Annotated in this window: 94 protein-coding genes and 2 pseudogenes (1 of these 96 only partly in view); 51 read left to right on the plus strand and 45 right to left on the minus strand. The window is 42.1% G+C overall.

What is annotated here, in order from left to right:
* From G3569_RS06915 to G3569_RS06925, 3 genes are all read left to right on the plus strand, one after another.
* Positions 1-220 carry the 3' end of a M23 family metallopeptidase gene (locus G3569_RS06915; protein WP_165267450.1) on the plus strand. Its footprint begins 755 nt before the window's first position, so the window shows 220 of its 975 coding nt (coding positions 756-975); the start codon falls outside the window, past its left edge; it ends in the stop codon at positions 218-220.
* A gap of 133 nt (positions 221-353) precedes the next feature.
* Complete coding sequence (locus G3569_RS06920) at positions 354-1751, plus strand: M28 family metallopeptidase (protein WP_165267452.1); 1398 nt, start codon at positions 354-356, stop codon at positions 1749-1751.
* A gap of 27 nt (positions 1752-1778) precedes the next feature.
* Positions 1779-2039: a cupin domain-containing protein gene (locus G3569_RS06925; RefSeq protein ID WP_205720064.1), complete on the plus strand. Its 261-nt coding sequence runs from the start codon at positions 1779-1781 to the stop codon at positions 2037-2039.
* A 486-nt stretch (positions 2040-2525) separates the two neighbouring features.
* On the opposite strand, the gene G3569_RS06930 is transcribed toward G3569_RS06925, so the two are convergent.
* Complete coding sequence (locus G3569_RS06930; protein ID WP_165267454.1) at positions 2526-3212, minus strand: TrmH family RNA methyltransferase; 687 nt, start codon at positions 3210-3212, stop codon at positions 2526-2528.
* A gap of 91 nt (positions 3213-3303) precedes the next feature.
* On the opposite strand from G3569_RS06930, the gene G3569_RS06935 reads away from it, so the two are divergent.
* The gene (locus G3569_RS06935) at positions 3304-3747 is read left to right on the plus strand and encodes a CBS domain-containing protein (protein WP_165267456.1); all 444 of its coding nucleotides are present in this window, start codon (positions 3304-3306) and stop codon (positions 3745-3747) included.
* A gap of 10 nt (positions 3748-3757) precedes the next feature.
* On the opposite strand, the gene G3569_RS06940 is transcribed toward G3569_RS06935, so the two are convergent.
* The 3 genes from G3569_RS06940 to G3569_RS06950 form a co-directional block, all read right to left on the minus strand.
* The gene (locus tag G3569_RS06940) at positions 3758-4435 is read right to left on the minus strand and encodes a response regulator transcription factor (protein WP_165267458.1); all 678 of its coding nucleotides are present in this window, start codon (positions 4433-4435) and stop codon (positions 3758-3760) included.
* A gap of 97 nt (positions 4436-4532) precedes the next feature.
* Entirely contained in the window at positions 4533-5234 is a 702-nt protein-coding gene (locus tag G3569_RS06945; protein WP_165267460.1) for an alpha/beta hydrolase, read from the minus strand.
* A 180-nt stretch (positions 5235-5414) separates the two neighbouring features.
* Complete coding sequence (locus G3569_RS06950) at positions 5415-5567, minus strand: hypothetical protein (protein WP_165267462.1); 153 nt, start codon at positions 5565-5567, stop codon at positions 5415-5417.
* Between the two features lie 382 nt (positions 5568-5949).
* Here G3569_RS06950 and bioB point away from each other — a divergent pair, with 382 nt between their 5' ends.
* Positions 5950-6954 carry a biotin synthase BioB gene (gene bioB / locus G3569_RS06955; RefSeq protein ID WP_165267464.1) on the plus strand — a complete coding sequence of 335 codons (1005 nt, stop codon included), beginning with the start codon at positions 5950-5952 and terminating at the stop codon, positions 6952-6954.
* A 68-nt stretch (positions 6955-7022) separates the two neighbouring features.
* On the opposite strand, the gene G3569_RS06960 is transcribed toward bioB, so the two are convergent.
* A complete protein-coding gene (locus G3569_RS06960) occupies positions 7023-7922 on the minus strand; it encodes an SMP-30/gluconolactonase/LRE family protein (RefSeq protein ID WP_205720065.1) in 900 nt (299 codons plus the stop codon).
* 204 nt (positions 7923-8126) lie between these two features.
* On the opposite strand from G3569_RS06960, the gene G3569_RS06965 reads away from it, so the two are divergent.
* Positions 8127-8498 (plus strand): hypothetical protein, encoded by a 372-nt coding sequence (locus G3569_RS06965; protein ID WP_165267466.1) that lies wholly within the window; start codon positions 8127-8129, stop codon positions 8496-8498.
* Positions 8499-8500: 2 nt separating this feature from the next.
* On the opposite strand, the gene G3569_RS06970 is transcribed toward G3569_RS06965, so the two are convergent.
* Positions 8501-9595, minus strand: a complete 1095-nt coding sequence (locus G3569_RS06970) for a DUF6920 family protein (RefSeq protein WP_165267468.1) — start codon at positions 9593-9595, stop codon at positions 8501-8503.
* Positions 9596-9630: 35 nt separating this feature from the next.
* On the minus strand, positions 9631-10746 hold the full coding sequence (locus tag G3569_RS06975; protein WP_165267470.1) for a serine hydrolase domain-containing protein: 1116 nt from the start codon (positions 10744-10746) through the stop codon (positions 9631-9633).
* A gap of 244 nt (positions 10747-10990) precedes the next feature.
* Between G3569_RS06975 and G3569_RS06980 the strand changes: the two genes are divergently transcribed.
* Complete coding sequence (locus G3569_RS06980) at positions 10991-11458, plus strand: TspO/MBR family protein (RefSeq protein ID WP_165267473.1); 468 nt, start codon at positions 10991-10993, stop codon at positions 11456-11458.
* Between the two features lie 31 nt (positions 11459-11489).
* Positions 11490-12656 (plus strand): lycopene cyclase family protein, encoded by a 1167-nt coding sequence (locus G3569_RS06985; protein ID WP_165267475.1) that lies wholly within the window; start codon positions 11490-11492, stop codon positions 12654-12656.
* On the opposite strand, the gene G3569_RS06990 is transcribed toward G3569_RS06985, so the two are convergent.
* The 16 genes from G3569_RS06990 to G3569_RS07065 form a co-directional block, all read right to left on the minus strand.
* On the minus strand, positions 12657-13733 hold the full coding sequence (locus G3569_RS06990; RefSeq protein ID WP_165267477.1) for an AI-2E family transporter: 1077 nt from the start codon (positions 13731-13733) through the stop codon (positions 12657-12659).
* A gap of 40 nt (positions 13734-13773) precedes the next feature.
* Positions 13774-14484, minus strand: a complete 711-nt coding sequence (locus tag G3569_RS06995; RefSeq protein WP_205720066.1) for a PIG-L family deacetylase — start codon at positions 14482-14484, stop codon at positions 13774-13776.
* Between the two features lie 116 nt (positions 14485-14600).
* Entirely contained in the window at positions 14601-15335 is a 735-nt protein-coding gene (locus tag G3569_RS07000; protein ID WP_165267479.1) for an ABC transporter ATP-binding protein, read from the minus strand.
* Positions 15336-15342: 7 nt separating this feature from the next.
* Positions 15343-16716, minus strand: coding sequence for an efflux RND transporter periplasmic adaptor subunit (locus G3569_RS07005; protein ID WP_165267481.1), 1374 nt, complete (start codon positions 16714-16716; stop codon positions 15343-15345).
* A 13-nt stretch (positions 16717-16729) separates the two neighbouring features.
* Entirely contained in the window at positions 16730-18103 is a 1374-nt protein-coding gene (locus tag G3569_RS07010) for a TolC family protein (RefSeq protein WP_240894629.1), read from the minus strand.
* 111 nt (positions 18104-18214) lie between these two features.
* The gene (locus tag G3569_RS07015; RefSeq protein ID WP_165267483.1) at positions 18215-18598 is read right to left on the minus strand and encodes a hypothetical protein; all 384 of its coding nucleotides are present in this window, start codon (positions 18596-18598) and stop codon (positions 18215-18217) included.
* 4 nt (positions 18599-18602) lie between these two features.
* A complete protein-coding gene (locus G3569_RS07020) occupies positions 18603-19043 on the minus strand; it encodes a hypothetical protein (protein ID WP_165267485.1) in 441 nt (146 codons plus the stop codon).
* A 1-nt stretch (position 19044) separates the two neighbouring features.
* Entirely contained in the window at positions 19045-19257 is a 213-nt protein-coding gene (locus tag G3569_RS07025; RefSeq protein ID WP_165267487.1) for a hypothetical protein, read from the minus strand.
* 147 nt (positions 19258-19404) lie between these two features.
* Positions 19405-20064, minus strand: coding sequence for a signal peptidase I (gene lepB, locus G3569_RS07030; protein WP_240894630.1), 660 nt, complete (start codon positions 20062-20064; stop codon positions 19405-19407).
* Between the two features lie 26 nt (positions 20065-20090).
* The gene (locus G3569_RS07035) at positions 20091-20648 is read right to left on the minus strand and encodes a hypothetical protein (protein ID WP_165267491.1); all 558 of its coding nucleotides are present in this window, start codon (positions 20646-20648) and stop codon (positions 20091-20093) included.
* A gap of 6 nt (positions 20649-20654) precedes the next feature.
* Positions 20655-21632 (minus strand): hypothetical protein, encoded by a 978-nt coding sequence (locus tag G3569_RS07040; RefSeq protein ID WP_165267493.1) that lies wholly within the window; start codon positions 21630-21632, stop codon positions 20655-20657.
* A gap of 61 nt (positions 21633-21693) precedes the next feature.
* The gene (locus tag G3569_RS07045; protein WP_165267495.1) at positions 21694-21933 is read right to left on the minus strand and encodes a hypothetical protein; all 240 of its coding nucleotides are present in this window, start codon (positions 21931-21933) and stop codon (positions 21694-21696) included.
* 234 nt (positions 21934-22167) lie between these two features.
* A complete protein-coding gene (locus tag G3569_RS07050) occupies positions 22168-22419 on the minus strand; it encodes a response regulator transcription factor (protein WP_165267497.1) in 252 nt (83 codons plus the stop codon).
* Between the two features lie 130 nt (positions 22420-22549).
* Positions 22550-23791, minus strand: a complete 1242-nt coding sequence (locus G3569_RS07055) for a glycosyltransferase (RefSeq protein WP_165267499.1) — start codon at positions 23789-23791, stop codon at positions 22550-22552.
* Between the two features lie 109 nt (positions 23792-23900).
* On the minus strand, positions 23901-25124 hold the full coding sequence (locus tag G3569_RS07060; RefSeq protein ID WP_165267501.1) for an ABC transporter permease: 1224 nt from the start codon (positions 25122-25124) through the stop codon (positions 23901-23903).
* A gap of 1 nt (position 25125) precedes the next feature.
* Entirely contained in the window at positions 25126-26367 is a 1242-nt protein-coding gene (locus G3569_RS07065; RefSeq protein ID WP_165267503.1) for an ABC transporter permease, read from the minus strand.
* A gap of 144 nt (positions 26368-26511) precedes the next feature.
* Between G3569_RS07065 and bshB1 the strand changes: the two genes are divergently transcribed.
* A complete protein-coding gene (gene bshB1, locus G3569_RS07070; RefSeq protein WP_165267505.1) occupies positions 26512-27255 on the plus strand; it encodes a bacillithiol biosynthesis deacetylase BshB1 in 744 nt (247 codons plus the stop codon).
* A gap of 19 nt (positions 27256-27274) precedes the next feature.
* Here bshB1 and G3569_RS07075 read toward each other — a convergent pair whose 3' ends face one another.
* Positions 27275-28105, minus strand: coding sequence for an inositol monophosphatase family protein (locus tag G3569_RS07075; protein WP_165267507.1), 831 nt, complete (start codon positions 28103-28105; stop codon positions 27275-27277).
* 37 nt (positions 28106-28142) lie between these two features.
* A complete protein-coding gene (gene dnaG, locus G3569_RS07080) occupies positions 28143-30173 on the minus strand; it encodes a DNA primase (protein WP_165267627.1) in 2031 nt (676 codons plus the stop codon).
* A 221-nt stretch (positions 30174-30394) separates the two neighbouring features.
* On the opposite strand from dnaG, the gene sucD reads away from it, so the two are divergent.
* Complete coding sequence (gene sucD / locus G3569_RS07085; RefSeq protein ID WP_165267509.1) at positions 30395-31270, plus strand: succinate--CoA ligase subunit alpha; 876 nt, start codon at positions 30395-30397, stop codon at positions 31268-31270.
* 76 nt (positions 31271-31346) lie between these two features.
* Complete coding sequence (locus tag G3569_RS07090; protein ID WP_165267511.1) at positions 31347-31529, plus strand: hypothetical protein; 183 nt, start codon at positions 31347-31349, stop codon at positions 31527-31529.
* 26 nt (positions 31530-31555) lie between these two features.
* Here G3569_RS07090 and G3569_RS07095 read toward each other — a convergent pair whose 3' ends face one another.
* Together G3569_RS07095 and G3569_RS07100 are read right to left on the minus strand one after the other, a co-directional pair.
* Positions 31556-33034: a dihydrolipoyl dehydrogenase family protein gene (locus G3569_RS07095; RefSeq protein ID WP_165267513.1), complete on the minus strand. Its 1479-nt coding sequence runs from the start codon at positions 33032-33034 to the stop codon at positions 31556-31558.
* The gene (locus G3569_RS07100; protein WP_165267515.1) at positions 33027-33380 is read right to left on the minus strand and encodes an ABC transporter permease; all 354 of its coding nucleotides are present in this window, start codon (positions 33378-33380) and stop codon (positions 33027-33029) included. The genes G3569_RS07095 and G3569_RS07100 overlap by 8 nt, the downstream gene beginning before the upstream one ends.
* Positions 33381-33543: 163 nt before the next feature.
* On the opposite strand from G3569_RS07100, the gene G3569_RS07105 reads away from it, so the two are divergent.
* The 6 genes from G3569_RS07105 to G3569_RS07130 all read left to right on the plus strand — a co-directional run bounded on the left by G3569_RS07105 (position 33544) and on the right by G3569_RS07130 (position 40196).
* Positions 33544-33867, plus strand: coding sequence for a hypothetical protein (locus G3569_RS07105; RefSeq protein ID WP_165267517.1), 324 nt, complete (start codon positions 33544-33546; stop codon positions 33865-33867).
* Between the two features lie 541 nt (positions 33868-34408).
* Positions 34409-36823 (plus strand): TonB-dependent receptor, encoded by a 2415-nt coding sequence (locus G3569_RS07110; RefSeq protein WP_165267519.1) that lies wholly within the window; start codon positions 34409-34411, stop codon positions 36821-36823.
* A 297-nt stretch (positions 36824-37120) separates the two neighbouring features.
* Positions 37121-37315: a hypothetical protein gene (locus G3569_RS07115; RefSeq protein ID WP_165267521.1), complete on the plus strand. Its 195-nt coding sequence runs from the start codon at positions 37121-37123 to the stop codon at positions 37313-37315.
* A gap of 71 nt (positions 37316-37386) precedes the next feature.
* Positions 37387-38574 (plus strand): DUF4221 family protein, encoded by a 1188-nt coding sequence (locus G3569_RS07120; RefSeq protein ID WP_165267523.1) that lies wholly within the window; start codon positions 37387-37389, stop codon positions 38572-38574.
* Positions 38575-38626: 52 nt separating this feature from the next.
* Positions 38627-39034 (plus strand): hypothetical protein, encoded by a 408-nt coding sequence (locus tag G3569_RS07125; protein WP_205720067.1) that lies wholly within the window; start codon positions 38627-38629, stop codon positions 39032-39034.
* 43 nt (positions 39035-39077) lie between these two features.
* Positions 39078-40196, plus strand: a complete 1119-nt coding sequence (locus G3569_RS07130) for a DUF4934 domain-containing protein (RefSeq protein ID WP_165267527.1) — start codon at positions 39078-39080, stop codon at positions 40194-40196.
* A 44-nt stretch (positions 40197-40240) separates the two neighbouring features.
* Here G3569_RS07130 and G3569_RS07135 read toward each other — a convergent pair whose 3' ends face one another.
* Together G3569_RS07135 and G3569_RS07140 are read right to left on the minus strand one after the other, a co-directional pair.
* Positions 40241-40606 carry an AraC family transcriptional regulator gene (locus G3569_RS07135; RefSeq protein WP_165267529.1) on the minus strand — a complete coding sequence of 122 codons (366 nt, stop codon included), beginning with the start codon at positions 40604-40606 and terminating at the stop codon, positions 40241-40243.
* A gap of 573 nt (positions 40607-41179) precedes the next feature.
* Positions 41180-42472: a DKNYY domain-containing protein gene (locus G3569_RS07140; protein WP_165267531.1), complete on the minus strand. Its 1293-nt coding sequence runs from the start codon at positions 42470-42472 to the stop codon at positions 41180-41182.
* A gap of 676 nt (positions 42473-43148) precedes the next feature.
* Between G3569_RS07140 and G3569_RS07145 the strand changes: the two genes are divergently transcribed.
* The 6 genes and pseudogenes from G3569_RS07145 to G3569_RS07170 form a co-directional block, all read left to right on the plus strand.
* Positions 43149-43619 carry a methylated-DNA--[protein]-cysteine S-methyltransferase gene (locus G3569_RS07145; RefSeq protein ID WP_165267533.1) on the plus strand — a complete coding sequence of 157 codons (471 nt, stop codon included), beginning with the start codon at positions 43149-43151 and terminating at the stop codon, positions 43617-43619.
* Between the two features lie 85 nt (positions 43620-43704).
* Positions 43705-45297 (plus strand): amidohydrolase family protein, encoded by a 1593-nt coding sequence (locus tag G3569_RS07150; RefSeq protein ID WP_165267629.1) that lies wholly within the window; start codon positions 43705-43707, stop codon positions 45295-45297.
* Between the two features lie 111 nt (positions 45298-45408).
* Positions 45409-45987 (plus strand): PepSY-associated TM helix domain-containing protein, encoded by a 579-nt coding sequence (locus tag G3569_RS07155; protein ID WP_165267535.1) that lies wholly within the window; start codon positions 45409-45411, stop codon positions 45985-45987.
* A 97-nt stretch (positions 45988-46084) separates the two neighbouring features.
* Entirely contained in the window at positions 46085-46453 is a 369-nt protein-coding gene (locus G3569_RS07160) for a (2Fe-2S) ferredoxin domain-containing protein (protein WP_165267537.1), read from the plus strand.
* A gap of 579 nt (positions 46454-47032) precedes the next feature.
* On the plus strand, positions 47033-47179 hold the full coding sequence (locus tag G3569_RS07165; protein ID WP_165267539.1) for a transposase: 147 nt from the start codon (positions 47033-47035) through the stop codon (positions 47177-47179).
* Between the two features lie 119 nt (positions 47180-47298).
* A pseudogene (locus tag G3569_RS07170) lies at positions 47299-48216 on the plus strand (IS3 family transposase); the annotation flags it as partial.
* Positions 48217-48700: 484 nt separating this feature from the next.
* Here G3569_RS07170 and G3569_RS07175 read toward each other — a convergent pair.
* Positions 48701-51334 carry a M14 family metallopeptidase gene (locus G3569_RS07175; protein WP_165267541.1) on the minus strand — a complete coding sequence of 878 codons (2634 nt, stop codon included), beginning with the start codon at positions 51332-51334 and terminating at the stop codon, positions 48701-48703.
* 153 nt (positions 51335-51487) lie between these two features.
* Between G3569_RS07175 and G3569_RS07180 the strand changes: the two genes are divergently transcribed.
* The 3 genes from G3569_RS07180 to G3569_RS07190 are packed head-to-tail and all read left to right on the plus strand — an operon-like array spanning position 51488 to position 55266.
* Positions 51488-53089: a DUF748 domain-containing protein gene (locus G3569_RS07180; protein ID WP_165267543.1), complete on the plus strand. Its 1602-nt coding sequence runs from the start codon at positions 51488-51490 to the stop codon at positions 53087-53089.
* A gap of 11 nt (positions 53090-53100) precedes the next feature.
* On the plus strand, positions 53101-54069 hold the full coding sequence (locus tag G3569_RS07185) for a pyridoxal-phosphate dependent enzyme (protein ID WP_165267545.1): 969 nt from the start codon (positions 53101-53103) through the stop codon (positions 54067-54069).
* A gap of 48 nt (positions 54070-54117) precedes the next feature.
* A complete protein-coding gene (locus G3569_RS07190) occupies positions 54118-55266 on the plus strand; it encodes an FAD-dependent oxidoreductase (protein ID WP_165267547.1) in 1149 nt (382 codons plus the stop codon).
* A gap of 40 nt (positions 55267-55306) precedes the next feature.
* Here G3569_RS07190 and G3569_RS07195 read toward each other — a convergent pair whose 3' ends face one another.
* Together G3569_RS07195 and G3569_RS07200 are read right to left on the minus strand one after the other, a co-directional pair.
* Positions 55307-55645 carry a ribbon-helix-helix domain-containing protein gene (locus tag G3569_RS07195; RefSeq protein WP_165267549.1) on the minus strand — a complete coding sequence of 113 codons (339 nt, stop codon included), beginning with the start codon at positions 55643-55645 and terminating at the stop codon, positions 55307-55309.
* A gap of 27 nt (positions 55646-55672) precedes the next feature.
* A complete protein-coding gene (locus G3569_RS07200; protein ID WP_165267551.1) occupies positions 55673-56494 on the minus strand; it encodes a ZIP family metal transporter in 822 nt (273 codons plus the stop codon).
* Positions 56495-56811: 317 nt separating this feature from the next.
* On the opposite strand from G3569_RS07200, the gene G3569_RS07205 reads away from it, so the two are divergent.
* A complete protein-coding gene (locus G3569_RS07205; RefSeq protein WP_165267553.1) occupies positions 56812-58686 on the plus strand; it encodes a CocE/NonD family hydrolase in 1875 nt (624 codons plus the stop codon).
* A gap of 151 nt (positions 58687-58837) precedes the next feature.
* On the plus strand, positions 58838-58996 hold the full coding sequence (locus tag G3569_RS07210) for a hypothetical protein (RefSeq protein WP_165267555.1): 159 nt from the start codon (positions 58838-58840) through the stop codon (positions 58994-58996).
* Between the two features lie 487 nt (positions 58997-59483).
* On the opposite strand, the gene G3569_RS07215 is transcribed toward G3569_RS07210, so the two are convergent.
* The gene (locus G3569_RS07215) at positions 59484-61448 is read right to left on the minus strand and encodes an aconitate hydratase (protein WP_165267557.1); all 1965 of its coding nucleotides are present in this window, start codon (positions 61446-61448) and stop codon (positions 59484-59486) included.
* Positions 61449-61685: 237 nt separating this feature from the next.
* Between G3569_RS07215 and G3569_RS07220 the strand changes: the two are divergent.
* The 3 genes and pseudogenes from G3569_RS07220 to G3569_RS07230 form a co-directional block, all read left to right on the plus strand.
* Positions 61686-61982, plus strand: a pseudogene (locus tag G3569_RS07220) (HU family DNA-binding protein); the annotation flags it as partial.
* Complete coding sequence (locus tag G3569_RS07225; protein ID WP_165267561.1) at positions 61975-63528, plus strand: HU family DNA-binding protein; 1554 nt, start codon at positions 61975-61977, stop codon at positions 63526-63528. The pseudogene G3569_RS07220 and the gene G3569_RS07225, both read left to right, overlap by 8 nt.
* Positions 63529-63608: 80 nt before the next feature.
* Positions 63609-63929, plus strand: a complete 321-nt coding sequence (locus tag G3569_RS07230; RefSeq protein WP_165267563.1) for a Dabb family protein — start codon at positions 63609-63611, stop codon at positions 63927-63929.
* Positions 63930-63985: 56 nt separating this feature from the next.
* Here G3569_RS07230 and G3569_RS07235 read toward each other — a convergent pair whose 3' ends face one another.
* Positions 63986-64795, minus strand: a complete 810-nt coding sequence (locus G3569_RS07235; RefSeq protein WP_165267565.1) for a gamma-glutamyl-gamma-aminobutyrate hydrolase family protein — start codon at positions 64793-64795, stop codon at positions 63986-63988.
* Positions 64788-65786 carry an amidoligase family protein gene (locus G3569_RS07240; protein WP_165267567.1) on the minus strand — a complete coding sequence of 333 codons (999 nt, stop codon included), beginning with the start codon at positions 65784-65786 and terminating at the stop codon, positions 64788-64790. The genes G3569_RS07235 and G3569_RS07240 overlap by 8 nt, the downstream gene beginning before the upstream one ends.
* Positions 65787-65950: 164 nt before the next feature.
* On the opposite strand from G3569_RS07240, the gene G3569_RS07245 reads away from it, so the two are divergent.
* The 3 genes from G3569_RS07245 to G3569_RS07255 all read left to right on the plus strand — a co-directional run bounded on the left by G3569_RS07245 (position 65951) and on the right by G3569_RS07255 (position 69293).
* Positions 65951-67249 (plus strand): amidohydrolase family protein, encoded by a 1299-nt coding sequence (locus G3569_RS07245; RefSeq protein WP_165267569.1) that lies wholly within the window; start codon positions 65951-65953, stop codon positions 67247-67249.
* Positions 67250-67308: 59 nt separating this feature from the next.
* Complete coding sequence (locus tag G3569_RS07250) at positions 67309-68505, plus strand: amidohydrolase family protein (protein ID WP_165267571.1); 1197 nt, start codon at positions 67309-67311, stop codon at positions 68503-68505.
* A 191-nt stretch (positions 68506-68696) separates the two neighbouring features.
* Positions 68697-69293: a MarC family protein gene (locus G3569_RS07255; RefSeq protein WP_165267573.1), complete on the plus strand. Its 597-nt coding sequence runs from the start codon at positions 68697-68699 to the stop codon at positions 69291-69293.
* A 3-nt stretch (positions 69294-69296) separates the two neighbouring features.
* Here G3569_RS07255 and add read toward each other — a convergent pair whose 3' ends face one another.
* Positions 69297-70283 (minus strand): adenosine deaminase, encoded by a 987-nt coding sequence (gene add, locus G3569_RS07260; protein WP_165267575.1) that lies wholly within the window; start codon positions 70281-70283, stop codon positions 69297-69299.
* A 173-nt stretch (positions 70284-70456) separates the two neighbouring features.
* On the opposite strand from add, the gene G3569_RS07265 reads away from it, so the two are divergent.
* Positions 70457-72352, plus strand: coding sequence for an ABC-F family ATP-binding cassette domain-containing protein (locus tag G3569_RS07265; RefSeq protein WP_165267577.1), 1896 nt, complete (start codon positions 70457-70459; stop codon positions 72350-72352).
* 22 nt (positions 72353-72374) lie between these two features.
* Positions 72375-72644, plus strand: coding sequence for a Smr/MutS family protein (locus G3569_RS07270; RefSeq protein WP_165267579.1), 270 nt, complete (start codon positions 72375-72377; stop codon positions 72642-72644).
* A 113-nt stretch (positions 72645-72757) separates the two neighbouring features.
* Here G3569_RS07270 and G3569_RS07275 read toward each other — a convergent pair whose 3' ends face one another.
* Entirely contained in the window at positions 72758-73330 is a 573-nt protein-coding gene (locus G3569_RS07275) for a fasciclin domain-containing protein (protein WP_165267581.1), read from the minus strand.
* Between the two features lie 212 nt (positions 73331-73542).
* Between G3569_RS07275 and G3569_RS07280 the strand changes: the two genes are divergently transcribed.
* From G3569_RS07280 to G3569_RS07315, 8 genes are all read left to right on the plus strand, one after another.
* Positions 73543-75375 (plus strand): MutS family DNA mismatch repair protein, encoded by a 1833-nt coding sequence (locus G3569_RS07280; protein WP_165267583.1) that lies wholly within the window; start codon positions 73543-73545, stop codon positions 75373-75375.
* Between the two features lie 266 nt (positions 75376-75641).
* On the plus strand, positions 75642-76205 hold the full coding sequence (locus tag G3569_RS07285) for an RNA polymerase sigma factor (RefSeq protein WP_350356552.1): 564 nt from the start codon (positions 75642-75644) through the stop codon (positions 76203-76205).
* The gene (locus G3569_RS07290) at positions 76198-76995 is read left to right on the plus strand and encodes a HEAT repeat domain-containing protein (protein ID WP_165267585.1); all 798 of its coding nucleotides are present in this window, start codon (positions 76198-76200) and stop codon (positions 76993-76995) included. The genes G3569_RS07285 and G3569_RS07290 overlap by 8 nt, the downstream gene beginning before the upstream one ends.
* Positions 76996-77007: 12 nt before the next feature.
* Positions 77008-77907 carry a DUF4097 family beta strand repeat-containing protein gene (locus G3569_RS07295; RefSeq protein WP_165267587.1) on the plus strand — a complete coding sequence of 300 codons (900 nt, stop codon included), beginning with the start codon at positions 77008-77010 and terminating at the stop codon, positions 77905-77907.
* Positions 77908-77934: 27 nt separating this feature from the next.
* A complete protein-coding gene (locus G3569_RS07300) occupies positions 77935-78792 on the plus strand; it encodes a DUF4097 family beta strand repeat-containing protein (protein WP_205720068.1) in 858 nt (285 codons plus the stop codon).
* Between the two features lie 63 nt (positions 78793-78855).
* Positions 78856-81555, plus strand: coding sequence for a DUF5916 domain-containing protein (locus G3569_RS07305; RefSeq protein WP_205720069.1), 2700 nt, complete (start codon positions 78856-78858; stop codon positions 81553-81555).
* A gap of 118 nt (positions 81556-81673) precedes the next feature.
* Positions 81674-82633: a threonine/serine dehydratase gene (locus tag G3569_RS07310; RefSeq protein WP_205720070.1), complete on the plus strand. Its 960-nt coding sequence runs from the start codon at positions 81674-81676 to the stop codon at positions 82631-82633.
* 35 nt (positions 82634-82668) lie between these two features.
* Positions 82669-83352 (plus strand): SIMPL domain-containing protein, encoded by a 684-nt coding sequence (locus G3569_RS07315; RefSeq protein ID WP_165267595.1) that lies wholly within the window; start codon positions 82669-82671, stop codon positions 83350-83352.
* A 191-nt stretch (positions 83353-83543) separates the two neighbouring features.
* Here the strand turns inward: G3569_RS07315 and G3569_RS07320 are convergent, their stop codons facing one another.
* Together G3569_RS07320 and G3569_RS07325 are read right to left on the minus strand one after the other, a co-directional pair.
* Positions 83544-84476 (minus strand): PIG-L family deacetylase, encoded by a 933-nt coding sequence (locus G3569_RS07320; protein WP_165267597.1) that lies wholly within the window; start codon positions 84474-84476, stop codon positions 83544-83546.
* 17 nt (positions 84477-84493) lie between these two features.
* Positions 84494-85141, minus strand: a complete 648-nt coding sequence (locus G3569_RS07325; protein ID WP_165267599.1) for an arylesterase — start codon at positions 85139-85141, stop codon at positions 84494-84496.
* Between the two features lie 124 nt (positions 85142-85265).
* Between G3569_RS07325 and G3569_RS07330 the strand changes: the two genes are divergently transcribed.
* From G3569_RS07330 to G3569_RS07355, 6 genes are all read left to right on the plus strand, one after another.
* Positions 85266-85985 (plus strand): ABC transporter ATP-binding protein, encoded by a 720-nt coding sequence (locus G3569_RS07330; protein ID WP_165267601.1) that lies wholly within the window; start codon positions 85266-85268, stop codon positions 85983-85985.
* Positions 85986-86004: 19 nt separating this feature from the next.
* Positions 86005-88551 carry an ABC transporter permease gene (locus G3569_RS07335; RefSeq protein ID WP_165267603.1) on the plus strand — a complete coding sequence of 849 codons (2547 nt, stop codon included), beginning with the start codon at positions 86005-86007 and terminating at the stop codon, positions 88549-88551.
* A 76-nt stretch (positions 88552-88627) separates the two neighbouring features.
* A complete protein-coding gene (locus G3569_RS07340) occupies positions 88628-89317 on the plus strand; it encodes a YiaD family glycine zipper/OmpA-like lipoprotein (RefSeq protein ID WP_165267605.1) in 690 nt (229 codons plus the stop codon).
* 1051 nt (positions 89318-90368) lie between these two features.
* Positions 90369-91490, plus strand: coding sequence for a magnesium/cobalt transporter CorA (gene corA / locus G3569_RS07345; RefSeq protein WP_240894634.1), 1122 nt, complete (start codon positions 90369-90371; stop codon positions 91488-91490).
* 55 nt (positions 91491-91545) lie between these two features.
* Positions 91546-92427, plus strand: coding sequence for a universal stress protein (locus tag G3569_RS07350; protein ID WP_165267607.1), 882 nt, complete (start codon positions 91546-91548; stop codon positions 92425-92427).
* A gap of 7 nt (positions 92428-92434) precedes the next feature.
* Complete coding sequence (locus G3569_RS07355; RefSeq protein WP_165267609.1) at positions 92435-93439, plus strand: endonuclease/exonuclease/phosphatase family protein; 1005 nt, start codon at positions 92435-92437, stop codon at positions 93437-93439.
* A 76-nt stretch (positions 93440-93515) separates the two neighbouring features.
* On the opposite strand, the gene G3569_RS07360 is transcribed toward G3569_RS07355, so the two are convergent.
* On the minus strand, positions 93516-94898 hold the full coding sequence (locus G3569_RS07360) for an outer membrane protein transport protein (protein ID WP_165267611.1): 1383 nt from the start codon (positions 94896-94898) through the stop codon (positions 93516-93518).
* Positions 94899-95086: 188 nt separating this feature from the next.
* On the opposite strand from G3569_RS07360, the gene G3569_RS18350 reads away from it, so the two are divergent.
* Positions 95087-95278, plus strand: coding sequence for a hypothetical protein (locus tag G3569_RS18350; protein WP_205720071.1), 192 nt, complete (start codon positions 95087-95089; stop codon positions 95276-95278).
* 511 nt (positions 95279-95789) lie between these two features.
* Here G3569_RS18350 and G3569_RS18355 read toward each other — a convergent pair.
* From G3569_RS18355 to G3569_RS18360, 5 genes are all read right to left on the minus strand, one after another.
* Positions 95790-95978: a hypothetical protein gene (locus G3569_RS18355; protein ID WP_205720072.1), complete on the minus strand. Its 189-nt coding sequence runs from the start codon at positions 95976-95978 to the stop codon at positions 95790-95792.
* Between the two features lie 495 nt (positions 95979-96473).
* A complete protein-coding gene (locus G3569_RS07370) occupies positions 96474-97109 on the minus strand; it encodes a response regulator (protein WP_165267615.1) in 636 nt (211 codons plus the stop codon).
* Between the two features lie 34 nt (positions 97110-97143).
* Entirely contained in the window at positions 97144-100002 is a 2859-nt protein-coding gene (locus G3569_RS07375; RefSeq protein ID WP_165267617.1) for a sensor histidine kinase, read from the minus strand.
* 125 nt (positions 100003-100127) lie between these two features.
* On the minus strand, positions 100128-100982 hold the full coding sequence (locus G3569_RS07380; protein WP_095607284.1) for a sigma-70 family RNA polymerase sigma factor: 855 nt from the start codon (positions 100980-100982) through the stop codon (positions 100128-100130).
* Positions 100983-101209: 227 nt separating this feature from the next.
* Positions 101210-101408 (minus strand): hypothetical protein (locus G3569_RS18360; RefSeq protein ID WP_205720073.1); only part of this gene is annotated, 199 nt, incomplete at its 5' end.

Consider the following 101408-nt stretch of genomic DNA (forward strand, 5'->3'; position numbering starts at 1 on the left):
TTTTGCAAAAGGAATTGAACCTGGCAGTAAAGTAAAAAGAGGTGATTTGATTGGATTTTCCGGCGAAACAGGACGGGTTGAAGGGCCACACCTTCATTATGAAGTCCATAAAAAAGACGGCCCCGTTGACCCGCTCAGCTATATCTTTGCAGATACCACTCCAGAAGAATATATGATGTATAAAGATATTGTCGAGAATAATCACAAGTCAATGGACTAAGGGCTTATTGAAAAACTGATATTTAAAAAGGCTGCTCTAAAAGGCAGCCTTTTTTATTTTTGGATGATTCTGTTTTAAGTATCAAATTTGCTACCTATGCAACGAATACCCTTTTAACAAAAAGCTACCCACCATGCGATCTTACACTAAAACTGTTCTGCTATTATCCATATTTATCTTGGGTTTAATGATCTCGGCAAACGCTCAAGAAGAGTCAGAAATAGTTGATGTCAGCTCTTATCAGGATGAAGCCCAAAAAATTATTGACGCTGCACTCGCTGATGAGGAAGCCTTTCAAAAACTCACCTATTTTGTTGATAAATACGGGCATCGCCTGAGTGGATCGGAAACCCTTGAAAATTCTATCGACTGGATTCTCAAAGAGATGCAGGAGCAACCTTTTGACAACGTCACTTCACAAAAAGTGATGGTTCCCCACTGGGTGCGCGACGAAGAGTCAGCTACCCTTGTTTCGCCATACAAAAGAGACTTGCCCATGCTGGGACTCGGTGGTAGTGTTGGAACTCTGGAAAACGGCGTTGAGGCGGAAGTATTGGTGGTAGAAAACTTTAAGGATCTCAAAAAGAAGGCAGAACAAGCTAAAGGTAAAATCATCGTCTACAATGTTCCTTTCACCAGCTATGGCGAAACGGTACAATATCGATATCGCGGTGCAGTAGAAGCAGCAAAAGTCGGTGCTGTTGCAAGTCTTATCCGTTCGGTAACGCCCTTTTCAATGCAAACACCTCACACCGGTAATTCAGCCTATGAAGAGGGGATCAAAAAAATACCTCAAGCTGCTATTACTGTAGAGCATGCTAAACTTCTCCATCGCCTGCAAAAAATGGGCAAATCTATTAAAATACACCTCTCAATGGATGCCAAAATACTACCGGATGCCCCCTCCCGAAATATTATTGCTGAAATAAAAGGATCAGAAAAACCCGAAGAGATTGTGGTACTGGGTGGTCATATCGATGCATGGGATGTAGGACAAGGAGCCATGGACGATGCCGGAGGATGTTTTGCCGCCTGGGAAGCCGTAATGCTGATGAAAGAACTTGGTCTCAAACCCAAACGAACCATTCGGGTAGTGATGTGGACCAACGAAGAAAATGGACTGCGCGGCGCAACAGCTTATCGGGATATGGTAAAAGAAAATGGCAACCTAAAAAATCATGTTTTAGCCATTGAATCTGACGGCGGGGTCTTTGAACCACGAGGCTTTGGTTTTGGCGGCACGGATAAAGGCTATGAGATCGTTTCTAAGATTGGAACGTTGCTAGTACCCATTGGTGCTGATACCGTAAACCGTGGTGGCGGAGGGGCCGATATAGGCCCAATCATGCGCGAAGGAGTACCGGGCATGGGACTTCTTGTTGATCACTCCCGCTATTTCTGGTACCACCACACCGCCGCAGACACTATCGACAAACTGGATGAGGAAGAATATCAAAAATGTATAGCCACGATGGCAATCATGGCATACGTAGCAGCCGACCTGCCCCAACGTATCCCATTCGGAAATTAAATAAACGGTACTTTTGAAATGGAAACTATGAAAGTAGTTAGTAAAGAAGTTTCTGAACACTATAACTGGGGAGACCATTGTGATGGATGGCATTTACTCAAAAATCCTCAGCTCAGTATCATTCAAGAACAGATGCCTCCCGATACGAAAGAAGTAAAACATTATCACGTTGAATCTGAACAATTTTTCTTTGTACTCTCTGGTAAAATTGCCATCGAAATAAACGACAAAGTACATACACTCAACACAGAAGTAGGAATGCATATTCCTGCACAACAAGCCCATTAGGTTAAGAATATCTTTGATAAAGCCACAGAGTCTTTAGTAGTATCAATGCCTCCGAGCCACAGTGATCGTATATCTGTATCTTAGATTAGCTGAAGCACTCTGGAGGTTTTCATTTACTTATATTGGTTGCTGGGATGCCAAAGCTTAGAGAATACGGGTGATTAAAGGTGCATTAATTTCAGGAAGTGCAAATTCCTTCTGGCCTTGCCTATGTTAGCTAACTGCCGTTAATCTGATTTGATACTCCTCATCATTGGTATTTCTCGGAGTGACAAAGTGGGAAATAGAGATCAGAGACTCTGGATTTGAGTAGTGAAAAATGAGATTGTGGGGGCATATTGAGGGGAATTACCAGGAAGTAAATTAAATTATCCAGCCTCCAGCAGGATGCAGGTGGCAAAGTTGTTGGTCTTGAAAATTCAACACGCAGCATTCGAGATAGCGTTGTTTTGCTGCGTAACCACTCAATCACTAAAAAGGTTTCTTCTATTTCCCTCGCTCTTCAAAAAAGCGTTCTTCCAGTTTTTTAGGCGCTCGCACCGACTTTCGCACCCAATCTAACTGAAGTTCCAGCTTTTCCTCTTCAGTTAACGACCAGTTTTGATCTCCTTTGCGAAGTCGGGTAGTAACATCATATAAACAGAGTGCTGCTCCTACCGAAATATTGAAACTCTCGCTAAATCCGTGCATGGGAATTTTAGCATATCCGTCTGCCTCTTCCATAGCATAATCAGAAAGACCGGTAAGTTCTGCTCCAAAGACAAGTGCAGTAGGTTTGTCAAGTGGCACCTCATCGATGGTGACATCATCATGATGAGGCGTTGTGGCAATAACCTGGTACCCCTGCTCTCTTAGCGACTGAAAACAACGTTCGGTATTATTTTGTCCTTCTTTACTGTACTGGTGATAAGAGATCCACTTATCCGCACCAATGGTTACGCCCTTATTAGGATCGAACTCATTCTTATTTTCAATAATATGCACATCCTGAATTCCAAAACCATCGCAACTACGCAATACTGCGCTGGCATTATGAGGCTGATAAATATCTTCCAGAACAACAGTGAGATAACGAGTACGAGAACTCAGTACCTCATTTATTTTTGTCCACCGATCTTCGGTGATAAACTCTTTAAGATAGTTAAGTAATTGTAATTTAAGTGACTTATCCATAAAATTATAAATACAAATGTTTTAGTCCTAAAGATGTGGTATACTACTTTATTGGTAGTTGTCTCATCTTTTAAATCAAAAAGGAGGTCTTATGCTTGTCAGTGATATCTTAAAAAATAAGGGTAGAGAAGTTTATTCCATAGATCCCAATCAAACAGTATATGAAGCTATTGCCACTATGGATGAGCTTGATATAGGAGCATTAGTTGTATTAGACGGTGATTCATTAGATGGAATATTGAGTGAACGTGACTACAGGAGCAAAGTCATTTTAAAAGGCAGAAGTTCCAAAAGCACAAAAGTGCACGAAATCATGACCTCGGATGTCTATTATGTGACTCCTTCCGACTCTGTACAACGGTGTATGGGAATCATGACCGAAGAGAAAATACGTCACCTGCCGGTAATGGAACAAGATACGGTTGCCGGTGTAATCTCAATTGGGGACCTTGTTAAGAGTATAATCTCTAAACAGAAAAGTGAAATCAGCAATTTGAGACATTATATACAGGGACAAGGCTCCTACCCGGGATAAGCTGCCCTAACTAGTTCTCGCAACGGATTATAAATCCTTTTTTACGGACGGTATCAATATACTCATTTTCGGAATGGTTACGGATCTTCTTTCGCAGGTAACTGATATACACATTAATGTAATTGGTCTGGGTATCGAAATGGATATCCCATACATTTTCTGCGATCTCTTCCTGGGTAACGATTTTATTCTTCTTTTTTAGCAGGTAGACCAGCAGGTTATATTCGTTATTTGTAAGATCAACTTTTGTACCATTAACGTGAAAGGTACGTTCCAGCATATTTACCTTGAGCTCGCCACATTCTAAGATGCGATCACCGTTAGATTCTGTGCTTCGACGACTAATAGCTTCGATACGCGCCATAAGCTCTTCGGTATCAAAAGGCTTGGTAATATAGTCATCAGCTCCTACGCGCAGGCACTTAATTTTTACATCCGTCTCCTGTTCGGCAGACAATATTAGTACGGGGGTAGTAATTTGGTTATCCCGCATACTTTTACAAAGATCAAAGCCATCACCGTCAGGCAGACCTAAATCCAATATAATAATGTCATATGAATCTTCTGATGCATGCTTTTCACCATTAGCAGCGGTTTCTGCGACATCAACTGTATGTTCATTTTTCTCCAGTACTGCTTTCACCAGCGCACGAACTGAAGGATCGTCCTCGATAACTAATACATTCATAGTAAGAGTATCTTCCTTCCCTGATTTAATCCCGTTGTTAGAATTAACTGATTATAACTAACTAAGTATAAATATGCTAAGTTTTAGACTATAATTTTTAAATATACTTCTGATAACCTAAATCGAGCATCCATTCTTTTATTTCTTGTAAAAATAAACTACTCAAAGCATGTGACTCTTCCAACTCCTTAAATGTTACATTAGCACCCCATTCGGAAAGCTGACTACAACACTTTTTCTGAGGGGCACTTTTAACACTCCCATCTTTTGTACCATGCAATGCCAACACATTCATATGGTCAAAGTGATGCTTCTTATCCTCAAATAGTTCTGTCTTAATCCGTGCCCCTACAATAATCAAATCTTGAATATTTTTCCACCTTGAAAGCCCAAAATACCCGGCCAGATATCCTCCCATGGAGTATCCCAATACCGTAACATGGCTCGGAGATAATTGATCGCTAACTTTTTCAATATGATCTTGTACAAACTCAGAGGCAGCCTCCAGGGAACGGACAAACTGGTCCTGATTACCATCATACAGATACCAGGCTCTCCCCCACTCTTCTACGGCTTTCTTTCGACTTCGATCATAAATGGGATAAGGAGCCTGAACAAATAAGTGATAAGCTTCAATATCCAAAAGCTCCTCAACTAATCCCTGAAACATCTGTATATTTTGTTTAAACCCGTGCAAATATACAATCAGAGGCTTCTCATCCGATTTTCCTGTCTCTATTAATTTATAGGGTACGTCTATTTGAAAAGTAGATTTCCCCGAACTCAAAATCTCTGGCATAGCACTAATTTATATCTATAAATTCGTTGATATCTCCGTAATCTCCCATAATAACCAGCCAATATTTTTTGTGTATTGTTATTAATGGGTTACGCACTCCGAGTATTTGATTTTCTTGCTGATGCACCCTTAAATGGGACCTCATTTTCTTAATTCTGCTTAATCCTCAACAACTTTACATTATAACGCTGTTGTATTTTGAAGATCGTTGAGTGTATTACCATCCATAGCTTCCGGTGCTTGGATCCCATAAATAGCAATATCTTTACTGAGCTCAAAGGAATTATTCACTGACCAGATGGATACGCTGTACTGCCATCTGTGCTTTCTCATCTTTCCTTTTAGGGAAAAATAATTTCATCAAGTAAAATGGACTCTCACCTCTCCTGCGATAACCGAGCTTAAAGAGATTCCTTTCGGACCAATATTAGCGATCCAAAGGCTTCTATAATGCCGGGGATAACACTATCAATAGTAAAAACAGCCTAATCGGTTGCAAAAAAAGTCGATATCAGCAAACATGATAACCTCTACCACCTCACTTTTAATAACCTTTAGTTTTACAAGGATATATATGGCTCTATTAAAGAGCTTCATCAAATAAAAAATGAATACCTAAAAAGAATAAAATTCAATCAATTTTCTATTGGGATTTACGATTCATCCCTATTAGTTTTGGACAAATTGAATTGCAGATTGAAGAAAACTGACATTTATGGCTGATGTAAGAACCGATTGGAGTAAAGAAGAAATTTCTGAGATTTACCACACCCCACTGATGGAACTTGTCTATCGCGCCGCAACGGTACATCGAGAACATCAGGAGACAGGAGAAGTACAAGTATGCACCCTGCTCTCTATAAAAACGGGCGGTTGCCCCGAAGACTGCGCCTATTGTCCACAGTCGGCTCACCACGACACTGATGTAGAAGCTGAAAAGATGCTGGACAGTGCGGATATCCTTTCGGCCGCAAAACGAGCAAAAGAAGCAGGCAGTACACGATTCTGTATGGGAGCTGCCTGGCGATGTGGACGTGAAACCAAAGATTTTGATCAAGTACTCGAAATGGTGAGCGAGATTACTGATATGGACATGGAAGTATGCTGTACCCTGGGTATGCTTTCGGATGAACAAGCAGCCAAGCTCAAAGAAGCCGGTCTTTATGCTTACAACCATAACCTTGACAGCAGCGAGGACTTTTATAATCGTATTATCTCAACTCGTAAATATCAGGATCGACTGGATACCATAGAGACAGTTCGGGAAAATGATATCAGTGTTTGCTCCGGGGGTATCATTGGAATGGGCGAAACGGATGAAGACCGCATAGAGCTTATTCACAATCTTTCTACGATGCCCGAACATCCGGAATCGGTTCCCGTTAATGCACTTATTGCTGTGGAAGGAACACCCCTTGAAGACCAGCCGAAAGTGCCTTGGTACGATATGGCCCGCATGATTGCTACAGCACGCATTACAATGCCCGATTCTATGGTACGCCTGTCAGCAGGCCGTGTAGATATGAGTATGGAGGAACAGGCTCTCTGCTTTATGGCCGGTGCCAATTCAATATTTACAGGAGAAAAACTGCTTACTACGGATAACAACGAGCTGGAAGAGGACAAAAAGATGTTTGATATCCTCGGCTTACAGCCGCGAGAAGCTTTTAAAGAGGCCAAGGAGAAACATATGCCCGAAAAAGTTGAAGCAGCTGAATAAATATTCTCTAGCTTTACTTAAAAAAGCTGCGGGGCTCTGCCCGGCAGCTTTTTTTATTTTAGAATAACTTACTGTATCCCCTCTTTGGTCATCTTCAGCTTATAAACAGCATTGGGAGCGGTCATAAACAATGTTTTATTCTCTGCCCCACCCCAAGCTAGGTTTGTAATTCGCGGGCTTTCCAGTTGTTGCAGTAATTCTCCGCTGGGTGAAAAAATCCATAACCCGCCGGGCCCTGTTGAATATAAGTTTCCATCCTTATCAACTTTCATCCCATCAGCAGCACCGTCTCCTTCGCTTTCCATGGTAGCAAATACCTCTCCACTGCCAACAGTGCCATCTTTTTTTACCTTAAATACCCGGATATGATTGTGCTTGCTGTCATTCACGTACAGCTTCTCTTCATCCGGTGAAAATACGATGCCGTTGGGGAGAGCAAAATCATCCACCAACAACTGTAGCCCGTTCTTCTTGGAATAGCGATATACTCCCTGGAAGGCAAGTTCTTTATCTTCATCAGAGACTCCAAAAGAAGGATCGGTAAAATAGATAGATCCATCAGACTTAACCACCAGATCATTAGGACTATTTAATCGCTTTCCCTTGTAGTTATCAATAACGACAGTAATTTCTCCACGCTCATTTTCTCTAGCAATAGCCCCATCATGCTGGGCCAATAACAGGTGCCCCTGGTTATCAAAAGTAAGCCCGTTGGCATGTCCACTGGGTTTTAGATACGTCGATGCTCCCTTTTCAGCTGACCATTTATATACTGTATTCGCCGGAATGTCGCTGAAGAGAAGATAACCAGAACTGTGCCACAGAGGACCCTCAGTAAATTCATAATTCGAGGTTATTTGTTGAGGCTCGACGTTCTCTTTTACTAGTTGCTGCCCTATTGATAAAGTTGAAAAAACAAATAAAAAGCTTATAACAAATACTAACCTGATAATATATTGATACATCATATCCCCTAATTAACTGTTAACTGACAATACTATTCAACATTATTGTAAATAAAACACAAACAAGAAAATCGCTTTTTATTTCAGCGAACTTCTTTAAGCTCAAAAACAGTTAATAAAGCCGGAAACAAATCATCTTATTTGTTTTGTAATTATGAATGGTTAGTGTAAATTTTCACGCTTTTATTAACTAGAAAGACTGACCGAATGAAATACCTGATTCTACTTTTAGTATGCGTTGCCGTTTCTTGCCAATCTAATGACCAAAGACTGGAAGAAGGACGTTGGATAGGGAGCCTAAGCCCTATGAGTCATCCTGATATGGAAAACCCGGTGGCCTATGCCGTTTCATATAATGAAAACGATGAGCTTGAAATAATCCTTATTGGCCCCAGCGGCGACCCTATACAAACACGCAAACCCGAGTTAAAGGCCGATACGCTCACGTTCTCTTTTAAAGAACCGGAAGAACAGGTCTTTTTGAACTGCAAGCTGGTTCGCGAACAATCCGCATTCTCAGGAAAGTGCACCGATATGGAAGGCAAATGGGCCCAATTTACAATGAATCCTCCTCAATAATCTTATTGGGGGATATCTGAGTAATACGTAGCATCTGTTATCTCAAGCAGATACCAAGTAAACTCTCCATCATCTAGCTGCCATGTTACACTGGCTTTAGTCGGAATCTTCATACCATCAAAAACCCGGTAAGAAGAAGGCTCAATATCGATAAGCCATGTTTCTAATGTGGCGCCCTCTTTCCGACTATAGTAACGTTCCGCTTCAAACTGTACAGGCATACCCTCTTTGTTAAATTCAAATATCCCCGAAGTGATAATGCCTTCATTTTCTATTGTTGCACGAGCTTTACGTTCTTCTATTTGTTCCCATTCTATATATTCTTTAGTGGCAGCCCTGGGGTACCAAACTATTTCTGCTAAATATCGCACTAACGTAGCCTGATCAATTTTCGCCCCCTTGGCATTAGCCACCGGAAATAGCGAGAGTAATTTTATGAGCATATGCCCTTTTCCATCTTTGTATTTATCACGTCCGGCTAAGTGGATATATGATGCCATCTGTACATCTGCAATCCATAAAAACTCCGGTGAATCCACATTTACATATTGATCAGCCTCAACTAACATCCAACTGCCCTCAGGAGTAGTTTTCAACCTTCCCTTTTGGTTTAGCTTTACGGCTTCCTGATTGTTGATATCACTTTGGTTTAACCATTTTTGAACAACCGGAGGCAGGTCATCTATTTTTTTACCATCTCCTTCTGTTTGCTCACTGGCTACACCATTCCAAAACTGGTCCAGTTCTCTATCTACCATCGCATTAAAGCTCCAGTGACCATACCCCAATATGCCTCCTGCCATTATGATTACATTAGCTACTGTACCAAATTTTGCATCTTCCCAGTATGTTACAATAAGTGCCTGTGAAACAATCACAGCAACTGCCGCAATTATCCACCACCAGTCTATCTGAAATAGATAAAGAAATACTGAAGCAATAAATAACAGAAAAGCTCCAAGCCAAATCAGACCCGAGGTCCTGGAAATAGGAAGTACAAGCTGATCAATTGATGCCAGGTTATATGCTTTAAGAAATCCCATTAAATGGATAAATCCATGCAACAGGACAATAACACTCCACCCCACTTTTATCATATCCAATAACTTAATTTTAGATGCCGACTTTGCTTTTATTCGTACAAGCTTTCTAGCAATACTTTACCCAGTTTATCAATCTTACTGCTTGCCTTGTGGCCAGCAGAAATATTCGATAGCACAATAACTCCTTTTCGATCATTGATATCCAGTGTCATTGACGAGCGATAACCGCCCGTTCCACCATTGTGCCAATGCCATCGATCTCCGGAATCTCTTTTAAGTATAAACCAACCCAATCCTATATCCATACCATCATTGATGGTAAACGTTTTTTGATGCATCTTTTGGAAAATGCTGTCCTGCCCACTAACATTAGCTATCCCAAATTTGGATAAATCTTCAGCCGTTGAAAGAATGGCTCCTGCTCCCTTTAAAGCAGCCAAATCCCAATTGGATGTAACGCTACCTCTCTTGGACAATCCCGCAATTAATTGCTCTTTAACATTTTTTCGTATTGTCGTTGTGCGGGTCATTTCCAGTGGAGAAACGATATAGTGCTGTAGCATCTCTTCATATCTCTTGTCATCTGCTATACCCAGTACATAACCCAATATTCCCGCTCCTAAGTTGGAATATTGATGTTCAACGCCAGGTAGCGTATCCAGCTTCATTTCTGTACTCATATATTCTCGCAACTTTGACACATCATAATCTTTGTAGGGATTATCCATATGCCAGATCGACTCCCAGAAAAATCCTGACGGCAAACGAGGAACTCCTGAAGTGTGATTAGACAGCTGCTTAAAAGTTATATCCTCTTCAGTATTTATATCGAAATCCAGATAATGCTGAATCGGATCATTAATTTCAATCTTCCCTTCATTAGCCAGATGAACCATTAAAGCAGAAGTGAAGACTTTGGTTAAGGATCCTATTTCGAAAACACGGTCTCTGTTTTCTATCGTTTTGAGGGTATCTTGCTTTCTTAGCGCCCCATAGAATGTTGCTGTGCTGTCATTAATAATTGCAATAGCCAACTGTGTATTATTGGGATAATATTTCAGGACAGATGCAATGGAATCTTTTTGTTCAGGGCTAACTTTGTTGTCAGTTACTAACTTATTAATTGCTAGTTCTGGCTCACTAATACTACTGCAAGCCAAAACGATGAACACCATCCCACAAGCCACTAATAATCTCTTCATCATTCTCTTAACCGAATGGATTTTAAAATACTGTTTTTTAAATCATTGGCGTACGATACTGTTAATTTAGATAAACAGCTAACTATTTTGAAACAATTAATTTACTCGTGGAATGATGATTTTGAACTAAGGTTAATATTTAAATATCAGAATTAATATTCGGTCGAACTAAATAAATTTTAAATGTTTAGAATAAATTTTCTGTTAGATTATTTAATTATTCTGATAAAACATCATCACCGATACCATGAATAAATCAAAGTCCATTATTGGCCTCATCACCTGGATCATCATCTGCAGTACCGCGGGAATTATTGGGGCACAGTTTGATCCGGGTACGTGGTACGAACTTCTACAGAAGCCCACATGGACCCCTCCAAATTGGGCTTTCCCAGTTGTTTGGCCTATCCTTTATGTAATGATGGGAACTGCTGCATGGATTCTATGGAAAATGGAAACCATATCTATCAGGGATTATGCTTTTACCTGGTTCTTTCTACAGTTGGTGCTAAATGCACTCTGGTCATGGTTATTTTTTGGGATGAACCTTATTGGTACAGCTTTAGCAGAAATTTTCTTACTATGGATAGCTATCATCTTTACGGTACTCCTTTTTTGGAGACACAAACAGATTGCCGGGCTGTTACTGCTTCCCTATTTATTGTGGGTGAGTTATGCTTCGGCACTTAACTTTGCGATCTGGCAGCTCAATTAAAAATTAATACCAACAACCATTTATCTGAGAAGTGACTCATCACTACGACTATATTATTGCCGGAGCAGGTGCCGCTGGACTCAGTTTAGCCTGGCATTTATTACGGTCCCCTCTTCGGGATAAAAAGATACTTATAGTCGATTCTGACCTGGAACCCAAAAATGAAAAGACGTGGTGTTTTTGGGATTCAAATACGCCTCCTTTTGAGGATACTATTTACAAAACATGGAACCAGGTTGAGCTCAGTGTTTTTGGTGACCATGTTGTACGATCTCTCAATGAGTATCCATACTACTGTCTGCGTAGTATCGACTTTAAAATGAAAGTTTTCGATGCCATAAAATCGGCAAAGCATATCACCTTATTGGAATCAGAGATTGAAGAACTCCATACTACTTCAGGCAATGCCACTCTGGAGACAGCTGAGCACTCATATACTGCCGAGTACATTTTTCAAAGCTGCTTTACTCCTCAAGAGCACCAGCAATCTACTCCACGTTACCCCCTGCTACAACACTTTTTGGGATGGGAAATTGAAAGCCAAAAGGCAATTTTTGATGCGTCCACGTTTACCCTCATGGATTTTGATGACACCATTTCAGATGAACTGGCATTTATGTACCTGTTGCCCTGGACTTCCCGCACCGGCCTCATAGAATACACTGTTTTTTCGGATCAGCTGCTGGAAAAAGAAGCCTATGAAGAGAAAATATCCCTTTATCTCAACAACAGGTTTGGATTACAGTCCATCAACTACAACATCCGACGACGAGAGTTTGGTAAAATCCCGATGCAGGACCGGCCGTACATGCCATGGTACAAACCCCATATTCTCAATATCGGTACTGTTGGCGGGCGGACAAAGCCTTCCACCGGCTATACCTTCAAGCGCATTCAGCAGCAAGTAAAAAATATTGTTGACGACCTTTTATCAGAAGGGCAACCTACCGGCCATCCGCCATCCCTAAAACGGTACCGCGCATATGATCTTTGGTTATTACAAATCATTCATGACCACCCCAAAGAGGCCCGAAGAGTATTTAGTCATCTCTTTAAAAATAATACCATAGATGAGGTATTTCGATTCCTTGGTGAGGAAACAACATTACTGCAAGATCTTAAAATCATGAATAGCGTACCCTACCTGCCCTTTCTGCGAGCTATTTGGGAAACTCGGAATCGACTTCTAAAGATATAGTCAATCCTCCGGTTCCAGCTGGGCTTTTTTATAATCGGGATGATCGCCAAATAAGTACCCATACGGCTTAAGTCCATCAACCTGGTCAAAAATACATTTTAAAATACCCAGGAAAGGGACAAATAAAATCATCCCGGCAATACCCCAGAGTTGTCCGCCAATAATAAGAGCAACCAATGCCATAAAAGGGTTAATACTTACGCTGGACCCAATAATATTTGGAGTAATAAAGTTACCTTCTAAAAATTGTACTGCTGCAAAGACCCCCATCACAGCCAGTGGATTCAACAGGGAATCAGTAAATAGAAGAGCAAAAAGGATAGCCGGCAAGCTGCCGATAATGATTCCTATATAGGGAATAATAGCCAATACAGCCGCAAATACCGCAAAAAAGAGCACATGATCCAGCCCCACTATCCAAAGCCCAATAGCATTTAAAACGGCAAGGATACTGATCACCATAATCATACCCACTACATAACTTTGAGTCACATGCTGTATGCCATCGAGCACCGAATCGATCTCATCATTTTTGCCTTCAACAGCTTTATGCAAAAAGGTGCGATACATTTTTTTATAGTACATCATAAAGAATACAAAAAAAGGCAGCAATCCTATCGTCGTAAATACACTGGTCGTAGCTCCCAGTGCAGTGCTAATATACTGCCCGCTTTTATCTACTAAGGTCTCTAACCCCCGCTCCAAAAACTCTACCTGCCTGTTGGGTGACAGATTAAATTTTGCCTCTAAAAACTGAATTAAATCGCGGCTTACAGTCTGTATTTTAGCATTCGCTTCCGGCAGTCGATCAGCAAATTGTACCAATTGTATCGACAGTAACGATACAATGCCTCCCAACACAATCGTTACTAAGAGCATACTGGTGATAATAGCCACTACCCGGTTAAACTTATATTTTTGTAACCAGTTGCTTAGGGGCTGTAACAACATCGCTAGTAATGCAGAAAAAGCCAGCGGCATCAGAATAAATTTACCGTACGAAAAAACGATAAACACCAAGAAAATCCCCAATAAAATAGTCGTACCTTTTAGCCAAAATGGATAAGATTTACTCATACTTTTTATTTACTTGGTTTTACTGAATAGTTATTCACCCTTAATTCTCTAACTGATCGTCCAATACCTCTAAAGGAGGATCAAAGTCTTCTTGAAAAATCTCAAACGAAATCCGATACCCCACCTCTTCTTTCACATTACTCTCTTCTATTACCTCCTGGTAGGTTTCATAGCAATCAAGGGCATCCTCAAACTTCTGATAATCTTCTTTACTGGCCTCCACCCAACAATCGATCTCTTTTAGTTTCGAAGAGCTGAGATTGAACTTCCCACCACTCTCATCTTCACTAAAGCGGGTAAAAAAGGCAAGCCGCCGCGGATAAGGGGCTCCTTCTCTTTTTAAATCACAATAGACGCTCTTTACCACTGCGTGGCTCACCAAATGATCTTCGAACCCACTGATACCATGCACAGCATAGGTTACCAAAATATCTGGCTCAATGCGCTCAACGTGATCACGAATCACACTTTCTATTTTATGAGGATCTAACTCTTTTAGCCCATCGTCCGGCAAGTCACAAACTTTCATCCCATTTAGATCCAGTACTTTTTCCACACACTGCATCTCTTTGTATCGAATCTCACCCATCTTCTTTTTGTCAACCCCCAGACGGAACCGCTGTTTGGTAGCTTCTCCCTTCGTCAATGTCAGCAGGTACACCTCATTGCCCCTTCTGCGTTGGGCTGCTATCGCGGGGGCCGGGCCAAACGATTCATCATCAGGATGAGGAAAGACATACAATATTTTCATAATCGATTGATAAAAACTTAGAAAGAAAAAGAGCTACATCGATTTTAACCATATTTTATACAACAAAAAAACCCCGACATTAAAAAATACCGAGGTTCAGGACTTTAAATGTGATACTATCCGGCTTTGGGAACGGTAAGTTCCACATTTTGCAACTCTGGATTTTCTACTTGTTCATCACTTTCAATCTCGCCATCTCTCAACCGAATAATACGGCGGGCATGGTCAGCAATATCTTGTTCGTGCGTCACCACGAGAATGGTATTACCCATGCGATAAAGCTCCTCAAAGAGCATCATTATTTCATTACCTGTTTCGGTATCAAGGTTCCCGGTTGGCTCATCAGCCAGTAAAATTGAAGGGTTGTTAACCAGGGCTCGTGCAATAGCAACGCGTTGGCGCTGTCCCCCGGAGAGCTCATTGGGCTTATGATCAATGCGATCTCCCAGTCCCACTCTTTGCAACGTTTCTGAAGCACGTTTATGGCGCTCCGCTGTTTTAATCCCCGAATAGATGAGTGGCAGCTCCACATTAGATAAACAATCGGTTCGGGGCAACAGGTTAAACGTTTGAAAAACGAAACCAATTTCCCGGTTTCGGACTTCAGCAAGATCCGCATCTTCAAGCTCACTCACATCCTGCTTGTTAAGAATATACGTGCCCGATGTTGGGGTGTCGAGACAACCGATAAGGTTCATCAACGTTGACTTTCCCGATCCCGACGGACCCATAATGGCGATATATTCGTTTTCCTGAACATCAAATGAAACCCCGTCAAGAGCACGAACCTCCTGGGTTCCCATCTGGTAAATTTTAGTAAGATCGGTAACACTGATAATTGAATTTGACATACTTCCTTTATTGTGATGTCAGATTACTATACATCTGGTTATTAATTTTTACTTTATCTCCATCCGAAAGCTTTTTCGACAAGGTTCGGTAACTTCCGGTTACAATTTTATCACCGGCCTCAACTCCATTTAATATCTGGATATGTGTATTGTCGCTAATTCCCGTTTTCACCTCGCGCCGATTTGCCACCCCCTCTTCAACGACAAACACGACTTTTCGAAGATCCTCTTTGGGAATAATGACATCCTTATCAGCAGCAGTGGTATCCGTTTGGGTGGAATCATCGCTAGTTGATGCATCAGCAAAGTCACGAACCGTAACCGCCTGTATAGGCACTGACACTACATTTCTGGCCGTCTCCGTCTGTACATCTACCGTTGCCGACATACCCGGTTTAAATGAAGGAGTAAAGGAACCCTCAGGTACTTCCTGAGAGGCCTGTTGCACAATACGTTTATTACCGGCCATATCCAGATTATGGGGCGTTAATACCCGAATCTTTACTTCATAATTGGTTACCTGTTCTGCGGTCCCGGAACCTGATATATCAGCGGAATTAGCGATCTCAGTCACCAATCCTTTAAAGGTTCGGTCCGGGTAGGCATCCACTTCAATATTTGCCGTATCCTCGACCGATACATTCACAATATCATTTTCATTGACCTGCACCTGCACCTCCATCTGATCCATCTTGGCAATGCGAAGCAGTTCGGTACCGATAGACTGTGTATTACCGAGCACACGCTCTCCCACCTCTACAGCCAGCTTGCTGATGGTCCCTTTCCGTGGAGCTCTTATAATCGTTTTCTGAAGCTCTTCTTTGGCCTGTTCCAGCTGGGCTTCCATACTTTGAACTTGGTATTCAGCAGCCTCATAACTTGCCTTCCGTGCCTCATAAGAAGTTTTAGCCCGAATATACTCCGACTCAGAAATAGCTTCCGACTCATACAGCTTTTTGTTTTGCTGATACGTATTCTTGGCTTCCAACAAATTTGCCCGGGCTTCTTGTAACCGGGCCTTTTGTGTTAACCTGGAAGCATTGATCTCATCAATACGAGCCCGGTAAATATCCGGTTTGATACGGACCAGCAGATCCCCTTTGGCAACATAGTCGCCCTCTTTAATAGGCAGTTCAATAATTTCTCCGGATACCTCGGGACGCAGGATCACTTCCACTTCCGGTTGTATCTTGCCCGATGCTGAAACTTCCTGGGTAATGGTTTTAAGCTTGGCCTCCGAAGTCTCTACCTCCGTTTTAGGACCCTCTCCGCCCAGCCATCCCATCGATTTAGCAAGCACTATACCCAATCCCAACGTTATAACAAGTCCGCCGGCTACATACAGTAGCTTCTTCGTAGCTGATTTTTTTTGGTTAGCCATTTTTTCCCTGCTATTAGTTCAATGAAATATTTTGGTCAAGCTTGCCGATGTAATAATCAAGCAACTTCTTCTGGAACACGAATCGAAATAAAGCCTGCGCTCTATTAGATTGGGCTTCAATATATTGTGCATTGGCATCACTAAGTTCAACAAGAGTCCCTGCTCCTACTTCATACCTTTCTTTTTGGGTTTGATAAGACTTTTCAGCAGCCTGTAAAGCTTTTTGGGTTGAACTCAACTGTTTCACATAAGACTGGTAATCATTATAAGCCTGCCGCACCTCTTTCAGTACTGTATACTTCAGGTTCTGATATTCCAATTGGCTATTCTTATAAGTAATCTTTGATCTTTGAACATTAATACGGCTGTTTAAATTATTAAAAATTGGAATATTCACTGAAAACCCAACATATTTATTCACATTTTGATCAAAAAACTGATCTGAGAAATTTACTTTTTCAACATTTTGAGGACCTGTTCGCAACCTATAGGTATCATAATAACTACTATTTATTCCTATATCAGCAGAAAGCGAAGGATAGTAACTAGCACGTGCCAAACCTAAATCCTCGCGGTTACGCTTAATTAGCAATTGTTGCGCTTGTAAATCTTTCCGTTCACTTAATGCCTGATTGATCAACGCAGAAAGTTCAAAAGATTGTGCAGCAGGGGTTAAATCTTTAAGATCTGGTGCTACAAACTCATACTCTTTTTGAGGATCAAGTTGCAAGGTACCAACTAGCTGGGTTTTGCTGTATGACAAATCATTTTTCCTTTGAGTAACCGTAAGTTCGTTGCTTGCGACAGTAGACTCTTGGTTATATAAATCTACCGTAGGACGGGAGCCAACCTCTACTTGGGCTTCAACTTGTTTCAACTGTTCACGTGCCGATTCTAAATTTCGACGGGCAATTTTAAGTAACTCCTTATTCAATACAACCTGTAAAAACCCGCTGGCCGCATTGAAAATAACAGTTTGTCGTGCCCGATTTTTATTAGCTTCCTGATACTCTTCATTCAACTGGTTACGACGCAGGTTCATAATATTTGTAAACCCCTCAAATATCGTAAGGCTTGCGCTAACTCCTCCACTCAGAGAATTACGGACTGTATTTTCAAGCTGCAACGTGGTATTGTTAAACTGTTGACCCTGAGTACTTCGGCCACTAAACTGTCCATTTATAGAAGGTAAAAAATCAGCTTTGGCACCTAATATCTGCTGTTCAGCTAAATTCAAATTGTTATTTGCTTGTTTCAGCTGATAATTATTTTCCAGTGCGATATCAATAGCGTCTTGCAGCGATATTTTTTTAGCCTCTTGAGCGTGCATGGTGGTTGCCAGACACAGACTTACAAACAAGAATAGAATCCCTTTGCGCATATCCATAAAAATATTGGTTGTGAATTATATGATTCGTGCTCTTACACGAACCACAATAGTAATTGTTACAGTGAGATGTGACTTTGGTACGTTAAAAAATTAAAAAGGAGTATTTAACTACTCTTCCTCTGCTCCATTTGAAGTTGATAGATGCTTCTCTGCTTTCTCCTCTAATAGCTCTTCTACATAATCGGTAGCAAAAGAAATAGCCTTTCGGGTTGCCAACCTTTTTAATTCAGATAACAAGGCACCGCTAAACTCTCCCGCTGATGAACTTTTTCCGGATGAACGGCCCCGGTGTCCCAATAAAAATCCAATAACTGCAGCGCTCCCTACAATCGGCAATGGATGCTCCCTAATAATTGATTTGGGATCCAGCTTTGTACTAACATCATCACGTACACGGTCAATAGAGTCGTCCAGCTCTTCCTGAATCTCTCCCAGCTCTTGTTCCAGTTCTTTTTTCTTCTGTTCAAGTTCATCTATTTGATCTTTAGCCATAATACTAATCGTCTTTCTGAGTTTTTGATCGAGCAGATTCTGTTGTGTCTAATTTCTTTTGAGGGAGCTCTCCATTCTGACTAATAGCCTTAATCACTTCGGCCTCAAACATCTGTTGCAGACGTTTAAATAATCCATCCGGCTTAAGATAAACAAACAAGAGGCCGGTCAATAGCAGGGGCAACGAAACGAGTACATATCCAAGGCTATCACTTCCCAGCAGATCTCCCAAATAGATCGCCAGCGCAAAAAGAAGGAAGCAGACGCCACCCAATATCAACAAAGCACCCACTCCGCGATGTAGTGATGCCGCTATCCAACCAGACAAATATTCCCCGGTGTTTAGCATCATCAACTCAATGCGCTTTTCAATATAAAGCTTTAGATCAGCAGAAATTCGTCGAAACTGATTTCCCAGCCGATCTTTATCCTTTTTTTTCTTCATACTAATCGTCTGAACTCAATAGCTTTCCAATAATATATCCGGCCAGCAAGCCGCCTGCCACACTTTTTACCGGGTGCTTCCGGATTAGCTTTTCGGCTCGCAGTTTCAGTTCATCGATACGCTCGGCCAACTCTTCCTCTTCTACCATTTGCCGGCCACGATCGAGGGTCTCATCCAATCGTTCATTGATATTTTCCAGTATCTCTTCATCCATAATTATCTATTTTCTTAGTATCTGCTAGTAACTTCCACTTAATTATAAGGAAATATCTGCATATAAAATATACCTCTCTTAAACCAATTTTCCTGCCATTTAAAAATCATGGTAGACGATTACCTAGAAATATATTATCGGAAAATACTATAACCAACGAGGTGGCCAAGGCCATAGAACCATCCGAACCCTACCTAAAATATTTTCCTCTGATATCAGTCCCCAATATCGGCTATCATTGCTATTCTTTCTATTATCACCAGCCATATAATAGAAATTTTGAGAGGCTATATAACAAACTTTTACCTGTCCATCATGTTCATTGATTGCCCCTTCCCTAAATAGACTTGCAGGTATCCTCTTTCCTTTAGCTGGAATCTGATAACTATAGTTTTTTTTACCCAAATTATCATATGCCCTACTATAGTAAGACGGTTTTTTTAATACTATACCATTCACTTCAGAATACTCCGCAGTTTCCCAAACTCTGTCTCTTGGTATGCCAACAACTCTTTTTAAAAAAACATCATGGCTCGAATTGGACAGGTTATTTTTTTCGAAAATTACGATATCATTCCTGTCTGGTTTTGCTAAACCCGGTAAAGTAATGACAGGAATAGAAATATTGGTGAAGGGCAACGTAGACGGAGATCTAAACTGATAGTCAAATTTTGTTACTAGGATATAGCTCCCTTTCACAATAGTGGGACTCATCGATGAGGTAGGAACATAATAGACAGAGCAAATACAGTTTTTACAAAACAAGGCTACTGTAATAATCAAAAAAAATCGTCTTAACCACCGCATTTTATTTGATACAGGTTTTATGTTGGCTAATCTCCCCCATCTTCACTGTAGACTTTCTTATAAAACGATTCAGCACTATTCCAGAATGCATGCATTTTTTCTTCCATAAATCCATCACCAGGGGAAAGTTCATATAAAAGATGCGTATTATATTTATCCATTACCAATACCGTTGGTTTTACAAGTTGAAAATATCCATCAAATACACCCGACATTTCATTAACAGTTATATAATCAATATTTGGCAATTTTTGATACTCAGAGTCAAAATAGGGTTGTACAAATACCACCTTTGTATAGGAAGAAAGAGTGTTATAATTTTCCAAAAAATTGAGAGCATATTTTGAACAGCTTATACATGTTTTAGCCGGAATAAAAAAAACAACATTGATTCCATTTATTGATTCATCCAAAAACTGCTCCTGGAAACAATCCAGTTCGCGACAATTATTAAGCGATGTAATTGGTTGGTTCACTTGTTGCGATAACTGGTGGTATTTATCATTTATTTCCCGGTTATTGATAATTAGGGCAACATCAACAACCAGCAATACTGCCAAAACAAAATATCCGTATTTATTCATATCATTTTATTTTTTAATTACTTCTATCCGGTATTGATACAATTTATCTCGTTCTTCTGAATAAGCAAACAAATCAGTACTATTAGAAGCAATCAACGTTGAATATGCATCAATAGCATACTTACCTACTATTTCGCCCTCTAAAAAATTATAATCGTATACATAATTTGTTTCATAATTCTGATCCTTTTCTCCCTTCATCAATAGAAAAATTCGATCCTCCGCAACTGGATTATTAGCAATCTCCACTAATTTTACCTCTACATTTTGCGGTGGGATGGTGCCAACCATATCCCCCATTTTTGCTTTTTTAGTTTGCGGTGTTTCACTGAATTCTATAACTGTACTTTTCTTATAAAGTTCAGAGTCACTTAACCGCCATACATATAAATCTCCGTAGTTATAGTTCGCGTGTACAAGGTACCTCCCAGAAATAGCCGGAACACCATCTACTCGAAAGTTATTTTGCAACGGTTTATCAAATTTATATTTATGTAATATTCGATCTTTACTGGCATCGTATATAAAATAGCCAATTCCGGTTGTTGAATATGTAGTCATCATTATCTTATTATCTGGGTAACCGTAGATTGATTTCATAACATTTTTGCCCTGATATTTGTTAGTCTTCAGTCGATCGGTTTTAAAGTTGTATACAATAAACCGCTGACTATCAGTGTCTCCCATATATAGTTTTTCCTTCATCAACGCTATTCCAAAAGGTCCCCTACTTACCTCTCCAGGGCCTCTACCCTTCGAAAACTGTACATCATCGATAGTTTTTTTTTCAATATTAACCAAGTAAATTCTATTTAGATTAGGACAGACCAACCCAACGATATCACCATTTACTTCTAAAAAGGTATTATAGTATCCCCTTTCAAATGAATAAGTATGAATTTTTTTGAGCTTCAATGCATCCGTCTGACCATAAACAGGCAAAGCCCCAAAAAACATTAAAACAATTAGTAGAAATCTTCTCATCACAACAAGATTAAATTAAGGCAGGTCCCCAATTATGAGGTACCTGCCATCATAGGTTTGGTTATTCAACACGAATGTCTTTAATGCCACCCGATATTTCAATTCGAACTGTCCCATCATCATAAGTAAAACAGTCTGAATTGCGGCTGCCACATTCAATAACTATGTCAGCATTAGCATTTGGAACAGCAACAGCTTCTTCTGATAAATCCACTGCTCCAAACTGTACATTTACAATCATCAATGCAGCAAAAGCAGCAATAGCTAATATACGATTTCCTATCTTGATTAGTTTTCTCATAACTCTTCCTTAACTTTTATTGATATGTTAGTTATGTCAAGATCATTTTACACTCATATTTTCGGCAATTGAATCCCACAACTATTACCGTTGATCCTGAACTACTTCTAAATCCAAAAAAAAATAAAATATAACAACTGTAATCAGTACGTAATATTCTACGTAATAAGAACAAGTTATAAAATAAGGCCAGCTATAAAGTTGATTGTCTATAATTCAACTATTTTTAGAATATTACCAATCTATTTTATTCAACCCCACTTTTCCGACCCACTCTTCCAACGCTCTTTTCCCAGTTAGACCCAATTTTTGACAAATGCTATAACGATGGGTTTCTACTGTTCTCAAACTAAGAAACAACTGTTCAGCAATCATTGCATTTGAATCCCCTTGAACTATCATCAATAGTATTTCCCCCTCTCGTTTACTCAATTTTACGAGCGCCATTATCATCTTCTTATTTAAAACGCAGTGTGTGTTATTCATGATATCTCTCCTGTTTAATTCATAGTTGCTCTATTAAACAAGAGGTATTGAAAAAAGCAATGTTACAGAAATTAGATTAATATATTCTAATACTATTGTTATAGGGTGTGTGTTTCTGTAAATGCTTGTACTATCTATTCTTCTCCTCAATCCAGCGAGACATATATTTAGTACTGGCCATGGTGTGATGTTGTAACATGCGGCCGGTAAAGTTTTGGACGCGATGGGTATCTAACTCTTCAACTAATTCAGTGATCCTACGAATAAAATGATCGCCATATTCCGGTTTGGCAAATCGTTCATTTATAATCCTGATCCCCTGTTTCTGTTTTTTATGCCATACCGTTTCATTTTGATATAACTGAACTGCAGCATCAGCAATATTACGAGCTTTATCTTTTATACTTCCACTCCACTCAAAATCACCGGCAATGCCCTCTGCTCCAATCTTGGTTGTTATATTGGGAGTCCCGCACTGCATTGCCTCAACGAGTTTTCCCTTGAGACCGGCTCCAAAACGCAGCGGTGCCAGACAAATCCTGGCTTGGCTAACCACCTCTTGTGCATCAGCAGCTCGACCTTCGATATAAAACCCTTCTTCGGGTTTATGAAGCTGTTTGGCTTTCCGGGTGACATAGGAGCCATAAATATGAAGCTCTGCCTGGGGCAGCTTCTCCCTGATTAACGGCCATACCTCAGCCCGCATAAATCGCACAGCATCCCAATTGGGTTTATGTCGAAAATTACCAATCATCACAAAATGATCACGCTCAGAAAATGACGGCCATTGGGTAATAGTATCCTCGTTTATCTTCGAAAGCATAAATGGAAGATAGCACAATAGCTTATCTTCAATACCAAAAAGGTCGGCCAGCAGCTGCATCTCATATTCTGATATGATAAGAGAAAGATCAGAGCGGTAGATACTGGCGATCTCTCGTTTTGTCGTATCTTCGCGTAATAGATCTTCCTTTACAAACGGTCGATCCTGTTTGACTGCCGTTTTTCGTGCCCGTCGCAAACAATGTAAATCTTCAGTATCCAGGATACGAATAGCATCAGGGCACTGCTCAGCCACCCGCCACCCAAACTGCTCTTCGGTCATAAATCGATCAAAGAGTACCATGGACGGCTGCAGATTATTAACGAACTGATTAAAATCGGAGCTGTTTATTTCAATTTGAAGGGTATCAACGCCACGGGCCTCAAGGTCAGCCATATGTTCACTTTCAGCTGCTGAAGTCGCAAAGGTGATCTCCCATCCCTGCTGCTGGAATAATGAAATGAGATTCATCATTCGTCCCCCTGCAGCAGAGGAGTTAGGCTCTGGCCATACAAGACCAATAATCAACAGATGTTCTTTTTCTTTCATAGCCCCGAATATAGCCAGCCCCGATCTCGATATAAAATCGATATAAATGTTTACATAAGATCTTGTTAGCTCAAAAACTCTCTATATTCCCAGCCCCGAATAGATTGCGTTACTCGTACCGCAGGCTTTCTATAGGATCCAGCTGAGCCGCTTTATAAGCCGGATACACCCCAAAAAGAAGTCCAATCACAAACATGCCCAGAAAGCCCGTTAGTACAGCCCATATCGGGATAACCGGTTCCGTCTCAATCCAAAGTGCCATTCCATTACCGCCCAAAACTCCTAACACAATACCGATAAGACCTCCCAGCTGACAGATAAAGATCGTTTCTGCCAAAAACTGAGAAACAATCGCCTTTCTTGTTGCTCCAACAGCTTTGCGAATCCCGATCTCCCGCGTACGTTCTGTTACTGATACCAGCATGATGTTCATTACTCCGATTCCGGCTCCAAAGAGCGTTATTCCCCCTATAATAAAGCCAACGGCATAGAGTATAAACGTAAACTGATCAAACGTTCCGGCCAATGTATCATTTGTTTCTACTTCAAAATCATTTTCCATGCCCGGGGCCACACTGCGTATCACACGCATTATACCGGTTACTTCATCAATAGTTGCCTCAATCATATCCATGGCCGGCGCTTTTACCATGATATCGATATTGCGATCTCCCCCGTAGATGTTCAACCCGGTAGTATAGGGAATGATGACTCTCTCATCCATCGACTGCCCCATAATACTGCCTTTGCTTTCCAAGGCACCTATTATTTGATACCGATGCCCGGCAATTTTGATGCTTTTTCCTATAGGATTTTCTCTTTCAAATAGTTCATCTCGAATGTCTTTCCCGATAATAACATATGGACGACCATACTGTATATCCTCTGAAGAAAAGTTACGTCCATCTTGCAAATCATACGCATTATTGTCTAAGTAATACTGGTTACTTCCTATGACTCGTACCGTAGGATCTGTTTCCTTACCCTCATATATAACCTTCGTAAAATCAAACAGTTCATCGGGACTCATCTTTTTGGCCAGTCGCATCCGTTCTTGTAGCTTTTCGGCCATATCGAAAGTGATATCTTCCCGGTTCCTACTACTCCGATCACTTCTTCCAATTTGAACAGAGGGGGTCCGCGATACATTCACGACATCGCCCCCCATGATGCTCATCGTATTCTGGAAAAAGTTATCCAATACAGCAACAGCCGTTGTAGAAACGATCACAGAAAACACTCCTACCACCAAGGCCAATAAGGTAAGCGAGGAGCGCAGCTTATTCGCCCATAGTGAATCTAAAGCCTGTTTAAATACTTCGACAAAGTTCATCTTATTCGTACCTCAATGATTCAATAGGATCAGATTTAGCAGCTTTATATGCGGGAATAAATCCGAATACCAATCCAACGACAGAACATAGAATAAATGCTGAAAATACTACGCTGAGATCTATACTGGCAATAAAGAGCTGGTTGAGTAACAGGCTTAAGGGATAAGCAATCCCGAGCCCTATCACTCCGCCCAGCAAACACATAACAACGGCTTCAATTAAAAACTGGTAGAGAATCTCCCAAGCCTTGGCCCCCACGGCTTTTCTGATTCCAATCTCTTTCGTTCGTTCACGAACCGAGACAAACATAATATTCATCACGCCTATTCCCCCAATGATCAAAGAAAGAGCGGTTAAGGCTCCACCGACCAAGTACAGGCCGGTTTTAAAAGACTCGAGCTGTGCTTTAAAGGCCTGTGGCTTGTTAATTTCAAAATCGTTCTCCTCCGTTGCTTCCAGCCCACGAATACGTCGCATTATGCCTTCAATTTCATACTCTCCCTCGCGCATTAGTTCTTCACTAGGGAATTTTACAGAAATAGTAATATCGTCTCGCATTCCATATATCTTTCCCACTGCAGTAATGGGAGTAATAGCACGCCTATCCATATCGGCAAGTCCAAGGAATTTACCCTGCTTTTCTAACAAGCCGATAACCTCAAACCTCTTGCCACGTATGCGAATATCTTTTCCCAGTGGAGTAGTTTGATCAAACAGTTTTTCAGCCAATGTTGCTCCAAGGACAACTACATTTGCTGCCCGGTGCACCTCTTCAGCGGTAAACACTCTTCCTTCTTCAATATCAAGACCTGACGTATCAAAATATTTTTCGGTAACCCCAGCCAGCAACACACCCTCTGCATTTACATCTTCATATCGCATCACAGGACGTTTAACAACAGAAGCAGCTACATCAGAAGCCAATCGACTTGCCTCTTGAATCTCCTTTACATATTCCAGCTTCATATTACGCCGACTCCGATATTCCCACCATTCGTAATCGGGACCACGATTCCAGGGTTGCGTTTCCACATATACTACGTTCTGCCCTATCATCGCCATGCTTTTATCAAACTCGGTATCCATACCATTACTGACGGCATTCATCAGTGTTACCATAACAATACCGATAATAATACACAGTGTTGTAAGAATTGATCTCGTTTTATTAATCCCTAAAGCACTTAAAGAGATTTTCAACCCTTCCCAACTACTATTGATAAATCGACTAAATCCGGACATGTTCTCTTATATTTTTCCTTTAATGATAGCCCTGTTACGAGATCCATATCAAATCGTTACAGCCTAATTTAATATACTCTATGATTTTAATGATCCCACAATTTTAAGCTATATTATACCGAAAAATAACTCAACAAGATCTCTATGAAACTCGACGTATTAGCGCTATCTGCACACCCCGATGATACCGAACTTTGCTGTGGCGGCACTCTTGCTGCCCTTGTAAACCAAGGCAAAAAAGTGGGAGTGGTAGACTTTACCCGCGGTGAGATGGGCAGTCGGGGAACCCCCGAAACACGACTTAAAGAAGCTTCTAAAGCAGCGGAAATTATTGGGTTAGCGATTCGTGATAATTTAGGTCTGCCCGATACTAAGATTGAGAGCAACAGGGAATACCAAAAGAAGATCATTCAAAAAATTCGGGCTTATCAGCCTCACGTCTGTTTTGTAGGAGCTCCTTCCGACCGGCACCCCGATCACGGCAACGCCACCCAACTTGCCCTGGATGCCATTTTCTTCAGTGGATTAACTAAAATTGAAACGGTGGATGAAGATGGAAGTCCCCAGGATCGCTGGCGCCCCTCGCATGTGCTCCACTTTATGCAAGATCGGCCGTTTGAACCCGATTTCGTCTTCGATATCACCGATACTTTTGAGACCAAAAAGGAAGCCATACTGGCTTTTGAAACGCAGTTCAATGTTCAAAATCCAACCGAAGAGCCTGAGACCTATATCTCCAACAAACAGTTCTTTAGTGGAATTGAGGCCCGGGCCCAACACTATGGACATCTAATTGGCGCCACTTATGGCGAACCATTCAAATACCATAACGGTCCCATACCGATGGCCTCACTCAGCGACCTATTTGCAACGAACCCTCAGCGGTAGAGTGGTAAAATATGCAGATTTAACCTGTAACCTTGTGTCGGGTATCAATTTCGCCCTCTTCAAAATATTTGCTTATTTCTTCGAGTAAGAATTCGTGCATAACGGGATTACCGGCAACAATACGTTCCCCAAATAACCAGTCATCGCCCCCCTGCCAGTCACTTACCTTGCCACCGGCTTCTTTTACGATAAGTGCTGCTGCCGCTACATCCCAGGGGTTCAATGCATACTCATAGAATCCGTCAAACCGTCCGCTTGCTACACAACACAGATCATAAGAAGCAGCACCGGGGCGTCTCACTCCCCGGATGTTTTCCATCAGCATACGAAAGAACTTCAGGTAATTGTCCACTAAACTCATATCGTTATAGGGAAATCCGGTACCAACCAACGCATCTTTCGGATCGGTAAGCTTCGATACCGTGATAGGATTGCCATCAAGATATGCCCCCTTGCCCGCTACAGCTGTAAATATCTCTCCCCCCGAGACTTCAAGAACCACAGCCATCTGCGGTTCTTTTTGATCCCACAGTGCAATAGAAACACAATAGACCGGGAACCCATGAGTAAAGTTTGTTGTACCGTCAATTGGATCTACGAGCCAAGTACGTCCTTCGGGCAAACTCAGTTCTCCGGCCGTTTCTTCAGCAAGGATATGATCGTCCGGAAACTCTTTTTCTATTACGGAAAGAACCTCTTTCTCTGCTTTTACATCCGCCTCAGTAACGAGGTCATTTTTGCCTTTATAATCGACCGAAAAGTTACGGTCGCGCTGATATTTTTTAATAATTTCAGCAGCCGATTTCGCTGCCTGCTTAGCAATATTTAGCTCAGCTGTATAATCAGACATGGTTATAATATTGGATTTTAAATAAAATTAGATTGGCTTATTCCCGTTCATGTTTCATTTTATATTCAAATACTTTATCTGATACTTTTTTAGCAGCATCAGAGTCCGGATCCGGAAAGAGCTCATCAACGGGAGACTGTTGCAAAATTGATCGCTGGCGCCCTGCTTCTTTCATCGCCTTCATTACCTTTTTTTTCTTTTCTTCTTCTGCAGAATTGTACCGCTGATACAGGTCAACCTGCAGTCGTTCGAGATAATGGATCTTCAAGGCTTTCATTGCGCCTTTGGCTGTACGGTACGGATTTTTATCCTTTTGATATTTTACACCTACCATTTCGTGATGTCGCTCACTTACCGTATGTTCATCGATCACAATTTCCCCTATTAGTTGGGGATAGGGGTGCTCCCGGGCGGCATAGGCTTCTACGGAAACTTCCTTTTCTTCTTTATAACGTTCAATAATGTCTTCATAAAACTGTCGAAGTTGTTCATCTTCAAACTGGTTTTCGTTGCAATATGATCCAATATAGTCAATCATATCCCGCTCATAAACCAGCATCAGACGAATAAGCTCTTTTTCATAGTTGGGCCGCTTAACCGGCTGTTTAGGTTCGTTCCTCTTGGGAGCATTTTTCTTAACCTGCTCATTAAAGCCTACCGTATGGGGACGCGGAGCGTGGGTCGGGCGATCCGTATCCTGCTGTTCCCGTTTCCGATCTTCTCGCTCTCTGCGTCGCTGTTCACGCTTTTTAGCTTTTTTGCGCTCCTCTTTAAGCCGGCTGTTGATCTTTCCCAATTCATCAAAAAGGGCTCGGTCCCCAATCTTCGAAACTTTATTCAGTTTCTGGACTTCCACTTCCTGCTTAATTTGGTCGGGGATATGAGCAATGGATTCTAAAATCTCAGTGACAACCTTTTCCTTTGCCTCATTCCAGCGGCCCGAACTCCTGGCCTTATGCACTGTATAATCAAGAAAACCTTCAGACTCCTCTTTTTTAAGCTCTTGGAACGCCTCTTTTCCAAACTGTCGTACAAAAGAATCGGGATCTTCCCCTTCGGGCAGTTCCAGCAGCTTAACATCCATTCCTTCGTGCAAAGCAATGTTAATACCGCGCTTCATCGCCCGTTTTCCGGCCGAATCGGAATCATAGATCATCGTAATAGTATCCCCGTAACGATGCAGCAATTTCATCTGGTCGGGCGTCAGCGATGTTCCGCTGGAGGCAGCAACATTCTTAATACCCGCTTGCTGTAACGATATCACATCAGTATAGCCCTCAACCAATATTACTTCATTTTTTTTACGGATATCATTTTTAGCAAAATTGATACCGTAGAGTACTTTACTCTTATTATAAACTTTCGTCTGAGGTGAATTGATGTATTTAGCCGTCTTTTTCTTACCTAATACGCGACCAGCGTAGGCTATAACTTTTCCCGAAGGATTAAAAATCGGGAACATCAGTCGCCCGCGGAAAGCGTCATAAAAGCCGTCATCCCGTTTGCTGGGCTTTATCAGCCCGGCTTCAAGCAGGTACTCTTCATTAATTCCCGAATCAATTGCTGTCTTATAAAACTTTTCACCGTCAGGTGGGGCATAGCCCAAGCCGTATTTTTTAATGACCTCGCGATTATATCCTCTCTTTTGGAGATAATCGCGAGCCTTTTTTGCTTTATCGGTTTCCATCAGGTGACGAAAAAAGAATACTCCCGCATATTTGAGTGCATGATAAATTCCCTCGCGCAGGTTATGCTCTTCTGTGAGTTCTTCCGCCTCTTCTTCGGGTAAAGACACTCCGTAGCGGTCACCCAGCGAGCGCATGGCTTCAACGAATCCCACCCCCTCCATCTCCATAACAAAATTAAAGACATCACCGGATTCTCCACAGCCGAAGCACTTGTAAATACCCAGGTTTGGTGTTACGTGAAAAGAGGGGGTTTTCTCGTCATGAAAAGGACATAGCCCTTTCCAGCTGCGACCGGATCGCTTTAGTTTGACGTAGTCTTCGACCACTTCGACGATATCCGCCGCCCCGCGCACTTCTTCTTTTTTTTCGTCTGGAATCATGGTTGCCATAGCTATGAAATGATAACAGAATTACGGATGATAATCATCCCGATATTTGTGTGATAGAAACAAAAACTCCCTGTTAGCGTCATTTTTTTTGTGATTCCAGAGCACTATATTCGAAATTCGTTTTTATCGGCTGTTATCTTTGCCAAATCACGATGATGTCGGTATATTCCGTCCGACTTACGAAAATCATTTAACTTAATATAGGAAAGTTCATGAGCGTACTTGTAGGGAATGATACTCGACTAGTTGTACAAGGAATTACAGGCAGCGAAGGTAGCTTCCATGCCGAACAGATGATCGAATACGGCACCAATGTCGTAGCCGGCGTTACCCCCGGAAAAGGTGGGCAAACGCATCACGATCTGCCGGTTTATAATACGGTAGCTGACGCTGTAGAAAAAGAAGATGCCAATACTTCGGTCATTTTTGTACCGCCTGCATTTGCCGGCGATGCTATCTCAGAGGCCGCTTTTGCCGGTATCGAAGTGATCATCTGTATCACCGAAGGTATTCCGGTAAAAGATATGGTCAAGGCTAAACAGATTGTAGACAGCCACGATGCTACGCTTATTGGCCCTAACTGCCCCGGCGTTATTACACCCGGCGAAGCAAAGATCGGTATCATGCCCGGCAGTATTTTCACCCCCGGTAAAGTGGGACTAATCTCGCGTTCGGGAACACTAACCTATGAGGCAGTAGATCAACTTACCAAAGCTGACTTGGGACAAAGCACGGCTATTGGAATCGGCGGCGATCCCGTAATTGGAACAACGCATACTGATGCAGTCAAACTCTTTGAAAATGATGATGACACCGAAGCCATTGTTTTAATCGGTGAAATCGGCGGAACAGCTGAAGAAGAGGCTGCCGCTTATATTGAAGAAAATATTGATAAGCCGGTTGTTGCGTTTATTGCCGGAAGCACAGCACCTCCCGGCCGACGAATGGGCCACGCCGGTGCTATTATCTCTGGCGGCGAAGGTGGAGCTGATGCTAAAAAGAAAGCATTACGCGATGCCGGTGTTACTGTTGTAGACAGCCCTGCTGAAATTGGGATTACGCTCAAAGAGCTTTTAACAACAGCTTAACTCCTTTATGTAGTGATCCGATCACTCCAAGTGATCGGATCATTATTAATTATATCCAACAACCAGCCGTTCGACCATGCCATATCTTATTTTTGGATTCGCTGTCGGTACTTTTGTTTGTGGGCTCATCGAACATTTCCATAAACCCGAACAAGCAGGCTGGATAAAATCCTCTTACCTTTTTGGCTTAAGCGGTATCATATTCCTGATCTTTATATATGAAGCCTGGCCCTTACTTGTTCAGGTCTTTTCCGGATAATAGCGGGCGAATATCATTTAAGATCCTTACACTATTCTATTGGGATCACTGAAATCAGGTACCTCTCCACGATACCCAAACACCTTTTTAATAAGTTTTACCTGCCACTCCGACTGGTTTTTGATATACCATTGGTCGGCAGCCCGCCGGGCCCCAAGGCTATAGGTAGGATATGGATGAATGGTGTCGGCGATATTACGCAACGATATTCCATTTTTCATGGCCAGCGCATATTCTGAAATAAGCTCCCCAGCATGGGCTCCATAAATACTCACTCCATAAATTTTACCATTCCACTTTTTAGCATGGATTTTTATAAGCCCCTCCTCTTCTGAATCAATCAGTGCCCGGTCAATTTTGGAATAAGGGAAACGATACGTCTCATAGTTTATCTCCTGCTGTTTGAGTTGCTCCTCTGTTGCTCCTACATGCCCTAATTCAGGATCGGTATAGGTAACCCAAGGCACATGATCTGCATCAATCTTCATAGGAAACTTTAACAACGCGTTGGTCGTTGCCACCTTGGCCATATGGTCGCTCATATGGGTAAACTGGTAACGCCCCGTGATATCACCACAGGCATAAATATGCGAATGATTGGTCCGGCATTTATCATTGACCTCAATACCCTGTGATGAGTACGTTATCCCAGCCTTGTCAAGCCCCAAGCCATCAATATTGGGACGACGGCCTGTTGCCATCAACAGCTGATCGCCTGTAATTTCTTTAGTCTGTCCATCTACTTCTATCCTTACCGTTATCCCGCCTTCACTACTCACTTCTTTAACCCGGGCTCCTAATTCATAATGGATGCCCTCTCCTTCTAGTTTCTTACGCAGCATATCTGCCAGCTCCGGATCATCATTGACCATAATACGATCGGCCATATCAATAACGGTTACATTCGCCCCTAAACGACTCATCGCCTGTGCCATCTCGGTGCCAATAGGTCCAGCACCGATAATGGTTAGCTCTTCGGGCAGATCTTCAATCTCGAACAAGGAATCATTCGTTAAATACGGCACGCTGTCGATACCCTGGATGGGCGGGACAAATGCACTGGCTCCTGCGCAGATAAAGAAATACCGGGATGAGACTTTTCGGTTGGATCCATCTTTGCCTTTTATTTCAACAGTATGTTCATCAATAAATTTTGCCGATCCGGAAACCACTTTGATCCCCATATCCTCAAATATTTCCGGACGGTCGGCATCCTCATACACTTCTTGCCGAGTTTCGTGCACATGCTCAATAACGTTTTGAAAATTAATCTCCGGCTCTTGGTCAATAAGTCCATACTTCGCACCTTCCCGAATTTGTTGTGCTACCTTTCCAGCTTTGAGAAGGACTTTACTGGGCACACAGCCCGTCCAGGTACAATCGCCACCCAGCCGATACCTTTCTATCATCATCGTTTTTGCACCAAAGTTAGCTGCAATACCTGCAGCCGTAAGCCCCGCAGCCCCTCCGCCAATAATAATTGCATCAAAATCGTATTTACTCATCTGTAGACTGTTCCTGATTAATATTTTTTATACGCTTCTTAACACTCTTATAAGTCGAAAAAGCACCATACAGTACCATCAATACTACAATTCCGTACACCCACCACGGTACATTATGTCCCACAATAATTAAATACAGGTAGGCCGATATAAAAAAGAAAGTAGCCAATAGTGAAGGAAGTACAATAGATTTTTGCAACCGATAGTTTCGAATCAGCCATCCAATACTTAATGAGAAGAAAGGAATAGCACCAACGTAAATACTACCAAACACAATGGGGTTTACCCCATATTGCTGTCCCAGTCCAAAAAACCATTCCTTTGTTAGCTCTAAAAATTCTGCCATCAAATAATAAATCTTAAATTCTGTTTCTTAACTGAATACACCAATCCTACAAATCTTACCTTCCAAAAATAGTAGTGTGCATAAATTGATAATAACTTTTTACCTGTTCCAATTTGTCAGAGTTGGATTTAAAACATAACTTTACGGCAAATAAATTCATTTTATGTTGAAGCATAGATTAAAAATAACCGTAGGCTTTTTTCTGTTGATGCTCATGGGCATCGGTCTTACTATATCTACGCTTCACTCACACCATGATCTGGATCTTCACAACTCAGCCGACTTTGCTGATACCGGTCAGTGTCTCACTGCTGACTCTACCGTGTGCCCAATCTGTGCCCATCTGGTTGATGTTGAACCACTGAATTATTACCAATCAGCGAATACGTTACTTAAGACTGATCATAATATCCTTTTAGCGGATAGTAACAAAAGTTCGGTTACAATATTTGCTAATAAAGGCCGCTCCCCTCCTATTACTGTTTAACTGTTCCCTATCCCGTACGAGTGTAGAGATAATACAATTCATTGCTGTAAACTTGAATTACAGCAAGCACATCACCCTACACAGTATTCTATTATTTCAAAAAATGGGAATCCCATACCGGAGCTTGCACCTTAAGTTACCCGGATGAGTTCCAACCTCGACAGTTGAAGATTATGTTCAATCGTAAAACTCAAAAGCTAAGCAAGTTCATAATACTGTTAGCCAGTATGTGCCTGGTTGGGTCTGCATTCCATATCCACCAGCTCCATCCTGACTACAGTTTGCACGATCACGGTCTCAACCACCATCTTAGTGTTGAAAAACAGGATTGTACTGCCTGTTTACATCTCGCTAATGCCCCAAATTCTGTTCAAAAAACTACAAGCAGGAAGTACCCTGACGTTGAGCGATTAGTACTACCTGGCACCCCTGCCTCAAAAATTCAATTAGTCTCAAAACGCAATAATAAATCGCCCCCTTTTATGAGTAGTGACTTACCGTTACAACAATCATAACTCATAAAAAATTACCTATACCTATAATGAACAGTCGATCTAAAATTTTACAATTACTATTATATACCGGTTTCTTTCTATTCGTTGTGGGATCAGTAACCGCTATTGCTCAATCAGCTGAAAAAGCATCAATCGAAGGTACTGTCAGTGACCAAGAAAAGGACCCGATATCGGGCGTGAACGTGGCTTTGCCGCAACTCAATCGTGGTACTTTTACAAAAGGAGATGGTTCTTACAGCATACAGAACCTCCCTTCGGGGACATATACAATCGTCTTTTCTTTTGTAGGATATCAAAACAAAAGACAGCAAGTCACTTTGCATCCCGGAGAAACAGTTACCTTACGGGTCTCTCTTGAGCAAACCCTCATCAGAAATGAAACCATAACGGTTACTGGCACCCCTTATGCTTCCGACCCGCTTACGACGCCGGCCGATGTGGATGTACTTACCGGCAGCGATAAATTTTCCAAGCAGCAAACGTCACTGGGTTCTTCACTTGATGATCTCGCGGGGGTTTCAAGTATCTCAACCGGAAGTCAGATGGGCAAGCCCGTTATCCGGGGACTCAGCGGCAGTCGGGTTCGCGTTCTTGATGACGGTGTAGCCATGGACTACCAACAGTACGGCGTGCGGCACGGCCCTAATGTAGACCCTTTTACCTCTGAGCGCATTGAAGTCCTTAGGGGAGCAGCCAGTGTACAGTATGGTTCAGATGCGTTGGGAGGGGCTGTAAATGTCATCTCCAATGCTTTACCCGATGCTATAGACTCTCAATCATTTCTAGAAGGAAAAACACTCGGAGAATTTGCCACCAACAATAACGAACTGGTAGGTGGTTTGCATTTAAATGGTGCTACCGGCCGGTGGGGCGTTACCGGTACCATTATTCGCCGGTCTGCCGGTAATATGACCGTACCTGAAGTGCCCACCTTTCCACAATCGGCTGATTCCACAGCCCCGAAGTTTTCAGGTGAACTTGACCATACCGACTATGATCAGTTGAACGGCAGTTTAGGGATTGGGTATCAAACCTCAATCGGGCAACTCACTGCTGAATATACCCGCTGGCAAAATAACCATAACTTCTTGTTACCAAATGGTAAAGGATTAGGACAAAACCTTGAAAATAACTCATTGCAAATTGAAGGGAACCTTCAACTTAATAACAATTTCATCTTAAAACCCAGCTTTACCTACGCCAGCAACCTGCGCCAGTCCAACCCAGGCGGTGCAAACGCTGAACCCCGCAGCGAACTTCCGGGAAGTGGTTTTGCTCACCTTGATATCCTCACAAAAAACTACACCGGAAAAGTAAACCTGGATCATCCTTCGGTTGGTCCGTTTTCGGGGGCTGTTGGACTTGAATACAAATACAAAGATCAAGATACCCGGGGCGTTGAGCCGCTTGTTCCTTCTGCAACCATACAAAATTTTGCTGCCTTCGTGTTTGAAAAAGCAGAATTTGGAGATTTCACGCTCTCAGTGGGTGCCCGCGCTGATGCCCGTTCCCAGGAAGCGGACCCCAACGCGGATCTTAATCTGCCCGATTTTTCTGCCGAAGAAACAGCAGATGTTCTTGATCAATCCTACTTTGAATTCAGTGGTTCGGTTGGGGCTACCTACCGAATCACCAATTCCTTTGCCATTGCCACCAATATCGGGCGTGGCTTTCGCGCCCCCAGCCTATTTAATCTGCATGTGGATGGTGTGCACGGTGGTATTGCCGCATACCAGGTCGGGAATCCCTATCTAGATCCCGAAAGATCACTAAACACAGATCTTTCAATCCGTTGGAGATCAACAAATGTAAAAACAAAAGCCACAATCTATCGGAATGCAATACAAAACTACGTTTTCTTGGTAAATACCGGTGAGTTTGCAGGTCCCAACAATGATGGTCCGCCTGTTCTCAAAACCGTGCAAGGAAATGCACGACTATTGGGAGCCAATGCGGATATTACGGCTCAACTTTTACCCTGGCTACAGCTATCGGGAACATTTGAAACGGTAACCGGCGAAAATGTAGATGAAAGTATATCACAGGTTAATGATCTGCCGTTACTCCCTCCAACAAAGATAAGCGCCAACATAAAACTTATTCAAAAAGATCTGGGAGCCTTCCAAAATACTTTTCTAGACTTGGGAATCACTCACACCTCTTCAAAAGAAGCAGCGGGCCGTTATGAGCCATTTTGGCAATTTGGGAATGCCCCTAAGTTCAATAACTTTGGAGTAGCTTCAACAGATGCTTATACGCTTATCAATGCCACTATAGGCGGTGAGATATCTATATGGAATCGCCCAATATCAATGCAGATATCTGCTAAGAACATACTAAATAAAGACTACCGCGACTTCTTGGATACCTATAAAGGGTATGCCCTTAGTCCCGGACGAAATATTACGTTCAGAGTAAAAGTGCCTTTCACTATTCTTTGATTTGAGAATTGACTCTTTTTAGTACTCAACCCTGCCAGAGTTCAACCCTGGCGGGGTTTTATTTTAATTGTAAATAGCACGAACAATTTGTCTTAAACTAATTGGTAAGAGAATTACAATTACTCTTTTATTCTTCTTATCTCCTATAGGTTCTTGTCAGCCAATAACTTACTCTTTGTATGAAAATTCGAGTAGTAAATTAACAGAGTAAATTCATGTATTGATATCTATTTTCAATTTCCAGAATCTACTATTGCATCAAAAATATAACCTAAGAGAGCAAATGAGGTATTTGTCATGAAGAAAGTAAAACGTAAGCTTGTCTCAATAATAACAGTAGTCTTGATAACACTTGGGGGCTTAGCAGCTGTAAATGCAGCCTGTCTTAATGACCCCGGTAATAATGATGGCGACTGTATTTCTGACCAATACGGTAATGACTTCTGTGAAGACAGTTGGGCATGGCACGACTGTGTGCAAGGATATTTTTAATATCAAATAATATAACAATTATAAAAGGTGTCCTCTGCCAGAGAGGCACCTTTTGTATAACAACATCTTCTATGAACCTCGACAAATATCTATCAGCGATATTGATCTTCGCCTGCTTTTATTCATGTACCAATATACATGAAAATAAAAATCCAAGGTATCAAAAAAACAGCATATCCCCCCATCAGGAATCTTATACGCTACAGATCTCAGACACAATCCGATTACCTTTAGATCATTATTCTATCCCACTTAACCGTTCAATCAATACTTTTTCTCTTAATAATGCCACTTATTACAGCTTTATAAATAAATTCAAAGGTACTATTTACATATACAAATACAACCGGGAATCGTTGGTAAAAAAGATACCAATAGACCAAGAGATACTGGAAAAGTATAATAATATCACGGGTCTTCATATAGTATCCTTCGACTCCATTTTTGTTTTTGATTATAACAAGACCTCTTATCTGTTACTAAATCAAAAAGGGAAGTTACAAAGCACATTAGCCCCTCCCGACTCATCCTTCAAATCAGTAAAATATCCCCCAAGTCCAAAAGGATGGATGACAATGCCTATCGTAAAAAGAGGATCTCAACTGATTACAGCCGGTTATAAAACAGGTGAAATGACTGATGAAACAAAAAGAAACCGGCCAATTACACTTATTTTCGATTCCCAAACTGAGGAGACTCATTTCCAGGGGTATTACCCAGAGGTCTATAGAGAAGGTAATTGGGGCGGTTCTCTATATCGTCGTTTTTATTATACCTATAACCCGTTTGAAGATCTGTTTATTTACAGTTTTCCTGCTGATCATCATGTTTCTGTGAGCCAACATACTCCACAAAATACATTCAAAAAATATTATGCAGGCAGTAAAATAATTCCCTCAATCAACTCTATGGGGCAATCCAAATACTTTTCTTTTTCGAAAATGGATCGAAGAAAGCACTTTGCAAAAAATTATAGTTATGGGCCGATTTATTTTGATCCATACCGCAACAGATACTACCGTATTGCAGAAAAGAAGATAAAAGACTTTAAGGATGATCTTTACAAAGAAAAGTTACTGATTGGCCTAAACAGCGATTTTAAAAAAATATTCGAATTTGATTTAAGCAACTATTTTCAGAATAAAATATATACCTATGGAATATTTGTTACGCAAGAAGGTCTCAATGTTCAAGTTCTGGATGGTAATGAAGATCAAATAACTATAAAAGTTGTAACTTTTTACGATGATGAAAACTAAACTTCACCTCTATTCTCTCCTATTACTATGTTGTTTCCTTTTTGGAGCTAACATGAGCTGTACCAATAAGGAAGAGACAATTAAAAATACGCAGGAAAAAATTACTGATTTTTTAACCACCGAAGGGATTGACTCAGATTATATTCTCTTGGTTCCTAATTCGGGTTGTCCCGGTTGCATTTCTACCGCCGGCCTATTTATCAAAGATCATTATCAAAACAAGAATCTTTTTGTTATTCTAACTCGTATTTCATCAGTAAAGACTTTTGAAATACGTACTGGTATTCAGGTTGATTCAACATCTAACATCATTGTAGATCAACAAAATCATTTTTTGATAAACGGAAAGAATAAAATATATCCTGCTTTATTCACCTGGAAAAATCAAAGGTTAGAATTCAAAGGCTATCAAAAACCGAAAAATGATATATTCGGATATCTGCAGAAAAAACTTCAATAACTTTCGTCCAGAGTTTTTTTGCTCGATTTTAATACTATTTTCGGTGGTATTCGTTCTAGCATCCTGTCAATCGCATAACCGTGAAAACAATTTTGAGCTGCCCGATAGCCTCTTCACTAAGCATCCAGAATTTACAGCAATAAACTTTAGTGAAAAGACCAAGGATATTCCTATCGAAAAAATTGCAGCTGGTATCAGATTTGTGCCTCTTGAAACTACTGAAGGTTCCCTCTATAAAGTTATAGATGACCTTTTTATTAATGACTCGCTTATAGTGATCAATGCAAGAAGCAAAGTTCTGTTCTTTAACAGGAATGGAAATCATAAATACACCTTTAAAAATAGTGGTCGTGGTCCCGGTGAATTTCGAACTATTTACAGTTTTGCCGTAAATTTTGAAGCAAACTTAATGGCCATTGCCGATATTAAGTTTATAAAACTATATACCCTTCAGGGAAAATTTCTTAAGGAGCTTAAACTCCCTTCGATGCCTTTTTCGCTCACTCCCAACATTCGCTTTTTAAAAGAAAATAAACTGATCATCGAAAACAACCGTATTAAACCTCATTATGAAGATGACTTCAGTCCCCTTTGGATTTATAACCTAGAAACAGAAAAAGGTTATCCCATTTTTAAGAATTATCCAGACAGTACCTCTCATTTTCAGCAAAAGTATACGTTTAAAGGTGAACTATATTCCTATCAAAACGATATTAGATACCAATCAAGAGATACTTATAATATCTACTCTGTTGATACCTCCGAAAATCTTACTCTTCGGTATAAAATGGATTTCGGGGACCTTTCCATGCCTATCGGAGCTATACATGATGCCAAACGGTACCGGGATTACCGCGAACGATTTATTGAAGTTTTTAATATCCGAGAAAGCAAGAGATATCTTTTTGTAAAGTTTGGTCGGGATCGCAAACCAGGAATTGCTCTCTATGATAAGACTAAGAAGTTTGTAAAAAGTTATGATAACTCTTCTGAGGGGTTCAGATCCACTGAATACCCTAACCTTTCATTTTGGCCCAAAAAAATCACCAATACCAATCAACTTATCTGCATACATTCAGCCAAAACTATACAACAATCTAAGGCAGAATTAGATATCGATGAAAATGACAACAGCGTCCTTTCTTTTATTGCCTTAAAATGACTCTTAGCTAGCCTAATAGCAGTTACACCAGCTAATTTTTATCATCAATTATCCTCCAGTGCTATTAATACTTCCTCCGCCTCTTTATCCGAAAGAGCTTTAAGTTGAGTAGGTGATTTTGCAAGATGTCGGTTTGTAAAGTTATACAATGCCTTTTCATCCGGTAAGCTATGTGCCCAAGCAATTTTAATGCAAGACTCTCCATTCTGGCGCAACTGCTTAATTATACTCTGAAGACGTACCCGCTTTAAAACCTTCGAAGGTCGTAACCTGAAATGACGCAAAAAATGCCTGGAAAACAACTTACTGTCCTTGTAATTCATTAAATACGCCCACTCATATACTCTTGCCACAGAATCGAGATGCCTTTCCAATTCAGCGATTGCATCTCCTATTGGTTTTCTATTCATTATGCTCTCTGATTATATTTTTGTCCTACTTAACATTTCAAAGAGTTCCAAAGATGGCGGATGTTACAAAAAATATGTATTTCCAATTGAGAATCTCTGATCTACTGCCCACTCACTACTAACAAATCAATCAAACTAAGGGAACGGTGAATCTCATCGTCTACTTATATACCTTGTCACTAAAATCGTTTAACAAGCAATACAAATACTTTTATCAGGCAATAAACATCCCTTCTCAAAGATTTAAACCTCTACGTCATATTTTGCATCACCCTTTCGGCAGTGATGGGGGGGGCAGTATCGCACCTACCCTGCCTAAGATGGTTAGCGTACTGGAAGTCACCAATAAAAAGGTCAGTCTCCTTATTACTGTTTTACCGTGCCCGACTTGTTTTTAACGCCCTTTTTCCGGTATTTTTGCCGATTGAATCGGGCGTAAAGTAATAACTGGCTCCCTCTCTTTTTATCTTTCGTATTGCTGGCACTGCCAGTGCTGTTGCAACCGATTTCACATGGTTATTGATACTACAGTTGGGCTTTTTGGAATAGCTTGATCTTTTTACTGCTTGTTACCTATTCTTGCGAGGCTACCTTAGCTCCATTATGGTAATAATGATTGTTATCACGAGCTTCTGCCTCTCGTTCTACATCATAATCGATCACTTCGAAGCTTTTGGCATTGGCGCCCTCCACTTCCTGCACGCCCGACTTATAGTCAGCTCGATAGTAAACTCTCTGATGATCTTTCAAATACCCTTTCCCCAGTACGGCGATAGTATTGGGATCGGCCCCTTCGATAATCCCAGCATGATCTTTACTTAGGTTATACACATGACGAGCATCTACGGCAAGGTAACCCGCATCCTCCAAAAGTTTAAAAGTTCCGAAATTGTGACCTGTTATAATTGGTTCGGCTTTGTAGAATACGCGGGCTTTATCCATACTAAATTCATAGTTTAGTACCGTAAAAGAACTGGGAGCCTCTGAGGGAATACGTTGCCCCCTCCAATAAACATAACTCTCCCCATTTTGCTCTAATGACTGTGTATAGTGGTAAGGTTCTTCCGTTAGAGAACGAAAGTTTTCAGGCACAGCTTCAGGTATCACTTCGCCGTTAAAATAAACAGCAGTATCGTCCACCCAATAATGTTGATCGGCCTTGGCCGCCGGTTTAAAACTATCCGGATCGGCTCCGGGGATCATTTGCCCTTCATAATAAACATACTGCTCATCCCTCCAGTAGGCCGGATGTTCCTCATTTATTACCGAAAAGGTGGCCGGATCTGCTTCTTCTATAAACTCAATTTTATCATCAAAGCTATCTGCATAGAATACCTTGAATTTATCTTTTGCATATAAATAATTCGTACTGTTTGGCAAAAGAGTGAAGGTAGAGGCATCTATCCCGTTAAGCTCAGTACCCCGGTAATAAACATGATTCGAATCCTTGGCATAGGGTGCTCTTTCTTTTAAAGATGATGGCAACCCAGACAATATTTTAAAACTAGCAGCCTCCGCCCCAATCAGGGCCTCACCGTTATAATAAACCTCTCCACCACTAACAGAGTATCCTTCATTCAATATACCCTGCGACAAATTCCATGCAGCCTGTGGATAACCACTTGCAAAAAGTAGCCCACAAACTCCGATAACGCTTCCAATGAACATCATCCGGCCCGATATGTTAAAAAATGACCAGCCAAACAGCCAGTAAACTCCAAATATTATAACGGGATAGCTCAAACAGACCATAACTATAATATAATTAGACAAATTATTGCCGGCACCCGGTCCACCAAACAACATTACTGAACTTATCCAGCACAGTGGCCAAGCCAAAAGAGCAAATGATACGATCCAATTCATCCCATTTATAATTATTGAGTTAAATATTGTTGTTATAGCCCTCTCTATATATAAATGGCAATACTAGAGTTGGGCATATCGATTTTGATCCGTGTCCATGTCCAGATCAAATGTGCATATATCATGAATGCAATTAAAGAAGGTAGGCTACAAGAAACAGATTGGACCTTGCCTATAAAGTCTCTCGTGACCTACTATCTAATTTATTGCCACATATCCTATTCAGACGGCGGTTAACTAACAATATTTCCTGTTGAAAGGCAAGATCACTAAGCCATTATCATATCTATCCTAGACCGATAAATACCTAAACTTTGAAAAGCCAAAAATTCTATGAATTCTCAGCTTTACTGTTACCTTCCGAGAATGGGTAGTGATGGGCAGAAACAACAATTTTTATAATAGGATATATCTCCAAGACAGACCATGCAAGATGTTTTTACAAAAAATGGTCAATCCTTTTTCAAATTCACATACATTATTCAGATATTATTGGTATAAAAAAGGACCTCAGGAGTATCCGTCCCGAGGCCCTGTGCTTTAGGTTTCAGCATTTAGGAGTGACTAGTTGACTAACTAGATTAGGTCTAGAGAGACAATAATAGTGCGTTCTGTTAACAAGAGTATTGCGAAGGGCATTTGTTACAAAAAAAATTAAATTATTTTTTCTTCTCTTTTGAGCCTCGTTAAAAGTCACTACAAATCACCGCTGGGTTGGCTCGAATTGAGCACATCAGAGGGGTTTTTGTACCAAATTTCGTTTTTAGACAGCCGCCCCAAGCCTTTATTAGAAATTACTAATACTAGCCACAAGAAAATTAAGAGTGAATTAGATGAATATTTCCGAGGTGAACACAAACAGTTTACTCTACCCTTGAAGCCCGAAGGCACTAATTTTCAGCAACGTGTATGGAATGAACTTCAACAGATACCATTTGGATGCGTTACAAATTACGGTGAATTGGCAAAACGGCTAGGTGATGTTAAAAAAGTTCGAGCTGTTGGCAGGGCAAACGGTCAAAATCCCATTCCTATCATTATTCCGTGTCATCGAGTAATTGGTGTAAACAATAATCTTGTGGGATATGCCGGGGGAATCAGTCGAAAAAAGTTTTTGCTCAAACACGAGGGAGCCCTTTTATTATAACAACCTTAAAAACTTTTTACTGTCGGATGGCTGTGCAATTTGTACATTCACCGTATCTTTCACGTTAAGAAACTATTACAATATGATGACCTTTCGACGCTTAGCTGTTCTACTGATTAGTATCATTGGCCTTGCCATCACTGCTAATGCTCAGGTTCAAGAAGCCCCGGAACGCACAATGGGCGAAGGACCTTATGAAAAGCTTATTATCCGCGGTGTAATGCTAGTTGATGGTACGGGTTCTCCTCCCCGCGGTCCGGTTGATGTGGTGGTTGAGGATAATAAAATTGCCACCATCCAATCCGTAGGCTACCCCGGCATACCCATTGATGAAGATCGACGCCCCGAAGCAGATACTAATACGAAAGAGATCCAAGCCAAGGGTATGTACCTGCTACCCGGCTTTATTGATATGCATGCCCACACCGGCGGTGTTGCCCAAGGCACCCCTGCAGAATATGTGTATAAACTCTGGATGGCCCACGGCATCACAACCGTTCGCGAACCCGGCTCTTTTAACGGCATGGAGTGGACTTTGCGTCAAAAAGAACGAAGCAGGAAAAACGAGATTACTGCCCCACGTATTTTCTCTTATATCGGCTTTGGAATGGGTCACGACGGACCTATAACTACGCCTGAAGAAGCACGAAAGTGGGTGCAGATGATCCATGACGAAGGTGCTGATGGCATCAAATTTTTCGGAGCCAGTAAACCAGTATATGCCGCTGCTATTGATGAAGCCAACAAACTGGGCCTTGGCACCATGACTCACCACGCTCAAACCCGTGTCGTCTATAATAATGCATTGGAATCGGCTCGATTGGGACTTACCAGTATCACTCACTGGTATGGCATCCCCGAAGCCCTTTTCACAGGTCAGATTATTCAAGACTATCCTCTTGATTATAACTATAGTAACGAGCAGCACCGCTTTGAAGAGGCCGGAAAATTGTGGCAACAAGCCGCTGAACCATACACTGAAAAATGGAACAGCGTGATGAATGAAATGCTTGAGCTCGATATTACGCTCAATCCCACTTTTACTATTTATGAAGCCAGCCGCGATCTCAGTGCTCAACGACGCGCCGAATGGCACGAGCGATATACCCTACCCTCTCTTTGGGATTTCTACAAGCCCAGCCGTATCTCTCACGGTTCGTACTGGCTGAACTGGGGTACCGAGCAAGAAGTTGCCTGGAAAGATAATTTTGATCTCTGGTTTGAGTTTGTCAATGAGTTTAAAAATCGCGGGGGACGTGTTACCCTGGGCTCCGATGCCGGCTATATCTATAAACTCTACGGATTTGCCTATATACAGGAAATGGAGCTTTTCCGGGAAGCCGGATTCCATCCCCTCGAAATTTTCCAATCGGCTTCACTCAAAGCAGCTGAGGTGTTAAATATGGATGATAAACTCGGCACCATTGAAGTTGGGAAACTGGCAGACATGGTATTGGTGGATGCCAATCCCCTTAAAAACCTGAAAACTTTATACGGAACCGGTGCGATACACGTTAATGATGAAAACAAGCCGGTACGCATCGGCGGCGTTAAATATACGATTAAAGATGGCATTGTTTACGACGCTAAGAAGATGCTCGAAGATGTGTCCAAAATGGTAAAAGAAGCAAAGGCTGAGAAAGAATATGAGATTACACAACCAGGCCTAGACTATTAAAGGCAAGGTTCCACCTGTTTCCATACTTCATTTATTCCTGACATATCTCCTGCTGTATACTTCCTAATCTCTTACAGCAGGAGTATAACATTACAAAAATTTTAGTTATTAATGGGTTTCGACCTGCGTAAAGACTCACGAAAGTTACATCGGTGGGGTGCTATCTTAATAGCACTTCCTTTTTTAATTGTCCTTATATCAGGACTCTTTTTACAGGTAAAAAAAGAGTTCGACTGGATACAACCCGCTACCCAATCCGGTAGCCAGGTAGGAGCCTCACTCCCTTTCGACAGTATACTTAACACAGCTAAATCCATTCCCAAATTAGCGGTCAACGAGTGGGAAGATATAGACCGGTTGGATGTACGTCCTGATGATGGCATTATCAAAATTCGGAGTACCAATGGCTGGGAGGCACAAATTGATGCCCACACCGGAGAAAAACTACAACTGGCCAAACGTCGTTCAGATGTTATTGAAGCCATCCACGATGGGTCATGGTTCCATGATGAGGCCAAGCTCTGGCTGTTTTTACCCTCTGCTGTCGTTGTACTTATCCTCTGGCTTACCGGTATCTACCTCTTTTTTTATCCCTACTTTGCCAAATGGCAAAACCGCAAACGCCTCAAAGAGAGAAAACTTGAAAAGCGAAGAAAAGAACGTCAGAAAGAAAAAGAAATGGCCCTGTAACATTCTTTTCACATATAAATTCCATAGTGACAAAAGCTATCATATCTTAGCGATAATCCTTATCATTGGGCTTTTTAAATAAAGGATTGAGAACAAAATGGCCGAGACTCCAAGCGATAAAGCAGAAGAACTTCATGTTGATGACATTCAGCGACATATCTTTTTATGTGCTGATCAGACCAAACCAAAATGTTGTAACAAGGAATGGAGTATCAGGGCCTGGAACTTTCTTAAAATGCGTCTCAGAGAACTGGGGCTGGATGGCGCCGGAGGCGTGTACCGAACCAAAGCCAACTGCCTGCGTATCTGTAAAAAAGGTCCGGTAGCTGTAGTTTACCCTGAAGGTATTTGGTACCACTCTTGCAAACCCGAAGTATTGGAACGAATCATCCAAGAACATCTCATTAATGGTAACCCCGTTGAAGAATACATGTTTGCTGAAAGTCCTCTGCAAGAAGAAGATTAGGCTTTTCTCTAATGAAATTATTTATAGGAATATAGATATTCCGAAGGGAATGTTAATTCTTAATATCCCGCTCCTATCATTTTTTAGGAATTACCCCTCCAATAGCTGGAATGGCATTAAAAAACAACGCCTGTCATGGTGAGCGTAGTCGAACCATCTCCATGAATCGATTGGTTAATGCGTGACAGCTGCTTTTTTGATACTACGCGAACTTATTCGGGGGAGATCCTTCGGCTTCACTCCGTTCCGCTCAGGATGACATTGCTTTTGCTGGGGAAAGGAGTTCCCCTGCCTGATCATAGGGAGCGACCAAGGCTGAGTAAAAAGTAGTACATGCGTTCCAACGCAGAGCATTAAACCGAGATCCCGGAAGAGATACTTCGCTGAGCTCAGCACATGGTTCGGGATGACAAGGAATTTATAATATGGTTTTTTAAATCGGAGATCCGGATTTCCATAAATAGATGAGCAGTACCATCCCCCTTACCCCCTTCTGATTACACCCAATGGACTTGCTACATTTTGGTAGACACCCAGTTAAGTCATAGATTGTACGACACATATTATAATAAAACAATCATGAGCACAACAAACAGACGAACTTTTACCAAACAGTTTAAACAGGATGTAGTCCAGCAAAGCCAGCACTGCGATACCATTACCGAGCTGGCTGCTGATTTAGGGCTGCGCCCGGAACTTATTTACCGGTGGCGATCCGAGCTGTGAGATGACCCGCAGGGAAGTTTTCCCGGCAACGGCGTGCCCAAACAAACCCCGGCCGAAGAAAAAACAGCGCAATTAGAACGGGAACTAGCTAATGTGCGCACCCAACGCGATATCTTAAAAAAGGCCATGGCTATCTTCACAAATCCAAACGCGTAATTTATACCTTTATGGAGAACAATAAACATACTTTTCCCATAGTGAAGATGGCCGAAATCCTGGATGTATCGCGCAGCGGATATTACAGCTGGCGGGACCGAAGCCCCTCGCGGGGCAGCTTGGAAAACAAGCGGCTGACAAAAAAGATACGCCGGGTCTGGACCGATTCCGGGAAGACCTACGGCAGCCCTCGGATCCACCAGCAGCTGCTGGGCGACGGAGAATCGATCAGTCGACCGCGGGTGGCCCGCCTGATGGCGGCCGCAGGAATCCAAAGCCAGATTCGCAAAAAGTGGATTCCGACGACTCATTCGGCCCACAGCGAGCCGGTAGCTCCAAACCTGCTTGACCGGAACTTTACTCCCGGCCAGTTAGGCCAAGTCTGGGTCAGTGATATTACATATATCCAAAGCCGTAACGGCTGGCTGTATGTGACGACCATCATGGATCTGGCCGACCGCCAGATCCTCGGCTGGTCATTGTCGAAAAGCATGGAGGCGGCCCAGACCATCATCCCGGCCTGGGAGGCCGCCTGCCGGCGGCGCCCACCGAGTCGTGAGCTTTTGTTCCACTCCGACCGAGGCATCCAGTATGCCTGCAGGGAATTTATGACACTGCTGACCGCCGAGCCGCTGATCACTCAGTCGATGTCTCGGAAAGGCAATTGCTGGGACAATGCGCCGGCCGAAAGCTTCTTTAAAACGTTTAAGGCAGAACTTCCGGTCGATACAAAACCCTGCACCGAGCGCCAGATTCGATCGGCGGTATTTGCCTTTATCGAAATCTGGTATAACCGAAAACGCCTGCACTCAACGCTGGGATACCAAACACCGGCACAAACCGAGCAACAGTTAATCAAAAAACAGGAATCAAATGCATGATATGCCTTAACTCACTGTCTACTTTTTTGTAGCAATTCCACTTTTCATTCGGATAATGTCTGAAGGGGGAGCTTTTTCTTGCCCTTCGACACAACTCGGAAAAGGAATCCCTCCTCGAGGAGGGTGGGCAATTCGTGGGCTTCGAATTGGTCGGGAGGTGTTCCGTTCTTGAAAATAGCTCTATTGATATATGCCTCCCTTTAGATGCTAGGCGAACTTATTCCGGAAGAGCCTTCGACTTTACTTCGTTGCGCTAAGGATCACATTGCTTCTGCTGAAGAACAGAGTTCCCCTCCCCGATTATAGGGAGCGACCAAGAGTGGGTCAGAAAAAGAAGCTTTGCAAAACCTTGCCTTATATGATTCGTCGGACGACAACCCCAGTCGCCCGACGAAAGATAGTAAAATAGCGATGCCATCACTTGAAGTGATGGCATCGCTTAAGCAACGGTTAATTAGATATCAAGAGTAAGAATTCGTTCTCTTTACATATCATGTAAAATCATTACGGCATTTTGCATCATCCGTGCCGGACCTACCCAGAACATTCTGTACTGCGTATTATCCAACAGGAAGACCACCTGCCCTGAGCCCATAGGTTGAACACCCGCAAAAGCATTACCGGCTACCTGCTTTTTATTTTCAGCAGAAGCATAACCAGAGGCCAATACCGACTGGGGATCTTTATCATAGTGACCCACCACCTGCCAGTTTGTAGAAGGCACCAATGATTCATCACTAAATTTAAGCGTAAACAACTTATTGGGTAATCCAAAAGCTAGTGGATTGGTATTGTCGATGTGACCTTGAAAAGCTGAACCGGGTATTCGTTTGAGGCCGGAGGAATCTTCACGGGCTGCATAGGTAGTATAGGCAGCCGGTTTAATGGTATCTTTCTCCTCCTTTTTATCGTTTGAAGGCTCATCTGCCAACTCAACAGAAGTAAAACCGGACTGATCTTTACTCATAAATTCAGCAGCATTTTCGGTGGCTACCAGGGTACCGCCATCACGAACCCAGCCTTTCAGTTTATCTAAGGCAGTAGAATCGAGGGCCGAAGAAAATCCACCCCATGCACTCGGAAGCACCAACACATCATATTCATCGAGGTCTAAATACGAGAGGCGATCACTTCGAATTCGGTTAATCCCAAACTCTGTCCACTGGTCAAAGAGAAACCATATCTGCCCTGCTGTGTAGGAACTGAACGGGCTATCGACCATAAGAGCTACATTGGGCTTGTCAACGGGCTCACTGTCGCGAGAGGCTAAATCCATGCCGCTGACCATACGACCTGTATCGAAACCTTCAATCGTTACTTTTGCCTCTTTAGCAATACGCTGCATATCCGATACAATAGCCTCTCGTTTTTCATAGTTTCGTCCAAGCAGAACAACTAGGCTTCCCCTACTATATCGTTTACCGTCATGGGTAAAGTATTTTTTAGCAACACGTACTCGGTATCCGGCATCCCATAATTTTGCAAGTGCATTAGGGGTATACCGCTGTTTACCATCCACAACATAGGCGTATTGGGCACCGCTATTTTTAACGCCATTTTCATAAACCGGGGCTTCGGTTACCTTAGTCGTTGATACCCCCACTTCATCTTCAGACCAAGCGGCATCCAAGTTATAAGCCATGGGGGCTGACCATGTTGACATATCGTACATCACCGAATCGCCGATAGCCAGCTGACGCTTCATTAGGGTATTAAGAAAAATATGCCGTGGTTGGTCAGTATTAATCAGGTAGCTGCCTTTGCTGAATTCCCGGCGATCAGATGAACCATCCCAATAGCTGTACGCATCATCTACCTCAAAACCTTCGGTCGCCTTTTCCACTTCTACCCCATGCTGCAACATAATATCAACCAATTCTGCAGTATAGGCGCGATCATTATTAGGTAAGATGAATGCTTCTACATCACCCTTCTTAGCATCTTCACTAAATGCATTGTGAAAATAGTCGAGCAATGGCTTCCGGTTTTCAATGGAAGTCCGCACGGTTGCTATTGAATTTGTATAATGATCAAATACACGCTGTCGTAGCGTCAACTTGTAGCCATCTTCTGTTTCAACAGAACGACCACCGCGGCTATGTCCTCCTTGTTCGGCCAACATCCCGATAGCTCCCATATTGCTGGGATAAGATGAGCCGTAGCCGGGATAAAAGAAATCAAACGCCTCACGGGTAGCGTAATTTATATTATGCGCATCAAACTCTTCTATAACCCCACGACCAAACACATCGGCCCATTTTTCGTAATCATTGGGCAACTCATGATTTCGGGGCGTTGTACCGGGCATCGTAAAGTAATTACTGTTAAAACCCTGCTCATGTAGATCAAGATGCACTTGTGGCATCCACTTCTGATAGGTTGCTATACGTCCGCGCGATTCAGGATGCACCAACCAAACCCAATCTCGATTCAGATCAAACCAATAGTGGTTGGTCCGTCCGCCGGGCCAGATCTCGTCATGTTCAATATCATCTGCATTTGAGTTGAGCACCGCACTGCGCGAAGATTTATACCAATACACATACCGATCACGCCCGTCGGGATTCAGCATCGGATCGATAATAGTAACGGCTTCACTCCTCATCTTCTTCGTCTCGGCATCCATTCCCGCTACCAAGCGATAGGCGGTCTGCATGGCCGCTTCACTACTTGATGCTTCGTTCCCATGCACATTGTAGCTCAACCATACCGTAATGGGTTGTTCCGACTTTATTGATGTTGCTGCATCATTCCCCAAATTCGCAGGATCAGTAAGCGCCAGATTGTTGTTACGCAACTCCTCAATATTATCCTGATTTTCTTCAGACGTAATAACAGCAAAATACAGCCCCCTCCCCTCATAGGTTTCAGCATATTTTTTAAGACTGATACGATCAGAAACTTTTGACAAATAATTGAGGTATTTAACTACATCTGAATGGAGGCTATACTCGGACCCAAGCTCATACCCTAAAAACTCTGCCGGTGATGAGATCTCAGAATCATAGGAGATATCCGGATCAAACTGGAATCGCTTATCCTGCGCCTGTAACACGCTGGAACTTATAAAAAGAAATGCGACAACGACTAAGAGGTATCGGAATCGATATTCTGACATAACAAAAATTGGTTATTTACTTTTTTATGTTGGAATCGTTTATCATGGTACAAAAACTGAAAGTAAAATGGCGTTAAAAATTCCCGAATTATCCGTTATTAGAGGCTGTTAAGAAGTTTACCAAATAATCCTGTTCAATATTCATCTATTCCAATGAAGAGATATCAAAAAGTTTTACTTGGGATTCTCACCGCCATCATTATTCTGATAGGCGGTATTCAGATCTATTTTAGTTTTTTTATGGATGCCCAGCTAAAACAAACGATAATAAGCCGTTTTCAGGAATCCGCCGGAAATACCTTTACGCTTACTATTAACGATCTGGACCTGGAACTGCTGGGAAGAGGTATTAATATCTCTGGAGTTACATTGTCTTCAAAAAAACAGGAATATCAAAGTGAGCTGCAGTCCACAATCGAAGATATTCATATTCGTGGAATCAACTTTTGGCAACTATTTATTCATCAAAATATTAAACTTAAAGAGATCCGGATCGTCAATCCCGACATTTCACTGACAGGAACCTCGTCTTCAACTTCTTCTACCTTTAATCGGGAAAACATCAGGAATCAACTTTCTAAGATCGACCTACTTCAGCAGCTATCAATCCCCAAATTTTCAATTACAGGATTATCTTTCAATTATACCCACAAAGATGAACAGAGTAGTCCTACTTTAAGCTTCCGAGACAGTGATATTCACCTCTATGATATATCTTTTGACTCTACTTTCTTCTCAGAAGATAAGATCATTCCCGCCCAACATCTTACGACCGATCTTCGAGATCTTCAATACCAAACTGCAGATGGTGTATATAAGCTCTCTACCCACCAAATTGCCTTTTCCTCTATGGATAGCAGCATGAGTATTCGTTCTCTGCAACTGCAGCCAAGGTTCAGCAAAGCTACTTTTCCCAAACAGTTCAATCACGAAGTTGACCGAATTAGAATAAAAGTGGACCAGATTTATTGGTCCGGCATCGACAGCCATAAACTAAACTCCAAGCAGCAGCTCAGCGTACAAGATATTCTGATCCGCAATCCTGATTTTGATATCTATCGCGATAAACGACCTCCCTTTCCACCCAACAACAACCCTCCGCTCCCCCAAGAGGTGATTCAAGGCATTCCATTTCCCATTACTGTTGATCGTATCACCCTTTCTGACGGTAGAATCCGGTATAGTGAACAAATTCCCCAAGCTCAAAAAGCCGGTTATCTGCTTTTTACTAACCTCACGGGCATTTTTAATAACCTATCAAATATTGAAAAAGAATGGCATGACAAGTCCCCATCCCTGCAAGTTAAAACTGATGTGATGGACAGTGCAGAACTGAATGCCTCATTTCGTTTCCCGATGGATTCCAAACAACAATATATCTCTGGGCATCTATCCGCAATGCCGATGAAGCCTCTGAATAAGGCCTTAACACCTCTTGCCTTTACCCGCATTGATAAAGGACAAATACTGGGAATGGATTTTAATATGACTCTGAGTCCGAATAAAGCTAAGGGCGCTATGACTTTCACTTACGAGAATCTAAAAATATCGCTGCTTAATAAAGGAGAAGGACAGCAAAACTTTGGTAACACAATGAAATCATTCCTGGCTAACACCTTCAAGGTTAAGACTCAAAATAAGGGAGATGACCCAAGAAAAGGGACAATTAAATTTGACCGAGATACAAATAAATCAGTTTTTAACTACTGGTGGAAAAGCCTGCTGTCAGGACTTAAATCGAGTATAGGAATCTAAATATTCAATTCATGTCAGAATTAAACGCTATCACTATTCCCACTTATGAGGAAGTAAAAAATGCTTATCTGAAAATTCGGGATAAGGTACACCGAACACCGGTATTGAACAGTAAAAAAGTTAATGAACGGGCCGGTGGAGAGCTGTTTTTTAAATGTGAAAACTTTCAAAAAGTAGGGGCCTTTAAGTTTCGTGGCGCCACCCATGCTGTAGGTGAACTTTCCGATGAAGAGGCCCAAAATGGTGTTGCTACGCACTCTTCCGGCAATCATGCCCAAGCAGTGGCGCTGGCAGCTAAACTTCGCGGTATTGCTGCTCATATTGTGATGCCCGAAAATGCGCCCAAAGTAAAGGTCAATGCCGTTCGCGATTACGGAGCAACCATTACCTTTAGTGAATCTACCCAAGAAGGCCGGGAAGCTACGCTCAAAAAGGTTGTAGAAGAGACAGGTGCCACTTTTATTCATCCCTATGATAATCCACATATTATCATGGGACAAGCAAGTGCAGCAATAGAATTATTAGAGGAGAAACCGGACCTTGATTACATCATTGCCCCCATTGGTGGTGGCGGCCTTATGAGTGGTACGTCGATTGCGGCATCCGGCTTATCTCCCGAGACAAAAATAATCGGTACCGAACCCGAAGTAGCTAATGACGCATATCTATCATTTAAAACCAGTGAGCTTCACCCTGTTCAAAGTACCGATACAGTAGCTGACGGACTTCGAACTTCGCTAAGTCCTTTAACTTTTGCTTGCATTCAGGAACATGTAGATGCCATTTATACGGTAACGGAACAGGAAATTATAGATGCGATGCGCTTTATTTGGGAACGCATGAAAATTATTATCGAGCCATCATGTGCCGTTCCTGTAGCCGCGGTATTCAATGGAAAAATTGACCTCCAAGGGAAAAGGGCTGGGATTATTATCACCGGTGGTAATATGGACCTGGATCAACTTCCTTGGCAAGGTTAGGAATTAATAATTGGAAATTAGGAATTAGGAATTAAAAATTTGGAGTTAATGTCTGAGAAAGTAATTATAATCGGCGGGGGTGTTTCGGGGTTAACTACGGGCCTCACTTTGCAGTTACTGGGATATAAAACGGAGATCTATGCCGATAAGGTTATCACCGATATCCTGGATAAAAATGCCCATCCTGAATTTGCCAGCCTTTTCCCGTCGGCTTCAGTTATTCCCCATTCGGTATATTCTGATCAGTTGGAAGAGCTGTTTCACCACTCCCAGGCTGTCTTTTATGAGCTCCGCAAACAGACTTTCCCGGGCACTACCATTAACAAACATTATGAGCTTTTTGAAACCAGGTCCGACCGCCCTGACTACTGCGACTGGATGCTGAACTACCAGCCGGTGGAAGAGCTTGATACTGATTCCATTCCCCGCCGGCCAGGCAACAATACCCTCTATGGCTGGAGCTTTAACTGCATTTTTGCTGACTGGTCGCTATACCTGCCCGCACTATACGAATTATATCAGGATAGCGGAGGTACCATTACTCAACAAAAGCTGGTTTCAAAAAATATTGATAGCCTTCCAACTGATACCATCATCAACTGTAGTGGCACTGGCAGCCCCTCTTTGTTTGATGACCCCAGCGAAGAGCAACTGATCGTCCGTGGACACCTGCTCCATAAAGTTGATGCACCATTACTGAAAAACTCAAAAGATGAAACCGTCTCCTATAACTACACCCCCAAAGCTTCTGTGTACTCTGATACTAAAGGAGAGGCCAGTGATGTCTATTGTTATCCCCGAAAAGATGGATGGATCTTGGGAGGAAGTCGACAAACAGGCACCCTGGGGCATACTGACTGGGATGAAGATAAAGAAAACTACGAAGTTGACGGGATCTCTTTTCCCAAACAGATCATCGATCTAAATAGTGAAATTCTTGAAAACCGATTTGGTGCCTCGGTCAGTCTGTCGGATGACTTAACCCCTTCGGTTGGATATCGTTATATTCGAAACAGGAAAAACGGACTGCGATTAGAATCAGAAACAGTAGCAAATAGACAAGTCATTCATAACTATGGACATGGCGGAGCAGGTGTTACTCTTTCGTGGGGATGTGCACTGAAGATAGCTTCATTAATCAATAGTGTCCCTGTTGATAAAAACAAGCAACGCTTATTGGTAGAGATGGATCATTAAAGAAATAGAAAATTTATACTTGGATATAATACCCAGCCAATCAGCTTTGAACCTGTTTTTCGGCACATTCGGGGCAATCCAACCAGTGTTCTGATGGGATAGACGGTAATGCTTTGGGACTACTCCCCTTTTCAAACACCGGCCGATACAACACATCTCCTTTATCATGCGATTCGCCACAGCTATGGCAACTTTCCTCTGTATCCAACTCTTTGGGAGTATAACCCGCAATAATCCATCCCTCGTGACCGGCATGCACAGCCAGACTTTCCAAAGCCGCCCGTACCGTTTGTGATTTATTGCCGTTATAATACTTTTCAGACAACTCTCCCAGAAGTTGAACTGTCTCATTATCCAATGTAAAATTCAGCCGTTTCATAATAGCTCCTAACCCTGTGGTTCACATTTAATACGCAAGATACCAAGCTGCAAATACAATGAATCCGCCTACAAAAGTGGTGAGCACAGCCCATCGACGATAACGATCCAGTTCATGATGCTCATGATCATCTAATTCGGTCTCTTGGTGGATATTTCCGCCCACCTCGCACTCTGGCAAAAAGTCGATCGCAACGTGGAAAAAGACGCCTGTTGCAAATCCAAAAATGAGGGCATTTACGATGGCATTTCCCGGGATATTAATCAGACTCATGGGAAGCGCTGTAAGCCCGATGGCCGCGGCCGGCAATAATATCAACATCGGATTTTTCCCTTTAATGGCGAGCCGCCGAGAAGCAGCATAACCCGCAGGACCTTTATGAGAAATAATCGCGATACCCAACAGTATCCCCAACTCAGGCATAGCAGCATACACCATCCCAATAATTAGTCCGGCAGACAGAGCATGCGATGTTAGTTCTAACACCACCGGATTGACTGAAAAAGAGGTATGGGTTAAATCATGATTAAGCGTATGAATCGCAAAACCGGCCATAATACCTATGGCTATTCCCAGTCCCCCGTATACTGGATGATGATTAATTGCCGTTGGCACAAGAAAGATAGCAGCACTCGTAATCATAGCTCCACTTGCCAATCCATAGCCAATGACAAGACGATTAAGCTTATTCTTTTTGGCTGCTTTTATTCCCAGTGGTATCGCCAACGCCATTGCCCCAAATGCAACCCAGGAAATACCGATAATTTTCCAGTTTGATTGCAATGCCGCTAATACAGAGAATACACACAGTAAAAATAGGGATCCGTAAATTATTATTTTGTTAGACATACTGCCCTGTACATATTTTAATGATTAAAAGTCTCCAGAAAATAGAATATTTTAGGATGATACCAGCACCTATAATGCCATCTCATACAATCTGCATATTCATTCTATATGGATGAAAGAAAGTTAGAAAACCCAACCCATCTACGTGTGTATTAAAGTACACACTACAGTGTTTTTTAACAAGCACTTTTCTTTTTTTATTCCTGTTGGTTTCATAAACATGCCATAAAATACTTTTAAATTTCTAAGTTTTCATGATTGCCAAAAAGTTGTATCCCTTTATATTGTAGATTGAATTTTTAATAAACCTTAGTCGAATGATCAACTCCCCAAAAAATATATGGCAAGGTATCATCATTGTATTATTATTACTTGCCACATCCCCTGCCTTTGCTCAACAAAATAATTTTTCAAGCACCGATTATGTTAAATCGCAGTATGATATTGAAATGCGTGATGGCGTAAAACTGCACACCGTTGTGTATGCCCCCAAAGATACCACCCAGTCCTATCCTATTCTTATTAAGCGTACTCCCTATAATTGCCGTCCCTATGATGATAAAGTGCCTGAACACATTATCTCGAATCCCTACATGCAAAAAGAAGGGTTCATTATTGTTTGTCAGGATGTACGCGGACGGTGGATGTCGGAAGGAAATTATACAACAATGACGCCGAACCAAACCGACAAAGACAAAATTGACGAGAGCTCTGACACCTATGACACCGTAGAATGGCTGATTAATAACGTCCCCAATAACAATGGTAAAGTGGGACAGTGGGGCATCTCCTACCCCGGTTTCTATACCACCGCCGGCTTGCCGAATGCCCATCCCGCGATGGCTGCTTCCTCTCCACAGGCTCCCATATCAGACTTCTTCTTTGATGATTTCCATCACCACGGAGCGTACTTTATGAGCTATTGGTTTGTAACCCCGCTCTTTGGTATTCAGCACGATGCGCCCACAAATACGGCATGGTACCATTTTGCTGATCTTGGAACCAATGACATGTATAAGTTTTATGATAGTATTACCCCACTCAAAAACGCGGATAAATACTACTCTGAAGAAAATTTCTTTTGGCAGGAGTTAAAAAATCATCCCAATTATGATGAATTTTGGCAAAAGAGAAATATTCTGCCCCATCTTGATGATATTAAGCATCCCGTAATGACTGTTGGCGGTTGGTTCGATGCCGAAGATCTCTATGGTCCATTGAACACCTACCGATCTATTGAAGAAAAAAATCCGGATCTACAAAACACCATCGTTATGGGGCCCTGGAGCCACGGGCAGTGGGCCAGCAGCAATTCGCACCAGATGGTTGGCGAAATCTATTTTGGTAAAGGAATTTCCGATTTCTATCAAAAAGAGATCGAATATCCCTTCTTTATGAAACACCTGAAAGGAGCCGACACCCACGAGCTGCCGGAAGCTTATATGTTTGATACCGGCGTAAAAGAATGGAGACAATTCGAAGACTGGCCCCCTAAAAAGGTAACAAAGAGATCATGGTATATTCATGGTGACGAATCATTGAACACTCAAAAGCCGGGTAATTCCAATCAGGAGTATACCGAATACACAAGCGATATTGACAATCCCGTGCCCTACAGAGAGGAACAAAGTCTTGTCTTTATCCCCCAGGATTATATGACCGATGATCAGCGTTTTGCAGCACGCAGACCTGACGTTATCACATTTGAAACGGAAGTATTAAAAGAAGAGATAACCCTGGCGGGAGATATGCTGGCCAACCTTTATGTTTCTACTTCAGGAACGGCTTCCGACTGGGTTGTAAAAGTAGTGGATGTGTATCCTCCCCAAACCAAAGAAGGAGAACATACCCCTGAGGGAGTTGAGCTGGATAATTATCACCAGATGGTACGCAGTGAAGTTATCAGGGGCCGTTTCCGGGATAGTTATTCCGATCCTAAACCTTTCGAACCCAACGAGGTAACGTATATAGATCTCCCCTTACAGGATGTCTTCCATACTTTTAAAAAGGGACATAAGATTCAGATCCAGATACAGAGTACCTGGTTCCCCCTTGTTGATTTAAATCCTCAAAAATATGTCCCCAATATTTTTAAAGCGGATGAGAAGGACTTTCAGGATGCTATACAACGTGTATATCACACGGAAGAATATCCTACGAATATTGAGGTAAAGCTATTGGAAAAAGAGTAGCTTATACATTTGGGGAATCAATGAAAAAACGACCAAATTCGTCTCACCGGCCGATATGGGCTTAACAGCAACGCTCATCATCGCGAGCCACCGGCTAGCGGAGAAGCAATCTCCATAAATCAACTGGCTGATGTATGAAGGGAACCTTTAGATGCTACGCGAACCACTTAAGGGAGATCCCTCGGCTACGCTTGGGATGACATTGCTTTTAAATGGGGTTAAACGGGGGCTGGGCGAAAGCTTGGGAAAGGAAGGGAGATTTTTTAAAAAATATGTGGATCGAAATGTCATCTTGATCCACTATCAATAATTATCTGACGGATCCCTTTAGATCTTACATGAGCTAAAAAAGAGAGACTGCGTGGTCTTCCGAACAATCACCGGAATCCCTCGCAGTAACACTGCTTTTAAATTTTTAACACCAATGCCAAACATTGCATGTAACAATAAATTTGAAACTAATCTTGGCAACATGGTTAAGAAGGGTGTCAGATAAACAGATGATATTTCTCACCACCTATCGTCGGTTCGAAATGACATGCGGGTAACCTATATCTTAGTTGGGGCCTCCTCAAAAATGGAAAGTTCAATAGCTCCAAGGGAGTTGTACTCCCGAAGCTATAATTCTGTCTGCTTTTCAACTACAGATAGTTAGAAAATCAGTTGTGCGTACATGCCTTATATAATTCGTCGGACGACAACTCCAGTCGCCCGACGAGAGATGGGAACTCATCCAAAATAGAAAAGGCCCCGAATAAACGGGGCCTTTTTAATCTATCCGTAAGAAATGGAATCAATTACTGTCCATTCCTTTTCGCTTTAAAGCGATTAATTACACCACCATGGAGAACAGCTTCTTTCTGCCGTTCACTAAAGGTATGCTTAACGGTATACTTTTTGTCTTTCGTCTTGTTATGAATAACAACTTCGTTACCGTTTTTAATAGCTTCACGAATGTTATTCACTTCAAGGATATCTCCCTGGTCGATATCTTCGTAATCCGCATCATTTGCGAACTCCAACGGTGGAATACCGAAGTTGATCAGGTTTTGCCAACCGATTCGAGCATAACTCTTCGCTATTACTGCTTGCATACCAAGGTAACGAGGTGCAATAGCAGCATGCTCGCGACTAGAGCCCTGCGCATAGTTTTCACCGGCGATAACAACGTGTCCGTTGTGTTCTTCTTTCGCTTCCATAGCGCGATCGTGGAAGTTTTCATCCACTACATCGAGCGTAAACTTACTGATCTCGGGAATATTACTTCGATAAGGAAGTACTTCTGCACCGGCACGTAGGATCTCATCGGTTGAGATATCATCCCCCATCTTCAGTAGCACAGGTACATCAAAGTCTTTGAGCTCATCAAAATCAGGCATGGTAGAAATATTGGGCCCTTTCTTGATTTCTCCGCGTTCCTCTTTAGGCTTTGGCGGCGTAAGCATCTCGGTATTGATGTGAATCTCTTTTGGATGCTCAAATTCCGGACACTCCATGTTATAGAGATCTTCAAGATCTCGCGGATCGGTAATTTTACCGGTAAGCGCTGAAGCAGCAGCAGTCTCCGGACTTACCAAAAAGACAGAGTCTTCTGGCGTTCCCGATCGGTCCGGGAAGTTACGCGGAACAGTACGCAAACTATTTTGGCCTGATGCAGGCGCCTGCCCCATTCCAATACAACCATTACATCCGGCTTGGTGGATACGTGCTCCGGACTGTACCAGGTTAAACATCACATCATTTTTGACCATATTTTCAATGATTTGTCGTGATGTGGGGTTAATGTCGTAAGAAACATTATCATTCACTGTTTTTCCTTTGACAATCTCAGAAGCAATCCAGAAATCACGAAATCCGGGATTTGCCGAAGAACCAACATACGACTGATAGATATCTTTTCCTTCTACTTCACGAACCGGAACAACATTTCCGGGACTGCTGGGCAGTGCAATCAACGGCTCAACATCATCGAGCACAAGCTCTTCGTACTTGTCATACTCAGCACCTTCATCAGCTTTAAGCTCTACAAACTCGTGGCCGCGTTCCTGCGATTCCATAAATCGGCGAATCTCGCCGTCTGCAGGAAATACCGTACTGGTAGCCCCCATCTCAGTACCCATGTTGGCGATTACATGACGATCCATGGTAGAAAGATTCTTCAACCCTTCGCCAAAGTATTCAATCACATAACCGGTAGCACCGTCAACATCGTAACGGCGAAGCATTTCAAGGACAACATCCTTTGCACTCACCCAATCAGGAAGCTCACCTTTAACCTCAACTCCCAGTACTTTAGGCATTTTGATGTAAAGAGGTTCACCGGCAATAGCAAAAGCGACATCCAAACCGCCAGAACCAATTGCCAACATTCCCATACAACCGGATGCGGGAGTATGACTGTCGGAGCCGGCCAACGTTTTACCCGGGATGGCGAAACGCTCGGTTTCTATTGGGTGACTTACCCCATTTCCCGGACGACTGAACCACATCCCAAATCGTTCTGCAGCAGATTTGAGAAAGACGTGGTCATCAGGATTTTTAAAATCTGTCTGGATCAAATTGTGATCAACATACTGGCAAGATATTTCTGTCTGGGCTTCATCCAGTTCCATTGCCTCCAACTCAAGCATTACCATTGTACCAGTGGCATCTTGGGTAAGGGTTTGATCAATCTTAAGCCCAATTTCTTCGCCCGGAACCATTTCACCATCCACAAGATGGCTTTTAATCAGTTTTTCCGTAACAGTTAGTGGTTTACTCATAAATAATTATATGTTTTGATTTCCGCTAAATTCTTATTTATCTAAAGTTTAACTCCCGAAAATAGTTCCATAAAATACCATAGCAATGCCCTACTCATCAAGTTAATAACATAAATAACACTATTTATAAGTATTCTAAGCTGTAATAGGAATCTTACTTAGTTTTTAAAAGTTTTTTTTCTTAATTAAAGGTGTAGGGTAATACAATTAGTTTAAACATCAACTCAGGCGTCAGATACTATGAACACAAGTGATTTGGTAAAAGCACTTGCAAACAATTGGGATATGAGCCAGGCCGAAACGCGCCGGTTGTTGGATACTATTGTTAACCGATTAACAGATAACCTGGCCAACGGTAATACTTTTACCATCCCAGAGCTTGGTACTTTCGAATTATCAACACGTGGAGAACGGGAATCTTATAATCCACACTATGAACAATATATGAAGATACCCCCTAAACGCGTTGTTGATTTTAAGCCCAGTAAGGGGTTAAAAGAAGATTTCAAACAAGTGGAGTCCGACAATGAGTGAGAAAGTAACGTTTCAGGAACTCATTGAGTCGATTGCAGAAGAAAGTGATAATTCTAAGCAATTCACTCACGATTTCCTCAAAGATTTTGTCGATGTCATCAATAATGGACTTGAAGAGGACGGGAATGTCAATATTGCCGGCTTTGGTAAGTTCAAGCTTCGGTTTGTCGAAGAACGAGAGGGGTATAACCCCCAAACCGAGGAAAAAATGACCATTCCTGCTCACAACAAGGTAGTTTTCAAGCCATACAAAGGAATTCGCGAGCTGGTCAACGCCCCCTACTCTCACTTAGAACCCCAGCTTATTGAAAAAGATGAAGATGGGGATCCTAATGAAGAAGCTCCTGCTGCTGATCACGCGGACGAAACCTCTTCCGGTGAATCCGATTCTTCTTCTGGCGAAAGTGAAGGGAAAACAGCTAAGGAGAAGTACATAGAAGAGGATCCATTCGGTTTTGAAGAGATGAGTTCAAAATCCTCATCAACATTTTCTCTGGAAGAAGATGAGGAGGTTGTTGACGAGGAAGAAGATGTTGTAGAATTTAAACCCGATACTACCGAAGAAGAAACTGATGAAACGGAGCAGGATCTTGAAGAATTTATTGGGTCAGTGGAAGAGACCGAAGATGCGCCTGTAGAAGTAGAATCAACAGAAGATTCTCCTGACCAAGATGAAGAAGAAATTACAGAAGAGAACACTTCTGAACCTATTGAAGAGGACGAAAAAGAGACTGAATCTGAGGAAGAGACAAAAATTGACTCCCCCTTTGCCTCGGTAAATACAAAATCTGATAAAGATGCTACTGGTCCGGATGACAAAGAGAAACAAAAAGATGATACTCAAATATTGGATCGGCAACTGCCCGATCGTAAAGACAGTTCATCCTTACCAATAATAGCAGCAGCGATTTCTATTTTGGTACTTATAGCTGTTGGCGCATGGTATTTTGGGGTCTTTTCAACAGAGAGTTCTTCTCAGATGGCCGCACAACAAGCAATTTCATCAGCTCAAACCGAACAACAAGGCACTAATCAAAAAGAAAATACAGTACCATCATCTAATAACGACAGTCAGTCTAAACCTTCTTCCAGCGAAGGACAACAACAGCCGGCCCAGAAGCAAGCTGCCAATAAGAACACCCAAAAGAAAAATCAGTCCACCTCATCAGCTTCACAACAAAAGGAACAACATGCTATTGCTGAAGGTCAAACACTCTGGAGCATAGCCGAAGATAAATATGGCAACCCACGGCTTTGGCCGTGGATCTATGGTAAGAATGGGTCGTTAAATGATCCTGACCTTATCATTGCAGGCAGTTCGCTAACCGTACCACTGCCCTCCGGTCCTCAGAATAGTTTAACTACTTCCGATTCGACAGGTGTTGCCAAAGGCTTTTTAGCCACCTATAAATGGTACAAGAAGCAGCAATCGCCAAAAGCAAAGAATCATTTATGGGGAGCCAAAGTTTACTATAATGATATCCGAAATTTGGCTGATATCCCGATCGATGAAGCTGACCTTTCGTATGCCAATAAGGCCCGCTGAGATTAACTAACAAAGGGCACAAATTACTTTCTTAAAAAATTAAATTCGCAATAAAACCACACATAACAGGAGAAATATTTATGATTCGTCATATAGTAATGTGGAAATTAAAGGATGAAGCAGAAGGAGCCACTAAAGAGAAGAATGCTGAAAAAATGAAGCTGATTCTTGAAGGGCTCAAAACCAATATTGATGAAATAAAAAATGTAGAAGTCGGTATCAATATCAGTGAAGATGACGACGAGGCGGGCTCTCCGCATGATGTCGTATTAATCTCTGATTTTGAGTCCGAACTCGACTATACGATGTATACTCGTAACGATCATCACAAAAAAGCTGTTAAATTTATAAACTCGGTTATTGAAGAACGCCACTTTGTGGATTATAAAGTAGATACTTAACCGTTTAGCTCATATTACAGTATAAAAGGGTTTGCTTTGGCGAACCCTTTTTCTTTTTATCCCTTTCTTTGATCCAACATAAACTCTTGTGCTTCCTCAACCACCCGTTTAAAAATACGTCGCTGAGACGGTACTTGGGGCATATATTCAGGATGCCATTGAACGCCCAGCACAAAATTGCTGTATTGATGCTCAATGGCTTGAATAATTCCCCTCTCCTCCCGAGCAACCACCGTCATATTATCTCCGGTCTCATCCACAGCCTGTCGATGCATCGCATTAACCCACACCGTCTGAAACGTTAATACTTCGAATAATTTACTCTGCTCATCAATCTGTACCTTCTTTTTAGGCCAAACACTGTGGGGCCGCGGTACTTCTGTATAATAGTTCTCAATATCTTGATGCAAGGTCCCGCCGAAATAGATATTCATTAATTGTGCACCTCTGCAGATGCCTAAAATAGGAATGCCCTTTTCTACGGCTCTATCCAACAGGTCCAACTCCATCTCATCACGAGCATTATCAATGCCCACCGAAGTCGTAGAAAACAGCTTGCGGAGCAAAATAATAATGGGGAAAAATAAAATTGTAGCGAGACGAATAAGCAACTGGCGTATTCCCGATAGCTTCTGGTCTTCTGAAAGCAGCTCCCGTATTTGTGACTCCCCATATCTTTTGGGATTAATATCTGCTCCTCCCCCAATTATCAATCCATGAATATCAGCATCCGGAATTCCATCCTCAGGACGAATATGTATTGCGCGCCCCCCATGGATAGCTATTGCAAACCAGCTAAACCACCAAGCAGCTGTTCCTCCCTTGTCCGGGCCTGTAACCCCAATGTTCGGTCGTCTGCTACTCATCCAGATCTAAAAGTATAATTACTGTTCCTGCCCATTCTTTTTTAAAAGAGATAACCGTTTCTTGCTTTCTGAGTAAATATAATCGACTTAGCTTCTTTAACATCTCTTTGTCTTCTGCCAGTTTCTCAACTTCCAGCCAATATTTCCATTCTGTTTCGAACCTCCATTCCGGATTATCAATGCGGCTATTGGGCAAACGATAATGAAAAGTAGGTCGCGGATCATTTTTTTCGCCCTCCATCACCGGTTTTACCAGCTCGGGTTCCAGTAAACCAAAAACAGGCATCATATCAATCGGACGATTCCGGGTTGGGTTCCTATCAATATAATCTTGGACCATTTGCACTTGATCAGGTTGATATTCCGGATCCAACACTTTGCGCACATACTTATCGGGAAACGGATCAACAAAGGGCGAAATACGTCGTGAAATATCGATATTCAACGTTTCCAGAAGCCACGGATACAAAATCATGAAAGAACGCAGATAGTCAATAAGTGTAGACACTTCGAGATCCGGCGATTCTATATTAATATGCATTCCAAAGGCATTAACAAAAGAGGCATGTGTACCCTTGGCCTTATCCTCTTGCAGTCTGCTGCGTAGCGTTTCAAGCTGTTTAAGCTCTTCTACTGGTAAAGGAGGCATTACAATTTCTAACGGCACAACGGAACGGGCCATTTTATCAATAGCATCTTCAATTGACTTTCGAAGGGAGTCTTCTTCTAGTTTAATACCCCACCGATCAAGGATATTGTGTTCAGCCATCTTTTGCAGAATACGAGCATCAAGCTCAACCCGGAAGTCCCCCAATGATGTCCCCTCAATACGGTAGTGATACCGATGTTCTTTAGTTATAGCCCCTCCGTAGAGCGAAGTGATAATTTCTGCCGCCCGTTGTGGCTCTATACCGGCAAATTCCAGTTCAAACCCAACTTTTCGGTACTCCCCCCTCGCATTGTTTTGTGTAGGCGGTAATTTGTAGGTCATCTAATATCTCCAACCTTGTTGGTTATAATTATCACCGAAAATTTGATCATATTGTAAAAGATTGAAAATGAGAACCGGTTATATTTGCCAACCACATTTGTTCTTAACATAATCATGTTCATTTTGCTACAAAAGATATCATTAATAAAATACAGGGATAATCTATGAAACGTTTCATTCAGCTTAGTATACTGCTGTTATTTTGCATTCCCGCTATTGTATTAGCACAACAAACAAAAGTTTTTACCGGCGGTAAAATAATACCTGTCAGTGGTGAACCTATAGAAAATGGCGTCATGGTAATCCAAGACGAAAAAATTATTGCTATAGGTGCCCAGGGAGAAGTTGATATTCCAACTAATGCTAAAAAATATGATGTTTCGGGAAAAGTTATTATGCCCGGGCTCGTAGACTCACACTCCCACGTTGGTGGCGGTGATGGCGGAGACCGATCCTCAGCTCTTCATCCCGATACCCGTATTTTGGACAGTATTGATCCCCGCAGCGATACCTTCAAAAAAGCACTGGCCGGTGGTATAACCACCGTTAATGTGATGCCCGGTTCCGGCCACTTGATGAGTGGACAAACCGTCTACCTAAAACTGCGAAAGGCGAACCGTATAGAGGATATGCTGTTTGTCGATAATCCCAGAGAAGAAGTAGCGGGCGGTCTCAAGATGGCGAATGGAACGAACCCCATTGGGAAAGGTCCCTTTCCCGGAACTCGTGCAAAATCCGCTTCTATGGTTCGCGAACTCTTTATAAAAGCCCAAAACTATAAAGAAAAAATAGAAAAGGCCGATGGCGATCCTGATAAAATGCCCACCCGAGACATTGGTATGGAAGCCCTGGTTGAAGTACTCAACGGTGAGCGCATTGTCCATAATCATACCCACCGACATGATGATATTTTAACAGCTATCCGATTGGCCGAAGAGTTTGACTACCGATTGGTTCTGCATCACGTAAGTGAAGCCTGGAAAGTAGCTGATGAGATTGCAGAAGCTGACGTCCCTGCCTCTATTATTGTGCTGGATTCACCCGGTGGTAAAATGGAAGCGGTAGATATTAAATACAAAAACGGTGCAGTACTTGAAGATGCCGGTGTTACGGTAGGATATCATACTGATGCCTCAATAACTGATACCCGGCTGTTTCTCCGCTCCGGTGCTTTTGGTGTGCGTGCCGGTATGAGCCGTGAAGCTGCTCTTAAAGCATTAACTATTGAAAATGCAAAAATGCTGGATGTCCAAGACCGTGTCGGAACCCTTGAAAAAGGAAAAGATGCCGACTTTATCATTTTATCCGGCAATCCGCTCAGTGTTTATACCCGCGTACAACAAACATGGGTGGAAGGAAAGAAGAGATTTGATATCTCAAACCCTGAAGATCGTAAGTATGCTACCGGTGGTTATGATGTGTTTGAACGCACAACCCAAAATCATAATCACGGCCGCAACTAAGAATATTTATTGAAAGAAATGGTTGCCAAAAGAATTTTAGACTAAAAAATACTACAATTATGAAGAAACGAATCACATTATTTCTTTTTGCACTCCTTCTCGGGGTATCAATGAGCAGCTATTCGCAAATAGCTGTACAAGCAGATACCATTTATACCATGGAAGGCAACAAAATTGTCAATGGTATAGTACTGGTACAAGGAGATAAAATTGAGGCTGTCGGCTCTGCTTCAGAGATCGAAATACCCTCTGGTTATGATACCCATAAAACCTCCGTTGTTACTCCCGGTCTTATTGATGCACACACTGTAGTGGGCCTGGCAGGAATCTATAATCAAGACAGCGACCAGGACCAGCTCGAAACCTCTTCGGCCATACAGCCCCATCTTCGTGCTTATGATGCCTACAATGCACGTGAAGAACTCGTAGACTTTGTACTCAACAAAGGAGTTACAACTGTACACACCGGTCACGGCCCCGGAGCGTTAGCCAGTGGACAAACGATGATAGTGAAAACTCCCTATAATACAGTTGAAAAAGGAGTTTTGGATTCTGAAACCACCGTTGCCTTTACTCTTGGGTCAACTGTGGGGCGATATTTTGATAAACCCGGAACACGTGCCAAAGGAGTAGCCATGCTTCGTCAGCAATTTATAAAAGCACAGGAATATCTTGAAAAACAAAAGTCTGGCGAAAAGCCCAATAAAGATCTCAAAATGGAGGCACTGGCAGATGTACTAAACGGCGACCTAACAGCTATGATTACCGCCCATCGTGCCAATGATATCATGACAGCCCTACGCCTAAAAGAGGAGTTTGGCTTCGACATGATTCTTGATGGTGCGGCCGAAGCATACCTGGTACTCGATGAAATTAAAGAAGCCGGTGTTCCTGTATTCATCCATCCTACTATGACTCGCACCTATGGTGATGCCAAAAATGCCAGTTTTACTACTGCTTCTAAACTGGCAGAAGCAGGCATTTCCTTTGCTTTCCAAAGTGGATTTGAAAGTTATGTACCTAAAACGCGCATTATTCTTTACGAAGCAGCCATTGCAGCAGCTTACGGACTCGATCGGGAGACCGCTCTGCATGCTTTAACCAAACAACCGGCGCAACTCCTCGGTATCTCTGACAAGGTGGGGTCACTTGCCAAAGGCAAAGATGCTGATCTTGTGCTTTTTGATGGCGATCCCCTGGAATATACTACTCATATCAAATCAGTAATTGTTGACGGAAAGGTAGTCAAAAAGTAAAGAGTCCAATTCTGGGTTTTTATATCATTATCCTCTCCCTTGTGTTGTATAGACGGGGAGGGGATTTTTTATTTAGATTAAGTCATATTCACTTACATATCTGTTGCGATCTCCAAACTTAGATTGCCCCCCGCTCAATTAATGCCTATCCTTGGAGGTTATTCTAAAAATAAATTTCGTAGGCAGATAAAATGGATATTCCCGCATATTTAAATGCGCTGACAGGGCTATTTGTAATTATAGATCCCATAGGTGCGGCTCTCATTTTTCACTCTCTGGTACCCCCGGGCGAAAAGCGTCACCGTCGCATTATGGCATTCAAAGCAATTATCATATCTGCCGTGCTACTGGTCGTTTTTGGGAACTATGGCGAACCACTGCTTGAACAGCTGGGTATAAGTATTCATGCACTGCGTATCTCAGGTGGGCTGCTGCTTTTCTATACCGCCTTTAACATGGTTACCGAAGAGATTGAATACACCAAAGCAGAAAAGAAAAAAGATATCTCTGTTTTCCCTATGTCCATCCCCCTCCTGGCCGGACCGGGATCCTTGACCCTTTCCATTCTACTATTTTCAAAATCTGGTGAAGCCAGTGCAGATATTGCAGTTACGGCAGCAATACTCTCCATTTTTGCCCTCACCCTGTTACTAATGTTGATTTCAAAATATCTAAAGAAAATTATTGGGAAAACCGGAGATGAGATCTTACGCCGATTTTTGGGCGTTATTCTAGCCGCTCTTGCCATACAGTTTGTGTATGATGGCATTGCGAATATCACCGGATAATTCTTACCGGTAGGCTTTTGTTATTTGTTTGCGGAGACTCGCCTTTGTCCCATCATCAGTAAAAGCATGATCTATAGCATGAAGATTACTCTGTAATAGTTCTTCTGTAGTCCACCCAAAAGCCGAGGCTACTGTTTCATACTCGTCATTTAAGGTAACATTCGAGATCGTCCGGGTATCTGTGTTAATGCTCAGAGAAATCCCCGCTTCGAACAGTTTGTTCACCGAATGGTCAGTAATAGCCTCAAACACATCCGTCTGAACATTACTGGTGGGACAGACTTCAAGGTGAATATTTTCTTTTTTTAAATACTCAACCAGTTTAGGATCTTCATAACTGCGCACCCCGTGCCCAATACGAGATGGACTAAACTTATTTAGCGTTTCCCATACGCTTTCAGGGCCGCAGGCCTCCCCGGCATGAGCAGTACAATTAAGACCTTTTTGGTTGACATACTCAAAGGCTTCAATATGGTTATCAACGGGATAGCCAGCCTCATCAGCGGCAATATCAAATCCGACCACCCGACTTCCTTTAAACTGTTCAACCAGCTTCACCGTTTGCATACTTTGCTCCTCAGAATAGTGACGAAGCGTACACAATAAAATACCCGCTTCAATACCCGTCTCTTCGACCTGTTCTTCTACGGTATCATTCACAACCTGCACTACCTCTTCTATTGTTAAATCACCCTTGGTGTGCTCTAATGGAGCAAAACGGATCTCCGTATACAATACATTATCAGCCAGCAGCTGCTCAAAGAGGTCTTCGGTCACCAGCTTGAGCGCTTGTTCGGTTTGCATCAGTTCAATAGCCGGCAATGAACGTCTAATATAATCGGCAAGATCACGACACTTTGCAGGAGCGGTAAAAAACTCTTGGTATTCCGCTTTTGTAATTTTCGGCCTTAGCTTTTTTACAACCCCAAAACTTAGCGAGCAATCTAAGTGTAAGTGAAGCTCAATTTTGGGCAGATCTGAAAAATTCATATTTGATATCTCTTTTTATATAATTGAAAAAAAGCCATAAAAGTTAGGCTTTTATCAGACCAAATACCATTGGTAATACGTTTCTAAATTGTCCGTCGGTTCCTTATTTTAATGCCCTGTTTAGATCAGTGCAATTTTCTTGATCACGGTTTACCGATCATCACATTCTATTTATGACATACCTTTCTACCGAAAACCTATCTAAGAATTACGGCCATAAAACACTTTTTGAAGGACTCTCTTTTGGGATCTCTGAAGGCGACAAAACAGCACTCATTGCTGAAAATGGAACCGGTAAAACCACCCTTCTTCAAATACTAGCGGGGAATGAAACTCCCGATGATGGCAAGGTGATGATACAAAACGATATCAGCATTGGTTTTTTGGAACAAGATCCGCAGCTCAACGAGGACCTTACTATCCGCTCTTATATTGCCCGCAGCAATAATAAGATGGTACAACTCATCCAAGAATATGAACAGGCCGTACAAGCCCAGGCCGAAGATTATAACGAAGAAACGCAGCAAGCATTTGAGAAGGCCGCTGCTAAAATGGATGCCGCCAATGCCTGGGACTACGAACAGCGGATGGAACAGATTCTCGGGAAGTTAAACATCCATGACCTTGACCAATCTATTTCTACCCTATCGGGTGGGCAACGCAAGCGGGTAGCACTGGCTTTTGTATTGCTGGATGACCCTGATATGCTCATACTCGATGAGCCTACCAACCACCTTGATGTAGAGATGATTGAATGGCTCGAAGAATATCTAAAACAGAGCAACTTAACGCTGCTGATGGTAACGCACGACCGCTATTTCCTGGATCGGGTTTGTGACCATATCATTGAGTTAGAGGGGGGCAAGCTCTATCATCATAAAGGGAACTATCAATATTTTTTGCAAAAGCGAGCTGAACGCCGCGAAATTGAACGCAAAAGAACACATAAAGCCAATCAGCTTTACAAAAAAGAGCTGCAATGGATGCGGCGATCACCCAAAGCTCGGACCAGTAAGTCTAAATCTCGCATCGACAATTTCAAAGAGCTCGAAGATGACCTCGATACTGGTCCAGACGGACCGGAACTGCGCCTGCAGATGGATATGAGCCGCATGGGCGGTAAGATATTGGAACTTATCAATGTGTCTAAGAGCTATGGCGATGAAAAGATTCTTGACAGCTTTTATTACGATTTCGAAAAAGGAGAACGCATCGGCATTATTGGCAAAAACGGGGTGGGCAAAAGTACCTTCCTGAAAATGCTCACCGGAGAAGAACCTATTGACTCCGGGAAGAGGCGAGTAGGCAAAACCATCGTCTTTGGCCACTACCGACAGAAGGGACTCGATTTTGATGAAAGCCAACGTGTTATTGATGTCATTGAAAATGTGGCAAAAGTCATTAAGTTGGCTAGTGGAAAAAAGATCTCGGCCTCCCAATTTCTTAAGCATTTCATGTTTACCTCAGAGATGCAGTATACCCCTGTAGAAAAGCTTAGCGGGGGCGAAAAACGGAGACTGAGTCTCATGATGGTACTGCTGGAAAATCCCAATTTCCTGGTACTGGATGAACCCACAAATGATCTGGATCTGCTGACCCTGAATAAACTCGAAGAGTTTCTGTTGGATTTCCAAGGCTGCCTGATCTTGGTCTCCCACGATCGCTTCTTTATGGATAAGTTAGTAGAACATTACTTTGTATTTGAAGGCGACGGAAAAGTGGATAGTCATCACGGTACGTATGAAGAATACCGGGAGCTTCGCAAAAAGCGTAAAGCAGAAGAACGAGCCAAAGAGAAGAAGAAAAAAAGCAGTTCTGCATCTAAGAATGGAAAGCAGAATTCTAATTCTTACGATGAAAAACTCAGCTATAACGAACGGAGGGAGTACAACAAACTCGGAGAAAAAATTGATAAGCTGGAGTCCAAAAAAGAAGCATTGGAATCCCAAATCAGCAGTGGTGAGTTAGATCATGATGAACTACGGGAAAAATCGAATCGTTATGCTGAACTGGAATCTGAAATTGAGGAATGTACTGAACGCTGGTTTGAACTGGCAGAACGAGCATAAAACCGGTATAACCAACTGAGCCATGTGTCCTAAAGAACTGCCCATAGATGGTACACTGGACCTACACACCTTTCGCCCTGATGAATTGGGCTCTTTGATTCCGGATTATATTTCGGAATGTCTAAAAGAAGAGATCTATGAAATTAGGATCATACACGGTAAGGGAACGGGCAACCTTCGACGCTCTGTACATGCCCTCCTCGACCGTAACCCTAACGTACAAAGCTATTCTCTGGCCGGCGATCGCAGTGGCTGGGGAGCAACCATTGTATCCCTTAAAAGAGATAAATAGCTCTCAGCCCTATCTACATGTTGTGAGCCCGAAAAACTTTAGCCAATAAAAAAACCCGCCCATTTCATTAAAAAACAGACAGGTTTTTTACCGACAATTCAGCTCAATATCCTCTAGTTTTCAACAAGGAAGACTTTATCTACTACATGAACAATACCGTTAGAAGCATCAACAGTCCCTAAAATTTTAGCACCGTTAACGTAAACTTCACCATCTTTTTCTTCAGATTTAACATACTGCCCTGTTGCAAGGTATACATTCATACCATCTGCAAGCTGCTCTTTACTCAATGAAGCCGGAGAGGCATGAGAGGTTAAAATCTTGGCCAGCTTAGATTTGTTTTCTGGTTTCAACAGGTTTTCAACCGTACCTTCTGGCAGGGCTTCGAAAGCCTCGTTTGTAGGTGCAAAAACAGTTAGCGGACCCGCATTCACTAGTACGTTTTGGATTTCAGCCGCTGCAACAGCTTTTGCCAATGTTGTATGATCAGGAGAATTCTTTGCAATTTTTAAGATATTAGCCTTTGAATCTTCATCCACTACCCCGGCCTGTCCTGTATTAGAAGCAGATATTGACCGATCACTTGTTGAAGAACTGGATTTTTTTTCTGTATTCCCACAAGATATTAGAACCCCTGAAACCGTTAACACCAATGCGATATTTATTATTTTATTCAATGTAGTCATAGCATTTATTTTTTATTTTACCGTAGTATTATATATAAGATTTTAAGACCTTTTTGTCTTTTATTAAAATACAAAAAAGTGGCTAATCCCCCAACATAACTTTTGGGATACCCTTTTTGATTCAAAAAATTTAGAGTGTCTCAGATGTTATTTTCACCTGCATTTTTACTATCCTTCGGCTGAGGTATTTATTATTTAATAATTGATCTTTTATGCACAACCACACGCAACAATCACTGCGGCAAGTTCTAAAAAATCAGGTCCGCCGCCTGGAAACCAAAATTAATACCCTTGATCAACTAAGCAGCCGCCTGTCAATGGGGCGTTTAGCTGCTTTTGTCGGCGGGTTACTCCTCGTATACCTTATTGGGCAGCTAGGCCCGGAATGGGCATTTTGGGTAGCACTAGCAGGTTTTATAGGCGGGTTCTGGCGCTTGGTTAAAACACACAACCAGATTGACCAGGCGAAAGAAAAATTCTTAATATGGCAGAACATACGATCATCGCATTTAGCACGCCTCTCCTTAGACTGGCCGAACATTCCGCAGAAATCAACAACTGACAATTATGAAAACCACCCCTTTGCTACGGACTTAGATCTAATCGGACAACATTCGTTACTACAGCTTATTGACACCTCAAACTATCAGGGTAGCACCGACCAACTGGCCAAATACCTGCTCACCGAGGAGCCGACTCCTGAGGATGTTGAACAACGACAACAAATCATCCGTGAACTGGCCCAGAAACCACAATTCCGCGACCAGCTACATTTACAGGCCGAGCTCTATAAAAAACAGGAAACGGATAACGATTGGACCCTTGAAGAACTGCTCAATTATCTCAGAAAATCTGAACAAGTAAGTTATACTACTCCCCTTTTGGTATTGGGAGGGCTCTCCATCCTCAATATTGTATTGGGAAGTCTCTACCTGGCCGGACTGATGAACCCCTATGTAATATTCACTTTTGTTCTGTACCTTGTGATTTACAATTTTAACAGTGAAAAGATATCGGGACTCTACGATGAGTCCGACCAGATTCAGAAATTACTTAGCCGGTTTAATGCGGTATTACACTTTTTAGAGACCAATGAATATGAAGCCGAAACTGAGCTCAAAAAATACTGCCAGCCCTTCTGGAGTAGCCAATATTCCCCTTCAAAATATGTAAAGCGCATTATCCGAATTGCCGGGGCCGCCTCCTCGCAGCAAAGTGAAATAATCTGGATATTACTCAACTTTTTGATGCCGTGGGATCTCTACTTTTCACAGAAACTTAGTTCATATAAAAAAGAGTTAGCGCCTCACCTGGAAGAATGGATCGACCATTTTTACAAACTGGAAGCCTTCTCATCTTTAGCCAACTTCTCGTGGTTAAATCCGCACTATACTTTTTCATTGCCAAACAATAATGCTGATAAACCATTTGAGGCAACAGACCTCGGGCATCCCCTTCTACCCGAAGAGCAAAAAGTAACAAACAATGTCGCTATTGAAGAAAAAGGAGATATTCTACTCATCACGGGCTCCAATATGGCAGGGAAAAGTACCTTCCTGCGAACTATGGGCATAAACATGGCTATGTGTTTTGCCGGTGCACCTGTCAATGCCTCTGCTCTCTCAACCATTCCATTTCGTTTATATAGCAGCATCAATGTTACCGACTCTTTGGATGATGGACTCTCCCATTTTTATGCAGAAGTAAAACATCTTCGCGGTTTGTTGGAACTGCTAAGGGATGATCACCAAACACCTGTATTCTTTATGGTTGATGAGATCTACCGTGGTACCAATAACCGTGAGCGTCTGCAGGGCAGCGAAGCTTTCCTCAAAAATGTAGCCGGTAAAAATGGGATCGGTCTTGTCTCTACACACGATCTGGAACTGGCCCAACTCGAAGAAACGATTCCTCAGCTTAGTAATTGGCACTTCGAGGAAACCATAGAAGACGGGAAGATGAGCTTTGAATACAAGCTAAAACCCGGCCCCTGCCCTACTACCAATGCCCTGAAAATTATGGAGATGGAAGGACTACCTACGTGAATTAGGAATTGAAAATTAGGAATTAAGAATTAGGAGTATAGAGGAATCAATAGTCAGAAATCAAAATTCAGAATGGCTGCCTAAGACTTCTGATTCCTGAATTCTGACGTTCTTTTACCCACACCTTCCCTTTGAATAAGTCCAACATTAAAATTGCCCACCCTCTCCCATTCCTAATTTTTAATTCCTAATTCATTTGTAACCTTTCTAGAAACCATCAGTGTACTATAGTGGATTAAGAAAAAGAAAACTTAAACACACTGGTGGTGAACTCAACTTCTGACAATGCGCTGATGCTTAAGGTGAAAGAGGGTGATCTCGATAAACTGGGACTGCTCTTCGAACGCTATAATAAGCGTCTTTACCATTTTTTTTACCGCCTGACCCACCGCCGGGACCTTAGTGAAGACTTGGTACAGGGTGTTTTTGAACGCATCCTAAAATACCGAAATACCTATACCAATAGTGGTTCATTCGCCACATGGATATTCCAGATTGCCCGTAATCTACAAGCTGATCACTACTCTCAGAATAGCCCTTGTGAACAAGCTGACAGAGATATTGAATGGGAAAAGTTGGAAGGTGATAACATCATTTTTGAAAAAGAGCAACAACAAGAACAGGAATTAGAATTACTGCAACAAGCCATTAATCAGCTGAGTGATACCAAAAAGGAGACATTGATTCTCAGTCGATTCGAAGGTTTTAGATATAAAGAAATTGCAGAAATCATGGGGTGCTCAGAAAGTGCCGTAAAGGTTCGAATTTTCAGAGCGCTACAAGAGCTTGAAGTACAGATGAAAGAACTCAAAAGAAACGGATATGATTAACGAACAATATATCGAGCTAATTACCGCTTATATCGATGACTCGATTACCTCAGAACAACGGGTCCGGCTAAACGACCTCATTGATAAGGGGGAAATAGATATTGATATCAAACAAATGGAGGCCACATACAAGAAGATGGGCCAATTACCGGCACCTGAACCATCAGATCAAATGCGGGAAGCCTTTTACGACATGATCGGAAATGAAAAAGAGCAACAAGTCCCACAAAAAAGTAATACATGGATAAATCGTATTGAAGAACTTTTCGCCCCCAAAAAAGTGCCACGAATGGCTTTTTTCACTGTAATATTCTTGGTTGGGATGTTTACCGGAAACCTTCTTACTCCCTTCCAGGATTATCAGCAACAGATGGATCAGTTGTCAGGAGAGGTCTCAAAGATGCGCCAGGTTATGATGATGAGCCTGCTGGATAACCAATCCTCTTCGGAACGCCTCAAAGCCGTAAATATCAGCACCGATATACAGACAGCTGATAAACGAGTCGTAACAGCATTACTTAAAACCTTAAACAATGATTCCAATGTAAATGTACGGTTGGCGAGTATCCAAGCCTTATTACACCATGCAGAAAACCCAAGGGTACGAAGAGGATTAATCCGCTCAATTTCACGGCAGACGTCTCCACAAATACAGGTTGCCCTGGCCGATGCCATGCTGGCCCTGCAGGAAACACAATCTGTTGATGAGTTACAGAAACTACTACAACAGAACGAGCTGGATTCCACAGTCCGTGACAAACTGAAAAATACTATTGCAGCCCTAAGTTAAACAGATAAGATCATGAAATACTTCAAATCTTTTTTCTATAACACGCTCTACGCAACCTTTGCATTAACCTTGCTGACACCTCTTTTGTCGCCATTCAATTCTGTAACCCAAAATACCACACGCACCATTAAAAAGAGCATGACATTTGCCGATCCGGCAGATCCTGGAAATAAATTTAAGGTTATGAATATCGACGGCTCGGTAACCGTGGAAGCCTATGATGGTGATACCATAGAACTTACTATAAAAGAACAGATTGACGGCACGCCCGGAGAAGTTAGACAAGCCAGAGAAGAGCTGGAATACAAAGTTGAACGCCGCGGGAATCTTATCCTAACCTATCTTGATGCCCCATTTATTACGTTTCGATTTGATGGTAAGGACGTACATTATTCTGTTGACCGTAATGATGACAGCTATATATTCATCCACAACCTACACCTGAAGGTCCCCCAAGCCATCCTCCTTGATGTTTCCTCCATTAACAAAGGGGGCATAAATATCGATGGTAATTTTAAAGCGGTAGAAGCCAGTAACGTAAACGGCTCGCTAAACCTGACACATTTGACCTCTAAGACCAGAGCCAACACGATAAATGGAGATATCACTGTTTCCTATGATAAAGTGCCCGTTAAAGATTCTGAATATCACACCATCAATGGCACTATTGAAGTTAACATGCCGGACGACCTTTCTGCCGATATCTACTTCAAAAGCCTGCATGGCGACATATACACCGACTTCCAAAATGTGAAACCGTTAACCCCAAAGGTAAAAACTGTATCGAATTCGAACCGATCTAAAGTTATGTATGAAGTAAAAAAATTCAGTCCTCTGCGTATTGCTAATGGTAGCGTAGAGCTCCGTTTTGAAGTACTAAATGGAGACGTCTATATCCGCAAACAATCATAAACGTATTAAACCAACACACGCTCTACTATGCTACCCCAAAATCAGCATGATATGAACCATCTAAAAAAATTAACAGCCATGAACACACTCAAATATATATCTATCCTGCTTTTTGCCACACTACTGCTTCCATTACAGATACAAGCCCAGGAACAAATTGCCGTCCCCCTGTCAAACCCCGGTGAACCAGGCTTACTCGATATTGGAGTCGTTCGCGGTTCTATTACAGTAAATGGATATGATGGCAAAGAAGTGCTTGTTGCCTATTCCGGCGAAGACGATCAAAAACAGGAAGTAACCCAAAAAGGGCTGCGTCGAATTTCGAATAATGGCGTAGGTTTTGAAGTTACGGAAGACAACAACGAAGTGGAGGTGAGCGGCGCCTCTCCTATGCAGTCTATTGATTTTGAAATCACTGTGCCACGTAATTTTGGGCTAAACCTCTCTACCGTTAATGGTGGCGAAATATTGGTCAACAATGTGAATGGAGAGATGGAGATCAGTAATGTAAACGGCAAAGTAACTCTCCGGAATGTAGGTGGGTCGGCCCTTATAAATACCGTTAATGGAGATATTAAAGCCACATTTTCGAAAGTTGCCCCCAATAGCCCTATGGCATTTAGCAATCTGAATGGAGATATCGACATCACTTTTCCTGCCGATGTTAAGATAAATGCAAAGATGAAATCAGAATGGGGCGAAGTTTTTACTGATTTTGAAATGAATATCCAGCGTACAGACAAGAAAAATATTAAATCGTCTGCCAATGATGGAGTTTACAAAGTTTCTGTTAACAACTGGATCTATGGTGCTATCAACGGCGGCGGACCGGAATACCTCTTTAAGAGTATGCGGGGCGATATTTATATCCGAAAAAATAAATAGTGTAACGAAACCTGGAAGTACCCGTCTACTTAAAAACGAACTAACCTAATATGAAGGTCTATTATGCATTCCTTACTACTCCGTTATATATCCGTTTTCTTTCTCATGTTTGTCATAACTAACCTGGCCTGGGGCCAGGAAACCACAGAGGAAAGCAGAAATACCGAAACGACCAATCCCAGCTCACTATCCTTAGGGGCATTAAAAATAAGCCCGCAAAATGAGATAACCCTGGATGGAAAGCTCGATGAGAACATCTGGAAAAACGCCCGTATTGCAACGGATTTTACACAACGTATTCCCAATGATGGAGCACCCGCCTCTGAAAAAACGGAAGTCCAAGTAGTTTATTCAAACGATGCACTTTATGTGGGTATCCGGGCATTCGACAGTGCTATGGATTCTGTAGCTGCTACTCTTTTCCGTAAGGATGGAGCAGCTTACAGCGACTGGGTTTACGTAAGTATTGACAGCTATAGTGATAACCGTACGAGCTTTAATTTCGCGGTTAATCCACGGGGAGTCCAAAAGGATATCCTGATATTCAACGATAGTAATGAGGATAAACGATGGGATGCCGTCTGGGAAACGAAGACGACCATCCTGGAAAACAGCTGGGTAGCAGAACTCCGGATTCCACTGTCGCAACTTCGCTTTGATACTGATAAAACAGAACAAAGCTGGGGTATTAATTTTCAGCGCAGGTTAGCTCGCAAAGAAGAGATCTCATTTTGGTCACCCACGCCCCAGGATGCTTCCGGCCTCGTTTCTCTCTATGGTGAGCTTACGGGTATCAAAGAGCTTCCAAAAATAAATCGACTGGAGATCACCCCATATGCTTCCAGCGATTTAACAAAAGCACCCGGTGATGATAAGAATCCCTATTACAACGCTAACGATTGGAATGGTTCTATAGGTGCTGATATCAAATATAGCCTCACCCCCGACCTTACACTGACCGGCACCATCAATCCTGATTTTGGGCAAGTCGAAGCTGATCCCGCTGTAATAAATTTAAGTGCTTTTGAGACCTTCTTTCCCGAACAGCGGCCGTTTTTCCTGGAAGGGACAGATATTTTTGAATTCGGACGTACCAAAACGCATAACACTTTTGGAAATCCTCTGGTATTTTACTCCAGACGCATAGGCCGCCGACCACAAGGTAACGCCTCGAACTCGGGTATTGATCCCCAATATACCGACGTCCCCAGTCAAACAACAATCGCCAGTGCAGCCAAACTCAGTGGCAAAACAGATAATGGATTTTCATTGGGCATTTTAAATGCGTTTACCCTTCGTGAAAAGGCCCAGTTCCAAACGACTACCAATACCGACGGCAGCGTGAGCGTAGAACCCCCGACCAACTATTTTGTGGGGCGTGTAAAACAAGATTTTGATGGCGGTCAGACCACTGTGGGTGCCTATGGCAGTGCGGTAAATAGATCTATCCGGGCCGATTACCTCAGCCAGTCCCTCCATAATTCGGCCTATATCGCCGGCCTCGATTTTGAACACAGCTGGAAAGATCGTGAATGGATTCTAAGCGGTACCCTCTCGGGGATCAGCGTCAACGGTTCAAAAGAAGCCATTGCCGCTACCCAGCGCAGCAGTGCCCGTTACTATAATCGTGTAGACGCTGATTACTTGTCTGTAGATCCCAATAAAACCAATCTATCAGGCTATGCCGGGGAACTGTCGATCGGTAAATTTGGCGGTGATCATTGGAGAGGATCCCTTACTTATTCTACCGTTAGTCCCGGTTATGAAGTAAATGATATCGGATTCGAAAATCGTGCCGACTACCATGCGCTCTCCTATTTTCTATCCTATCAAGAATCCTCTCCAGAGCTTTTCCGCTTTTATAAACTCTGGGCCTTTGCGGGACACGGATGGAATTATGGTGGAGACCTCATCAACAACTACTACCGAACGGGAGCATTTTTCCAGCTCAAAAACTTATGGTCGTTTAACTATAATGCAGGCTTTAACGGCAAATCATACTTAGACCGTCTTAGCCGGGGCGGACCGGTAGCCGAACGTGCGAAAGACTGGAATTTCAATATTAATATCAATTCTGACCAAACCCGGAAAGTCTCGTTCAATATAGGAACCTCTCATCGCAGTGATGTCTCCGGGGAATTTGACCACTCCTATTGGACCGGCCTTGAAATACGTCCTGCTACCTTTATTCAGCTCAGTATCTCCCCTCAGTTCTCTATAGAAAAAGATACCGACCAGTATGTTACATCTTCAGAAGACCCATCTGCCCAAAATACGTATGGAAACCGTTATGTTTTTGCTGATATTGACAAAAGCACTCTTTCTACCAGCATACGCCTGGATTGGACATTTACCCCCTCTATAAGCCTACAAACCTACGTTCGCCCGTTTATAACCAGTGGTAACTTTTACAACTATAAAGAGTTTACTGCCCCTTATGACTATAAGTTTGCCGTCTATGGTGAGGACCGCGGTGTAATTCAAAAAAATAATGACGTATATACCGTCGACCCCGATGGAGCTGGTACAGCACCGTCGTTTACTTTTGAAGAGCAAGACTTCAACTTTAAGTCTATACAAACGAATGCTGTTTTTCGGTGGGAATATCAGCCGGGCTCTATCTTTTATCTCGTATGGCAACAGGATCAATCTCACAAATCAGTCCACAATGACTTCCGCTTAGGTCGTGATATCAAACGGCTCTTTGATACTAAACCCACAACCGTCTTTCTGCTGAAATTCAGTTATTGGTTTGGCAGCTAGCACTTTTCTAAGCATAACAAATGGCTTCAGTTATTACAGGCTGAGGCCATTTTTATTGCAATAAATCCTTCGTATTATTTCGGCAGATAAAATGGTAACCGATTTCAGACCTGAATTAATGGATTTAAGCACCGAAATAACACAAGCCCACCATCGTATCAGGGAGGATATCTTCCAAACCCCTCTTCTCTATTCCAATTGGTTAAGTGGGTACTGTAATGGGGAGGTCTATTTGAAGCTGGAGAGCGAACAAATTACCGGATCATTTAAAGCCCGGGGCAGCCTCAATAAACTTAAGTGGTTGCAAGAAAATGATATCTCCAAATTACCTGTGACTGCCTCCACCGGAAATCACGGACTTGGTTTTGCCCGAGCGTGTGATCTTTTGGGGATAGATGGAAAAGTTTTTCTACCTCATAATGCGGTTGAATCCAAAGTAGAAGCAATCAAGAACTATGATGTAGAAATCGAATTCCATGGGCAAGATCCCTATACCACCGAAAAGTATACCCGCCAAACTGCTGAAGAACAGGGATGGATCTATGTATCCCCCTACAACGATCCACAAATTGTAGCCGGTCAGGGAACCATTGCAGTAGAAATCCTCGAACAACTCTCTAATGAACCGGATAATGTGTTGGCAACTGTGGGGGGAGGGGGATTAATTTCAGGAATCGGTACCTATATAAATAATCATGCATCAGATACTAAGATTATAGGATGTCAGCCCGAAAATTCTCCTGAAATGGGCATAAGTGTTCGCGCCGGTGTATATAAAGAGGTAGAGTCGAAACCAACGCTTTCTGATGGTTCAGCAGGTGGCTTTGAACCCGATTCTATAACCTTTAATCTGTGTAAAAAGTTAGTCGATAAATTTATCTTTATTTCTGAAGACGAAATTGCCGGTGCCATTCGTTCTATGGTTGAGCGACATAGCAAATTGGTAGAAGGGTCGGCCGGTGTAGCTATTGCCAGCCTGCTGAAACAACCCAAACAGTTTGCTAACCAAACTACTGTCATTGTCGTTTGTGGTGCTAATATATCGTCTGACAAGCTACAATCAGTATTATGTGGTTAAATCATTTTAAAATTAATACTTAAAACTATCTTCCTATGAGAGTCCTTGCAATTTTACTTTCGCTACTTGTATTTACAGGAGCTGTTCAAGCCCAAGATCAAGATCACATTTCAATTAATGCTTCAGCACAGGTCCTTTTACCGGCTGATATGATATCTTTTCGTATTAATGTAAATGCAGAAGCCGATACTCCACAAGAAGCTTACAAACTGCACAAAAAAAGAGAAAATGTATTAGTGGAATTACTTAAGAAGCATAATATCAAAGATGAAGAGATCAATTTTGAGCCCATATCTATCAATTCACGACACGATCGGTCGTATCAAAATGAGGAGAAAAAGCGAATAGAAACTCAACAGGCGGTAATACTCTCGCTGGAGAGTTTTGATATTTATGAAGAGATTCAAGTGACACTTATCGAAAATAATTTTGATGAGTTCAGCGGTAACTTTTCATCCAGCGAAAAGAAAAAAGGAGAAGATAAAGCCTTAGAAAAAGCTCTCAAGATAGCCCGACAAAAAGCAGATATGATAGCTGAAGAAACCGGACTCACCATTACTGGTATTAAAAATATCAACTATTCCTACAACCAACGCCCTCCCCGCCCTGTAAATATGATGGAGCGATCTTCGATGCCATCAACAGGCAGTTTGTTACAGTTCGATCAAACCGTTAGCGTCTCAGCCAGTGTCTCCATCACTTATAACTTTGAGAAGTAAGAGAACCAATTATTAAGCGTTGAGGGCTTTGCAAAACCTTTGATTTTGTCATTCTGAGCTTGTCGAAGAATCTCCAATATCCATCTACTGCCGTTGAAAGGGAGATCCTTCATTACATTCAGGATGACTGCCTGGTTTTGCAAAGGTCCCGCGTTATCAATCTTGCGGGGTTGATAACGCTTTTAAAAGAACTATTCATTATCAAAATCGATATCAGGATTTCTATAGATGGGTACTTCATTCACAGCTTTAAAAAAAGCTCTCGCTTTTTGGACCTGCTGTGGCGTGTTAAATGAATAGGGCCAATACTGCTCCACATTGCCCCGGCCCATATACATCTGCATGGTACCCTGTGACTTATGCGCAGCAATAACCCAATTGCCAATAATTTTGTAACTGAGACGATCATCATGGCCAAAGGTTTGGGTGCGATCAAACAGTAAAGGGCCCTGCGTCTTGTTTATTTTTGATATAGGGTATCCGTCTAACTTACTGTAGCCGGTAGAATCATCTACAGACGAAACAATATCGGCGGCAAGTACCACTGGCCTATCTTCTTGCGGTAACTTATGAATGGCCTGTAACGCAAGAATAGCCGATGCTTTATGATGAGCATGGGTGTCTTTAGAAGGCATCATCGTAAACACAAAATCATAATGCTGTTCCCTCAATATTTTATGGAGCCGCTGCTTTATCCAGTTAATATTCCAGGTATCCAGTGGATTTGATATATCTTTTGAATACTTATCATCAACCTGGTCAAAAAAGAAATAATTTCGCAATCCAACGATCTTGCCCCCTTCCATTAGTTCTCGTTTTCTGATAGCAGGTAAGTATTCACGTCCAACCTCTTCTTTATCCAGCGCTCGGTCATAGATATAATTACCCAGCGTTGAATATTTGTACCCTCCTTCGCCATTAGTTAAAAGGGCTAAATCAACTTTACCATCCAACAGATGAGTCGTTTTGAAAACTGTTGCAGCAAAAAGGGCGTCATCATCGGGATGGGCCGTGACTAATAATATCTTGGGGTGATACTCAAGGTGTTGTGCTTCCGCTTGCTGGCCTAACCCAATAAAAAGAATTAAAAATCCTAATAGAATAGATATACTTAGCTTTCGCATGGTAAGATTAATTTCAGTTAGTTTGATTGTATCTCTTTCCTTTTATCCTTCAATATGGGTTTTAAGGTATCCCAGACCGTTTCGGCTATCACCTTATGTCCCTTTGCCGTTGGATGAATACCGTCAGCTTGGTTAAGCTCCGAATTTCCTCCCACTCCTTTTAATAAAAAAGGAAGTAAGGTGATATTATTCTTTTCTGCCAATTCCGGATACATTTCTTTAAACTTTTCTGTGTATTCGGGTCCCAAATTGGGAGGTACCTGCATGCCGGTTAGAATAATAGTCGCTTTCGGATACTCTTCTTGTACCTTGTCAATAATCTTCTGCAGATTTTTCTTTGTAGCATCCAAATCGATCCCCCGAAGTCCGTCGTTCCCTCCTAACTCAAGAATGAAAACAGACACAGGCTTCCGTAACATCCAATCGACACGTCGTAGTCCTCCCGCTGAGGTTTCTCCGCTTAGTCCTGCATTTATAGCCTCAAAATTCCATCCCAACGAATCGATCTTTTGTTGCATAAGAGCCGGAAAAGCATTTTCAGTTTTAATACCATAACCTGCTGTAATACTATCCCCGAAAAAAAGAATCCGTTGCTCTGAACTTTGAGCACTAAGTATCAAGGGAGCAAAAAGAAGTATAACAAATACCGCTAATAATCGTCTCATTAAGAAGAAAAAAGTTAAAGGTTGTTTTAGCATTTTTATTAAAACAAGGGAACGCTTTTATTAACGGAATGATTCAACCGTTTGAAGTTGTTTCAAACCATAATCTAACTACGATATTATTTGTATGGGTTCAAAACCAATTTTGGAAGTTACAAATCTCACACAACAATTTAATAACGGTGATCATAAGCTTACCGTACTCGACCATGTCGACTTTTCGGTACAAGAAGAAACCATCTGTTCTGTTGTAGGGCCTTCGGGTAGTGGCAAAACTACCTTACTGGGATTATGTGCCGGTCTCGACCGCCCCACCCTGGGAGAAGTATCACTTAACGGTGTGCCACTGGGTCCTCTCAATGAAGATGAACGGGCTGAGGTTCGCAACAAACATGTGGGCTTTGTGTTCCAAACTTTTCAACTGGTGCCCACATTAACGGCCTTAGAAAACGTGATGGTGCCCCTGGAGCTTCGGGGAAGAAGATCCTCCGAGGTGCAACATGAGGCCGAAGAGCTGCTCAAAAAAGTAGGGCTTGCCGATCGATTTCAACACTACCCGACCCAACTATCAGGAGGTGAGCAGCAGCGCGTAGCTATTGCCCGGGCATTCATCAATGAGCCGAAAATTTTATTTGCTGATGAACCTACGGGTAACCTGGATGAAGAAACCGGCTCAAAAATTGAAGACCTCCTCTTTGATCTCAACAGGTCGCTCGGCACTACCCTCATTCTTGTTACCCACGATTTGTCTCTTGCTCAACAGTGTCAGCGTATTATCAGACTCAAAAATGGCAAGATTTTTAAGGATGAATGGGTTACAACTCCTGAAGCAGAACAGCTAAAATAACGCACCTCACATACACTTTATGTCTTCATTTTTTTCTGGTTGGTCATGGAAAATGGCCTGGCGCGATGCCCGGTCCAACAAAAAGCGGCTTTTTGTCTATATCTCTGCCATTATTATTGGTGTAGCCGCCCAAGTCGCAATTACTTCGTTTCGTGACAGCTTAAATACTACGATTGACAACCAATCAAAAGAACTTTTGGGCGCCGATCTTGAAATTGAAACCGAACAAGCTCCGCCGGATACCCTCACATCATATTTTAAAAAACTTGGAGGAGAGCAGGCCCAAATAACTGAATTTCCTTCTATGGTTCTTTTTCCGAAAGAAGGGAACTCTCGCCTCTCAAATATTCGTGCCCTAAAAGGCAATTTCCCTTTTTACGGATCCCTGGAAACGATCCCCGCTGCGGCGGCCTCACACTTTAAATCTGACACTACTGCCCTGGTTGACCAGGCTCTTATGACCCAGTTCAATATTGAAGTGGGAGACTCTGTCAAAGTTGGACGACTGACCTTAGCCATAAGTGGAGCTATTACCAAAGTGCCCGGTGAAGCTGCAGCCGCATCGATGATTGGCCCTCGTGTTTTTATTCCCCATTCGATATTGGATTCTACTAACCTTATCCAACGCGGCAGTCGCATTGAGTATAAACAGTATTTTAAATTTTCTGATGGCAGAGACCTAGATCCTATTGAAACCAAGCTTGATTCACTGGAAGAAAGTCTGGCTATAGATATTGACTATGAAACGGTCGAAGAACGACGTGAAGAGATCGGGGAGGCCGTTGGTAACCTTGGCAAGTTTTTAAATCTCGTTGGCTTTATCGCTTTACTCCTCGGAGGTATAGGGGTGGCCAGCTCTATCCATGTATATATCAATCAAAAGATTGAGACGGCATCAGTGCTGCGCTGTTTTGGCGCCTCCTCAAACCAAACGATGAGTATCTTTCTCATACAGGCTGTTGTGCTAGGCTTCCTGGGGGCCTTGGCAGGCACTATTTTAGGAATCGGATTACAGTACCTGCTTCCCGGGCTTGTAAGTGATTTCCTGCCCGTTACGGTTGAACTAACCGTATCTTGGCTGGCTATTGGACTGGGGTTATTTACCGGTACAGGCGTGGCCCTGGCTTTTGCCCTGCTACCCCTACTGGCACTGCGTAAAAGTTCCCCCCTCTATGCGCTTAGAACTATTGAAAAGTCAATAACCTCCCTCTTATCCCGAAAAACAAAAGTGATTATCTATTTCATTATCACGCTAACAGTGATGGGCTACGCCAGCCTGCTTACTGAAAGTTTGTTAATTGGAACTGTTTTCACTGTTGGAATGCTTGTTTCTTTCGGACTTCTTCTTTTGGTAGCTAAAGGGTTAATGATATTAGTTCGAAGATTTTTTCCCTCACACTGGACCTATGTATGGCGACAGGGCTTGGCTAACTTGTATCGCCCTCATAACCAGACCACTACCCTGATGCTTTCCCTGGGATTGGGAATGCTGCTGGTAAGTACGCTCTATTTTAGCCAGGATATGCTGATGAAAGAACTCGATTTCGCAACCCGGGAAGATGCTCCCAACCTCATCTTTTTTGATATCCAACCGGATCAAAACCAAGGAATTAACGAGATTCTAAACGAACAGAATGCTCCGGTTATCCAAAATGTGCCAATGGTTACGATGCGTCTTGACTCTCTGCGTGGTCGTGGAACTCAGGAAATTGCCGAAGATACAACAACTGAAGTTCGGGGATGGGCACTGCGGCGGGAATATCGCTCGACCTATAGAGATTCTTTAATAAGTTCTGAAACACTCCTTAAAGGCGAATGGATTGGACAAGCCCCCGATACGGGGCGTGTTCCCGTTTCTGCGGCCAAAGAAATTGCTGAGGACCTGAATCTGTCTGTTGGGGATTTCCTCACTTTTGATGTACAAGGGGTGCCTATTGAAGCCTACGTCGGTAGCATCCGAGAAGTTGACTTTCAACGTGTTCAACCCAACTTCTTTATGCTGTTTCCCACAGGCGTACTGGAACCTGCTCCCCAAATTTACGTCACTGTTACCCGCGCCCCTAATCAAGAGGTATCTGCTAAATTACAACAATCTGTAGTCCGGAAATATCCCAATGTCTCGGCCATCAACGTAAGCCGTATACTAGAAACAATTAACCAGTTTATTGATAAAATATCTTTTGCCATACAATTTATGGCCCTGTTTAGTATTGTCACGGGTCTTATCGTGCTGGCCAGCTCTGTTGCTACCAGTCGTTTCCAACGTATCAAAGAAAGTGTACTATTACGGACAATTGGGGCTAGCAAAAAGCAAATCTTACAAATTTTATCAGTTGAATACTTATTTCTCGGTATCCTCTCTGCTTTAACGGGTCTTATCTTATCGCTGGGAGCCACTGGCTTGTTGGGCTATTTCTATTTTGATATCACCTTCACCCCAAATTTATGGGTTATTTTTGTTGGTACCGCCGTACTAACAGGACTTACCATCCTTATTGGGATGTTTAACAGCCGCAGCATCTACAAAAAAACTCCTCTCGAAGTACTGCGAAAAGAAGCAACATAGCTTTATAGGAAACAATATCTGGTATAATGGATTTAAATATCCTTGAAACAGGTAAATTCTAACAGATATTATGTTTATGAAGCTACCAAAACAGTTGCTAATAATTACACTTTGTATTGGCATATTATCTTTAACTGCTAATAACTGCAAAAACTGGAGCAAAACAGCCAAAGGCGGTACTATCGGAGCCGGGGCCGGTGCATTGGCAGGAGCCATCATTGGAAAGGCTACCGGTGATGACAACACCGTAAAAGGAGCCATTATCGGGGCTGCTGTTGGTGGTGCGGCCGGGGCTGCTATCGGTAACTATATGGACCGGCAAGCCCGTGAAATGAGAAAAGATCTCGAAAATGCTAAAGTTGAACGTGTTGGAGAGGGAATCAAAATCACCTTTGACTCTGGTATCTTATTCAGTGTTGACTCCTATACACTACGTGAACAATCGAAAGAAAATATTGCAGAACTTGCCGAAACGCTGAAGAAGTATGATAATACCAATATTCTTTTCGCCGGCCATACCGATAACACCGGTTCAGAAAGCTATAACAAAGAACTGTCCGAAAAACGGGCCAAATCTGTAGCTAAATACACCTCTTTTTTAGATGTGAATGCTGAACGTATGAAGATTATCGGATACGGTGAAAGCGATCCCATTGCTTCTAATAATACAGAGGCCGGCCGACAGGAGAATCGCCGGGTCGAAATTGCCATTTATGCGAATGAGGAGCTCAAAAAAGCTGCCGAAAATGGCGACCTTACCGACTAATCTCCTTAAAAATATAACGGTGATTTCTGGTAAATCCCGCAGTATATGCGGGATTTACCATTTTGATCGCATTCATGTTAAAGAGGAACTCCTAAAAAGGTTCAATCGCCCCGCAGTCACTTTGAAACTTTGTTACTTAATCAGAATGGTAGCATCCCCGAACCCCTTCTGATTACACCAGATGCCTTTTAGGTTCTACGCACACCTATGCCATAAGGCTTCGGTGCACTTCGCGAACTAAGAAAGAAAGACTGCCGCGATCTTCCGAAGAATCACCGGAATCCCTCGCAGTGACATTGCTTTTGAATTTTTAAAACCAACGTCTGTCATTGCGATCCGCCGACTGGCGGAGAAGCAATCTCCCTGAAGCAACTGGTTGATGCATGAAGGTTGCCTTTGGATACTACGCACACCTACGCTTTGGGCTTTGGTGTACTTTGCGAACCTCTTTTAGGAGATCCTGAAAGAGATACTTCGACAAGCTCAGTACATGGTTCAGAATGACAAGGTTTTTGGTTTGTTTTTTGGTAACCAAAAATGAACAGAACAGTTATTGATGGTCATCCTCCTGTCTTTCCACCAGTGGGCGAACGGGCTATTATCCAAGGAACAACTTTTTACAGTTTTGGGGATATGTAGTGAAAGTCCCATCTTGGAGCCGTAACGGACTGGCGTCTGTAAGAGGGTTTAGGGAGATTAAACATCAGTTTTTAGACTTTAATCTCCTGTTCTCAACCGCAAAATGTGTTTATGTTGCCTGTAATTTTAATGCGTATTTTCATATCCAATAACCTGCCATGAACACCAAGCAACAGACCTACGTAATTTCATTCGTCATCCTGTTAATCTGTCTGCTTATTGCAGCAGTCATTTATTTCTATACCGGTAATGTGATTATAGCCATCTTTTTTGCCCCGCCTATCATTCATTGGATTTTGAGAAAAAAAGCCAATTCGGAGCATTTATAAATTAGCCACATATTCTTTTACAACTTGTTTTAGGATTACAGCTTAGACATATTATTGTCACTGTTAAACAAAAAAATATTGATATGGCTACTTCCGGTAGGATCAAAAACATGCTACCAAGCATGCGATTTCGCAATACAAGGCATCGCAAAAAGCCAGGATCAGCGCCTGGTACGATTGAGCATATTGGTGAACGGCACATGGATGAGATCAAGATTACCGTTCACGACTACGATGATGAGCACATTGATGAAATTCCAATCAGTAAGATTCAAAAAGTTCAGCCTTATTTGGATGCTCCTTCACAAACCTGGGTACAGGTGCGTGGCCTGCATAACATTGAAAAACTTAAATCAATCTGGAGCTTTTTTGACCTGCACCCACTCATCCAAGAAGATATTGTACACACGGCCCAGCGTCCCAAGGTTGAACGATATGACAACTGTATCTTTTTTGTACTTCGGTTGCTTACTTATTCAAAAGACGACCAAACAATCCATGCCGAACAAATCAGTCTCGTACTTGGAAAAAACTATGTTTTATCGTTTCAAGAAACCGATGAAGACCATTTTAAACCGATCCTTAATCGACTGGCAATAGCCACATCTCGCATCCGCAAACTCGACACAGACTATTTGACCTATGCTCTCATTGATGCCGTTGTGGATTACTATTTTAACGTTCTTGAATATATTGGGGATGATATCGAAGCCTTGGAAGAACAGCTTCTCAAAGAACCCGATGAAAGTCTTCTTGAGCAGATTCATAGGATTAGACGTGAAATTATCTTCTTCCGAAAGTCAGTTTGGCCCCTGCGTGATGCTGTCAACAGTGCTATCAGAGATGAATCAGAGTTTATAAGTGAAGATACCAAAATTTATCTCCGTGATGTATATGATCATATGATCCAAATCATAGATAATATTGAGAATTATCGGGATACAATTCTGGGATTGCACGATATGTACATGTCTTATACTAGCAATAAAATGAATGAGGTAATGAAAGTACTTACCGTAATTGCTACCATTTTTATACCCTTGACATTTATTGCAGGCATTTACGGAATGAACTTTGATCCACAAGTTAGCCCTTATAATATGCCTGAACTTAGTTGGTACTGGGGCTATCCGGCATCGATAGCGCTTATGCTTGCTACAGCCGCAGTTATGATTATTTATTTTAAACGTAAAGGATGGTTCTGAAAAACAAGCTAAATTCGTATCTTTGACATACCAAATTTAACTTACTTCTGTCATCATGGAAAACATCAAAATACTTGTCCCCCTTGACTTTTCGGATTTAGGAGCTCGAGCTCTTCATTCGGCCCAAAAACTAGCTGAACTATTCAATGGAACCATTACTCCCTTCCACTCATACCTTCCCCTAAATGAAGTAGACGGTGGACCATATATGTTTGGTATGGGGACTACATCTATAGAAGGTTATGATGAAATTGAAGAAGCACTACATGATCGGCTGGCAAGTTTAGCAAAAGAAGAGATTCAGGGAACACAAGTTAAAGAAGCACTTATTTCGATTGGGAACCCAGCACAGTCGATTGTCGAAGATGCCAAAGAGTTCGACATGGTTGTGATGACCACCCACGGGCGGACCGGTTTCTCTCGGTTTTTCCTCGGTTCTGTTTCCGAAAAGGTGCTAAGACTGTCGCATGTACCGGTTCTGGTTGTAAATGAAGAAAGAGAGCTGACTGACATTAGCCGAATTATGGTTACTACTGACTTTTCGGACCACTCAAAAGCAGCTTTTCCTGTTGCCATGGAAATTGCCCAGAAAGCCAATGCCACGCTCGAACTTGTCAATATCATGGCATATGATCCGCAACATGAAGATGAGCCCGATGAATCCAAAAGGGAACTTCGTAAGCAACGCCTCAGAGTATTGGCCAAAGAGGAGATGCATGAGCTGGGCGACCTTCTTGAAACAAAAGTTATTGTATCCTCAGAAACTCCTCACGAGGCTATATTAAATTACAACCTGGAGAACCCCCATGACCTCATAGTGATGTCTACCGTTGGACGTACCGGCATTGATTACCTGATGATGGGAAGTACCACAACCAATGTGGTCCGACACGTTAAAAGCCCCGTGCTAAGTATCAATCCCAAAACAAATAAATAACTCACTTTTGCAGCAGTTGAAACAAACAAAGCTTACGCTTTTATCTCTATCTCTCTTACTAATCTTTTTAAACGCTTGCGGAACGGAATACGAACCTCCGCCTCAGGATGATGAAGATCCCAAAGATCAGATTGAATCTAATGAACCCGTAACAGCAGACGGTACGCTCGAAACGGTGACATGGAATATTAAATGGTATGGGGATGGGGATGGAGGAAATGGCCCGGCTGATGAACTCCAACAAACCAAGAACATCCTTCGTGTTACTGATTCGCTTAAAGCTGACCTGTATGCCTTTCAAGAGGTCTATAGCCAACAAGCAATTAATGATATCGCAAAAAAGATGAAAGGATATCAGGGTTTTGTAGGCGATCATATTGACTGGATTCAAAAAACGGGGTTTGTTTACAATACCAACGCAATCGACTCAATCTCAACCGACGCCATTACGCAGGGACAAAGTGAACATGCCTGGGCCGGACGACTACCGCTATATTTCCAGTTCAGCTATAAAAATTCTGATAAAGAATTTTATGCTATCGTGATACATGCCAAAGCCAATATCGGAGATAATGCTGAGGAATATGAAGAGGCATATAACCGAAGAAAACAAGCGGCTCAGGACCTCTATGATTACTTACAAAATGAAAAACCGGATGCCAATATCATTCTTCTGGGAGATTATAACGACGATGTTGACCAATCTATCTTTTATTATGCGAAGGGAGACACTGCTGAAACCCCATATAAACCATTTGTCTCGAACAACACTTTCCGGGTTATCACAAAATCACTTACAGAAGCTGGAAAATCGTCTACTGTAGGATACTCAGATATGATAGATCATATCAGTATGAGTAATGAGCTGTATAATTTTTATATCGATCAAAGCACTAAGGTTTTCCAGTTTGATGATGCATTTATTACCAATTATGGCTCATCAACCAGTGATCACTACCCTGTTTGGGCTAAATTTGACCTAACAACTTCTAAGTCCTTAACAGGCAACTAATCACAAATAGAAAAGGGAGATCGCTTTCAACAATCTCCCTTTAGAGGGGTATTATCACAGGTAAAAAAAATTCGTATTATAAAGCCATTCGGATTCCGGCCATAACATGGACACGACGGACATCCTCATTAATTACCGCCTTTACCCTTGAGGTTTCGTACAATACCGTATCTTCTTCCCAAAAGCTGTATTGAGCACCCAAATCAAACAGCAGGCCTTTTGTTAATTCCGCTGTAAAACCCCCGTTTATAAATTGTCTGTCTCCTTTTAACCCATTTCTTGGACTGGGCATAAATGAATATCCCACACGCGGGGTTAATTGCTCATTAACATTATACTCCAAGCCCGCCCGAAGGTTCACAATATCTTTAAACGTAGATTTGATAAGGCTATTTGTCCTATTTTCTTCGATATTATGAGCTTTTTTTTCAAATTCTATTTCGGTATTAGAATGTCTGACAAAGTCAGCGGCAACTGATATGCTAAGTTCATCTGAAGGTGCTACCGTCACCCCTCCCTTTAAGCGGGCAGGCCTATATATATTACTCACGCTCGCTGCTTCATTTACCCTATAAGGTTTATCATAATAAAAATTACCGGTTGCTTCTACTGTCTCAGACTTTGAGCCATCATCAAAAGAAGTAGTAAGCGTGGTACTGTACTTTTCATCTATATAGGTTACAGAGGGTAATATGTAGCTAACCCCCACATTTAAAGTTTCATTAGGTTTATATACTATACCGACCCGTGCCTGAAACGACTGTAACTCTGTTTCAATCGTCTGAACACTCAGTATTCTATCAATATCGGTTTCAAACTGTCCATCACCATCTACATCAATAAATTGCCCGTCATAATTATTACGCTGGTCAGATTCCAAGAATTCTCTTTTAGAGCTATAGGTTCCCCTCGAATAACCGATAGATCCTCCCAAGAAAACATTTTTTAACACCTCTGAGGCGATAAAGAAGGAGTACTCTCCCCGTACTCCTTTTTCGACAAATTCAACATTCTGATTAATTCCGGGGTAATAGGAGAAATTGTTACCAAATCTAAATATTGAGGTAGAACTGTCACTGTTGACGTCCTCAATAGCAAAAGTATTATAAGCAGCTTCATTTAGACCAACACTCTTGGGAAAACGTGCATAAAGATCAGTAATAGTAGAATTACTGTTATATCCACTGTTATTAAAAGTACCGTTAAAATCCGTGGATTGACTATATCCTCCTCCAACGACCAAACTGCCGCGCACTGTTGGCACTTTATACACAAAGCCCACATCCCCTAAACCAGTCTGATTATCTGAGAAACTATCTTCATTTCCAAGAAATGTACTCCTCTCATTAACATATCGTGTACTTAAACTGGCAGAGAAATAGCTCTCATTTACCAGTGCCATTGAAGCCGGGTTGTCCTGAAAGCTCCCAAAGCCCGATGGCTGACTGACAGCGGGCATAACAAGACTTACGGCATCATATGATGGATACTCAAGATTATATTGTATTATTTGATCTAGGTTTTGTGCCTTTAATAACAAGGGGAAAGCTAGAAATAATATAAGACAAGTGATTTTTTTTGACATACCTTCGGCACTACGTATTGAAATTTAAAAAGATAAAAGACTTAATAAATAGGTATTATTAATTGCCCCGACTTCGCCCACTATCAGAATCACCATCATCTGATGATCCTCTGCTTCTACTTCGACTACTACCAGAACGGGATCTAGACTTTGTACTAGATGAAGATCGACTCCTGTCTACCGATGATCGGTTACTGCTACTTCGGGATCTACGATCAAAAGAAGAATGGTTTGAACGGCTGCTTTTATTATGAAATCTTCGTGAACGTCTATGGTTATCCATTGTGCTTACACCATTTGTCTCATGGTCAAAAAAGCTTTTTACCCTGTCAAAAAAAGAAGTTCGACTTCTCTTTTTACGAAGACTGGAGCGAGATTTTTTAATCACTTTTAATTCTTTTTTTAGATCTCGGAGATTTCTCGTATTCCGTATCGGCCGATTGATATTGAGATTTCGAACTCGTTTTATTCTTTGCTGATCATCTTCATTAGCACGAGTATTTCTATCGATATTATTGCGCTTCCGAGTTCGCCTGATATTATTATTTCCATCACTCCTGCTTCTTGTTTTGTTACTCCGTGTTCTCACTCTTGTTCTGCTTGTGCCACTACGACTTCGGGTTACTTTACTTCTTGATGAGGATCTGTTAACAGTTCCACTCCGCGTTCTAACCCTTCGTGAACTGCCATCATACCGAGAACGGCTACGTACCCTTCGATCCCGTACCCTGTCACCATTCATTTCCCTGGTTCTGTAGCGTCGGTTCACTCCTGTATTGCTTCTCCTGTTTGTACCATAATAAAATCTATTATATCCGTAATAACCGGCATAATGATGGTACCTATCCCAATAAAAGTCATAATAGAAAGGACTATAAAAATAAGGGCGATGAAATGATCCCCAGGCAAAGCTAAAGCCAAACCCAAAGTGATCTTCATAAAAAGGATATCCATAGTGATACCTCAAATGCCAGGCCAGATGCGGGCTCTTCCAAGTACTATGATGACGACTAAACCTATAATAGCTGGACCATGGAGAATAACCACGATATCTATTAAGTACATAATAGGTGTTATAAGGACTACAGATGCAGTCAAGATACTTTTCCGCGTATTCATAATCCTTGTAATAAACGGGAATATAATCGTCCTCGTTGTATTCCTCATTCACAGGGTTCCGCTCCGAATATTGTTCTTTTTCAGAATCCCGAACTTCTTCAACATTTTGCTCTCGCTCCGTTATCTTTTTTGCCGTTTGAGCATACTGCAACTGTGTATAGCATCCCGTTAATAATAACGAAACCAGTAGGAGTACTAATGTCTTAATTACTTTCATAATAAGCCCCATTCTACGCTTAGAGTTGTCATAGGTGACCAGAGTTTTTTGAACTTCCACTCTAATACTAATACCCGCAAGGCAAGTCAGCAATCACATATTCATGTGAGCAGTTATATCTCTCCTTTTAACGATTTTGCAATAACTTCGGCCTTCGAGTTAACATGCAGCTTCTTATAGATATTTCGGATATGAGCCCGAACCGTATCAATGGAGATATCATAACGATCCGCAATCATTTTATAGCTTAACCCATCCACAAGTCCATTTACAATATCGTGCTCGCGGGGGGTAAGGTCAGAATCGGTGTTTTTCTTAGGTGCATTTTCCTGGAAGTGATTAATAACTTTACGGGCAATTTGAGGAGACATTGGCGCTCCACCGTCCAACAGTTTCAGAATGGACTCTTTAATCTCAGGTAATGAGGTATGTTTAAGCAAGTAACCGGATGCCCCTGCCCGCAGAGCATTGAATATTTTGTGGGAATCGTGATAAACGGTGAGCATAATAATATCGATATCCGGATATTTTTCTTTAATAACCCCCATTCCTTTTATACCCGACATTCCCGGCAGTTGGATATCCATAAGCAACACCTCCGGTGCAGGGTGCTCTTCCAGATACTCCACCATCTCTTCCACCGAATCTACCGCAACAGGACATGATAGCTCATCCTGCATATCCAGGTAACGCTGAATTAAACCTCGTATCTTTTTATTGTCTTCTACAATACCTACAACTGAACTCATAATATTAGTTTTTTATACCGGCATTAAATAGTTATCACGATGCGTGATTTTCGACCCGGACTTCAAAGCCATCTTCATCATCAAATATAATATCTGCTTCAATACGTTTCGCTCGCATTTTCATGTTACTAAGCCCTTGCCCACTTTTACGATTATTTCTACTACTTGTACCATCATCCTTTACACTTAACATAAAATTTTGATCATCCATTGCAAGGGTAACATCAACGTTCTGTGCGTTAGAATGCTTTGAAATATTATTGATAGCCTCTTTAAAAATGAGATATAAATTTTCTTTCACAGGTACTTCCAGTTTTTCCTGCATATCTCCTTTAAAATGGTAGTGTATCTTTCTGTCGGACAATACATTATTCACATAATCTTGCATTCGATCTGTAAGATCTCCCATCGTATCATTTCGAGCGTCAATAGACCATACAATGTCATCCAGGCTGGAAACAATTTTTCGGCTTTGTGTACCGATTTGCTGGAGTGACTCTTCCAATCCATCGGAGACATCCATCGTCTGCAAAAAATCGGAGTGTAAAGCAATTTCGGTAAGTGATGATCCCACATCATCATGCAGATCACTGGCAATTCGTACCCGCATACGCTCAATATCTACCATCTTACGAACCCGGTAATAGTTATAGATAAATACAACTATTGCCACTAAAGCAACGATTACAAGACCAACGAACCACCATTGCAACCAAAATGGTGCCAATATTGTAAATCGTATCTGTGCTGTTTGCCGACTCCACTTTCCATTATAATTTTGTGCTTTTACCTCAAAAGTATAGTCTCCCGGCATTAATGCTGAATAACGTACTGAACGTTGTTTCGTTTTTTGCCATCCTTCATCAGAATTTTTGAGGCGATATTTATATAACACCTGTTCTGGAGCCGAAAAGCTAATACCGATAAATTCAAAGGTAATATTATGATTATCACTCCCTATCTCTAAATACGGATCTAACGGAATGCTCTTACCAGAAACCTCAATTCTTTCGATATGCACATTGGGTGGAGTATCATTATTTCGTTCAAAGTCGGGATTAAATTCCGTCACTCCCCCTACCGTCCCAAACCAAAGGTGCCCATCCCGATCCTTAAACGATGCTCCCGTATTCATTTCATTGGCCACCAATCCCTGGTCTTGCGTAATAAGCTTAAAGTACTGCTCTTGCAGATCTGCAGAAGAAGAATACCCCTCATAGTCAAAGCGAACAACCCCTTGATTGGTTCCAATCCAAAAGAATCCATGATTATCCTGCTCAATAAAATAGCAAACTTCATTGGGCATCCCATCTGCCGCGGTAATGGTTTCAAAATTACCATCTTCAAACCTGGCAAGCCCTCCAAAAGTTGCAAACCACAACGCTCCTGAATTGTCTGAATAGATATCCAATACTCCATTGTTAGGTATCCCATCAGCAATGGTGTAGTTGGTGAATGTGCCATTTTCCAGTTTACTTATCCCTCCATGAGTTGCAATCCAAAGAGATCCGTCAGTATTCTCTTCAATTGCTAAAACAGTATTATTTGCTAATCCCTCATCTTCGGTATACTGCCTGAAATTTCCATCTTTATATTGGATTATCCCCCCTCCGTAGGTTCCCAACCATATGCCATCAGAATGTTTCGGGTCGAGCACTGTTCTTACCTTCCGATATGGGAGTTCGGTCTCATCAAAATTTTGAAATATCCCATTTTCATAAATGCTCAACCCCCAGCGTGTACCAATAAAGAGGCGATCTTGCTCGTCCATGTTGAGAGAGTAAACTTTGTTATCTACAAGTCCTTTATCGGCGTTTAAGATGGAGAATTGCTTGTCCCCTATTTCAGCGATCCCTCCCCCGTAGGTGCTTACCCAATGCTGACCTTTATGATCCTGAGTAATAGAAGTGACTACATTATTGGGTAATCCATGTTCTACTGTATAGTTTTTAAACTGGTTACCTAAAAAGAGGGTAATACCTCCCCCGAATGTACCAAACCAGATATTTCCCTCATGATCATAATGGGTCGCATATATGATGTCATTCTCTAATCCTTCTTCAACTGAATAGTTTGTAAAACGGCCGTCCTCAAAAAAGCTGGCCCCTTCTTCTGTACCCAACCACAAATTGCCATCCTCATCTTTTGACATTGATTGTATACGATTATTAACCAGTCCATCTTGTTCTGTAAAGCAGTGAAAGCTTTTATCTTCCGAATAACACAGTCCGCCTCTGCTGGCAACCCATAAGGTGTCGTTGGATATAATCAAGTCTCTTAAACGGTCATCCGGTAATCCATGGCGGGTGGTAAACGTTCGAAAATTGCCATTTTCTAACTTCGTGAGGCCATCGCGCGTGGCGAACCATAATATACCCTCAGAATCTTCTACAATATCACGCACCCGATCTGCTCCCATTCCATGAATTTTAAGATACTGGCTCAAATTTTTATTGCGATCTAAATGCCAAATGCCTTCCCCGTCAGTCGCAAACCAAAACTCTCCCCTGTTATCCTGGTAAATTGACAGAACGGTACTTGACTCAAGTGGTTTTAAACTTGAAAGGGTATGAATACTATCTTGTTTAATAACATTGACCCCTCTATCGGTTCCTACCCAAACCGCCCCCTCACGATCCTCATACAACGAAAATATTTTATTACTCAATAACCCATCCTCGCTATAAAAGTTATCAAAGGCTATGCCATCAAAACGATTGAGTCCGTAGCTTGTTCCAACCCACAAATGGCCCTCATTATCCTGGATCATATCATTAACGACAGATTCACTCAGTCCCCGCTCAATAGAATAGGTGCGAAAAGGTAATGTTTGTGCAACTGACGTAGCACATGCTGCTGTGATAAATAATATGATTGTCAATAAACGCTTCATAGATATGCTAACGAATAGTTTCAACAGATTAGTCTAAATAGCAGGCATGCAGTCTATCAAAAAGTTTCGGAAATAAAAAAAGCCCCGTTAAAAAACGGGGCTTTAAATAAAAGGTTTAAAATATACTATCCGAGATAAGCTCTCAGCGCTGCACTACGGTTATGATGGCGAAGTTTACGTAACGCCTTTTCTTTAATCTGACGTACACGTTCACGGGTCAGATCAAAGCGTTCGCCAATTTCTTCGAGCGTTAGTGAGTGTTCGCGTCCGATACCAAAGTACAGACGAATAACTTCCGCTTCTCTGTTGGTTAGCTTCGAAAGTGCTCGTTCGATCTCTACTTTGAGCGATTCACCCATCAGATCCGTATCCGGATCAGGTGTTTCCTCATTTTCGAGAACATCTAACAGTCGGTTATCTTCGCCCTGTGCAAAAGGCGCATCTACTGAAAGGTGACGCCCGGAAATTTTAAGCGTATCAGCGACTTCAGAAACGGTCATATCCAAACTCTCGGCTAATTCTGCTGCCGAGGGAACACGTTCGTACTCTTGTTCTAGCTTTGAAAGCTCTTTTCCAATCTTGTTAAGAGCACCAACACGGTTCAGTGGCAGACGAACAATTCGACTTTGCTCGGCCAAGGCCTGCAAAATAGACTGTCGAATCCACCAAACAGCATAAGAAATAAATTTAAAACCACGAGTTTCGTCAAATCGCTTAGCCGCTTTAATCAATCCAAGGTTTCCTTCATTAATAAGGTCACCGAGAGAGAGCCCCTGGTTTTGATATTGTTTTGCCACCGAAACGACAAAACGGAGATTGGCTTTTGTGAGATCCTCAAGAGCCTTCTGGCTTCCTTTTTGAATCTCTTTTGCTAACCTAACCTCGTCTTCGGGGGTAATCAGCTTTTCTTTTCCAATCTCTTGTAGATAGCGGTCGAGTGATTCCGATTCTCGAGTAGAAATACCTGAACTTCTAGCCACTGGGTTTTTAGGGTTTAATTAATATTTGTGTCGGGAGTATGGATCAAAAAACAGATAAAATAACAGGCTATCAGCACTATACTCTGTTATTTGTGGAGATTAAACGTCAGTAAACCGTTTATGTTGTCCATATAGTTTTTTTGTATCCCTATAAGATAGGATTTTTTTTGTGAAAAAGCGAACCTGATCTCAGACAATGGCAACGAAGAGCCAATATCTGGAAAAAGCTATTTATTTTTAAAATCCCTCCGTAACTTTTTTAGACTTTCGGCAATTGAACGGTTCGCCTCCACAAAACGATACGGAAGAAATGCCAAATATATATAGATTGCAAAATCCAAAATTGTTGTGAAAATTGCCCAACCAGCTATTTGTTGAAACATAATTATATTATTTGCTGTGTTCAATCCATTAATGCAACAGAGG

The sequence above is a fragment of the Fodinibius halophilus genome (assembly GCF_011059105.1).
Classification (GTDB): domain Bacteria; phylum Bacteroidota; class Rhodothermia; order Balneolales; family Balneolaceae; genus Fodinibius; species Fodinibius halophilus.

Coding starts and splice junctions, on each gene's coding strand:
- G3569_RS06970 (WP_165267468.1), bottom strand. CDS start 9,595: ATGATAAAAGTGGGGTGGAGTGTTATTGTCCTGTTGCATGGATTTATC.
- G3569_RS07300 (WP_205720068.1), top strand. CDS start 77,935: ATGCTACCCCAAAATCAGCATGATATGAACCATCTAAAAAAATTAACA.
- G3569_RS07000 (WP_165267479.1), bottom strand. CDS start 15,335: ATGTCAAATTCAATTATCAGTGTTACCGATCTTACTAAAATTTACCAG.
- G3569_RS06980 (WP_165267473.1), top strand. CDS start 10,991: ATGAATAAATCAAAGTCCATTATTGGCCTCATCACCTGGATCATCATC.
- G3569_RS07025 (WP_165267487.1), bottom strand. CDS start 19,257: ATGGATGAAGAGATACTGGAAAATATCAATGAACGATTGGATGAGACC.
- G3569_RS07055 (WP_165267499.1), bottom strand. CDS start 23,791: ATGAAAGAAAAAGAACATCTGTTGATTATTGGTCTTGTATGGCCAGAG.
- G3569_RS07205 (WP_165267553.1), top strand. CDS start 56,812: ATGATCAACTCCCCAAAAAATATATGGCAAGGTATCATCATTGTATTA.
- G3569_RS07230 (WP_165267563.1), top strand. CDS start 63,609: ATGATTCGTCATATAGTAATGTGGAAATTAAAGGATGAAGCAGAAGGA.
- G3569_RS07020 (WP_165267485.1), bottom strand. CDS start 19,043: ATGAAGAAAAAAAAGGATAAAGATCGGCTGGGAAATCAGTTTCGACGA.
- G3569_RS07250 (WP_165267571.1), top strand. CDS start 67,309: ATGAAGAAACGAATCACATTATTTCTTTTTGCACTCCTTCTCGGGGTA.
- G3569_RS06965 (WP_165267466.1), top strand. CDS start 8,127: ATGAAATACCTGATTCTACTTTTAGTATGCGTTGCCGTTTCTTGCCAA.
- G3569_RS07095 (WP_165267513.1), bottom strand. CDS start 33,034: ATGAGTAAATACGATTTTGATGCAATTATTATTGGCGGAGGGGCTGCG.
- G3569_RS07330 (WP_165267601.1), top strand. CDS start 85,266: ATGGGTTCAAAACCAATTTTGGAAGTTACAAATCTCACACAACAATTT.
- G3569_RS07200 (WP_165267551.1), bottom strand. CDS start 56,494: ATGTCTAACAAAATAATAATTTACGGATCCCTATTTTTACTGTGTGTA.
- G3569_RS07035 (WP_165267491.1), bottom strand. CDS start 20,648: ATGAATAAATACGGATATTTTGTTTTGGCAGTATTGCTGGTTGTTGAT.
- G3569_RS06930 (WP_165267454.1), bottom strand. CDS start 3,212: ATGGATAAGTCACTTAAATTACAATTACTTAACTATCTTAAAGAGTTT.
- G3569_RS06920 (WP_165267452.1), top strand. CDS start 354: ATGCGATCTTACACTAAAACTGTTCTGCTATTATCCATATTTATCTTG.
- G3569_RS06950 (WP_165267462.1), bottom strand. CDS start 5,567: ATGAGAAAGCACAGATGGCAGTACAGCGTATCCATCTGGTCAGTGAAT.
- G3569_RS07105 (WP_165267517.1), top strand. CDS start 33,544: ATGTTGAAGCATAGATTAAAAATAACCGTAGGCTTTTTTCTGTTGATG.
- G3569_RS07240 (WP_165267567.1), bottom strand. CDS start 65,786: ATGACCTACAAATTACCGCCTACACAAAACAATGCGAGGGGGGAGTAC.
- G3569_RS07140 (WP_165267531.1), bottom strand. CDS start 42,472: ATGAATTGGATCGTATCATTTGCTCTTTTGGCTTGGCCACTGTGCTGG.
- G3569_RS07370 (WP_165267615.1), bottom strand. CDS start 97,109: ATGAGTTCAGTTGTAGGTATTGTAGAAGACAATAAAAAGATACGAGGT.
- G3569_RS07265 (WP_165267577.1), top strand. CDS start 70,457: ATGACATACCTTTCTACCGAAAACCTATCTAAGAATTACGGCCATAAA.
- G3569_RS07275 (WP_165267581.1), bottom strand. CDS start 73,330: ATGACTACATTGAATAAAATAATAAATATCGCATTGGTGTTAACGGTT.
- G3569_RS07180 (WP_165267543.1), top strand. CDS start 51,488: ATGAAGAGATATCAAAAAGTTTTACTTGGGATTCTCACCGCCATCATT.
- G3569_RS07065 (WP_165267503.1), bottom strand. CDS start 26,367: ATGTCCGGATTTAGTCGATTTATCAATAGTAGTTGGGAAGGGTTGAAA.
- G3569_RS06925 (WP_205720064.1), top strand. CDS start 1,779: ATGAAAGTAGTTAGTAAAGAAGTTTCTGAACACTATAACTGGGGAGAC.
- G3569_RS07295 (WP_165267587.1), top strand. CDS start 77,008: ATGAAATACTTCAAATCTTTTTTCTATAACACGCTCTACGCAACCTTT.
- G3569_RS07350 (WP_165267607.1), top strand. CDS start 91,546: ATGGAAAACATCAAAATACTTGTCCCCCTTGACTTTTCGGATTTAGGA.
- G3569_RS06995 (WP_205720066.1), bottom strand. CDS start 14,484: ATGAAAATATTGTATGTCTTTCCTCATCCTGATGATGAATCGTTTGGC.
- G3569_RS07185 (WP_165267545.1), top strand. CDS start 53,101: ATGTCAGAATTAAACGCTATCACTATTCCCACTTATGAGGAAGTAAAA.
- bioB (WP_165267464.1), top strand. CDS start 5,950: ATGGCTGATGTAAGAACCGATTGGAGTAAAGAAGAAATTTCTGAGATT.
- G3569_RS07310 (WP_205720070.1), top strand. CDS start 81,674: ATGGATTTAAGCACCGAAATAACACAAGCCCACCATCGTATCAGGGAG.
- G3569_RS07090 (WP_165267511.1), top strand. CDS start 31,347: ATGCCATATCTTATTTTTGGATTCGCTGTCGGTACTTTTGTTTGTGGG.
- G3569_RS07050 (WP_165267497.1), bottom strand. CDS start 22,419: ATGAATAACACACACTGCGTTTTAAATAAGAAGATGATAATGGCGCTC.
- G3569_RS07015 (WP_165267483.1), bottom strand. CDS start 18,598: ATGGCTAAAGATCAAATAGATGAACTTGAACAGAAGAAAAAAGAACTG.
- G3569_RS07305 (WP_205720069.1), top strand. CDS start 78,856: ATGCATTCCTTACTACTCCGTTATATATCCGTTTTCTTTCTCATGTTT.
- G3569_RS07190 (WP_165267547.1), top strand. CDS start 54,118: ATGTCTGAGAAAGTAATTATAATCGGCGGGGGTGTTTCGGGGTTAACT.
- G3569_RS06940 (WP_165267458.1), bottom strand. CDS start 4,435: ATGAATGTATTAGTTATCGAGGACGATCCTTCAGTTCGTGCGCTGGTG.
- G3569_RS07010 (WP_240894629.1), bottom strand. CDS start 18,103: ATGGATATGCGCAAAGGGATTCTATTCTTGTTTGTAAGTCTGTGTCTG.
- lepB (WP_240894630.1), bottom strand. CDS start 20,064: ATGCGGTGGTTAAGACGATTTTTTTTGATTATTACAGTAGCCTTGTTT.
- G3569_RS07040 (WP_165267493.1), bottom strand. CDS start 21,632: ATGAGAAGATTTCTACTAATTGTTTTAATGTTTTTTGGGGCTTTGCCT.
- G3569_RS07060 (WP_165267501.1), bottom strand. CDS start 25,124: ATGAACTTTGTCGAAGTATTTAAACAGGCTTTAGATTCACTATGGGCG.
- G3569_RS07215 (WP_165267557.1), bottom strand. CDS start 61,448: ATGAGTAAACCACTAACTGTTACGGAAAAACTGATTAAAAGCCATCTT.
- G3569_RS07375 (WP_165267617.1), bottom strand. CDS start 100,002: ATGAAGCGTTTATTGACAATCATATTATTTATCACAGCAGCATGTGCT.
- G3569_RS06945 (WP_165267460.1), bottom strand. CDS start 5,234: ATGCCAGAGATTTTGAGTTCGGGGAAATCTACTTTTCAAATAGACGTA.
- G3569_RS07235 (WP_165267565.1), bottom strand. CDS start 64,795: ATGAGTAGCAGACGACCGAACATTGGGGTTACAGGCCCGGACAAGGGA.
- G3569_RS07100 (WP_165267515.1), bottom strand. CDS start 33,380: ATGGCAGAATTTTTAGAGCTAACAAAGGAATGGTTTTTTGGACTGGGA.
- G3569_RS07270 (WP_165267579.1), top strand. CDS start 72,375: ATGTGTCCTAAAGAACTGCCCATAGATGGTACACTGGACCTACACACC.
- G3569_RS07210 (WP_165267555.1), top strand. CDS start 58,838: ATGCTACGCGAACCACTTAAGGGAGATCCCTCGGCTACGCTTGGGATG.
- G3569_RS07320 (WP_165267597.1), bottom strand. CDS start 84,476: ATGCGAAAGCTAAGTATATCTATTCTATTAGGATTTTTAATTCTTTTT.
- bshB1 (WP_165267505.1), top strand. CDS start 26,512: ATGAAACTCGACGTATTAGCGCTATCTGCACACCCCGATGATACCGAA.
- G3569_RS07315 (WP_165267595.1), top strand. CDS start 82,669: ATGAGAGTCCTTGCAATTTTACTTTCGCTACTTGTATTTACAGGAGCT.
- G3569_RS07280 (WP_165267583.1), top strand. CDS start 73,543: ATGCACAACCACACGCAACAATCACTGCGGCAAGTTCTAAAAAATCAG.
- dnaG (WP_165267627.1), bottom strand. CDS start 30,173: ATGATTCCAGACGAAAAAAAAGAAGAAGTGCGCGGGGCGGCGGATATC.
- G3569_RS07135 (WP_165267529.1), bottom strand. CDS start 40,606: ATGAATAGAAAACCAATAGGAGATGCAATCGCTGAATTGGAAAGGCAT.
- G3569_RS07335 (WP_165267603.1), top strand. CDS start 86,005: ATGTCTTCATTTTTTTCTGGTTGGTCATGGAAAATGGCCTGGCGCGAT.
- G3569_RS07155 (WP_165267535.1), top strand. CDS start 45,409: ATGGGTTTCGACCTGCGTAAAGACTCACGAAAGTTACATCGGTGGGGT.
- G3569_RS18355 (WP_205720072.1), bottom strand. CDS start 95,978: ATGGATATCCTTTTTATGAAGATCACTTTGGGTTTGGCTTTAGCTTTG.
- G3569_RS06975 (WP_165267470.1), bottom strand. CDS start 10,746: ATGATGAAGAGATTATTAGTGGCTTGTGGGATGGTGTTCATCGTTTTG.
- G3569_RS07045 (WP_165267495.1), bottom strand. CDS start 21,933: ATGAGAAAACTAATCAAGATAGGAAATCGTATATTAGCTATTGCTGCT.
- G3569_RS07165 (WP_165267539.1), top strand. CDS start 47,033: ATGAGCACAACAAACAGACGAACTTTTACCAAACAGTTTAAACAGGAT.
- G3569_RS07360 (WP_165267611.1), bottom strand. CDS start 94,898: ATGCCCGCTGTCAGTCAGCCATCGGGCTTTGGGAGCTTTCAGGACAAC.
- G3569_RS06990 (WP_165267477.1), bottom strand. CDS start 13,733: ATGAGTAAATCTTATCCATTTTGGCTAAAAGGTACGACTATTTTATTG.
- G3569_RS07115 (WP_165267521.1), top strand. CDS start 37,121: ATGAAGAAAGTAAAACGTAAGCTTGTCTCAATAATAACAGTAGTCTTG.
- G3569_RS07255 (WP_165267573.1), top strand. CDS start 68,697: ATGGATATTCCCGCATATTTAAATGCGCTGACAGGGCTATTTGTAATT.
- G3569_RS07195 (WP_165267549.1), bottom strand. CDS start 55,645: ATGAAACGGCTGAATTTTACATTGGATAATGAGACAGTTCAACTTCTG.
- G3569_RS07160 (WP_165267537.1), top strand. CDS start 46,085: ATGGCCGAGACTCCAAGCGATAAAGCAGAAGAACTTCATGTTGATGAC.
- add (WP_165267575.1), bottom strand. CDS start 70,283: ATGAATTTTTCAGATCTGCCCAAAATTGAGCTTCACTTACACTTAGAT.
- G3569_RS07110 (WP_165267519.1), top strand. CDS start 34,409: ATGAACAGTCGATCTAAAATTTTACAATTACTATTATATACCGGTTTC.
- G3569_RS07225 (WP_165267561.1), top strand. CDS start 61,975: ATGAGTGAGAAAGTAACGTTTCAGGAACTCATTGAGTCGATTGCAGAA.
- G3569_RS07075 (WP_165267507.1), bottom strand. CDS start 28,105: ATGTCTGATTATACAGCTGAGCTAAATATTGCTAAGCAGGCAGCGAAA.
- G3569_RS07245 (WP_165267569.1), top strand. CDS start 65,951: ATGAAACGTTTCATTCAGCTTAGTATACTGCTGTTATTTTGCATTCCC.
- G3569_RS07290 (WP_165267585.1), top strand. CDS start 76,198: ATGATTAACGAACAATATATCGAGCTAATTACCGCTTATATCGATGAC.
- G3569_RS07120 (WP_165267523.1), top strand. CDS start 37,387: ATGAACCTCGACAAATATCTATCAGCGATATTGATCTTCGCCTGCTTT.
- G3569_RS06935 (WP_165267456.1), top strand. CDS start 3,304: ATGCTTGTCAGTGATATCTTAAAAAATAAGGGTAGAGAAGTTTATTCC.
- G3569_RS07340 (WP_165267605.1), top strand. CDS start 88,628: ATGAAGCTACCAAAACAGTTGCTAATAATTACACTTTGTATTGGCATA.
- corA (WP_240894634.1), top strand. CDS start 90,369: ATGGCTACTTCCGGTAGGATCAAAAACATGCTACCAAGCATGCGATTT.
- G3569_RS07325 (WP_165267599.1), bottom strand. CDS start 85,141: ATGAGACGATTATTAGCGGTATTTGTTATACTTCTTTTTGCTCCCTTG.
- G3569_RS07150 (WP_165267629.1), top strand. CDS start 43,705: ATGACCTTTCGACGCTTAGCTGTTCTACTGATTAGTATCATTGGCCTT.
- G3569_RS07175 (WP_165267541.1), bottom strand. CDS start 51,334: ATGTCAGAATATCGATTCCGATACCTCTTAGTCGTTGTCGCATTTCTT.
- sucD (WP_165267509.1), top strand. CDS start 30,395: ATGAGCGTACTTGTAGGGAATGATACTCGACTAGTTGTACAAGGAATT.
- G3569_RS06960 (WP_205720065.1), bottom strand. CDS start 7,922: ATGATGTATCAATATATTATCAGGTTAGTATTTGTTATAAGCTTTTTA.
- G3569_RS07125 (WP_205720067.1), top strand. CDS start 38,627: ATGAGCTGTACCAATAAGGAAGAGACAATTAAAAATACGCAGGAAAAA.
- G3569_RS07005 (WP_165267481.1), bottom strand. CDS start 16,716: ATGGCTAACCAAAAAAAATCAGCTACGAAGAAGCTACTGTATGTAGCC.